This is a genomic window from Wenzhouxiangella sp. XN24, assembly GCF_011064545.1.
GTDB lineage: Bacteria > Pseudomonadota > Gammaproteobacteria > Steroidobacterales > XN24 > XN24.
Map to the genome: position 1 here is coordinate 112,561 of NZ_JAAMFG010000021.1, position 113,879 is coordinate 226,439.

Here is a 113,879-nt window from a genome sequence, read left to right on the forward strand (position 1 = left end):
GGATTCCTGCTGGGTTTTCCGGGCACGGCACTCGGGCCCGTCCGCACGCTGATGATGATCGCCCTCGAGCTGGGGATCGCCATCGGCAGCGCCGTCATCATTCTCGGACTGTTCCAGCACATGCGGGGCGACTGAAATGGTCGGACTCTGGCTGAACATCGACTACGCGGCCTTCGTCGCCTTGTTCTGCATCGGCCTCTACGTCGTTCTCGCCAAGCAGAACCTGATCAAGAAGCTTCTCGGCCTCAACATCATGGAGACGGCGGTGTTCGCCTTCATAGTCACCTCCGGCATGGTCGACTTCGGCGCCGCGCCAATCATCTCGGACGACACGACGGGTCCGTTCGCCAGCCCTTTGCCACATGCCCTGATCCTGACGGGAATCGTCGTCGCGCTCAGCATCACCGCATTGGCGCTGGGCCTGATCGTCGAGATCTACCGGCGCTGCGGCACGATCGAAGCCGACGAGCTCAAAGGGGTCGAGTGATGGATCTCTGGCTGCCCCTGGCGGCCGGGGTGCCGCTGGTGGCCGGCGCGCTGACGCCCGCCATCGCGCGGCGTCATCCCGGCCTGGCCCGGCCCTGGGCGCTCGCCGTGACGGCGTGGGTGCTGGCAGCCACGGTGGGGCTCACGCGACGGGTGGTGCTGGAGGGTCCGTTCTCGTATCCGCTTGGCGGGTGGGCGCGACCGTACGGCATCGAGTTGCGCTTCGACGAGTTCAGTGCCGCAGCGGTCGTCATCGCCCTGGTCGCCGGCCTCGTGCTGGTGTACTCCGGCCCGTACATGCGCGTCGCGCTGCGCGAAGCACGCCTTCCCTGGTACTACAGCCTGTTGCTGATCAACCTGGGAGGGCTGATCGGCTTCGTCACGACCGGCGACCTCTTCAACCTGTTCGTGTTCATGGAAATCGTCTCCGTGTCCAGCTACGCGCTGGTGGCGGTCGCCGGCGGAAGAATCGCGCCGCTTGCAGCGTTCAAGTACCTGATAGCCGGCGCGGTTTCATCAGCGCTCATCCTGTTCTGCATTGGTGTTCTGCATGCATTGACCGGCAGTCTGAACATGGCCGACATCGCTGCGCGGCTTGCGACGGCCGAGGCGCCGGCGCCGATTCTGCTCGCCCTGGCCGGCTTGACCGCCGGCCTGATGGTGAAGTCAGCGCTGTTTCCCATGCATGCCTGGCTGCCTGACGCCCATGCCAGCGCCCCAAGCCCGGTCAGCGCGATCCTCTCGGCGCTGGTCGTGAAGGTCGGCGTCTTCGGGCTGTTGCGCGTGTACCCGATGTTCGCCGCCGCCGAGGCCGTGCGGCTGGCGCCGATGTACGAAATCCTGGCCTGGCTCGGCGCGCTCTCGATCGTCGCGGGTGCGCTGTTCGCGCTGTTCCAGCAGGACATCAAGCTGATGCTGGCGTACTCGACCATTTCCAATATCGGCTACATCGTCCTCGGCATCGGGTTGGCCAACGAGCGGGCCATGACCGGCGCGGGCATCCACATCGCCAATCACGCGATCATCAAGGCCACGCTGTTCCTGGCCGCCGGCGCGATCATTCACCAGACGGGTCGCCGCACGCTGCACGCCTTGCGCGGCGTCGGACACGTGATGCCGTGGACCTGCCTGGCATTGGCGGTGGGCGTGTTCTCGATCGTCGGGTTGCCGCCGACCGCCGGCTTCCCCGGCAAGTGGTACATCGCGCTCGGCGCACTCGATGCGGGCCGGCCGGGGTTTGCTGTCGTGCTCCTGGCCGGCGCGGTGCTGATCTTCGTCTATTACATCAGGATCCTGAACGCGTTCTACTTCCGGTCCCCGTCCGAAGTCGGGATGTTGTCGGCACGCGAGGCACCGGCCGCAATGCTGCTGCCGGTGCTGGTGCTTGCCGTGCTGTGCCTTGCCGGCGGGTTGCTCGGTCGCTGGCCGGCCATGTTGATCGGTCCGGCCATCGCCCGGTTCCCCGGGGGAGGCTGAGATCATGGACGTCGTCGATCTGCGTGTCGTGCTGGCGCCGGCGATCTCGTTCGGTTGTGCGGTGCTCATCTTTCTGCTGGGCGCACGCGCGCTCTGGCGCCGAGTGCTCGCGCTCGGCGCGGCGGTCACGAAGTTCATTGTCATTCTTTCACTGCTGCCCGGCAGTCTTGCCGGCAAGGTCTATGTCTTCGAGGTCCTCGAGTTCCTGCCCGGGGTCGGCATCAGTTTCCGCGCCGATGCGCTCGGGATGTTCTTCGCTCTTGTCTCGTCCACGCTCTGGGTGCTGACCACGGTCTACGCCATCGGCTACATGAAAGGGCGGCATGCGCGGGTGCGGTTTTTCGGTTTTTTCGCGCTGTGCGTATCGACCACGGTCGGCATCGCCTTCGCCGAAAACCTGCTCACGTTGTTCCTGTTCTACGAGATGCTGACGATCTGCACTTACCCGTTGGTGGTGCACGACGAGACGCCTGAAGCGCTCAGCGCCGGTCGCAAGTACCTCGCGTACACGCTGCTGGGCGGCGCGGCCCTGCTGCTCGGCATGATCCTCGTTCAGTCTCTCGCCGGCACGCTCAGCTTCAGTCATGCCGGCGTGCTGCCCGCGGCCGCGGGCGACGGACTGTTGCTGGCGACTTTCGTGACGTTGATCGGGGGCTTCGGCGTAAAGGCGGCCATCATGCCCTTGCACGGCTGGTTGCCTGCGGCCATGGTGGCGCCGACCCCCGTGAGCGCGCTGCTGCATGCGGTGGCGGTGGTGAAAGCCGGTGTGTTCGGCATCCTGCGCGTAATCCACAACATCTTCGGCGTCGATCTGCTGGCCGAGCTCGGTTACGCAAGCTGGCTGGCCTGGGTCGCCGCATTCACCATCGTCGCGGCGTCGCTGATTGCGCTGGCGCAGGATAATCTCAAGCGTCGGCTGGCGTACTCCACGATCAGCCAGTTGTCCTATATCGTGCTCGGCGCAGCCCTGCTGACCCCCTTGGCGGCACTGGCAGCGGTCGTGCACATCGCCAACCAGGCCTTCGCCAAGATCACGATGTTTTTCGTCGCCGGCGCGATCGAGCGCAGCAGCGGCAAGACCCAGGTGCACCAGTTGGCGGGCATCGGGCGGACCATGCCGTGGACGATGGGAGCTTTCACCATCGCCGCACTGAGCTTCATCGGTGTGCCGCTGTTCGCCGGCTTCGTGACCAAGTGGTACCTGTCGCTCGGCGCGCTGCAGGCCGGCGAGTGGTGGTTCGTGTTGCTGATGATTCTGAGCGCGCTCCTGAACGCCGCCTACTGGCTGCCGATCGTTTACCTGGCGTGGTTCCGTCCATCTGCGGCCGAGTCCGCACCGATTCGCGAGGCCGAGGCGCTGCTGCTGGTCCCGACCCTGGTTGCGGCGGCCTATGTGCTGCTGCTGGGCATCAGCATGCGGATTTCCTGGCTGCCTTTCTCCCTGGCGCAGGCCGCGGTGCGTTTCGTGGCGGGGTTGTGAAGCGATGAATACACACGACGCCATGAGCTTCCTGCCGCTGCTGGCTATCCTCCTGCCCGCCGTGGGCGGTGCGCTCGCGGTGCCGCTGGAGCGCCGCGGTGCGCGTTGGCGCAACCGGGCGCTCGGTGCAATCTCCATCGCCACCTGCCTGCTGACGGTGGCGTTGCTCCCGGGCGCCCTGGACGCGGTGCCGCTGGAGTTGCCGCTCTTGCAGTTGACGCCCCAAGTCTGGCTGCACCTGCGGGTGGACGCGCTGGGTGCGCTGTTCGCCGCGACCCTCTCGTTGCTGTTCCTGCTGGCGCTGGTCTATGCCGCCGCGTACCTGCCGCCACGCGGCCGGCTGGCGCGTTATTACGGCTTCCTGATGCTCTGCCAGGGACTGATGCTCGGCGTGGCTTATGCGGGCAACCTGCTCACTCTGCTGGTCTTCTACGAACTGTTTTCTCTCCTCACTTACCCGCTCGTCATCCACGACGAGACACCGAAGGCCATGCGTGCCGGCCTGAAGTACATCGTCTACATCCTGGTCGGCGGCAGCGCCGTGTTGCTCGGCGTCATCGTCAGCTTCTACCTCGCGGGTGATCGGCCTTTCGCACCGGGCGGCCTGCTGGACGCCGACATGGATCCCACGTTGCTGCGCCTTGCGTTCTGGTCCTTCATCGGCGGCTTCGGGGTCAAGGCAGCCCTGATGCCGCTGCATGGGTGGGTGCCTGATGTTCACCCCGCTGCCCCGGCTTCGTTTTCCGCGCTGCTGTCCGGGGTCATGGTGGCGGCCGGGTGCTTCGGCATCCTGCGCGTCGTCTTCGAAGTTTTCGGCGTCGAGTTGACGCGCTCGCTGGGTGTCGGGCCGTGGCTGGCGGTGATTGCCTCGGTATCGGTGTTGCTGGCCGCCGTCCAGGCCGTCGGCGAGGATGACCTGAAGCGCCGGCTGGCGTGGTCCACGATCAGCCAGATGGCCTATGTATTGCTGGCGGTCTCGCTGCTTGCGCCGGCGGTGACCGTTGGCGCGCTGGTCCATATCAGCCACCACGCGTTCCTGAAGGGTGCGTTGTTCTTCTGTGCAGGGGCATTCGCGCGTCGTGCCGGGATCCGGCGGGTATCCGAGCTGGACGGCATCGGCCGGCGCATGCCCGTGACCACGGCGGTGTTCGTGATCGCCGCCCTCGGACTCGTGGGCGTGCCGCCGTTATCGGGTTTCGTCAGCAAGTGGCTGCTCGGTATCGGGATGCTCGAGGCCGGCGCACCATGGGCGCTGGTCGTCCTGCTCGGGGGTGCGCTGTTGGCGGCGATGTACCTGTTGCCGCCGGTCTGGCGCGCCTGCTTCGGTGCACTGCCTGAGAGATCGGTGGCGGCGAGAGCGGACGTGCGGGGCGGCATGCGATTCGCGCTGATCATGGCGGCGGCAGTCAGCGTGTTGCTGGGACTCGCTGCGGCACTGCCGGGGTTGCCGTTGTCCCTCGCGCGGCGGGCCGTGGGCGCCTTTTTCGGGGCGGGCTGAGATGATGCTCCAGGCATCGGTTCTGCCCCTGTTGCTGGTAGCCGGCCCGCCGCTGGCGGCACTCGCCCTGGGACCGCTGGGGCGGCGCTCGGAGGCCGTGCGCGATGTGTTCATGGTCGCAGTCACCGCGCTGGCGCTGCTCGGGGCCGCGGCGCTGGTGCCGCTCGTGACCGCGCACGGGGCGATCCATGCGGAGTGGCCGTTGCTGCCGGGCGGGCTGGTATTCAAGGTCGATCATTTCGGCGCGCTGTTCGCGTTGTTCAGCGCCTTCGTCTGGTTCTGCGCCACGCTCTATTCGCTGGGCTACCTGCGGGCGCAACCGCGGCGCAATCGCTTCCATGCCGCTTCGCTGGTGGTGCTTGCGGCCAATCTCGGCGTGGTGCTGGCGGGAAACCTGGTGACCCTGTTCGTGTTCTTCGAGTTGCTCGGCCTGGTCGCGTTCCTGCTCGTCGTCCACGCCGGCACGGCCGAGGCGAAACGGGCCGCGGTGCAGTATTTCTGGATGACGCTGCTCGGGGGCTTCGCCTTGCTGGCGGGCGTCATGATCATCGTCACGATGGGTGACGGCACGCTGACGCCGATTCACGTGGAGGAAGGGCAGTCCGGCTTGCGCAGCGCGGCGGCCGTGCTGCTGTTGATCGGTTTCGGCGTGAAGGCCGGCATGGTGCCGTTGCATGTCTGGCTGCCCAACGCGCACCCGGTGGCGCCTTCGCCGGCCAGTGCGCTCTTGTCCGGCGTCATGATCAAGGCCGGCGCCTACGGCATCTTCCGTTGCCTCTCGACCCTGTTCCGCCCTGGCGTCGGCACCGACTTCGCGGATCCGGCATGGCAGTTCAGCAGCGTCCTCGGTCTCGCGGTCGTGTGGCTCGGGATCCTGACCATGGCGGTGGGCGTGGTGCTCGCGCTCGGCCAGCGCAACGCGAAACGGATGCTCGCTTATCACAGCATCAGCCAGGTGGGCTTCATCCTGGTGGGGATCGGCGCCGGCGCCTACCTGCTGGAGGACGGCGCCATGGGTACGGCGGGCGGCCTGTTGCACACGGTAAACCACGCGCTGTTCAAGGCATTGCTGTTTCTCGGCGTCGGCGTCGTGTCGTTGCGCACCGGGCAGCTCGACATGTACGCGCTCGGTGGCTTGTGGCGACGGATGCCGGTCACCTTCGCGCTGATGCTGGTTGCGGCCGCCGGGATCACGGGCTTGCCGCCGTTCAATGGTTTCGTCAGCAAGTGCCTGGTTCATCATGCGCTGGTCGCCGCGCAGGCCGCACAAGGAGGTATCGCGCTGCGCCTCGCCGAGGGCGTCTACCTGCTGGTCTGCGCCGGCACCGTAGCCTCCTTCATCAAGCTGATCGGCCTGGTGTTCGTCGCGCCTGCGCGCACCCGGTGGGGCGCCGAGGTGCGGGAGGCGTCCCCCGGGATGCTGGTGGCGATGACGTTGCTGGCGTGTCCGGTGATTCTGCTCGGCTTGCGGCCCGAGCTGCTGCTGAAGGGCATGATCGCGCCGGGATTGGCATGGTGGTCGATGCCGCATGCCGCCATCGACCATTACCTGGCCCACTATTACCTCGCGCCGCGCGATGTGCTCACTGCTTTTGCCACCTTCGGACTGGGCGCGGCCATCTTCGCCATCGGCACCCGGATGGGCGTTTTCCATCTGCGCGGTCCCAGGTGGATGAGCGTCGCACGAGCCTACGGGGCGATCGCGCGGGGCAGCGTCCGCGCCTGTGTCGGAACCGCCTTCGTATACGCCCGGTTCCAGCATCGCCTGGCCTGGAGCTTGCGCGAGATACGACGCCTGCTCTGGCAGGTTGCGCACCAGGCAGGGCAGGCCAGGCGCCGCTTCGTCGAAACGGTGTTGGCCGGAGTTGCCGCAACGGCGGAGCAGGCATTCCTGGAATCGGCGTGGCTGCTGCTGGACGAGGAACGCGTCGCCACGACCAATGCAGCTGCCTCGCGTCTTCTTGAGCAGGCGCGCACAGACGGTGCGGCAAGTCCGGTGCGTGCGGTTCCGCCGATGGAATCTGCCCGGGCGATCGCCGGGTTGTTGGCCGGCGCGTTGTTCGAGGCCCGGCTAGCCTTGTTGCGGCGGATCGGCGATGCACACGGTGCGGCCGCGCAGCACACGGCGCTCGACGCGCTTTACCGTGAATTTCCCGCGACCCGGGCGGCGATCGCCGCGGCCGCGGCCGAACTGGCGCCTGCGCATGACGCGGGTGAACCCCCCGGCCCGGAAGTGGCGTCGATTCTCGGACCGCTGCTGACCCGCGAGCGCCTGGCCGTGCCGGCAGCCTGGCATCCGGCGCCGGGTGCGATCGAAGACGGGAGCGCGGATGTCCCGCAACTGGAATTCAGCCTCGCCGCGTGGCTGCTGGACATCGGGCGCCTGGCGCTTTCCCAGCTCCGCCAGCCGCTGTCTGCGCGATCCAGTGCCGAGACGCTGGATGCCCAGCCGGGCATCGTGTTCGCCCGGCGAAAAATACAGCGTTACGGGCGGGACATCAGCCTGAACGTGGCGACGATGTTTGTACTGCTGGTGTTGCTGGCTGGCGCACTCTGGCTGGGGCGGAGCGGCTGAGGGCCTTTCGGAAAGCCCTTACGCCGGCGGCCGCCGAACGGTCCATTATGTACATAAAGCTTTGCGATGCGTGTCCTTTACACCGTCGCCCGGCCGGGGCGGGTCGCGCCCTCCGTGCCGGCAGTCACCAGGGAAGGAGCATCGCCATGAGCCATGCCTACCGGGAAGACCTGTCCTGGATCCACGATCTCGGTTTCGGCGACCTCGCGCGCAACGCGGGCGAGTTGTTGCTGCGGAAACTGGCGGAGGAAGGCATCGACGCCGGACGGGTGATCGACCTCGGCTGCGGCTCGGGTGTCCTCGCGGCCATGGTGTCCGACGCGGGTTATGACGTGCTGGGCATCGACCTGTCGCCGGCGATGATCGAGCTGGCGCGTGAACGCGTACCCGACGGCCGGTTTCTCTGCGAATCGCTGCTGAAAGCCGAGCTGCCATCGTGCGTTGCGGTCGTGGCGGTGGGCGAGTGCTTCAACTATCGTTTTGACGAGAGTGTTTCTCGCGAGGCATTGCGCGGACTGTTCGGCCGGATTCACGCTGCGCTGCAGCCGGGTGGACTGTTGCTGTTCGATGCCGCCGAGCCCGGGCGCCTCGCGGGAGAAGAAGAACTGAAGACCCATGTGGACGGGGGTGACTGGGCGCTGCTGATGAGCGCCGAAGAAAACCCGCAGGCCCGTCGCCTGATCCGGTGCATCACGAGTTTTCGGCGCGTCGGCGACCTGTTCCGGCGCGATGACGAATGCCATGAAATGGAACTGCTGCCGGCCGACGAGTTGCTCGCCGACCTGTCGTCAACAGGTTTCGACGCTGAACTGCTCGAGGACTATGCGGGCTACGCCCTGCCCGCCGGCTTGAGGGGGTTCCTGGCGAAGGCTCGTCGTATCGACTGAATGGAGTTGCAGGCCGAGGGGGGAACATGCCCGCAAACACGCGCCACGCGCCCGCCGCCCGGGACCCTGCCCGCTGGCAGGACGGGTTGCGGCGCGTGCTGCTGTTTGCCGTGCTCTGGTGGATTCTCGCCGAGGGAGCCGTAGACAGCCTGGCCGTTGGCGTGCCCTTCGTGTTGCTTGGAGCGTGGCTCAGCCTGGTGTTGTGGGGTGCGCGTTCCTTCTCCCTGCGGGGCCTGGCGCGCTTCCTGCCATGGTTCGCCTACCAGTCCCTCGCCGGCGCGACGGATGTCGCGATGCGGGCCTTTCGCCCTGCAATGCCACTGCACCCGGGCCTGGTCCATTGCCGCCTGCGCCTGCCGACCGACGGCAGCCGGATCGCCCTGGCCGATGTGGTGAGCATGTTGCCCGGCACGCTGAGCGCGGATCTCGACGGCGAAGAACTCGTCATTCACGCCCTGGACACGCGCCGTGACATGCAGGCGATGGTGACGGATCTCGAGCCGCGCATTGCCGCCTTGTTCGGGCTGGACGCCTCGTTCCAGGAAATCCCGGAGAACGCGTCATGAACGTTCTGCTCCTGGGTGTTGCCACGTTCCTGTTGTTCAACCTGGCCGCCGGCCTGTGGCGCGTGATGCGCGGCCCGACCGCTGCCGATCGAATGCTCGCCGCGCAGCTGTTCGGCACGACGGCCGTCGCGGTATTGCTGCTACTCGCGGAAGGCATGGAGGAAGCGGAGCTGCGGGATATTGCGCTGGTGTTCGCCCTGCTGGCGGCGGTGGCCGCCGTGGCCTTCGTGCGCCGCGTATGGAGTCCGGGAGCCAGGCATGACGCCGATTGATTTCCTGAGCGCCGGCCTCGTCCTCGCGGGAGCCGGGTTCTTTTTCGCCGGCACCGTCGGCATGCTGCGCTTTCCCGACGTCTACAGTCGCCTGCACGCGCTGACGAAAGGGGACAACGCAGGCCTCGGCTTGACTGTGCTCGGCCTCGCGCTCCAGGCGGAATCCCTGGCCGTCGTCGGCAAGCTGGTGATGGTCTGGCTGCTGGTGCTGCTCGCCGGGGCCACGGCTTCACACCTGATCGCGCGCTCCAGCCTGCGGCGCGGCATCGACCCGTGGACCGCCCGATGAGCGCCGGCCTGGTACTCGACGGCCTGCTCGCCGCCATTCTCATCTGGCTGGCCTGGGCGGCGTTGTCCAGCCGTGACCTGTTCCGCGCGATCGTCCTCTTTATCGCATTCGGCCTGGTGCTTTCGATGGCCTGGGCGCGGCTCGGCGCACCCGATGTGGCACTGGCCGAGGCGGCGATCGGCGCCGGCCTGACGGGCGCCTTGCTGCTGGCGACCTGGGGCCGCCTGCGTGGCCGGAAAACAAGCGAAGAACAGCCGCACGCGCGGCCACACCAGGGTGAAGACGATGCGGACTGAGCGGGGCACGCATGAACCTGGCGTCATGCTGCGCGGGATGCTCGCGGTATTGCTCCTCGGCGTCGCCTCCGGATTGTGCTGGCTGCTGTGGGCCACGCCGCTGGCGCCCGGACTCGACGACGCGGTGCGCGCCGCGTTGGCACAGAGCGGCGTCGAGAACCCGGTGACCGCGGTGCTGCTCAATTTCCGGGGCTATGACACCCTGCTGGAGATCGCCGTGATGACCTCGACGCTGGTCGGCGTCTGGGCGCTGGGTCCGGCGCCGAAGTTGCATGAGCGGCCGCCGAGCCCGGTGCTGCTCGGCCTGGACAGCGTCCTCATTCCCTTGTCCGCGGTGATCTGCGGCTACCTGCTCTGGGTGGGGGCGACACGTGCGGGTGGCGCCTTCCAGGCCGGCTCCGTGCTTGCGGCTACCGGGGTCTTGTTCATCCTTTCCGGGCGGCGCCCGCGCATCGGCCTGCCTCATGCGCCGATGCGCTGGGGCGTGGTCCTTGGACTCGCGACGTTTCTCGTCGTGGCCCTCGCCGTGATGGGCGACGGCCGGCAGTTTCTCGAGTATCCGCCCGGCTCCGCCAAGACATTGATCCTCGTGATCGAGGCGGCCGCGACCCTTTCGATCGCCGTGATTCTCGCCGGGCTGTTCATCGGCGGCCGGCCGGGTGACGAGCCGTGAACGGCTTGACCGTCTTCGCCCTCACCGGGATCGGCCTGCTGGTGATCGGCGTATGGGCGCTGGTGTTGCGAGCCCACCTGATCCGCAAGGTGCTCGCCCTCAACGTGATGGGCAGCGGCGCGTTCCTGTTGCTGGTCGGCGCCGGCGCCGGCGCCGCGCCGGACCCGGTTCCACAGGCGATGGTGATCACCGGGATCGTGGTCACGGTATCCGCGACGGCGCTGGCGCTCGCACTGGTGTTGCGCATCGACGCCGCCACCGGCAAGCCGACGCTGCCGGAAGACCGGGATCGGGATCTCATGGACGAGGACTGGCAGTAGACCGCGATGATTGACTGGCTTGCCGAAGCACCCTGGATGCTGCTCGCGATCGCGCTGCCGCTGCTCGGCGCGCTGCTGGCATTCCTGTGGCCCCGTCACGCCGCCCCGATCGGACTGGCCGGCGCGTTCATGAGCGCGGGCGCGGCGCTCGCGGTGCTCCTGCAGGTCGCCTTCGGCGGCCCGCGGCGCTATGAGGCGGGTGGCTGGGGCGCGCCGTTGGGCATCGACCTGTGGGCCGACGGACTGAGCGTGCTGATGCTGGCGATGACCGCCGTCGTGGGTACCGCCGTGAGCGTCTATGCGCGGGTGTACCTGGCGGATTCCCCGGACAAGGTGCGCCGTTTCTGGCCCTTGTGGTTGTTCACCTGGGCGGCGCTGAACGCGCTGTTCCAGGCCGCAGACGTCTTCAATCTTTATGTCACGCTGGAACTGCTCGGCCTGTCCGCCGTGGCGCTGGTGGCGCTCACCGGCACCGGACCCGCCCTCTGGGGCGCGATGCGTTATCTGCTGGTGAGCCTGCTCGGCTCGCTGGCATACCTGGTCGGCGTGGTGCTGCTGTATCACCTGTACGGCACGCTGGATCTCGCCCTGCTCGGCGAGCGCGCGGACGGTGGGCTGGCCCTGGCGATTCCGCTGGGGGCCATGGTCGCCGGATTACTGCTGAAGATCGGGCTGTTTCCCTTCCATGTCTGGCTGCCGCCGGCCCACGGCAGCGCGCGCGCGCCGGTGAGCGCGGTGTTGTCCGGCCTGGTCGTGAAGGGCGCGTTCTACCTGTTGCTGCGACTCTGGTTCACGTTCTCGCCGGAGGGCGAGGGGCTCCCGATCCTGCTCGGGTCGCTCGGTGCGTTCGCGGTCTTCTGGGGCTCCATCCAGGCGTTGCGACAGGAACGACTGAAACTGCTCGTGGCTTATTCGACGGTGGCCCAGCTCGGTTACCTGTTCATCGCCTTCCCGCTCGCCGGGTTGGATCCCGCGCTCGCCTGGGGCGGTTCGATTTACCTGGCCCTGTCTCATGCACTGGCCAAGGGCGCGATGTTCCTCGCGGCGGGCAGCATCATGATGCAGGGCGGTCATGACGAGATCGCGGAACTCGACCGCGTCGTGGATCGCATGCCGTTGTCGCTCGCCGCCTTCGCGCTGGCCGGCATCAGCCTGGCGGGACTGCCGCCGAGCGGGGGTTTCGTCGGCAAGTGGATGCTGCTGCAGAGCGCGATGGCGCAGGGCCTCTGGTTCTGGGCGCTGGTGATGATCGTCGGCGGGGTGCTGACGGCGAGCTACGTGTTCCGGGTGCTGGGATTCGCCTTTACGCGCTCGCCCCATGAGCATGAATCCCACAACGTGCCGCGCACCATGGAATGGACCGCGCTGCTGCTGGCGTTGGGCGCGGTGCTGCTCGGTTTCGTTGCGCCCTGGGCGCTGCCGCTGCTCGACGGGGTGCTGCCGTGAATGCCTGGCTGCCGCTGATGGTGCTCGCCAGTTCGCTGGTCCCCGGCATGATCATCTTCATGCTGCCGGAGAAGGCCGTCGCGCTGCGCACGACGCTGAACCTCGGCGGCGCGATTCTCAAGATCGTGCTCCTCGTGCTGATGATGATCGGCGTATTCCACGGTGTCGAATACGAGTTCCGCCTGCCGCTGGTGCCGGGCCTGGATTTCGTCCTGCATGCCGACGCCCTGTCGCTGATGTTCGTGAACCTGTCGGCGGTGCTGTGGCTGGCCACCACGGTGTATGCCATCGGCTACCTCGAGGGTTCACCCAACCGCAGTCGTTTCTTCGGCTATTTCAGCCTGTGCGTGACCGCCACCGTCGGCCTGGCGATGGCGGGCAACCTGCTCACCTTCCTGGTCTTCTACGAGGCATTGACGCTGACGACGTATCCGCTCGTGGTCCACCGCGGCACCGAGGCGGCGCGCAAGGCCGGCCGCAGCTACCTGGCGCACACGCTGTTCGGCGGGGTGCTGCTGCTCGCGGGCACGGTATGGCTGTATTCGCTGACCGGCACGCTGGAGTTCGTCGACCGCGGATTCATCGCCGGGCGGGGGATCGATCCGGACGTGCTGCGCATGATCTTCGTGGTGCTGATTCTCGGCGTCGGCGTGAAAGCCGCCATCCTGCCGTTGCACGGCTGGCTGCCGCAGGCCATGGTGGCGCCCGCCCCGGTGAGCGCGTTGCTGCACGCGGTGGCGGTGGTCAAGGCCGGCGCATTCGGCATCGTGCGCATCGTCTACGACGTGTTCGGCATCGAGTTCGCCGCGAGCCTCGGCGTGACCCTGCCGCTCGCCATCCTGGCTGCCGTGACGATCATCTATGCTTCCGTGCGCGCCCTGTTCCAGGACGACCTGAAACGGCGCCTCGCGTTTTCCACGGTCAGCCAGGTGTCATACATCACGCTGGGGGTGGCCATCGCCGGGCCCATCGCGACCATCGGGGGGCTGGTGCATCTCGTGCACCAGGGTTTCATGAAGATCACGCTGTTTTTCTGCGCCGGCAATTTCGCCGAGACTCTCGGCGTGCACAAGGTCAGCGAAATGCGTGGCATCGGCCGGCGCATGCCCTGGACGATGGGGGCGTTCACGCTCGCGGCGTTCGGCATGATCGGCGCGCCGCCGATGGTCGGCTTCATCAGCAAGTGGTACCTGGGTCTCGGCGCGCTCGAGGTCGGGCAGGACTGGGCCGTGCTGGTGCTCGCCGGCAGCAGCCTGTTGAACGCCGCCTATTTCCTGCCGATCCTGCGCACGGCCTGGTTCGATCCGCCGCCGGAGTCCTGGCCGGAGGAGCGCTCCTTCGGGCGCAAGGAAACCGCGTGGGCACTGCTGATCCCGCCGGTGATGACCGCCGCCGCGACACTCGTCTGGGGCCTCTTCGCCTCGATGCCCGGCACGCCGCTCGACTGGGTGCAGTTCATCGCCGCCCGGAAGTACGCGCCATGAGCCTGTTGCTGGCCTTGCCGCTGTTACCGCTGGCGGCCGCGTTGTGGTTCGCCGCCAGGCCCGTCCGGGCACCGTCGACCGCTGGCTGGGTCGTGGCGCTCGTGGCGGCCTTCCCGGTCACGGTGGCGGCGCTGATGGCGCCCGACAGGATTGCCCTCCCGGAGCTCCTCGTCATGCGCGACGCCGCGCTGGTGCTCGATCCGCTCGCCCGCGCGGCCTTGCTGTTGTTCGGCGGCCTGTGGCTGGCGATCGGCCTGTTGCTGACCCGGCCGGGGGTGAGCGATCCGCCGGTGGTCGCGCTGCTGGTGGCCTTGTCGGGGACCCTGGCGCTGTCTCTCGCGGAAGGCGGGCCCATGGTGTATGCGGGGATGCTCGCTGCCGGCTACGGCCTCTATGCGGTCATGGCGGGTGAGTCGGGTGGCGGCTGGCGCAGTGCGGGGCGCACATGGGTCGTGTTGCTGGTCGCAAGCGACCTGCTGGTCTTCGAGATGCTGCTCAGTTCGACCGCCCACCCGACAGCCGGCCCCTACCTTCCCGCCCTGGTGATGGCGCTCTTCGCGCTGGTGTTGCGTGGCGGAATTCCGCCGGCCCACGGCTGGCTCGCCCCCGCGCTCGGTGCGGTCAGCCTGCCGACCGCCGTGCTGCTGGCCGCGGTTCCACTGGGTGCGGCCGTGTTCGGAGGGCTGAAGATCCTGCCGCCGGCGCCGCCGACCGTCGTCCTGTGGTGCAGCGTGCTGGGCCTCGTGGGCGCGGCATGGGCGACCGTCGCCGGGCTTGCCCAGGTCGAAGCGCGGACGACCCTGGCGTATGCGACGGCGGCCACCGGTGCGCTGCTGCTGGCGGGGCTTCCCCTGGGCGGAACGGCTGCAGGCGGACTGGCGTGGCCGGCGCTCGCCCTGCTGGCATCCTGTGCGGTGATTCCGCTGCTCGCCCTGCAGCCGGCGGGCTGGCCACGTGACTTCACCGTTGCAGTCGTCCTGCTGGTGCATGGGCTCGCCGGGGGACACGCGGCGGCCGGGGTCGCCGCCACGTTGCCGCCCGCGGTCGCCCTGTTGCTGCCCTTTGCCACGGTGGCCGCGACCCTGCTGCTCACCGTGGCTGCACGGCGGACCGCCGTCGCGAAGCGGGCAGCCGAATCGCTCGAAGCCGCCCGGGTGGCGCTGATCCCGCTCGTCCTGGGCGTGGCCGGCCTGTTGCTCGCCTGGCTCGCCGAGCCGCCCGGCTTCGCCTCCGCCTGGGCCGCCCCGGTGGGCATCACGCTCGGCCTCGTGGCTTTCCGACTCATGCCGGTGCGGACCCGTCCCGCAGTACCGCCCGGCGACCTGCTCGGTCCTGTCGAGCGGCTCGTGTCTTACCTGCTGCGCCGGACGCGCATCCTGTGCCGACGAAATCTTGCGCGTCGTCGCGACCGGACGGCGGCCTGGTTACGCAGCTGCTGGGATGGCCGGGCGTGGTCCCGCCGCGTCCAGCGACTGGATCTCGTGCTGCGCGCCTGGCCGGCGACGAGCCTCATGATGCTGCTCGTGGCGATGAGTGCCGCTTTCCTGTTGGCGAAATGAATTCGCCGGCCCTGCTTGCGGCGGTGTTCTGGCCCCTGGTGCCGGCCTTCGGCCTCATGGCGCGAAGAAGTCGCGGCACGGCCCGTTGGCTGGCGCCCTGGGCGGCGCTGCCGGCCTTGCTCATGGTCCCGCTGGGGATTGGAGATTTCGAGCTGGGCTGGCTGCTCCTGGGAGGGCGCCTGGGCCTCGATGCCATCGCCGCGGTCATGCTCCCGGCGACGGCCGGCCTGTGGCTTGCGGCAGGACTGTTCGCGCAGTCGTACCTCGAACCCGGCGCGCGGCGGGACGCGTTCTTCGGCTGGTATCTCGCGACGCTCGTCGGCAACCTGTTGTTGCTGGTCGCGCTGGACGTCGTCGTCTTCTATTTCGGCTTCGCACTGATGAGTTTCGCGGCCTACGGCCTGGTGGTGCATGACGGCGGGCCGCGCGCGCGTCATGCCGGCCGCTATTACATTGCGCTGGTCGTGGTGGGCGAAGTCTGCGTGATCACGGCGTTGATGATGCTCGCGAGTCCGGCGGACGGCATCGATTTCCCCGCGGTGCGCGCAGTCTTCGACGAGGGCGGCGCGCCCGTCACCCTGGTGACCGGCCTGCTGATCGTCGGGTTCGGCATCAAGACCGGGCTCGTGGGCTTGCATTTCTGGCTGCCGCTGGCGCATCCGGTCGCCCCGGCGCCCGCGAGTGCCGTGTTGTCCGGGGCGATGATCAAGGCCGGCCTGATCGCATGGATGCGATTATTGCCGCTGGGGGAGGTCGCCTGGCCGGCCTGGGGCAATGGCCTGGCGATCGCCGGGCTCGTCACGGCCGTGTATGGCGTGCTGGCGGGCTTGCCGCAGCGTGAAGCCAAGACGGTCCTGGCCTACTCGAGCATCAGCCAGATGGGCCTGATGACCCTGGCTGTCGGGCTGGGGCTGGCGTTTCCCGAGTACTGGGAGTTGTTGTTCACCGCGTTGCTCGTGTTCATGGTGCATCACGGGCTGGTGAAGGGGGCGCTGTTCCTCGGGGCAGGCGTCGTGCAGCATCCGCTCCGGCCGGCGATGGCACGGCTGGCTGGGGCATTGCTGACGCTCGGTGCGGCGGCCATCGCGGCCGCGCCGCTCACCGGGGGTCTGCTGGCGAAACTCGCCCTCAAGTCGGCCGGCAAGTCGCTGCCTCCGCCATGGCCGGAAGGCTTGCCGCTCCTGCTCAGCCTGAGTTCCGTGCTGACCGCGCTGTTGATGGCCCGTTTCCTGTGGCTGGCCTGGCCGCGGCCCACGGTGAGCGCATCCCCGTCGTCCACGCCGCTGTTCGCGCCCTGGCTGGTGTTGCTCTGCGCGGGCCTCGCGGCCCCCTGGTGGGCGACCTCGGCCGACGGGCGCGAAGCGGCCGTCACGCTGGCGGCCAGCTGGGCCGCCACCTGGCCGCTCGTGCTGGCCGGCGCCACGGCCGTGGTCGCGCTCGGACTGCATCGTGCCGGGCGCTGGCCGGCCATCCCGGCGGTGCCGGCGGGCGACATCGGCATTCCCCTCGAGCGCGCGTTCTTCGCCTGCGGCCGGGGAGCGGCGCGGTTGTCCACGGAGACCCTGCCGCGGGTCATCGAGGCGCTGCGCCGGGCGGCGGCGGCGATCACGCGCGACAGCCTGTCCGGCGCCGCGCAGGTCGGCCGCGCCGACGCCCGCCTCACGGCCTGGTCGTCCACCGGTTTCCTGGTCGTGCTGCTGGCCATCATTTTCGCGAGCCTGCTCGCCTGAAGACGACACCGGCAGGCAGCCGGGCGATTCGACTGCTAGATTTTGGCTGACCGTTCCTGATTTTCACGGAGTAGAACAATATGAAGAAACAACATGGATTCACGATTCTCGCCGCGATGGCCGTCGGCGCCGTCGGTCTCAGCCTCGGCCTGTCGCAGCCGCTGGGCGCCGACGACGAGACCGCGGACAATCCCGGCACCGAGCAGATCGGCGCCTATCCGCACGGCTGCGTGGACTGCCATACGAGCGACGAGGCCGGGGACCTGGACGAACTGCTGACGGAAATCGGCCATCCGCCGGTAGACGACATCGAGATCATTCCCGACGGTTGCATCGAATGCCACAGCGACGAAGGCGGCTTCTGGCCGATGGACGAGCTCACGCATCTCGCTCATTTCTCGCATCCGCCGGAGAACGCATTCCTGACGGACTATGACGCGGATTGCCTCCATTGCCATGCGATGGACATGGAAACCGGCGCGGTCACCGTCAAGTCGGGGCCGGCGGAGCGATAGCGAGCGGTGGCCGGAAGCGCTTGAGCCGAAGTGCGTTGGAGACGACGCAGAGGCTCGACAGTGCCATGGCCAGGGCCGCGAGCATCGGCGACAGCAGCAGGCCGAAGGCCGGGAAGAGCACGCCCGCGGCGACCGGCACGAGGCTCGCGTTGTAGGCGAATGCCCAGAACAGGTTTTGCCTGATATTGCGCAGGGTGGCGTGCGAGAGCGCCACGGCATTGGGCAGGTTGCGCAGGTCGTCCGACATCAGGACGAGTTCGGCGCTGTCGATCGCGATGTCCGTGCCGGTGCCGATGGCAATGCCGACCTCGGCCTGGGCAAGGGCGGGCGCGTCGTTGATCCCGTCGCCGACGAAGGCGACGCGACGTCCCTCGGCCTGCATCCGGGCCACGCAGGCCACCTTGCCGTCCGGCAGCAGTTCGGCCTGGATCTCGTCGATCCCGGCCTCGCGGCCGATCGCCGCCGCGGTGCGTCGGTCGTCACCGGTCAGCATGACCACGCGCAGGCCGAGCTTCTGCAGCGCTACGATCGCGACACGGGCGGACTCTTTCAACGGATCGGCGACCACCAACAAGGCGGCGGGACGGCCGTCGATCGCGGCGTAGACCGGGGTCCCGCCGTCCTGTGCGAACCGTGCGGCCTCGGCCGCGAAACCGGACACGTCGATCCCGAGCTGCGCCATGTAGCGTGCGGCGCCGACCTGCACGTGGTGGCCGGCCACGTCCGCCGCGGCTCCGAGCCCGGCGGAGACCGCGAAGCCGCTCGCTTCCGCCGGCGTGATGCCGCGGGCCTTTGCTGCGGCGACGATCGCAGCCGCGATCGGGTGCTCCGAGCGTTGCTCCAGCGAGGCGACCAGGTGCAGGAGCCCGTCCTCCGTGAAACCGGAAGCGGGCAGCACGGCGCTCAGGACGGGAACGCCGCGGGTCAGTGTGCCGGTCTTGTCGAGGGCGATCGTGTCCACGTCGCGCAGCGACTGCAGCGCGTCGCCCTTGCGAAACAACAGGCCGATTTCGGCGGCCTTGCCCGTGCCCACCATGATCGAGGTGGGCGTGGCGAGACCCATGGCGCAGGGGCAGGCGATGATCAGCACCGCCACGGCGTTGACGAGGGCGAGGCCCAGAGCAGGTGCGGGCCCGAAAGCCAGCCAGGCGACGAAAGTGAGCAAGGCGATGCCGATGATCACCGGGACGAACACCAGCGTCACACGGTCCACGAGCGCCTGGATCGGCAGTTTCGCGCCCTGGGCCTGTTCCACCATCCGCACGATGCGCGCCAGCACGGTGTCGGCGCCCACGCGCGTGGCACGAAAGGAGAATGCACCCCTGCCGTTGATCGTGCCGCCGATGACTTCGTCGCCGGGTTGTTTTTCGACCGGCAGCGGTTCTCCGCTGATCATCGATTCATCCACCCACGAGGCGCCTTCGACGAGTTCGCCGTCCACCGGTACCTGCTCGCCGGGGCGCACCAGCACGAGGTCGCCCGGCCGGACACGCTCCACAGGCGCCTCGAGCGTGCGGCCGTTGCGCGAGATCCGGGCGATGCGGGGTTGCAGGGACAACAGCTTCCGGATGGCGTCGCCCGCTCGCCCGCGGGCTCGCGCCTCGAGATAGCGGCCCGCCAGGACCAGCGTGATGATCACCGCGGAAGCCTCGAAGTAGATGTTGGCCGTACCCGGGGGCAACAGGCCGGCGAAGAACAGCGCCACCACGGAATAGGCCCAGGCCGCCGTGCTGCCGAGCATGACCAGCGAATTCATGTCCGGCGCGAGCCGTCGCAGGGCGGGCCAGCCCGTGCGATAGAAACGCAGCCCCGGGCCGAACTGGACGCCTGTCGCGAGGAAGAAAAACAAAAGGTGCAGATTGCGCGTGCCGACGGTCTCGGCGAGCCAGGCGGACATGCCCGGGAGGAGATGAGCGCCCATCTCCAGCACGAAGATCGGCAGGGTCAACACGGCGGCCCATACGAAGGCCTGGCGAAGTTCGCGCAACTCGGCCGCGCGTGCCGCACTTTCACGATCCGTCTGCTCGGGAGAGTCGATGAGCGGCTCCGCCTCGAAGCCGGCCTCGCGTACGGTCGCGGCGAGCTCGTCCGCGTCCAGGCGGATGTCGGCCAGCGTGACGAAAGCCCGCCCGGAGGCCAGGTTCACGTTCGCTTCGCTCACCCCCGGCAGGGCGCGGAGCGCTTTTTCGACCCGCCCCACGCAGGAGGCGCAGTGCATCCCGCCGACGCTCAGGATGAGGTCGGCGTCCGGGGTTTCAGCCGTTGATCCGGTCACGGCGGCGTGCATGGACGATATTGTCCACAAAAGGTCGCCCTGCCGAAACGACGGCGAGTGTCACGCCGCCTGGAGTGCGGCGGGCCGAGCGCGCGGCGCACGCACGGCATCCCATGCCTTCTCGTGGAAGAAGTAGGCGACGGTGTTGAGGACCGGTTCGATCAGGGCGATGGTGCCGCCGATCGCGATGCTGCCCGTCAGCGCAAACGCGACGGTGAATGCGACGAAGAAATGCACGACTGCGAAACTGAGTGTCTTGGTCATCACCTGGCCCTCCGGTTCATTGACCCTGGTTCACAGCTTAGGGCCCGGAGGGGAGATTGGTAAAATGAATTAAATCTTTTGAACCAATAGGAAAATCCTATCAATTCGCTCAGTCGTAGCGGAAGCGTTCCGCCACGATCCGGTTTGCGGGCACGCCGAACGCTTTCAGGCTCTGCTCGACACTGTCCATCATCGGCGGTGGTCCGCAGACGAAATAGGTCCAGCGGGCACGTTCCGCTCGTGCCAGGCACTGGTCGAGGATCGCGGTGCTGAGTTGGCCGCGCGGCCCTGGCCAGCCGGGTGGTGGCTCGGAAAGCACGAGCGAGAGCCGGAAGTCCAGCATGTCGCTCATGGCCTCGAGTTCCTCCCGGTACAGGATCTGGTTCTCGGCGCGGTTGCCGTAGACGAGACAGAGGGGTGCCTCCCAGCGATCGGCACGGAGCTGTCGCAGCATGCTCATGATCGGCGCCAGGCCGACGCCTCCGGCGATGAACGCGAGGCGGTCGGTTTGCCGGTTGGCCAGCACGAAATGGCCGTGCGGCCCATCGAGCCACGCGCGCGTGCCCACCGGGATGGTGCCGATCCGGTCCGTGAAATCGCCGCTTTGCTTGATGGTGAAGCCGATGCGCGGCAGGTCGGCGGGTGCCGTGCTGATCGAGAAGGGATGCTCGACCAGGCTGAAGGGGGGATGACCGAGGTTGAGCCAGGCGAACTGGCCCGCGAGAAACGGTGTCTGGTGCGCGTGTTCGGCTTCGATCTGCACTTCCCAGGTGCGTGCCGCGACCTGTCGATTGCTGACCACGCGATAGGGCCGGGCGTGTTGCAGGATCGGCTTCACCACGTAGACGAACAACAGGGTCAGCAACGCCACTGTGGTGAGCAGCCACCAGTACGCGGCCAGCGCAGGCTGTCCGCTGTGCCGGCCGATCGACAGCGCATGATGCACACCGCAGCCCGCGACCAGGATCGCGCCCACCCCATGACTGATTCGCCAGGTCTCGTAACGGCACGGCAGCCGGTCGCGGAAGCGGGCGGCTGCGACCAGGGCCAGCAGGAGCAGCCAGGCGATCACCCCCGAGCGATAATGCCCGGCGGTGAACATGCCCTGGAGCAGGCTCATCGCCCGCGACGGATCGGGGTAGAGCCGCGGCACCGCATACAGGAAGGGATGGATCACCAGGAGCGCGAGCACGACGAGTGCCGCGCGCTGATGCAGCCGCATGGTGACATCGATTCCGACCCGCCCCGAGACGTGGCGAAACCGCCCGGACAGGACGAATTCGAACAGCAGCCAGGCGAAGCCGGCCAGTGCGATTGCGGCGGACAGCTCGCGCCAGGGGTTCCGGAAAGGTTCTCCATCGAGTAGCGCGAGCAGGACCGGGGCGAGCCCGATCGAGACATAGAGGATGAGCAGGGCACGCGGTCCCAGGCCGCGGAGCTGCGGCGCAGGGCGGTTTTCGGTCGTGTCCCCGGCGCCCCCGGCGTCAGACATACGTGCTGTGACGCATGCCATTGCGCATCGCTGCATTGACCGGCATCGTCTCCTCCCTTGAGAATCGGCGCGGCGCCGTTTCGGGCCGGGGCCCTGGCGTCGATTGTGTGTAAGCTGCGTAACTGAAACAGTCTTGAGGATAGCAGTCTGTCGTGAGTTTCCGGACTGAACCACGCAGCGGCGGCGCCCGGGCCGGCAAGGTCCTGCTGCTGGTCGCGCTGATGCTGCCCGCCATGGTGCTCGCCGAACCGTCGGATGACGAGCTGGCCTGTTCCTTGCCGGACGAGATTCTCGAGTCCTCGGGGGCGCGAATCGGCGAAATCACGATCACGGCGCGGAACATCTTCGACCTCGACAATCCGGAAGAAGACAAGGCCTTTTTCCGCTTCTTCAACCGCCTGCACGTGCGTACGCGTGATTCGATCATCGCGCGGCAGCTGCTGTTCGAGCCGGGGACGCCTTTCGACCGGAACCTGCTGGAAGAATCGGAGCGCCTGCTGCGTGCGACCGACTATCTTTACGATGCCGAGATCACGATCACCCGCTGTGATGCCGACACCGTGGACGTCGAGGTCGAGACGCGGGATGTCTGGACGCTGAAACCCGGTTTCTCCGTGTCGCGCAGCGGAGGTGAGAGCCGCGTCGGTTTCGACTTGCAGGAAGACAACTTCCTTGGGCGGGGCGGCAGTGTCCGTTTCCTCCGGCGCATCGACGAGGAACGCCGCACCACGGAAATCGGCTATGGCGACCGCAACGTGGGCGGACGATGGATCTCGGTCGCCACGACGCTCGCCGACAACAGCGACGGCCACGTTTTCGCTTTGAACGTGGCGCGGCCGTTCTATGCGCTCGATACGCGTTGGGCCGCCGGTGGCCGTATGCTGGACGAGAAGAGCGAGGAGTCGGTCTATTCGCTTGGCGACGAGATCGGCAAGTTCAGCCAGGACATCAATTTTTTCGAACTGCATGGCGGCTGGTCGCGCGGCCTGGTCGATGGCTGGACGACGCGTTGGCTCGCCGGGCTGGTGCACGACGATCGCGCTTTCGACAACGTGGAGAATTCCCTGGCGCCGGGCGTGATCCCCGAAAGCCGGCGCCTCATCTACCCGTTCATCGAGTACCAGTTGATCGAGGACAAGTTTCTCCGTGCGGCGAATCTCGACCAGATCTATCGCACCGAGGATGTGATGGTCGGCGTGCAGGCGAAGCTGCGCCTCGGCTGGCTGGCGCCCGCGCTGGGCGCCGATCGCAGCGGCGCCATATTCTCGGGCAGAGTGCGGCGTGGCTACGGGGATCCGGAGCAGACGCTCTGGGACATCACCGGATTCGCGGAGGGGCGACTGGAAGAAGACGAACTCGCCAATGCGGTGGTCGGGGCGCAAATCCGCTGGTACCGGCGGCAGACGGACCGGTGGTTGCTCTACACGGCGCTGCGCGGCGAGATGGCGGAGAACCTGGATCTCGACAACCCGCTCGAGATCGGCGGGGACAATGGCCTGCGCGGATATCCCTTGCGCTACCAGCGAGGCACGGCGCGAGCGCAATTCACCGTCGAACAGCGCTATTTCACCGATTATTACCTCTGGCGCCTGTTCCGCGTCGGCGCTGCCGTGTTCTTCGATGCCGGGCGCGTATGGGGCAGCAACCCCTTTGGCGGGGAGAACCTCGGACTGCTGAAAGACATCGGCATCGGCCTGCGCCTCGGCAGCACCCGTTCAAGCCTCGGCAAGATGGTGCATATCGACCTCGCGTTTCCGCTCGACGGTGACCCCACCATCGACGAAGTGCAGTTTCTCATCCAGGGGAAACGCAGCTTCTGAGGTGTCCAAAGCGGTGTGCGCCGGTGCATCGTGCCGTCACGGCCGCTATCCTCGGCACATGAGGCGCCGACACGAACAGGAGGAGAAACCGATGCAGGGGCTGCTTTTCTCGCGGGGCCCGGCGACCGCACTCGTCACCGTGATCGCCGCGCTGGTCCTTTATGCCGGGTCCGTGCATGCGTCCGATGACGAGGCCGTGCGCGCTGCCGCACTCGATTACGCGGAAGGCTGGTATGCAGGTGACGCGGAACGTCTCGCGCAGGCGTTGCATCCCGAAGCGGTCAAGCGTCGCGTGGTCAAGGACGTGGTCACCGGCGAGGAGCGCGTCAACGTGCTCGGGATCGAGGATCTCCTTCGCGGCGCCCGCGAAGGTGTCGGCAGGGAGCCGGGTGGCCCGGTCCGGCTGCGCGTCGCCGTCCTCGACCAGCATGGCGATATGGCGGTCGCCCGGGTGGTGTCGATGCTGTACGTCGACTACCTGCAGCTGGTGCGCTGGAACGGCCGTTGGGTCGTGTTGTCCGTGGTGTGGGGGACGATCGAGAGTCCGGGCGAATGACCGCGGCATGACGTGCCCCGGGGACGGCTCGGTCGCCTTCGCCGGCGGCCTCAGTCGCGCTCGAAGGTGTAGAACAGGTCGGCTTCCGCCTGATCGCCGGACACGGCTTCGATCGAGAGCCGACGTGTGATCTGGTAACGGAGCCGCAGCGTGTTCACGGCGTCGAACAGTCCCAGTCCGTAACTGACGTAGAGTCCGCCGCCGAGGTGCTTGCCGAGGACCAGAGCCGCACCTTCCGCGCCATTGGCGGCGCTCACTGAGACCTCGTCGAGGCCGAGCCGTCGTCCGAGGTCGCGCGCGATCAGGCCGCCGCCGGAAAGCGCCAGTGAACTCGCCGCCTGGTTCAGCGTGCGCTGCTCGCCGGCTTGCAACTCGTCCATTCCCTTGCCCAGTGTCAGGTAGGAGAGTGCTTCCGCCCGTGGCATCGGCGGATCCGAAAAGATCGATAACTCCGGTCTCTCCAGCGTGCCCCGTATCAGTGCGCCCGCGGTGACGTCCCGGACTTCGCGAATCGCCCGGATATCCAGGCCCGGATTCTCCAGTGGTCCGCCCGTGTAAATCAGGCGGCCGGTCTCGATTTCGAGCTGTTGACCGAAAGCACGAAAATTACCGTCCACCACGCGCAATTCGCCACGTCCCCACGGCAGGGACTCCGGTTCGGTGGCCGCGATGATTTCTCCCTCGACGGCGCCACGCAAGCCGGCGACATCGAGTCTCACGTCCGGACCCACATCGACACGAATCCGGCTGGCGATCACGAGCTCCTGGCCCTTCTCTTCCCCGTCTTCGCTGATGATCACTTCATCCGGGCTGGTCGTGACGGCGCCGGAGCCCCCGAATCCCGTGATGCGCGCGAAGGGGATCGTCAGCTCCCCGCCGATGTTGATCCGGTCCGGCAGGTAGCGGAAGCGCAGGTCGGGACTTGCCGCCACCCGCATCTCCGGCAGGTCCATCACGAGCAGGCGCTCGCCCTCGAGTGTCGCGACCCCCTCGATGGTGTCCGCGCCGAGCTCGAATCGCCCCTCGGCCCTGAACTCCCCCTCGCCCGAGCGACCGGAAGCATCGAAAACCAGCTCGCTCTTCGCCAGCCGGGCGACGACCTCGATGTCATCGGGACGAATACCCAGGGTGGGAATCTGCACGGATCCGTCGCGCCACGCGAAGCGGCCGGTGAGCTGCGGTGCGGCGATGCTGCCGGTCAATGCGGCGCTGGCTTCGGCCTGTCCTTCGAGCCCGCTGAGATCGGGCACGAACTCCGTGATGATGTCCAGTTGACTGAACGCGATATTCAGCTCCCCGTCGAGCGCGGGATCCGGCTCGTTCCAGGCGATTGCCAGCCGTCCGTCGAGCCGGTCATCGCTCTTCAGGTCGAGATCGAGGGTCGCCTGCGCCGCGGCCGGGTCGCCGTCGAGCTGCAGGATGCCGTCGCGCCATGCCAGCAGCGTATCGCGTGTATCGTCTGCGCCTGCCTGCGTGATGCTGCCCGGCGTGATCTCCAGGCGTCCCCCGAGGCGACGGAACTCGCGCCCGTCGCCTGCCAGGTCGAGCTGCCCGTTCACCGTGCCGGCCATCTGCAATCCGGCGCCCAGCCAGCGGTCGAGCGATGCCAGTTGCAGTGCGGAGATCGTCGCCCGGCTTTTCCATTCGCCGGCCCGGGCCCAGTCGAGGTCCAGACAAGCCCGCCCCGGCGGGCCGTCCAGGCAGGCTTCGTCCAGCGCGACCTGGTCGGGCGCGAGTGTCAGCGCAGCCGGGTCTTCCAGCCGCCACGCGGGGCGACCCGCCTGGGCGACGGCGAGCGTGTCGATCCGACCGGTCCAGCGGCGCGCGCCGTAGCTGCCGTCGAGGCGCAGGTTCACCGCCAGGTCGGCGTCCGCCCCGGTGCCCCAGCCGAGGCCGGAGCCCTGCAACTCGAGCACGGTCTCGGGTTCGGCCCGCGGGCCGGAAATGCGCAGCGAGCCTTGCAGGCGGCCCGCGGCCGTATCGATCAGTTCGCTCAGCCGAGATGCATCGAGGGACGCATCGAGACTGACCGTGCGGTCCTCCAGCCGGCCGCTGGCCGACACCTTGTTGCCGCCGACCGAAAGCCGGCTCGGGCGCAGCACGAAGCCATCGGTGTCGATCGTCACCTCGGCGCGGCCGTCCACGGGCAGTCCACGCAGGGTGCCGCGCAGTGCGTCGAGTTCGATCGCGAGCCCGTCCGGCGCGGCGGGCAGGCCTGCCAGCGCCAGTTCTCCCGACACCCGGCCCGGCCAGTCCGCCGCGAGGCTGGCGGGATTCAGCTCGGTGAACGCCAGGCGGAAATCCGAGGCGACCTCATCGGACCAGGCGATCCGGCCGGCGCCGCGGATGCGGCCGTCCAGGACCTCGATGTCCAGTGGCTCGAGTTCCAGGCCGCCCGCATCGCCGGTCACGGCGAGGGAGAGTTCGGCGGGCGGATAGTCGGGCAGTGCCACGGCCAGTTCGGCCGCGGCGCGATAGCTCAGGCCGGCGCCGTTCGTGAGCAGGCGTCCGGAAGCATGCCCGCGGATCTCGTCGTCCGGCGAGTCCACCGTCAGCTGCTCGACAATGAGCATCTCGCCGTCCCAGGTCATTGCGGTGCCGATCTCGATGTCCGGCAGCCCGGCGCGGCGCGCGAGCGCTTCCCCGCGGAGAGACCATTCCCCGGCCTGGCCCTCGCCGCGCAGCTCGAGGCGGGGGATGCGGAAGGTCTTGTCGGACGCCGCCGGCGGCCAGGCCAGGGCCTGTCCCTGCAGCGTGAATTCCGTGGCGGACGGGTCGTCGGGCGTCCATTGTCCGTCGGCCACCAGGCGGCCCTCGTCGCCGAGTTCGAGCGTCACGGAGCGGACCTGCAGTCGCGCGGATGACCAGCCGACGTTCGCCGCCACCATCATGGTGTTCGGCCAGAGACCGGGCGCATCCAGCCGGCCGTCGATCGTGCTGTCCTCGAGCGTGCCCTCGATGCGTAGCGCCGCCGCCGCGGCATGCAGCGATTCGGGCCAGGGTCCGCGCTCCGCAAGTGGATCGATCGCCAGGTCGAGCTCCCATCGGGGGGTGTTCCCAAGCTCATGGACCGTGCCGTCGATCTGCGCCGCGAGAGGTTCCGAGAACACCTGGCTGAATGCGAGTTCCGACATGTTCCCGGTGGCCCGCGTCCGTCCCGCCAGGGCGGTGTCGTCGAGCGCGAGCTGCCAGTCCAGGTCGATATCCCACGGTTCATCGTCCGCGAGCGAAATCCGCGCATGTCCGGCGGCGGTGCCCCGGCTGCTGTCCAGCGTCAGCGACTCGATGTCGAATTCTCGTCCGCCGGCTCTCCCCGAGAGTTCGAGGTCGAGGTCCGCGACAAGCGTTTCGTCTCCGCTGCGCAGCATCCCCTCGCGCAACACCAGGCGGTCGATGCGGATGGCCAGCGGCAGCGACGCGGCCGGTCCGTCATCGGCCGCGCGCGAGCCGGCCTCGGTCGAGGTCAGCACGAACTCCGGCCGCTGCACGCGCAGCTCGAGGACATGCAGCGTGCCGTGCAGCAGCGCGAGCGGGCGCCAGTCCAGCATGACCCGGTCGAGGGTGCCGGACACGCCTGCCGTCGCAACCTCGATGGGACCGGTGCTCAGCGGGCCGGCGAGGCGGCCTTCCAGTTCGTCCGGCTCCAGGATCACAGGCAGGTAGGGCAGGGCGCGCGCCGCAGCGAAGCGCAGGCCGGCCGTCGTGCCGAGCAGCCAGGCGGCCGCGCCGCAGGCGATGGCGAGTCCCGCCGCGAGAACGATCAAGGTCGCCTTGAAGCCGCGCCGCTTCACAGGTCCGGCCGGATCGTCAGGTGGAAACGCATGCCGCGACTTTCGGTCACGGAGCGCGCCAGCGAGATGCGCACCGTGCCCACCGGCGTGTGGACGTTGACCCCGAGCCCCGCCGAGACCTCCAGCCCGTCGCCGAACTCGTCCAGCGCATTACCCGCATCCACGAAGGCGGCCAGCGCGACCCGCCCCCACACCAGCCGCTCGGCCTCGAAGCTCCCGAAGACCAGGTGGCGGCCGCCGATGACATTGCCTTCTGCATCGCGCGGGCCGAGCGTGTTGAAGCCGTAGCCGCGCACGCTCTGGTCGCCGCCGGCGAAGAAACGTTGCGACGCCGGCAGGGTGCCGAACTCGTCTACCAGGCCGATGCCGAGTGAGCTGCGGCTGAAGAACCGCCATTTCTCGCCGATGGAGTCCACGCGATTGGCTTCCAGCTCGATGCGCAGGAAGCTGTCGGACGCGCCCAGCAGGGTGGGGGAGCCGCGCAGGTCTCCACGGGCCCGGAAACCTTTGCGCGGGAACAGGATATCGTCCGCGACCAGTTTCTCCATGCTGATACCCGGGATGACCAGCAGGTCCCGCACGGCGGGCTGAGCGGCGACGCGGGTGCTTTCGTGCAGCAGTTCGGTGTAGATCCGGCGCTGCCAGCCGCCGCCGCGCATCGTGACGTGGCTGGCACCGAGGCTCGCGCGGCGACTTTCGAGGTCGGCCAGTTCCTCTTGCGCATAGCCGGTGTTGAACAGCAGGCGTTCCTTGATCGGATCGCCTATGGGAATGCGGTATCGTCCCGACAATTCGCTGAGATTCTGGGCCAGCCGCAGCTTCGTGCCCGCGGAATGGCCGGCCTTGTTCAGGCGCCGCCAGTCCACGTTCAGGATGCCGCGCAGCCGGGTATCGGTCGCGTAGCCGATTCCGGTGCGAATACGCTGCCGCGCGGCCGGGCTGGTCTCGATACGGACGGGCACTTCGAGTTCGTTCTCGTCCCGCGGGCGCGTCTCGACGAGCACATTGCTGAAGTACAGGCTGTCGGTCAGCCGGTACTGCGTGTTGAGCAGCGCGTCGGCATCATAATACTGGCCTTCGCGAATCGTCAGGATCCGGTTCAGCAGCTCCTCTTCGAGAATGTTCTGTTCCAGTTCGATCGCGCCGAAACGGTAACGCGGACCCGTTTGCATGTGCAGCACGACGCGCGCGCTGCGGGCGGCCGGATCGACCTCGAGACGGTGTCGCTCGAACCGGGCCTGGAAATAACCGAGGGCCGCGGCGGTGGACTGCAGCCGGCTGCGCAACTGGTCGTACTCGGGATGCCGCAGCCGGCGTCCGACGCGCAGCGGGTTGTTCTCGATGAGCGCCCGGAGGCGCGACTCGTCGCGGCCTTCCCCGGTGATGCGGACGTCGACCTCGGCGATCTCCACGGGCTCGCCTGCCGCGATGCTGAAGCGCGCCACCCAGTCGCCGTCGCTCCGTTCCAGCTCGGACTCGATCCGCGGCTCATAGTAGCCGTAAGGCCGCAATGCAGCCCGGACCTGGTCCCCGGAGCGCCGGTAGAGCCGCCGCACGGCCCCTTCCGAAAGGTCCTCGCGTGCGCCGAAGCGGACCAGTCCCAGCATGGCCCGCACGTTGCTCTCGATCTCGTCGTCCACGCCGGTGATTTCGACCTGCACCGCAGCGTGCGCTCCACCGGCGCAAAGCCCGGCGCATGCGGCGAGGAGAATCAGGACAATGGCCGCCCAGTGGCTCTCCGGACGGGAGAACCGTGGACGACGCGGACTGGCTGGATGCACGGCGTGTCTCGTCAAACGGTCAGCGTTCGACTGTCATTCTAGGCGCTCCGCGCCGCCGCCGTATCAACGGGACAGTGCGCGCCAGCCGATGTCGCGTCGGCAGAATGCGCCGTCCCAGTGAACCTGGTCGGCCAGTTCGTAGGCCTTGCGCTGCGCGGTCGCCACATCGGCGCCCAGCGCGACGGTGCAGAGCACGCGTCCGCCGCTGGTCACGACCTCGTCGCCTTCCGGGCGCGTTCCGGCATGAAAGATCTTGACGTCCTCGCGATCCGCATCGGCGGCCAGCCCGGAGATGACGTCGCCCTGGCGATAGCTGCCGGGATAGCCCGCGGCCGCCAGTACGACACCGAGTGCCGCGCGAGGGTCCCATTCGCAATGTTCGGCGCCCAGCCGGCCTTCGACGGCGGCAAGACACAGCGTGACGAGGTCGGAGCGCATGCGGAACAGGATCGGCTGGGTTTCCGGGTCGCCGAAACGGCAATTGAATTCCAGCACCCTGGGCGTGCCGTCGGCCGCCACCATGATGCCGGCGTAAAGAAAACCGGTGTAAGGAGTGCCGTCCGCGGCCAGTCCGGCGACGGTCGGCACCATGATGTCGCTCATGATGCGGTCGTGGAGCGCAAGAGTGACGACCGGCGCCGGGGAGTAGGCGCCCATGCCGCCGGTGTTCGGGCCGCGGTCGCCGTCGTCGCGCGCCTTGTGATCCTGCGACGAGGCCAGCGGCAGGATGTCACGGCCCGAGACCATGGCGATGAAACTCGCTTCCTCGCCGGCGAGGAATTCCTCGACGACGACTCTCGCCCCGGCGCTGCCGAAACGATTGTCCGCCAGCATCTCGCGCACGGCGGATTCGGCTTCCGCGACCGTCTGCGCGACGATCACGCCCTTGCCCGCCGCGAGCCCATCGGCCTTCACGACGATGGGCGCGCCCTGGCTGCGTACATAGGCGCACGCCGCCTCGACGTCGCTGAATTCTCCCCAGGCCGCTGTCGGGATGCCGTGACGATCGCAGAAAGCCTTGGAAAAAGCCTTGGAACCCTCCAGCCGGGCGCATGCGGCCGTGGGACCGAAGCACTTCAGGCCGCGGCGCTCGAATTCATCGACGATGCCCGCGACGAGGGGGACCTCCGGCCCGACGATCGTCAGCGCAACCTGCCGCGCAGCAGCGAAATCCGCGAGGGCCGGAATGTCGGCGGCGTCGATTGCGATGTTCTCGCAATGGGGCTCGCGTGCGGTGCCGGCATTGCCGGGCGCCACGAAGACCTGTTCCACGCGGGGCGACCCGGCGACTTTCCAGGCGATTGCATGTTCGCGGCCTCCGCCGCCTACCACCAGGATTTTCACGTTCCTCTACCTCGCGTCGGTCACCGGCCGGGCCGGAGGGATCGTTTCAGTGTCGGAAATGGCGCGCGCCGGTGAACACCATGGCCAGGCCATGTTCATCCGCGGCGCGGATCACCTCGGCGTCGCGCTTGGAACCGCCCGGCTGGATGATGGCCGTGACGCCATGCTCCGCGCCCGTGTCCACGTTGTCGCGGAAGGGGAAAAAGGCGTCCGAAGCCATCACGGAACCCTTGATCGCAAGCCCGGCGTCGGCGGCCTTGATGGCGGCGATCCGCGTGCTGTAGATCCGGCTCATCTGCCCCGCACCGACGCCGATGGTCGCAGTGCCCTTGCAGAACACGATGGCATTCGATTTCACGAAGCGCACGACTTTCCAGGCGAACAGCAGGTCCTTGAGTTCGTGATCGCTCGGCGCCCGTTGCGACACGACCTGGAGTTGCGTCGTGTCCAGCTCGACGTCGTCCGCGTCCTGCACGAGCATGGCGCCGCCGACACTGCGCGCCTCGATGGTGCCGATTATCGGCGGGCCCCAGCGGCCTGTCTCCAGGACCCTGATATTCGGTTTGCCGGCGAGCACCTCGGCGGCCCCGGGACCCATGGAGGGGGCGATCAGGACCTCGACGAACTGTTTCTTCAGGATCGCTTCGGCCGTTTCCCCGTCGAGCGGCTGGTTGAATGCAATGATGCCCCCGAAGGCCGACACCGGGTCCGTGGCGTAGGCGGCCCGATACGCGTCGAGAATCGTTTCGGCGCTGGCCACGCCGCACGGGTTGGCATGCTTGACGATCACGCACGTGGGCTGCTTGAAATGCTTGACGCATTCCAGCGCAGTGTCCGCGTCGAGAATGTTGTTGTAGGAGAGTTCCTTGCCCTGCAGCTGCGCAGCTGCGCCGATGGTGCCGCGGCGCGGCTGGCCCAATGCGTAGAGTGCCGCGCGCTGGTGCGGATTCTCGCCATAGCGCAGCTGCCGTGATTTTTTCAGCGGGAGAACGAGATTTTCGGGCAGCACGGCGCCGTCGAGCTCCGCCCGCCAGCCGAGCCAGGAGGCCACCGCGGCATCATAGGTCGCGACATGGCCGAAGGCTTTGGCGGCCAGCTGCAGGCGCATGTCGTGCGGGATCTCGCCGGCAGCCCGCAGCGCAGCCAGCACGAGGGCATAGTCGGACGATTCGACGACCACGGTCACGGCCGCATGGTTCTTCGCGGCCGCGCGCAACATCGCGGGACCGCCGATGTCGATGTTCTCGACGGCCTCGTCCATCGTGCACTCGGGATCCGCAACGGCTTCCCGGAAGGGATACAGGTTCACGACCAGCAGATCGATCGGCACGATGCCGTGGTCCGACATCACCGCCTCGTCCGTGCCGCGCCGGCCGAGCAGTCCGCCGTGCACCGCCGGGTGCAGGGTCTTGACCCGCCCGTCCATGATCTCCGGGAAACCGGTCAGTTCCGAAACGTCGCGCACCTGCAGCCCGGCGCCGCGCAGCAGCTTCGCCGTGCCGCCGGTGGACACGAGCTCGATGCCGAGCTCGACGAGGCCGCGGGCAAAATCCACGACGCCGGCTTTCTCCGAGACACTGATGAGAGCACGCTTGATTTGCGCCATGTTGGATTCGCCGGCTGGAGGTGTGTCAGTCGAGCAGGCCGTGCCGACGAAGCTTTTTGCGCAGCGTGCCCCGGTTGATGCCAAGAATCGTCGCCGCGAGGCTCTGGTTGCCCCCCGTGTAGCCGAGCACCGCCTTGAACAGGGGCTTCTCGACCTCGCCGATCACCAGGTCGTAGAGCTCTTCCGGCTTGTGGCCGTTGAGGGTCTGGAAATACTGTTCAAGCGCTTCCTGCGCCATGTTGCCAAGGGCGCCGTCGCCGCCCACCCGCACCCGGACGTCGTCGCGCGGCGCAAGTTGCGTCTTCTCGTTGGACACGATCATGTTTCCCCGTCACGCTGCGAGCTCTTTTTCCAGAGCCTCTTCGAAAAATTCGTTGACTGCCAGCCGTTGTTCCGCCGCCGTCTCCAGGCGGACGATCATGCGGCGGAACTCCTCCCCGTCCGGTCGGCCCGCGAGATACCATCCCAGGTGCTTGCGCGCCGTCCGCACGCCGCGCGCCTCTCCATAGAAGCGATGCAGGGCGTCGAGATGGGCGAGAATCATATCACGGACCTCGGCCACACCGGGCTCCGTAAGTACCGCAGATTTGGCTACGAAATGACGGACCTGGCGGAAGATCCAGGGCCGTCCCTGGGCCGCGCGGCCGATCATCAGGCCGTCTGCGCCGGTGAACTCCAGCACGGCCCGCGCATCCTCGGGTGTGCGGATGTCACCGTTGGCGATCACCGGAATGGCGACGGCCGCCTTCACGGCGCGCACCGTTTCATACTCGGCATGCCCGGTGTAGCCACAGGCGCGAGTCCGGCCATGGATCGCGATGGCGGCTACGCCTGCGTTTTCTGCGATCCTGGCGATGCGCATCGCATTGCGATGGTCCGGATCCCAGCCCGTGCGCGTCTTTAACGTGACGGGTACGCCGAGCGGCGTCATGGCCGCGACCACGGCCTCGAGAATCCGTGCCACCAGCGCTTCGTCCTGCAACAGCGCGGAACCCGCGGCGCGGTTGCACACTTTCTTCGCCGGGCAGCCCATGTTGATGTCGATGACCTGTGCGCCGAGCGCGACGTTTGCACGGGCGGCAGCCACCAGCATGTCCTCGTCCGCCCCGGCGATCTGCACGATGACCGGATCGCCTTCGCCGGCATGATCCATGCGATGACGGCTCTTGGGCGTCGTCCAGAGACGCTGGTCGGCGCTCACCATCTCGGTGGCCGCGAAACTGGCGCCCATCCGCCGGCACAAGGCCCGGAAGGGCCGATCCGTGACGCCGGCCATGGGTGCGAGCGCCACGACGGGCGCCGTGAACTCGTAGGGCCCGATGCGCATCGAACCGGGCATCGCCGCAGCCGTCGCCGGCGGGTCCATCAGCGGAATGGCGCCGGTCCGCAGACGAGCCCGCGATCCGGCATTTCCAGGCAGAAATCGAGCCGGAAGCCGTCGGCCCTGCCGCCCGGGTCCGGTACGGTCACGGTGGCCTGGACACGGCCGTTCGCGGCGAGGCGACGACCATTGGCATGGTCTTCCAGGTATTGCGCAGGCAGCACGTCATGCATGCCGACCCGGCGCCCGTCACGGCCCTCCAGGATGACCCGGATCACGGGGTAGGGCTGCGGATAGGTTGCGGCATTCATGAAATCGACGGCGACGATGAGCACGTCGGGCTGGTCGGCGGCCGCGATCGCCTCCCACCGCAGCGCGCGAAATTCGGCGGGATTCCAGTCCGGCGTGGCGGCGATGCCGAGCGTCGCGTAGATGGGCGCGAGGACGGCCTGTCCCGCGGGATGGCGCAGCAACTTGCCGTGCTGCATATGCGCCCAGGCGCCGGTGAGCAAGAGGATCCCCAGCAGGGCGAGGGTTATCCTGGCCCAGCGTCCACGCGGCGGCGGGGCCGGGGCGAATTCTTCCGGGACGTCGGGATCGGCGAGTACCGCGGTGGAGGCGGGTTCGGGGCGCTCGTCCGATTCGGTCGAAGCCGCGATCTTGCCGGCCGCATCGATCTCGTCCGCCGCGTCGATCTCGCGGCTCTCGTCGATGTCGCGGCTCTCGTCGATCTCGCGGCTCTCGAAGATTCCGTCGGTCTCTGGTGCCGTCCCGGCTTCGCGGGCTCTTTCTTTCGCCTGGTCCGCTTCGGCGTCCTCCGTCGGCAAGGCCGGTGCATCGTCGTCGCCGACGAAGGGACTCGAGGCATCGTCCTCGAACGTCTCGTCGAGTTCGTCGACACGAAACACAGAGTCCGGATCGGGAAAATCGTCGAGTTCGTCGGCGCCTTCGTCCAGCGCAGACATCGGAGCTTCGTTCTCTGGAGAAGGGCGCGGCAGGTCGTCATCGTCCGGTGGCGTCGCGAAGAATTCCTCGGGCACCAGGTCGGCTGCCGCGGCCTCCGGCAGTTCCTCCGGCAGCGCCTCGGGAAGATCTTCAGGCGCGAACTCGTCCGCGAATTCGTCTGCTGCGCCCTGGGGCAGATCCTCGGGCAGGAGGTCCGCAGCCGGCTCATCGCCATGCACGTGGTCGTCCGTTTCGCGCGCCGGCATCTCCGGTTCGAGCTCGAACAGTTCCCGGCCGAAACTTTCCACCTCGAGCGGTTCGCCGCCGCCGATCAGTGACTCCAGTTCCTCGAGAAATTCGTCCTCGTCGCGCGCCGCCGACTCGATTTCATCGCCGGGCAGGTCGTCGGCCGCTTCCGGGTCGGAGACGGGGTCAGGGACCGGGTCAGGGACCGGGTCAGGGACCGGGTCAGGCGCTGGGGCCGGTACGGGGACCGCGACTTCGGCCGGATCGCTCGGCCGCGTTTCGCTGAGCGATTCGAGTGCGTCGAACGTGGCGCCGCAGGCGCCGCAGATGACGGTGCCGTCCGCAGCGCGCAGTTCGGCCGCGGTGATGTGGAACACGGTTCTGCAGTCTGGACAACGAGTAAACATCAGCTCGAGGTTTTCCTCCGGCCCGAGAGTCTCACCCAGTCCTCGCGGACTGCGGCTGGCTCGAGCTGAAAGGCCTCCTGGGCCGCCGCCTCGAGCACGCTTTCCTGGCCGACAAGAATACCCGAAAGCGCGATCCGGCCGTGATCTGCGAGCAGGTCCGCGAAGCACGGCAGGAGCTGCTGCAGCGGTCCCGCGAGAATGTTCGCGACCAGCACCCGGGCGCGGCGGCCGGCCAAGAGCTCCGCGAGGTCCTGCGGCGCGCATGCGTGCAGCTTGTCCGCCACGCCGTTGAGCGTCGCATTGGCGCGGGTTGCGAGCAGGGCCTGCGGATCGAGATCCACGGCGATGGCCTCTGCCGCCCCGAGCTGCAGCGCCGCGATTGCAAGGATGCCGGAACCGCAGCCGTAGTCGATGACCAGCGCTCCCTCGAGCGGCGTCGCCTGGTCGCGTGGCTCGCTCGGGCCCTCGCGCTGCGGCGCGGCCAGGCCGTCCAGCCACTCCAGGCACAGTCCCGTGGTGGGATGCGTGCCCGTACCGAATGCGAGGCCCGGGTCGAGGCGCACCACGGTACGTCCCGCGGGCGCCGTCATGCCGGTCGGGACGACCGCCAGTCGCGTGCCGAAACACAGCGGGCGGAAATCCCGCAGCCACTCGCGTTCCCAGGCCCGATCCTCGAGTCGCGCGATGCGCCACTGGGCAACGGGCGGCCGGCCATGCAGCGTGGCGAGCAGCCTCAGCGGATCACGGCCGCCCTCGAACAGGCCGGTGATCTGCAGTCGCGGCCACAAGGGCATCTCTCCGGGTGCAGGCTCGAGCACGGGCGCATCCGCAGCGTCCTGCAGCGTCACTGACAATGCGCCGGCTTCGAGCAGCAGCGCCTCGGCGAGGTCGGCCTCGCTGCTGGCGACCGTGGTCGAGGCTTCGAGCCAGTCGGCAGGGCTCAGAGGCCCAGCCTCTTCTCGAGGTAGTGGATATCGGTGCCGCCCGCCTTGAAGGCGCTGTGACTGAAGATCTCCTGGTGCAGGGGGATGTTCGTGCGAATCCCTTCGACGACGATTTCCGTCAGCGCCGTCTGCATGCGCGCGATCGCCGATTCTCGGTTCGGGCCATGCGCGATCAGCTTGCCGATCATGCTGTCGTAATAGGGCGGCACGTTGTAGCCGGAGTAGATATGGCTGTCGACGCGGATGCCCGGTCCGCCCGGTGCATGCCACTGGCGTATCGGGCCCGGGCTCGGCATGAAGGTCTTGGCATCCTCCGCATTGATGCGGCATTCCATGGCGTGGCCGCGGATGACGATGTCCTCCTGGCGGATGCGCAGCGGCTGCCCCGCCGCGATCCGCAGCTGCTCCTGCACGATGTCGATGCCGGTGATCATCTCCGTCACCGGGTGCTCCACCTGGACGCGGGTGTTCATCTCGATGAAGAAGAATTCTTCGTCCTGGTAAAGGAATTCGAAAGTGCCGGCACCGCGGTAGCCGATTTCGAGGCACGCCTCGACACAGCGCCGTCCGATCGCGTCGCGCTGTGCGGGCGTGATCCCTGGGGCCGGCGCTTCCTCGACGACTTTCTGGTGACGCCGCTGCATGGAGCAGTCCCGCTCGCCGAGATGGACCGCGTGGCCCTGGCCGTCGGCAAGCACCTGGAACTCGATGTGGCGCGGCCGCTCGAGATATTTTTCCAGGTAGACCATTTCGTTGCCGAAAGCGGAAAGCGCCTCGCCGCGGGTGACCGTGATGGCGTTCAGCAGCGTGGCGTCCGAGTGCACGACCCGCATGCCGCGTCCACCGCCGCCGCCGGCGGCCTTGATCAGCACCGGGTAGCCGATGCTGCGCGCCATCTTCAGGCTCGCCTCGCCGTCTTCCCCGAGCGGGCCGTCGGAACCAGGCACGCAGGGAATGCCCGCCGCTTTCATGGCGCGGATCGCGGAGACCTTGTCGCCCATGAGCCGGATCGTTTCCGGTCGGGGACCGATGAACACGAAGCCGCTTTTCTCGACGCGCTCGGCGAAGTCCGCGTTCTCCGAAAGGAAGCCGTATCCCGGGTGGATCGCGATGGCGTCCGTGACTTCCGCGGCGCTGATGATGGCCGGCATGTTCAGGTAACTCTGCGCCGAGGGCGGCGGGCCGATGCACACCGACTCGTCGGCCAGCAGGACGTGTTTCTGGTTGCTGTCCGCGGTCGAGTGCACCGCGACGGTCTTGATGCCCAGCTCGCGACACGCCCGGAGGATGCGCAGCGCGATTTCGCCGCGGTTTGCGATGACGACCTTCTCGAGCACGATGGCTTACTCGACGATGAACAGCGGCTGGTCGAACTCGACCGGCTCGCCGTTCTCCGCGAGGATCCCGACGATCGTCCCTGCAACTTCGCTCTCGATCTGGTTCATCATCTTCATGGCCTCGATGATGCAGAGCGTGTCGCCGATCTCGACCTTGCTGCCGATCTGCACGAATGGCTTTGCACCGGGCGCCGGCGAGCCATAGAACGTGCCGACCATCGGCGCCTTGACCGTATGGCCCGACTGCGGAGCCGGCACGGCGGGCGCCTCGGCCGCAGGGCCGGCCGGCGGCGCCGGGTCCTGGGCGAAGTGGGCCGTCGGCGGCGGGCCGACCCAGGCCCTGCCCGTGGGGTGCCGGCTGATGCGCACGGACTCCTCGCCCTCGTGGATCTCGATCTCTGCGATGCCGGATTCCTCCAGCAATTCGATCAGTTTCTTGACCTTGCGAATATCCATGTTCAGTTCCTTTCGGGTCCGCGCAACAGGGCGTCTGCCGCACGAATGGCGAGTTCGTAGCCGATCGGGCCCAGTCCCGAGATCACGCCCGCGGCGACGGCCGAGAAGTAGGAGCGACGGCGGAAGCCCTCCCGGCCGTGCACGTTGGAAAGGTGGACCTCGATGAACGGAATGCCGACGGCGGTGAGCGCATCGCGCAGCGCGATGCTGCTGTGCGTGAAAGCGGCCGGGTTGACGACGATGGCGCCGATGCCGCCCCCGGGAGCGGCCTGCACCCGCTGGATGAGTTCGTGCTCCGCGTTCGACTGGAAGCATTCGAGGGTGTGCCCGAGTTCCCCGGCCAGCCGCGCGCAGCGTTCCTCGATGGACGCGAGCGTGACGACCCCGTACAGGTCGGGCTCCCGCTCCCCGAGCAGGTTCATGTTCGGGCCGTTCAACAGCAGGAGGCGGCTCATGGCAGGCGAGTTTTCATAGGAAACCCGAAGATGCACGCTAGATCGGAGAAAGTCTATAGCTTTTCGCTACAAATATGCGCCGGCGGCCAGGCGCATCTGCGCCGCTCAGAGCAGCTCCGCGAGAATGGCCTCGATCTGTTCGCGATGAATCTCGCCGGTGTGGACCCGCAGGATCCGGCCCTCGCGGTCGGTGAATGCCGTGAACGGCAGGCCGATGAAGTTGTTCACGAAGACGTTCGCGAGATCCATGGCGTCCTGCTGGCCGACCAGGACCGGGTAATTGAAGTCGAAGTCGGCCGCAAACTCGGCCACCGCTTCGGTCTCGTCGATCGCGATGCCGATGACCTGGACGCCGCGGTCGGCGAAGCGGTCCTGGACCTCGACGAGGAGGGGGATCTCGCGGATGCAGGGCGGGCACCAGGTGGCCCAGAAGTTCACCACGCGCACGGCTCCGTCCCACTCGCTGCTCGAGCGGGGCGTGCCCTCGAGGTCCGGCAGGGTGAAGGACGGAGCGAATTCCGCTGACTGGCGCGCGGCCGTCGCGGGTGGCGTCTCGGGCGGCGCATGCGTGAACAGCTTCAGGTAGATGAAGAACCCGGCCGCGCCCGCGACCAGCGCCAGCACGACCAGCGGCAGCGCCCGCGTCACAAGACGTCTCCCGCCAGGCCGCGGGCTTCGCGCACGTGCGCGGCGAAGCGTTCCGCGGGCACGAAGCCGAGCAGCCGGTAACCGCGCAGCTCGCCGCCGCCGGGACCGAAAAACAGCGTGGCCGGGGGGCCGAAGATGCCGAAGTGGTTCATCAGTTCGCGATCCGCCGCGTCGTTGGCCGTGACGTCGGCTTTCAGCAACACCGTGTCGCCCAGCGCCGACTGCACCACCGGCTCCGGGAAGGTGTAGCGTTCCATCCGCTTGCAGTCCACGCACCAGTCGGCATAGAAATCCAGCAGCACGCTGCGTCCGGCCGCATCGGCCAGGCGCAATTCGCGCTCGACGTCCGCCACGGTCTTGACCGGACGGAACTCGGTCGTCGCGGCGGCAGGGCCGGCGTCCGCGGGGGCGCGGAGCCCTGACAGGGGTTGCCAGAGGCTGTCGCCGCCGGCCGCCGCGCCGACCAGCAGCACGGCGCCGTACAGCAGGCTCATCAGCCCGAGGCCCTTGGCGATGCGCCGTCCGGGCCCGGCCGTGGCCGTCAGCGGGTCCAGCCCGCCCAGGAACACCGCGGCCAGGAACAGCAGTCCCGCCCAGAGTGCGAGCGCGGCTGCCGGCGGCACGATGCGCTCCAGCATCCAGACGGCGACACCGAGCAGAAGGAGGCCGAAAACGTTCTTGATCGCCTCCATCCAGGGTCCCGCCTTCGGCAACAGCTTGCCGGCCGAGGCGCCGAACGCCAGCAGGGGTACGCCCATGCCGAGCGACATGGCGAAGAGCGCGGCGCCGCCGCGGAGGGGATCTCCCGTCGCGCCGATGACGATGAGGGCGGCCGCCAGCGGTGCCGCGACGCAGGGGCCGACGATCAGCGCCGAGAACACGCCCATGGCGCCGGCGCCGATCCAGGTTCCCGACTGCTGGCGATTCGACAGGGAGGCCATCTTCGCCTGCAGTCCGGCCGGCACCTGGAGTTCATAGAAGCCGAACATCGACAAGGCGAGCGCGACGAACACGGCACTGAAGCCGATCAGCACGGCGGGATGCTGGAACGTCGCCTGCAGGTTGTGTCCCAGCAGCGCCACCACCACTCCGGCGATGGTGTAGGTCAGCGCCATCGCCAGGACGAAAATCGCGGAAAGCGTAAAGGCGCGGCGAGTCGTCACGTCCGGCCCCTGGCCGACGATCAGGCCGGAGAGGATCGGCACCATCGGCAGCACGCAGGGCGTGAAAGCGAGCAGGAGGCCGAAGCCGAAGAACACGGCCAGCACCATCGGCAGCGCGCCCTCGCTGATCAGCGTGGCGAGACGGTCCGACTCCGAAGCCGTCCCCGCCGCCATCCCGCCGCCGCCGGCCGTCGTCGCCGCGGATCCGGTCGCGGCTGGCGGCAAGGAGGCAAGCTCCACGGTCCAGGTCGCCGGCGGATAACAGATGCCGTCTTCCGCGCAGCCCTGGTAACGCACTTGCAGGGTCTCGGCGCCGGGCGGCGGCTGCACCCGGGTGCCGGCGCTGTGATAGACGACTTCTACGTCGCCGAAGGTCTCGTCGCGGATCATCGTGCCGGGCGGGAATTCGGCCGCGAGCGGGGCCCCGCCGGCGGCTACGGAGAACTTGTCGCGATAAAGGTAGTAGCCGGGCGCGATCTCCCATTCGAGCAGGACTTCCCCGTCGCGCTGGCTCGCGCGGGTGCGGAAGGCTTCCTCCGGCGGCAGGAAGGCCTGCGTCCCGGTGTCGCGGTCACCGGACAGGAACGACAGGAAGGAGCGCACCGGATTGCTTTCTGCTGCGGTGTCCGCGGCTCCACTTGCAGCCATCGGGGGGCTCGCGGCCATCGGGAGCGTGGCGGCCGCCAGCTGGACCTCGGCCCGCCATGTCTGGGGGGGCAGACAGATGCCGATGTCGGCGCAACCCTGCGACTTGATCTCCACCGGCAGGGAATCCCCGGCGGGCCGGCCGCTGACGGGGATCCGGATCTCGAAATTGTCCCGGTGGATGACGGTTTCGCCGAAGAACTCGTCGGAATAGGGCGTGCCGGGAGGGATCTGCGGCATCCCGAGCTCGACATCATCGTCGAGGCTGCGGAAGGCGAAGCGGTCCTCGTACAGGTAGTAGCCGTCGGCCACCTGCCAGCGCACGAACAGGGTGTCGTCGGTCAACTCGGTGCTGTAGCGGAATGCCGCCTCGGCCCGCAGCAGTTGCGGTTCGGCGATCGCGGCCGGCGCGGCCAGGAGGGCGGCCATCAACAGGAGGATTCGAATCATCATGTTCTTCTGTTCATTGTTCGGAGGGACCGGCCACGCTGGCGCGTACCCAGTCGAGGTACGATTCCAGGCCGCCCATGACAGGGACAGCAACGACTTCCGGAAGTTCGTAGGGATGCAGTTCCCGGATCCTTGCCGTCAATGCCTCCAGGCGGTCGCGCGTGGACTTGATGAGCAGCAAGGTCTCCGTTTCCTGCTGCACCCGGCCCTCCCAGCGAAAACTCGAGAGCACGCCCGGCAGCTGGTTGACGCAGGCCGCGAGGCTTTCGCCCACCAGTGTCTCGGCAAGGTCCGCAGCCGCGGCGCCCGGCGGGCAGGTGCACAGCACGAGCAGGCAGTCGTTTTCGGGCACGGGCAGTCCTGGCGGCGCGATCGCGGGGCGACAAGGATAGCGGCCCCGGCGTTTCCACGCCACGCGGTGCCCCGGCTATTGACTCCGCAAAATCTGCTCCTATCATTAGCACTCACTCGGGGCGAGTGCTAACAGCTTCGCCCACCGTTTCGACTCCGGGTTGAATGCTTCAACCCGTTCACTTTCAAGGAGAAAGCGAAAATGAAAATTCGTCCGCTTCATGACCGCGTCGTCATCAAGCGTCTGGAGGAAGAGCGCACGTCACCCGGCGGCATCGTCATTCCGGACACCGCCACCGAGAAGCCGATCAAGGGCGAGGTGCTCGCCGTCGGCAACGGCAAGATCCTCGAGAGCGGCGAAGTGCGCCCCCTCGACCTGAAGGTCGGCGACCGCGTTCTCTTCGGCAAGTACAGCGGGACCGAGGTGAAGGTAGATAACCAGGACGTCCTCGTGATGCGCGAAGACGACGTCATGGCGGTTCTCGAGGGCTGATCCCTCCCCGTCCCCACAGAACACGCAAACACAGTTACCAGGAGCAACCATCCATGGCTGCAAAAGAAGTCAAGTTCAGTGATGAGGCCCGCTCGCGCATGATGCGCGGCGTGAACGTCCTCGCCAACGCCGTCAAGGTCACCCTCGGCCCCAAGGGCCGCAACGCGGTGCTCGAAAAGAGCTTCGGTTCGCCGACCGTCACCAAGGACGGCGTGTCCGTCGCCAAGGAAATCGAGCTGCAGGACAAGTTCGAGAACATGGGCGCGCAGATGGTGAAGGAAGTCGCTTCGCAGACCTCCGACGAGGCCGGCGACGGCACCACCACCGCCACCGTGCTGGCCCAGGCCATCCTGCGCGAGGGGCTGAAGTCCGTCGCGGCCGGCATGAACCCGATGGACCTGAAGCGCGGCATCGACAAGGGTTCCGCGGCCATCACCGCCGAGCTGAAGAAGCTGTCGAAGCCCTGCGAGGACCGCAAGGCCATCGCCCAGGTCGGCACGATCTCCGCGAACGGCGACAACGACATCGGTGACCGCATCGCCGAGGCGATGGACAAGGTGGGCAAGGAAGGCGTGATCACCGTCGAGGACGGTTCCGGCCTCGAGAGCGAGCTGGACGTCGTCGAGGGCATGCAGTTCGACCGCGGCTACCTTTCGCCGTATTTCATCAACGAGCAGCAGACCCAGTCCGCCGTGCTCGACAACCCCTACATCCTGCTGCACGACAAGAAGGTCTCGAACATCCGCGAGATGCTGCCGCTGCTGGAAGCCGTGGCCAAGGCCGGGCGTCCGCTGCTGATCGTGGCCGAGGACGTCGAGGGCGAGGCGCTGGCCACCCTGGTGGTGAACACCATTCGCGGGATCGTCAAGGTCGCGGCCGTCAAGGCGCCCGGCTTCGGCGACCGTCGCAAGGCCATGCTGCAGGACATCGCCATCCTGACCGGCGGCACCGTGATCTCCGAGGAAGTCGGCCTGCAGCTCGAGAAGGCCACCCTGGCCGATCTCGGCGAAGCCAAGAAGGTGCAGGTGACGAAGGAAAACACCACCATCATCGACGGTCACGGCAAGGTCGAGGAGATCAAGGGCCGCATCGAGCAGATTCGCGCCCAGATCGAGGACGCCACTTCCGACTATGACAAGGAGAAGCTGCAGGAGCGGGTCGCCAAGCTCGCCGGCGGCGTCGCCGTGATCAAGGTCGGCGCGGCCACCGAGATCGAGATGAAGGAAAAGAAGGCGCGCGTCGAGGATGCGCTGCACGCCACCCGGGCGGCTGTCGAAGAGGGCGTCGTGCCCGGCGGCGGCGTTGCACTGGTGCGCGCGGTGAGTGCCATCAGCAAGCTCAAGGGCGACAACCACGACCAGGACATGGGTATCCAGATCCTGCTGCGGTCCGTCGAAGAGCCGCTGCGCCAGATCGTCGCCAATGCCGGCGAAGACGGTTCCGTGGTGCTCAACAAGGTCCGCGAGGGCAAGGGCAACTACGGCTACAACGCCGCGACCGGCGAGTACGGTGACCTGATCGAGATGGGTATTCTCGACCCGACCAAGGTGACCCGCCTGGCGTTGCAGAATGCCTCCTCCGTCGCCGGCCTGCTGCTGACGACCGAGGTGATGATCGCCGAGCTGCCGCGCAAGGAAGAGAAGGCCCCGGCGATGCCCGACATGGGCGACATGATGTAATCGCTGTCGCGATTGCATCGATCGAGCCTGCGAAGCCCCGCCCCGTGCGGGGCTTCGTTTTTTTGGGCGGCAGGCGGTGCCTGGGGGTCGAGCATGCGTTGCCGGGTCTTTGTTCCGCGCGGCCCTGATATGCTTTATCGGTCATGACCGCCGCGCGTACCCAAGACCCGCTGGGAGCTGCCCTCGAAGTCCTGCCGGAAGCCCTGCGCCGCGACCTGCCGGAGCGGTGGCGGCATTTCGCCGCAACGGCTGGACGGACGGCCGCCGCCGTCTCGGGCGATCCCCGCCTGCTCCAGAGTGCCCCGGCGGTCTGGGCGGCAAGCGAGTTCGTGGCGGGGCATTGCCTGCGGGATGCCGACGAATTCGCGGGCCTGGCCGAAACCGTGCACCGGGGCTGGACGCCCGGGGAGCTGCTGGCCGGTGTTCCGGCGCTGCTCGAAGGGGCCGCGGAGGAGGCCGAGGCGATGCGCCGTCTGCGCCTTTTCCGGCGGCGTGAAATGCTGCGGATCACGTGGCGCGACGTGGCGGGCTGGGCCGCCCTCGAGGAGACGCTGGGCCATCTCAGCGAACTGGCGGAAGCCTGCATCCGGGCTGCCGACGACTGGGTCTACGCCCGGATGGCCGCGAAACATGGCGAGCCGCGCTCCGTCGACGGCGTGCCCCAGCGGCTGATCGTCGTCGCCATGGGCAAGCTGGGAGGCGGCGAACTGAATTTCTCCTCGGATATCGATCTCGTGTTTCTTTACCCGGAGGCCGGGGAAAGCAGCGGGCCGCGGACCCTGAGCAACGAGGAGTTTTTCATCCGCTCCGGCCGGCAGCTGATCCGCCTTCTGGATGAAATAACGCCGGACGGTTTCGTCTTTCGCGTCGACATGCGCCTGCGACCGTTCGGCGAAAGCGGCCCGCTGGCGATGAGCCTCCCCGCATTCGCCAACTACCTGCAGCGCCACGGGCGGGCATGGGAGCGCTATGCCTACGTGAAGGCGCGTGCCGTCACCGGCCATCGCCTCGGCATGGGACTCTATTCCGAGGTGCTGCGGCCTTTCGTGTTCCGGCGCTACCTGGACTTCGGCCTGTTCGAATCCCTGCGGGACATGAAAAGCCGCATTTCGGCCGAGGTCCGGCGGCGGGAACTGCGCGACAACATCAAGCTGGGACGAGGGGGCATCCGCGAAATCGAGTTCATCGTGCAGTGCTTCCAGTTGCTGCGCGGCGGCGCGGATCCGCGCCTGCGCGAGCCGGGACTGCCGACCGCCCTGGCGCGCCTCGCGGAGACGGGCCAGTTGCCCGACGAGGCCATCACCCAACTGCGCGATGCCTGGCGCTTCCTGCGCCGCACGGAGAACCGCCTCCAGCAGTGGCAGGATCGCCAGACGCACGAATTGCCCGACGATGCCGTGAGCCGGGCCCGCCTCGCATTCGCCATGGGCTTCGAGGACTGGACGTCATTCGCCGCTGCGCTGGCGGCCCGCCAGGACGACGTCGACAGGTGGTTCCGGCGCCAGACCGCCGAGGATCGCGTCGCCGAGGCGGAGGACGGGGTGGCGGCGGCCTGGCGCAACGAGGATGGCGATGCATCGGCGCGGGCCGGACTCGCCGCTGCGGGTTTCGACGCCCCCGATCGGGCGCTCGCCGCCATGCGGGCCCTTGCCGAGGCGGGGTGGTTTCGCCGTCTCGACGAGACGGCACGCCAGCGCCTCGGCATGCTGGTCCCTGCCCTGGCGCGGGGCGCGGGCGAACTCGCTGCGCCGGAGGAAGCATTCGAGCGCCTGTTGCGCGTCGTCGCGGCGATCGGCGGGCGTAGCGCCTATTACGCGCTGCTGAACGAGAATCCGGCTGCGCTGGAGCGCTTCATTGCGTTGTGCGGAGGCAGCGAGTTCCTCGCCAGCCAGGTGGCCGTGCATCCCCTTCTGCTCGACGACCTGATCGATCCACGCGTCATGGAGACGCCGCCGGGCCGCGCCGAACTGGCGGCCGAACTCGAAGAGCGACTGGCCGGCGTCGAGGCGGGCGACCTGGAAGCGATGATGGATGCGCTGCGGAATTTCCAGCGGGCGGCGGTGTTCCGGGTCGCCGTCGCGGACCTGACCAACCGCCTGCCGCTGATGCGCGTCAGCGACCAGTTGACCTGGATCGCCGAAGTGCTTCTCGAAGCCTGCGTCCGCATCGCGCGGGACGACGTGGAGCAGCGCCACGGCAGGGCCGTGTGCGGCGCGCGCGAGGAGGCCCTGCGACCCTGCAACCTGGCCGTGATCGGCTACGGCAAGCTCGGCGGGCTCGAACTGGGTTACGGTTCCGACCTGGACCTCGTGTTCGTCCATGACGCCGAAGGCGAGGTCCAGCGCACCACGGGTCCGGACGTCGTCGATGCGGGCATGTTCTTCGCGCGCATGACGCGACGGATCGTCCATCTGCTGGCGACGCCCACGGGTGCAGGGGTCCTGTACGAGGTCGATACCCGCCTGCGGCCCAGCGGCAAGGGGGGGCTCCTCGTGACGAGCCTCAACGCTTTCGAGGCGTACCAGCGCGAGCATGCCTGGACCTGGGAGCACCAGGCCCTGTTGCGCACGCGGGCGGTGGCCGGGGAGCCGGGCGTGCGCGACGCCTTCGAGCAACTGCGGGCGCGGGTGCTGGTGGATGCGGTACGCCGCGACGGCCTGCGCAGCGAAGTGGCCCGGATGCGCGAACGGATGCGTGACAGCTTGTCGGCCGGCACGGCTGAGTCGTTCGACCTGAAGCAGGATGCGGGAGGGATCGCGGACATCGAGTTTCTCGTGCAATACCTCGTGCTGCAGAACGCCGCAGACATGCCCGGCCTGTTGCGCTGGCCGGACAACATCCGCCAGATCGAAGACCTTCGCGCCGCCGGCCTGCTTTCGGACGAAGACGGTGCGCTGCTGCACGACGCCTATGTCGAATTCCGCCAGCGGGTGCATCGCCGGGCGCTGGCGAATGCGCCCGGCCTGGCTCCGGTCGAGGAGGTCGCTGCGCTGCGGGACCGGGTCCGCGCGCTGTGGCAACGCGTCATCGAAGACTGAGCCGCCGTATAATGGGGGCCATCGCGGAGGTGAACAAACATGGCCGACCCCAAGAGCATCGAGGCAAACGCGCAACGCCACTACGAGGTGACCCGCGCGGACCTGCCGCTGTCCTGCCCGACGCCGGCGATGAAGTTGTGGAATTCGCATCCCCGCGTCTACCTGCCCATCGAGAAGACCGGGCGCGCGCAGTGCCCTTACTGCGGCGCCGTCTACACGCTGGTGGATGCCGGCGGCGACGCGTCCTGACGCGGCGTCGCCGGTGAGCGGTGTCATCGCGGGCGGGCCTGGCTGGGGCCTGCTGCACGATCCTGCGCTGGTGACCGATCCGCGTCCCGACTGGTTTGCCGCGGAGGCGTGGCAAAAGCGCGTGACCGGCCACGCCGGCCGCGGACGTGGCCGCGTCCGCTTCGTGGCGGCGGGCGATGGGCAGTGGGCGCTGCGCCATTACTGCCGGGGCGGGGTGGTCGGCCGCCTCGTGAGCGATCGCTACGCCTGGCTCGGCGCCGAACGAAGCCGCGCGTTCCGCGAATGGCGCCTGCTCGCGCACCTGCATGCCGCAGGGTTGCCCGTGCCGCGGCCGGTGGCCGCCGGCTGGACCCGCCACGGGGCCTTCTACAGCGCCGACCTGGCGACCGTGCTGATTCCGGGCGCGGTGCCGCTGTCCGCGCGGATCGCGGCGGGGGCCGCCATCGACTGGCGCCGGATCGGGCAGGTGTTACAGGACTTTCATGCGGCCGGGGCGTGCCACGCCGATCTCAACGCGCACAACATCCTGCTCGACGCCGGGGGCGAACCCTGGCTGCTGGATTTCGATCGCGGCCACCTGCGTCCGCCGGGCGCCTGGCAGGCGCGCAACCTCGAGCGGCTGCGGCGCTCGCTGGAGAAGATCGCGCGCGAACCGTCTGCGCCGCCCTTCAGTGCGTCGGCCTGGGCCGAACTGTTGGCTTCTTATGATGCGCGGCGCGACTTGCGCTTGCGCGCCAGGCGGCCGTAGTGGTCGATCCCGTCCGGACCCGCGGGCTTGAAGCGGCGGTGGACCCAGAGATACTGGTCGGGACACAGCCGGATGCGCTCCTCGAGTAATTCGTTGATGCGCGCGGCATCCGCCACCGGGTCGTCGGTGGGAAAATTCTCGAGTGGCGGCAGGATATCGAGACGATAGCCGGCCGTGCCGGGCAGGCGCACCGGAAAGAACGGGATGACCGGGGCGTCGCCGAGCCGGGCGAACACGGCGGTTGCGGTATTGGTGGGCGCCGGCACGCCGAAAAACGGCACGACTGCGCTGTACTTGCCGCGCCGGTGCGCCTGGTCGGGCGCATACCAGATGAGGTGGTTGGTGCGCAGCCCGCGGATCATCGCCCTGACGTCCTGCTTGGCGAAGGCGGTCTTGGCCGAGCGTTCGCGGCCACGGCGCATGATCTCCTCGAACAGCGGGTTGCGATGCGGCCGGTACATGGCGCTCACCGGGGCCCGGCTCGCCAGGAAGCGGCCGCCGAGATCCAGCGTGGTGAAGTGCCCGGTCAGCATGATCGCCCCCCGGCCCGCGACGCGCGCCGCCTCGATGTGCTCCAGGCCGTGCACTTCGGGGAGTCCTTCGAGGCGGCGATCATCGGCCCACCAGCACATGCCCGTCTCGATGACCGACATGCCCAGCGAATGAAAATGGCGCCGCAGCAGCCGGCGCCGGGCCGGGGGCTCGAGCTCGGGGAAAGCCAGCTCGAGATTTCGCTGGGCGATCCGCCGGCGTTTCGGCGCGACGAGATAGCCGAGCGCACCGATCAGGCGTCCGGCGAGAAGCTGGGCGGAAAAGGGCAGCGCGACGAGCAGCCGCACCGTGCCCAGGGCGAGCCAGACCGGCCAGTATCTCGGTGCCAGGAAACGGTACAGCGGCGTTTTTTCGGTGCTCAAGGCGGCGTTTCGACCCATGGCGGCGCGGGATGATGCGCCCGCATTATAGCGACAGCCGGCCCGCGGCCGGCTGCGGGGCCCCTGTGCTAACATCGCCGCCTCCCGCCCGGCCTGCCGCCCTTGCATCGCATCTACATCATCATCTCGTACCTTGCGGCCCCGCTGGTCGCCCTGCTGCTGTTCTGGAAGGGCCTCGGCAATCGCGCCTACTGGGAGCGCTTCGAGGAGCGTTTCGGCTTCGGTCGCAGCCGGCTGGCCAGCCCCGGCATCTGGGTGCACGCGGTCTCGGTCGGCGAAGTGGTGGCCGCATCCTCGTTGATCGCCCGGCTGCGCGAACGCTACCCGGATTATCCGGTCGTCGTCACCACGGTGACGCCCACCGGCGCACAGCGCGTACGCGACCTGTTCGGGGATGACGTGCTCCACAGCTATGCCCCATACGACACGATCGGTTCGGTGCGGCGGTTCTTCGACCGCATGCAGCCCCGCCTGGCGATCGTCATGGAGACGGAGCTGTGGCCCAATCTCTATGCCGCCTGCGGTGCGCGCGGTATCCCCCTCGTGTTGGCGAATGCGCGTATTTCGCCGCGCTCGGTGCAGCGTTACCGCCGTTTTATCGGCCTCTTTCGCCAGGCGCTTGCCAACGGCATCGTGATCGCCGCGCAAAGCGCCCAGGATGCCGAGCGTTTTCTTTCCCTTGGCGCCAATCCGGAGCGGACGTTCGTGACCGGCAACCTGAAGGCTGACGTCGCGTTGCCGCCGGGACTGGCGGAGGCGGGCAAGGCATTTCGCAGGGATTGTGCGGCGGGACGCCCTGTCTGGGTGGCGGCGAGCACGCACGCAGGAGAGGAGGAGGCCGTGCTCGAGGCTCACGCCCGGGTGCGGCGCGCCCTGCCGGACAGCCTGCTGTTGCTCGTGCCGCGCCACCCCTACCGGTTCGCCGAGGTCGCAGCACTGCTCGAGTCCCGCGGAGAGCCGCACGGGCGGCGCTCCACCGGACAGACTCCGGCCGCCAGCGACCCGGTCTATCTCGTGGACAGCCTCGGGGAGTTGCCGATGTTCTACGCCGCCGCCGACGTCGCCTTCGTCGGCGGCAGCCTGGTACCGATCGGCGGGCACAACCTGCTCGAGCCGGCGGCGCTGGCAATACCCGTCCTCACCGGCCCGCACAACTTCAACGCAGAGGACATCGCCGCGCTGCTGCTCGCCGCCGGGGCGCTCGAGGTCGTCGATGACCAGCAGCAACTGGCCCGCGTCGTCACCGGGCTGCTGCTCGATCCGGCGGGCCGGCAGGCGCGTGGCGCCTGTGCGAAACGTGTCGTGGCGGACAGCGGCGGGGCGCTTGAGCGCCTGCTGGCATTGATCAGGCCCCTGTTACCCGAGGGGCCCGGCCGCTGACCCGAACGCGAGCGCCGCTCAGCGCGTGCCTTGCGTCGGCACGGGGACTTCGTCCGGCGGCTTGAGCCAGCTGTCGATTTCCTCGACGTCGGCCTCGCGCAGGATCCCCGCCGCCTGCTTCAGAAGCAGCGCGTTCACCAGGTAGGTGTAGCGACTGCTGGCGTAATCGCGTTGGGCCTCGAACAGCTGTTGGCGCGACTGCAGGACGTCGACCGTCGTGCGCGTGCCGACCTCGAAACCGGCTTCCGTGGCGCGCAACGCTGTCTGGCTGGATTGCACGGCCTGGGCCAGGGCCTGCACCCGGCTGATCTCCGCCGTGACCGAAAGATAGGCGTCGCGGGTCTCGCGCTCGGTCTGGCGTGCGATGCGTTCGAGCTGTTGCTGGCTGGCCTGGTGCCGGTGAGTCGCTTCGCGAACCCGCGAGGAGACCGCGCCGCCCGAGTAGATCGGCACGCGCACCTGGATGCCATAGGTGTCCTGCCACAGGTCGCTGTTGGCCGGCACGAAGGGCTGTGGCGCGGGATCCGGTTCGCCGGGGACGCCCTGCGGCTTGTCCCGGCGGCGCGCGGTCGTGTCGCTGTTGCTGCGCGTCGCGAAGAGTTCCAGCGACGGGTAGTGACCGGCGCGTCGCGCCGCGATTTCGTCCCGGCTGATCTCGGCAGCGAGCCGCGCGGCCTCGAGGCTCAGGTTGCGGTTCAGCGCCGTGTTCACCCACTCGTCCACGTCATAGGGGTCGGGCGAGACCAGCGGCGTCTGCGGGCCGGCATCGTACAACTCGACGTAGTATTCGCCGGTCACTTCACGGAGAAACTCCCGTGCCACGGCCAGCGTGCGCTTCGCCTCGATGAGTGCGGCCGTGGCGGAGTCGAAGCTGGCCTGTGCTTCCTGCACGTCCGTGATGGCGGACAAGCCCACCTCGAAGCGTTTTTCCGCCTGTTCCAGCTGCCTGCCGATGGCTTCTTTCGCAGCTTCGGCCGCCTGCACGGTCGACTGGGCATTGAGGATGTCGAAGTAGCGGCGCGCCACCCGGGCCATCAAGTCCTGTTCAGCCGCGCGGAACTCCGCCTCGGCCTGTGCCAGCCGCTTGTCGGCCTGGCGCAATGCAACCCACTGGTCCCACTGGAACAGGGTCTGCGTCAGGCGCAGCTGCCAGGCGCGGCTCGGCTCGACTTCCCGTTCGAAGCCGGTCGTCACGGGCACGACTTCGCCCGATTCCAGGAGCTGCGTGAAGATCTCGTTGCCGGAGATGTATTGGCGTTCGTAGCTGCCCGTGGCCTCGAGCTGGGGCAGCAGGGCGGCGCGCGCCTGCGGGGCGGCCTCGAGTGTCGCAAGGCGGTTGGCGGCGGCTTCGCGCAGCACCGGATCGCTGCGCAGGGCGTCCCGGTAAGCATCGAGCAGGCTGACGGCGCCAGCATGCGGGGCGGCGAGCAGGGCCGTGACTGCAAGCAACATTCGCAGGCGGTGAAACTTCATCGGTCGATCCTTGGATAAGCGTGTTGGGCCTTAGTGATATAGTTAGCTATATCACCATATCGCCGTGTCGCAGGCAAGTGCGCCCCGGCATGGCTTGTTCAATAGGGCGGGATGGACGGGTCGATCCGGGCGGACCACTCGAGTATCCCGCCGGCGAGATTCCAGACACGGTCGAAGCCGCGTTGCTCGAGAAAACGCGCGACCTGGGCGCTGCGCACGCCGCTCCGGCACAGCACCACGATATCGCGATCCTGTGCCAGTTCCCCGAAGCGCTCGGGCACTTCGTCCATCGGCATGTGCGTTGCGCCCTCGACGGCGGCGATCGCGAGTTCCCATTCCTCGCGGACGTCGAGCAACAGCGGGGCGGGCTCATCGGCGGCGCGAGCGACGAATTCCGCCGGGGTCATTTCCTTGGTCATCAGAATACGAACTCCGCCGGTCGGGGTGCATTTTCGAGCGATGGCAGGCAGGTCTCGAATACGTTCTCTGTATGCCATTCGGATTCGCCGAGCCGCGTGATGCGCTGCGCATGCATCACCGGCGGCTGACCGGTGACCGCGAACAATCGGCCGTCGGGCTTAAGCAGTTGTTCGAAGCGCGCGGTCTCGCCGGGCAGCGAGCCATTGAGGCATATGACATCGAAGCGGCGGTCGAATTCCATCGCCAGGCCGTCGCCGGTGAGCACCTCGACATTGTCGATGCCCAGCGCCGCCAGGTTGTGCCGGGCACGTTCCGCCAGGTCCTCGTGAATCTCGACGCCGGTCACGCGGCCGGCGAGACGGGCCAGGCAGGCCGTCAGGTAGCCGGTGCCGCTGCCGATCTCGAGCACATGCTCGTCCTCGCGTGGCGACAGCGCCTGGAGGGCGCGCCCCTGGATCTTGGGCGGCGCCAGGCGCCGGCCGTGACCGAGCGGGATTGCGGTATCGGCATAGGCGAGGTTCTGCCAGTCCGGCGGCAGGAACTGCTCGCGCGGCAAAAGCGCCATGACGTCGAGCACGCGCTCGTCGAGCACGTCCCAGGCGCGGAGTTGCTGTCCGATCATCTGCTGTCGAGCGCGTTCGAGGTCCATGGGAAAATAAGGATACTCGCTTCGCCGGTCTGCGAGGTCGATCAGGTTAGTGCTTCGCCACGGGTGTGACAAGCGTTCGTGCCTGCATTATGGTGAATCCCGGTTCGGGTGTCGGCCACCATGCGCTAAGCTCCGCGGATCAAGGAGCGCTGCCGGGTTTCGATCCCCATGTCGTTCATTGCGGTGGTGTTTCATGGGGAGCGCCGCCCCGCCAGCCAGGAATTCGAATGAGTGCCAATCCTCGCGACGAACTTCGTGATCCCGCGCGCCTTGCCGACGCGGTGACGCAACCGTTTCCCGGTTCCGCAAAAATCCATGTCGGCGGCAGCCGGCCGGATCTGCGCGTCGCGATGCGGGAGGTGCGCCAGGCCGTGACGCCGGGTGTCGACGGGCCCGAGATCAATCCGCCCATCGTCGTCTATGACACGTCGGGGCCCTACACGGATCCGGCGTATCGCATCGACCTGCTGGCCGGGTTGCCCGCCTTGCGTGCCGGTTGGATCGAGGGGCGGGAGGATTCCAGGCTTCTCGAGGGTCAGACTTCGGTCTTCGCCCGGGCGCGGACCCGGGACGACGAGACGGCGGCCCTCACGTTCCCCGCGCGTCGCGCGCCACGGCGAGCCCTGGACGGCCGGAACCTGTCGCAGATGCATTACGCGCGGCGCGGCATCGTGACACCCGAAATGGAATACATCGCATTGCGGGAGAATGCCGAGCTCGAGTCGCGGCGCGAAGCCTACGCGGCGGCAGGCCTGCTGGCGCAGCATCCGGGCGAAGCATTCGGCGCCCGGCTTCCGGGCCTCGTCACCCCGGAATTCGTCCGTGACGAGGTGGCGGCGGGGCGGGCCATCATCCCGTGCAACGTCAATCATCCCGAACTCGAGCCGATGGTCATCGGCCGAAATTTCCGCGTCAAGGTGAACGCCAACATCGGCAACTCGGCGGTCACATCCTCGATCGCGGAAGAGGTCGAGAAACTGGTCTGGGCGATCCGCTGGGGCGCAGACACCGTGATGGACCTGTCCACGGGCAAGCACATCCACGAGACCCGCGAATGGATCATTCGCAATTCGCCGGTGCCCATCGGCACGGTGCCGATCTACCAGGCGCTGGAAAAGGTCGACGGCCGGGCCGAAGACCTCACCTGGGAGCTGTTTCGCGACACCCTGATCGAACAGGCGGAGCAGGGCGTGGACTATTTCACGATCCACGCCGGCGTGCGCCTGCCCTTCATCCCGCTCACGGCGCGGCGGGTGACCGGGATCGTCTCGCGCGGCGGGTCCATCATGGCGAAATGGTGCCTCGCGCACCACGAGGAAAATTTCCTCTACACCCGCTTCGAAGAGATCTGCGAGATCATGGCGGCTTACGACGTGTCGTTCTCGCTAGGAGACGGGCTGCGCCCCGGCTGCATCGCGGATGCCAACGATCGTGCCCAGTTCGCGGAACTGGAGACGCTCGGCGAGCTCACCAGGAAGGCCTGGGCACATGACGTGCAGGTGATGATCGAGGGTCCGGGTCATGTACCCATGCAGCTGATCCGCGAGAACATGGAGAAGGAACTCGCCGACTGCATGGAGGCGCCGTTCTACACGCTGGGACCGCTGACCACCGATATCGCACCGGGTTACGACCACATCACGTCGGCGATCGGCGCGGCGCAGATCGGCTGGTACGGCACGGCGATGCTGTGCTACGTCACGCCGAAGGAACATCTCGGCCTGCCGGATCGCAACGACGTGCGCGAAGGCATGATCGCGTACCGGATCGCCGCGCATGCGGCCGACCTGGCCAAGGGTCATCCCGGCGCACAGTTGCGCGACAACGCCTTGTCCAAGGCGCGCTTCGAGTTTCGCTGGGACGACCAGTTCAACCTCGGGCTGGACCCGGACCGCGCTCGCGAGTATCACGACCAGACCTTGCCCAAGGAGGCCCACAAGGTCGCGCATTTCTGTTCGATGTGCGGGCCGCAGTTCTGCTCCATGAAGATCACCCAGGAAGTGCGCGATTACGCGCGCAGCCGCGGTCTCGATGATCCGGACCAGGCGATTCACAGCGGAATGGAGGAGAAGGCCATCGAGTTCCGCAAGAACGACGCGCGCGTCTACCGGCCTGCCTGACCATGCGCCTGCAGGGAACGCCATGGGAATAACCGATACGCTGACGGCCGTTCCCTCGGGCCGCGAGGACGCGCCGGGCGTGCTGCCGCCGGCGCTGGCGGAGCAGCTCATGTTCTTTCGCCTCGCCGAGCGCATCGGCGAGGCGGTGCTGCTGCACGACGACCGGATCCGCTACGCCAATCCGGCGGCGGAGGCGCTGCTGGCCGGAGGCGAGTCCCTGCTCGGACGCCGCCTCGCCGACATGATCCAGCCGGGGCACGCCGGGTCGCTGGACGCGTGGCTCAAGGCGCGCCATGCCGGCCGCCAGTCGGCCGTCCGGCTCGAACTTCGTGATGCGCATGAGCTCGTCGTCGAATGCGAACTGTCCGGCTTCCCGGTTCCCATGGACAACGCCCTGGTGGGTACCGTGGTCCGTCCCACGCGGGAGGCGCTGCTGAAATCCGCGCGGCAGCAGGGCACGCAACTCGCGGAGGCGACGCTCGAGTCGATCAGTGAGGGGGTGATCACGACCGACACGCGGGGGCGCATCGACTACCTGAATTCGGCGGCGGAGGCTTTGCTCGGCTGCCAGCGGGATCATGCCCAGGGCCGCCAGATCGGCGATCTCGCGACCCTGGTCGACGAATCGGACCGCCGGCCCTTCGGCGATCCGGTGGCGCGTTGCCTGGAGGAACGCCGGCGCGTCGACCTGGGGCGTCGCGCACTGCTCATCTCGCGCGCTTCCGGCGACGAGTATTCGGTCGAGCTGCGAGCCTCGCCGATCCGGACCGGGGGCGGCGAGACCAGCGGTTGCGTAATCGTGCTGCACGACGTCTCCGAGCTCCGCGGCCTCACTCGGCAGATGTCCTACCAGGCGAGCCATGATCCGTTGACCGGCCTGGTCAACCGCCGCGAGTTCGAGCGTCGCCTCGAGGAAGCGTTGAAAACCGGCCGCTCGGGCGGGGGGCACGTGCTGTGTTACCTCGACCTGGACCGCTTCAAGGCGGTGAACGACACCAGCGGCCACATGGCCGGCGACAACATGCTGCGCGAGATCGCGGGGATCCTGAAGGAGCAGATCCGCGACTCGGATATCGTGGCGCGGGTCGGCGGTGATGAATTCGGCCTGCTGCTGGTCGGCTGCCCGCTGGACAAGGCGCGCCAGATCGCCGACGACGTCTGCGGCGCCATCCGGGACTACCGTTTCGTCTGGCGCGACAAGATCTTCAGCGTCGGCGCCAGCATCGGGCTCGTCCAGATCGGGCCGGAGAGCGGTTCGATCGAGGATACGTTGAGCGCCGCGGATTCCGCCTGTTACGTCGCGAAACAGCAGGGCCGCGGGCGTATTCACGTGTACTCGTCCCGCGACGAGGCCGTCGCCCGTCAACGCGGCGAAATCATCTGGCTGCAGCGCCTGCAGACGGCGCTCAAGGAGAACCGCTTCGAGCTGCACATCCAGCCCATCGTCGCCGTCGATGGGCGGCCCGACGGCGGGCCCGCCTGTGAAGTCCTGTTGCGGCTGCGCGATGGCGATGGCGTCGAGTGCCAGCCGGTGGATTTCATGCAGGCGGCGGAGCGTTATCACCTGATGCCCAGCGTCGATCGCTGGGTGTTGCAGGCCACCTTCGCGGCCGTCGGCGCCGGCGCGCTGAAACTGCCGGCCGGACGCTCGGTCGCGGTCAACGTTTCCAGCCAGACACTGGCGGATCCGCAGTTCCTGGAGTTCGTCGTGGAGTGCCTGGATCGCAGCGGGGTGCGGGCTGAGCAGGTCTGCTTCGAGCTGTCGGAATCGACGGTGGCGGCCAACATGAGTCATACATCCCGGTTCGTCGCCGTACTGCACGGCCTCGGTTGTACCTTTGCCCTGGACGATTTCGGCAGCGGGCTCGGGTCCTTCGCCAACCTCAAGCAGTTGTCGATGGATTACCTGAAAATCGACGGCTCCTTCATCCGTGGGCTCGGCTCCGACGACGTCAGCATCGCGATGGTCACCGCGATGATCGAGCTGGCGCGCACCCTCGGGATCAAGGTGGTCGCCGAGCATGTCGAGACGGAGCAGGCCTTCGACCTGGTGCGTGCCCTGAAAGTCGACTTCGTGCAGGGTTATGCCGTCGGCCGGCCGGTCGCATTGGCCGCCAAGCTCGGCTGACGGCGTGCATTCGGGCTTCCCGAGCTTTTCCGGGGCCCCGCAAACTGTATAATCGCGCGGTTTATCCGCGTCGGGCCGACTCGGCGGCGGTCCGCAGAATTCAAGAAACAGACAACACAAAAGGGGAACCATGAGCATTAACCTGATCCCGCTCATCGTGGGCGTCATAGGGCTGCTTGCGGCATTTATCGTTTTCCGCGCGGTGATGACTTATCCCGTGATGGCCGGCAAGCCGGAGAAGATCGCCCGCCAGATCCAGCTCGGCGCCATGGCCTTCATGAGCCGCGAGCTGAAGCTGATCGCGGCCTCGGTCGCCGTGATCGCCGTCGCGATCGTCCTCTCGCCGCTCGGCTACCAGACGGCCGTCGCGTTCCTCACCGGCGCGCTCTGCTCGGCGCTCGCAGGCTTCCTCGGCATGTACGCCGCGACGCGCGCGAACGTGCGCACGACGTCCGCGGCGCATGAATTCGGTTCCGGTAAAGCGCTCACGGTCGCCTTCTACGGCGGCTCGGTCATGGGCCTCGTGCTGGCGTCGCTGGGCCTGCTCGGCCTCGGCACCCTGTATTACGTCTTCGGCACAGACCCGGAGACGGCGCATCGCATCCACGGTTTCGGCATGGGCGCCGGCGTGGTCGCGCTGTTTTATCGCGTCGGCGGCGGTATCTTCACCAAGAGCGCCGACGTGGGCGCCGACCTGGTCGGCAAGATCGAGGCGGGCATTCCCGAGGACGATCCGCGCAACCCGGGCGTCATCGCCGATAACGTCGGCGACAACGTCGGCGACGTGGCGGGCATGGGATCGGACATCTTCGAGTCCTATTGCGGCGCCATGATCGCGACGGTCGCGCTGGCCACCGTCATGGTGCAGCAGAGCGCCGACGGCTTCGTCGAGGGGATCGGGCCCGGCGCGAGCCTGATGGGCCTGCCGCTGTTGCTGAGTTCGCTCGGGCTGCTCTGCTCGATCGCCGGCATCCTGCTCGTGCGTGCTGCCTCCAACAAGTCGCCCGAGGTGGCCTTGCGCATCGGCACCATCTCCACCGCGGTCGTGTTCGTCATCCTGTCGTATTTCCTGTTCAGCTGGGTGGACGTCGGCGTCAACGTCTGGATCGCCACCGTGGTCGGTGCCGTCGGCGGCGTGATCGTCGGCCTCGCGACGGAGCACTACACGGCCGGCAAGCCGGTGCGCGAGATCGCGCGCGCCGGCGAGACGGGTCCCGCCACCGTGATCATCGCGGGCCTGGCCACCGGCATGATGTCGGTGGTGATCCCCATGCTGACCATCTGCGCCATGATCTACATCGCCAACTGGCAGGCCGGACTCTACGGCGTGGGTATCGCCGCCGTGAGCATGCTGGCCACGGTCGGCATCACCATGGCCATCGACGCCTACGGGCCGGTTGCGGACAACGCCGGCGGTATCGCGGAGATGGCGGGTCTCGGTCCCGAGACGCGCAAGATCACGGACAGCCTGGACGAGCTGGGCAACACGACGGCAGCCATCGGCAAGGGCTTCGCCATCGGTGCCGCGGCACTGGCGGCCCTGACCATCATCGCCGCCTTCATCGCCGAGGTCTCGCACCGCATTCCGGACTTCCAGCTGCAGATCAGCGATCCGGACGTGCTCGTGGGCATGTTCATCGGCGGCATCTTCCCCTTCCTGGTGGCCTCGATCACCATGACGGCGGTGGGCGATGCGGCCTTCGAAATGATCCAGGAGATCCGTCGCCAGTTCCGCGAGATTCCGGGCCTGCTGGAAGGCACCGCCGAACCCGACACGGTGCGCTGCGTGGACATCGCCACCACCGCCGCGATCAAGCGCATGCTGTTGCCCGCCTCCATCGCGGTGCTCGCCCCGGTGATCGTCGGCTTCCTGCTGGGCGCCGAGACGCTCGGCGGCATGCTCGGCGGCGCGCTGCTGGGCTGCGTGTTGCTGGCGCTGACCATGGCCAACGCCGGCGGCGCCTGGGACAACGCCAAGAAGCACGTCGAGAAGGGCAACTTCGGCGGCAAGGGCTCCGATACGCACAAGGCCAACGTGGTCGGTGACACCGTCGGCGATCCGCTGAAGGACACCTCCGGACCGTCGATGAACATCCTCATCAACGTGATGGCCATCGTCAGCCTGGTGATCGCCCCGCTGTTGTCCGCCTGACGGACCGCGCCGCGCCGCGCGGCTGAGGCGCGATACGCGAAACAAAAAGGGCCGGGAGGTGATCTCCCGGCCCTTTTCCTGTCCCGGGCCTCGCTCGCCCCGGGCCCGCCGTCGGTTGAGTCAGCGTCGGGCGCGTCAGCCTTCCCAGGCGGGCAGTTTCTTCTTCGCCAGCTCGTTTTTGAGTTTCACGTACATCGGCAGGCCGTCCTTGTAGGGCGGGTAGTCCTCGCCCTTGATCAGCGGCGCGAGATAACGCCGGCAGGCATTCGTGATGTGAAAACCGTCGCTGGTGATGTACTTCTTCGGCAGTTTCTTCTCGACATTGGCGACCTTCGCCAGCGGCGCCTCGCCGACTTTCCAGCGGTAAGGCTGGTCGGACGTGCGCACGATGACCGGCAGTTTGCCGTGCACCCCGGCCAGGGCCATTTCCACGGCGGCCTTGCCCATGGCGTAGGCCTGCTCCACGTCCACGGCGGATGCGATGTGGCGGGCGGAGCGCTGCAGGTAATCGGCGACCGCCCAGTGAAACTTGTAGCCGAGCTTGCCGCGGATGAGTTCCGCGAGCTGCGGCGCCACGCCCCCCAGCTGGGCGTGGCCGAAAGCGTCCCGGGTGCCGGACTCGGCGACGAAACGGCCATCGGCCCTGCGGATTCCCTCGGAGGCGACGATCACGCAGCTGTCGTAACGTTCGACGCTCTCCTTGACCTTGGCGATGAAGCGGGCGTCGTCGAACGGCACCTCGGGGAACAGGATGATATGGGGCGGCTCGCTGCGGTCCTTGCCCGCCAGCCCGCCGGCCGCGGCGATCCAGCCGGCGTGACGGCCCATGACCTCGAGGATGAAGACCTTGGTCTGCGGCATCGAGCCGACATCGATCCCCGCCTCGAGCGTGGACACGGCGACATACTTGGCGACGGAACCGAAGCCCGGGCAGGTGTCGGTGATCGGGAGGTCGTTATCCACGGTTTTCGGCACGCCGACGCACGTGATCTCGTAATCCATGTTGTGCGCGACCTGGGCGATCTTGTTGGCGGTATCCATCGAGTCGCCGCCGCCGTTGTAGATGAAATAGCCGATGTCGTGGGCGCGGAAAACCTCGACCAGGCGCTCGTACTCGGCGCGGCTCTCCTCGATGCCCTTGAGCTTGTAGCGCACCGAACCGAACGCGCCGCCGGGCGTGTGCCGCAATGCAGCGATGGCCTTGGCGGAGTCCTTGCCCGTGTCGATCAACTCTTCACGCAGTGCGCCGACGATGCCCATGCGCCCTGCATACATCTTGCCGATCCGGTCGCGCCTGGCGCGTGCCGTCTCGATGACCCCGCAGGCCGTCGCGTTGATGACGGCCGTGACACCGCCGGACTGGGCATAAAACAGGTTCCGCTTCTTCATTCCGCCTCCATGGTTGTGCGCTCAGGCAAGGTCGAAAACGCCGTCGCAGGATAGCCGATTACCCCGCCCATGGTCATGTCGCCGGCCGACAGGGTTTGACCGCGCGCGGACTGGGCGGCAAGCTTGTGCGTCCGGTCCGCAGGGCGACCGACATTATTTGGAGAAGCCAGATGCGCATCGTTTTGCTGGGTGCACCCGGATCGGGAAAAGGGACGCAGGCGAAGAAACTCATGGCCGACTACGGGTATCCCCAGGTGTCCACGGGCGACCTGCTCAGGGACGCGGTGGCGCGGGGCACGGAGCATGGCCTCAGGGCCAAGGCAGCCATGGATGCCGGGCAGCTGGTCTCCGACGAGATCGTGCTCGGCATCCTCAAGGAGCGCATCGCGCAGCCGGACGCGGCCAGGGGCTTCATCCTCGACGGCTTTCCGCGCAACATTTCGCAGGCGAGGTCGCTGGAGCAAGTGCTGGACGAACTGGGCCAGCCGCTGGATGCCGCCGTGCTCATGGATCTCGATTTCTCGATCCTCATGAAGCGCCTTACGGGGCGCCGCACCTGCAAGAACTGCGGTCGCGTCTACAACATCTACTTTCTTCCGCCGCCCGCGGACGGGCGATGCGAGAGCTGCGGCAGCGACGAACTGGTGCAGCGCTCGGACGATCGCGAGGAAACCATCGGTCGCCGTCTCGAAGTCTACCGGCAGGAGACTGCGCCGTTGATCGAGCACTACCGCGAAGAGGGGAAGCTCAAGGTGGTGGATGCGGAGGGCGATTTCGCAGCGGTCTACGCGCGCCTGGTGAAGACGCTGGGGCTGTAGCGCAGCGCTTGCTGCCGGCGTGCTTCGCGGCCGATGAGGTCGCAGTGCGGTCGCGCCCCGGTCCGACGCGCCGGGCTTATCCTCAGTCCGCGTCCACCAGCGCCAGCAGGCGATCACCGGCCAGTTCCCGTCGCCAGCCGCGCAGCAGGGGGAGGTCGCGCTCGCCTTTTACCAGTGCCTCCACTTCCTTGCGGGTCGCCAGCAGCGGCGTGGACACGCGGTGTTTTTCCGCCAGTTCGCGCAGCACGGCCATGAGCTTGCGCGCGAGGCGTTCCTGCGCCGGCTCCATGCGTTCATAGGCCGGCCGCGAAGGCGCCGCGTGTTCGTCGGCAGCGGCCAGCAGGGCCAGCAGCGCATCGCCATGCCGCCGGGCCACCGCCGACGGCAATACCTGGAGCGCCTCGCCGCCGGCGGCGCCGCGCTCGGCCAACGCCACGAGGGCCTCGTCCTTGAGAATCCAGCGACGGGGGCGGTCGCTGCGTCGCGCCTCTTCCTCCCGCCAGGCGGCGAGCGCGACGAGCCGCGCAAGCGCGCTGCCCCGGAGGGCATTCGCGCCTTTCACCCGTCGCCATGCACCACCCGCATCGAAGTCGTACAGGGTCGGATCGAGCAGGGCGGCGCATTCGGCGGCGGCCCAGTCGCGGCGCCCGAGTGTCTCGAGTTGCTCATCCAGGCGCGTCGCGAGGGGCAGCAGCCACATGACGTCGGCGGCCGCATAGCGCAGCTGCTCGTCCGAAAGCGGGCGCCGGCTCCAGTCGGTCCGCGCATGATCCTTGGGCAGCGTCACGCCGAGCTCGGCGCCGGTCAGCTGCGTGTAGCCCACCTGGTCGGGGTAACCGAGCATCGCGGCGGCGATCTGCGTGTCCCAGATCGGCCCCGGAATCGCGCCGAGATGCTCGTAAAGCACTTCGATGTCCTGGCGAGCCGAGTGGAACACCTTGCGCACCGCCGGGTCGGTCAAGAGTGGCGCGAAAGGTCCGGGGCTCTCCAGCGCCAGCATGTCGATGCACGCGGCGCGCTCGCCGTCGGAGATCTGCATCAGGCACAGCTGGGCGCGGTAGGTGCTTTCGCGGACGAATTCCGTGTCGACCGCGAGTTGGGGCGTGCCGGCCCACTCGCGGGCCAGGGCTTCGGCCTCGTCCGCCCGATCGATGAAAATGTATTCGCTCATGAGTGCATTATCACAGAAGGGGACGACCGCCGTGCCGTGCTTGCGCAGTGCGGCGCGCCCGCGGGTATGATGCCGGCTGCAGAAGGGAGAGCCATGCAGGCCCTGATTCGCTTGTTCATCGAGATCGCCTTGCATCGCAAGGGTCCGCAGGATGTGCCGGCATCCAGCGCGGTGTTCGGCATGGTATTGCTCGCCTACCTGTTCGTCGGGGCGGCCGTCATCTGGCCGGCGGCGGAGAGCGCCCTCGTGCTGGCCGGCCAGCTGCTCCTCGACCTCTTGCTGGTCGCCGTGATCTTTGGCGGGCTGCTGGCGGTGACCGGGCGCGCGGCCCGCACGATGCAGACCCTGGCGGCACTGTTCGGCACCGGCGCGTTGCTCAGCACCGCGGCACTGCCCTTCGTCTGGATCAACGCGCGCGTGTTGTCCGATGGCGCCCCCGTGCCCGGGATGGAGCTGGCGGCCGTGTTGAGCACGACGGCCCTGTTCATGCTGCTGATCGCCTCCCTGCTGGTGACCGGCCACGTGCTGCGCCACGCGCTGGGCTGGAGCTACGCGGGCGGGGTGCTGGTGGCGACACTGTACTTCGCGGTGAGCGTCTTCGTGTTCCGCCTGTTTTTCCCGGTGAGCTGATGCACGTCCATATCCTCGGCATCGGAGGGACGTTCATGGCGGGTATCGCCGCCCTGGCGCGCGCCCTCGGGCATCGCGTCACCGGCTCGGATGCGCCGCTTTACCCGCCGATGAGCACGCAGCTGGCGGCGCTCGGCATCGAGATCATCGCGGGCTACGACGAGGACCGGCTCGAGCCGGCGCCGGACTGCGTGGTGGTCGGCAACGTCATGCGCCGCGGGCTGCCGGTCGTCGAGCGCCTGCTGGACTCCGGCCTGCCGTATTGCTCGGGCCCGGAGTGGCTGGCGCGCGAGGTGTTGCGTGACCGCTGGACACTCGCCGTGGCCGGCACGCACGGCAAGACGACGACGACCAGCATCCTGGCGTTCCTGCTGGAGGCGGCGGGGCTCGAGCCGGGTTTCCTGGTGGGCGGCATCCCGGCGGATTTCGGCGTGTCCGCGCGGCTCGGCGCGGCGCCGTTTTTCGTGGTCGAGGCCGACGAGTACGACACGGCCTTCTTCGACAAGCGCTCCAAGTTCGTGCACTACCGGCCGCGGACGCTGGTGCTGGGCAACCTCGAGTTCGACCACGCCGACATCTTCGACGACCTCGGCGCCATCCAGCGCCAGTTTCACCACCTCGTGAGAACCGTGCCCGGCAGCGGCCTCATCGTGTCGCGCAGCGGCGACGCGGCGCTCGAAACCGTGCTCGAGGCGGGTTGCTGGACGCCGGTGACGCGTTTCGCAGGCCCGGGCGACCCGTTGCCGGACGAGGGGCATGCGGCCGAGCTCGTGCCCGGGGGCTTCGAGGTGGTGGGCCCGGAGGGGAGTCATGTCGCGTCGGTGCGATGGAAGATGCCCGGTGCGCACAACGCCGAGAACGCGCTCGCCGCGATGCTGGCGGCGCGGCACGCCGGCGTGCCGCTCGAGGTCTCCGCCGGCGCGCTGAGCGCATTCCGCGGCGTGAAACGGCGCCAGGAATGGATCGGAACCGCGGCCGGCGTCGAACTGTTCGATGATTTCGCCCATCACCCGACCGCGATCGCGCGGACGCTCGAAGCGATGCGGGAAGGTCTCGGCGACGGGCGCCTCGTGGCGGTGCTCGAACCGCGCTCGAACACCATGCGCATGGGTGTGCATGCCGCGACGCTGGGGGGATCGCTGGCCGGGGCCGACCGGATTTTCGTACATGCCCCGCCGGAGCTCGGCTGGGATGCGGCGAAGGCCTTGCGCGACCTCGGCGGGCGAGCCCGGGTCAGCCCGGGCATCGACGCCCTGGAAGCTATACTGCTCGAGGAGGTGAAGGCCGGTGACCGCGTGATCATGATGTCCAACGGCAGTTTCGGCGGCCTGCACCAGCGCCTGCTCGAGAGCTTGCGCGAACGAGAGAGGAGAACACGGGAATGAGCCTGCACGTGGCGCTGGCGATGACGGGCGCGTCGGGTGCGCAGTACGGACTGCGCCTGCTCGAGTGCCTGCTCGGCGCGGACTGCCGCGTCTCGCTGATGATTTCCAAGCCGGCGCAGGTCGTCATCGGCATGGAGACCGACCTCGGATTGCCGTCGCGCCCTGCCGAGATCCGCCGCTTTTTCTGCCAGCTGCACGATGTGCCGGAATCCCGGCTGGCCGTGCACGGCCAGGAGGAGTGGACCGCGCCGGTGGCCAGCGGCTCAGCCGCGCCGGACGCGATGGTGGTCTGCCCCTGCACGACGGCCACGGTGTCCGCGCTCGCCACGGGCGCCAGTCGCAGCCTCATCGAGCGCGCCGGCGACGTCGTGCTCAAGGAGCGCCGGCCCCTGGTGCTCGTCGTGCGCGAGACGCCGTTTTCGCCGATTCATCTCGAGAACATGCTGACCCTCGCACGGGCCGGCGCGGTGATTCTGCCCGCCAACCCGGGTTTTTATCATCGCCCCGCGGCCGTCAGCGAGCTGGTGGATTTCGTCGTGGCGCGGGTGCTCGATCACCTCGGCATACCGCAGGAACTGATGGCGCCCTGGGGCGCCCAGTAGCCGTCGTGGCGGAGACGGTCGAAATCCCCCTGTTTCCGCTGCAGGCGGTGCTGTTCCCCGGAGGGCCGCTGCCCCTGCGCATTTTCGAGCCGCGTTACGTCGACATGATCAGCCGGTGCATGAAAGACGGGATCGGCTTCGGCGTGCTGCTCGTACAGGCCGAGCCCGAAGGCGACGTGACCGGAACCCACGAGCTCGGCACGGTCGCCAGGATCGTGGACTGGGACCAGTTGAGCGACGGAACCCTGGGCGTCATCGTGGTCGGCGACGGGCGCTTCACGCTGCGCGATGCCTGGCGGCAGGACGACGGCCTCAATATCGGTCGCGTGGTATTGCTGGCGGCCGAGCCGATCGTGCCCCTGCCTGAGCGCTACCACGACATGGCGCGTTTGCTGGAGGGCGTCTTCGAGGACCTGGGCGCCCACTACCGTCACGTCACGCCGGATTTCGGCGATGCCGGCTGGGTGGGCTTCCGCCTGGCCGAGTTGCTGCCCATCGACATGGAGCACAAGCAGCATTGCCTAGAGCTGTTCGATCCTCTCGCGCGGCTTGCCTACCTGGAGCCGCTGCTGAAGAGCCTCGGCCGCTGACATGGGGGGCGACGACGCCTTGTTCTCCGGCCGCGAACTGGTCTGCGTGCATCGCGGGACCGACCCCATCGAGGCCAGCCTGCTGGAGGGGATGCTGCAAAACGAGGGCATCCCGGCGACCGTGACCGGTGCCGACCTGGTCGGTGGCTACAGCGGCGTACCCAAGGTGTGCGACGTGCGGCTATTGGTGCCGGCCCGCTACCGGGCGGCCGCCGCCGAGCTGCTGGAGCGATACCGCCAGCGACCGCCGGCCGAGGCGGAATGGACCTGTGCCGCCTGCGGCGAAATCAATGCGGCCAGCTTCGAGAGTTGTTGGAACTGCGGCCGCGGGCGCGACCGTGGTGCCTGACACTGCCACGGCCTGATCCGGCCATCGCCCCGACCGCGCTCCCGCATTGTCATAGCCAAGTGTCGGTCGAAATTCTGATGCCGCCCGCAGGGAGACCGAAATGTGGTACGTATATGGTCGTATGGACCCAAATGGGGGGGGCTTCGGTAAGGTTGGCCACGTGCCCACTACACAAGGAGTTCATCATGCGCCGCCTTACTGCCCTGGCTTCCGCGACTCTGACGGCTTGCTCGCTGAGCATTGCTCCGGTGATGGCGGACACGGGCCCGACTTTAAGTATCAATCCGGATTTGAGTCGGGGCTTTTTGGTCCTCGACAACGGCAACACAGTTACCATGGATGGCGTTACCCAACGCTTTACCTTGACAACTCCGCAAGGGGGAGTCCTCCATCTGACCTTCGAAGAGGTGGCAGCGTCTCACACTGGGGTGCCGGCTGAGCAGCAGTCCTTGATTAATCAGTGGGTTTCCACTGTAACCAATCCTGACAACATGTTTACATCTACTGACAGCCACGAGCCCACGCTCGCAGTGACGTCCGGGGGGCTGCCGGGATCGCCTGGCGACTAAAAAATAGAAAGCCTGCCTGGTGAGGATCCGTCCTATAGCGGGGATAGTATCGGTGGCTCTACGCAGAGCCTCCCTGGAGGTGGGGATTGCTTGCTTGTGCCCTGCGGTTGCAGGTTCGGACAATGCTGGCCGAGCCACGGTTCGCCATGGGGATTGGGAATGACATATTTTTCATCCGTCGATGGAGGTAGTGGCCTTGGGGAGGCTTCAGACGAGCGACAGCGTTGTGAGGCAACGCAACGACAGATTTGGGAAGCCCAGCATGGCGAGAGCTGTTCCGCCATGTGGCAATCAGGGGGTTCGTTCGGCACGGCGCTGGGGGCGGCGTTTTTGGCCTGCGGTTCGCTTTACACACCGCTAGCGCCGGCCGGAGGTAAGGTATGCGCCGTGGCCGCAGCTAGCGCCGCGGTAGCGGGCGTCAATTTCACGGCGAACTGGAGGGCGTGTAATGCAACCTATCCCGGCTCTGGCAGCCATTGCGCCGGTCTTTAACGAAGACGGAACCCAGCTTGCGCCCTGGTTGGTGCTTCTACATCCGGCCGAGTTCCTAGCCTATCTTCTCTTGGCTCTCGTTTTCGGGCACCTCATTGGCCGAATCCAGTCCGGCGCGCTTGACAAGAGGACGGCTCGGGGGCGGCTTCTGGGGTTGTCCATGGTGACAGCAATCGCGTGTGCAGTATTTTTCGGGAAGATGCTCTAGAGGGCCTGGAGAGTGCCCGTCGGAACGCTTCATACTGGCACCAACATGTATCCCGCCGACCAGGCAGGTTTCTATTTTCGACGCCGTCAAGACAAGGCATGGCTGACGCTATGCTCTCGGGTACGGGGTAGGTCTCCGGGTTGTTCGAGTCTTCATGTGGTGACGGGTTGGCTCAACAGGAGAGAACCGGTAGTGGTTATGACCACCGCCACCACGACGCACCGACGCGCTCGCGCGGCGGACGGTTGTCGCCATACAGGCTATGGCTGTGCTTGAACCGGCTTGATTCAGCCGGCGAGCTTCTCCATCACCCGCCCGGCCGCCGCGACGGTGGCGTCGATGTCGTCGTCACTGTGTGCGAGCGAGACGAATCCCGCCTCGAAAGCCGACGGCGCAAGGTAGATCTGCTCGTCGAGCATGCCGTGGAAAAACGCCTTGAAGCGGTCCTGGTCGCAGGCCATGACCTGGCTGAAGCTGCGCACCGGGCCGTCGGCGGAAAAGAACAGGCCGAACATCCCCCCCACCGAGTGGCCGCAGAACGGAATCCCGGCGGCATCGGCAGCCGCCTGCACGCCGGCGACGAGCCGGCTGGTCCGCGCGCCGAGTTGGGCGTAGCTCTCCGGGTTCAGCCGATCGAGCGTGGCGATGCCCGCATGCATGGCGACCGGATTCCCCGACAGGGTGCCCGCCTGGTAGACCGGTCCGAGCGGGGCGATCTGCTCCATGACTTCGCGCTTGCCGCCGAAGGCGCCGACGGGCATCCCGCCGCCGATGATCTTGCCCAGCGTCGTCAGGTCCGGCTTCACGCCCGAGATGGCCTGGACGCCGCCGAGGGCGACCCGGAACCCCGTCATGACCTCGTCGAAGATCAGCAGTGCGCCGTGCTTGTCGCACACCGCGCGCAGCCCCTCGAGGAAACCGGGCGCAGGCAGCACCATGTTCATGTTGCCGGCGATCGGTTCGACGATGATGCAGGCGATCTCGTCGCCCATTTCGGCGAACACCTGTTCCACCTCCTCAAGATCGTTGTAGGTGAGGGTGATGGTGTGTTGCGCTAGCGAGGCGGGGACACCCGGGGACGTGGGAACGCCCAGCGTCAGGGCGCCGGAGCCCGCTTTCACCAGCAGCGAATCCGAGTGGCCGTGGTAGCAGCCTTCGAACTTCACGATCTTGTCGCGCCCGGTGAAGCCGCGCGCGAGGCGGATGGCGCTCATCGTCGCCTCGGTGCCCGAGCTGACGAAGCGGACCAGCTCGATCGACGGCATGATCTCGCAGACGCGCCTGGCGAGCTCCGTCTCGATGGCCGTCGGGGCACCGAAGGACAGGCCGTCGAGCGCGGCGCTGCGCACGGCCTCGATCACGTCGGGATGCGCATGGCCAAGGATCATGGGCCCCCATGAGCCCACGTAGTCGGTGTAGCGATGGCCGTCCTCTCCCCAGAAATAAGCGCCGGCCGCCTTGCGGATGAAGATCGGGTCGCCGCCGACGGAGCGGAATGCGCGCACGGGAGAATTGACGCCGCCGGGGATGTAGCGCTGGGCTTCCTGGAACAGGTTCACGATGTGCGGGCCTCCTGCAATGGGCCGGGCCGCGGAGCGCCGCCCGGCAAAAACGATCATTTTAGCGCTGCGCGCCCTCGCTCGCAGGCTGCGGAAAGTACCTGCGCGGCACGCAGCGGGTCGGGGTCGCCGAAAAGATCATGGATCACCGCCACGCAGTGCGCGCCCGCGGCAATAGTTTCGGCGGCATTGCTGCGCGTGATGCCGCCGATGGCGACCACCGGGACCCGCAGCACGGCCGCGGCTTCCCGGAGCAACGCCAGCGGCGCCCGCACCGCGCCCGGCTTGCTGAGAGACGGCCAGACGCTGCCGAAAGCGACATAGTCGGCGCCCGCATCGACCGCCGCGCTGGCGAGATCGAGGCGATCGTAGCAGGACACGCCGATCAGCCGGTCCGGTCCGATGAGCGCTCTTGCGCGCCGCGGGTCCGCATCGTCCCGGCCGAGATGGACGCCGTCCGCGCCTATTTCGGCGGCGAGGGCCGCATCATCGTTGACGATGCACAGGGCGCCGCCGGCGCGGCAGGCCGCGAGGACCTCTCGAGCCCGTCGTCGTCGCGCCGCGACCCCTGCCGTCTTGTCGCGAAACTGGACGATGCGCGCGCCCCCGGCGACGGCCTGCGCGACACCTTCCGCGAGCCGGGGCTCCGGCAGCAGGTCCGGGTCCGTGAGGGCATACAGGCCACGCGGCAGCGACGGCCGGCTCATCGACGGCGCTCCCGGCGCTCCCGGGATCGCGCGCGACCGCGTCATCGGGGTCGTCGCCATGGCACCCGCTGCCCGCGCCCGGGCTGGAAACTCGCCTCCAGCCATGCGTGGGTGTCCGCCTGCGCCTGCGCTACGGCTTTTTCCACCGTGTCGCCGAGCGCGATCCGGGCGGCGCAGGCGGAAGCGAGCGTGCAGCCGGACCCGTGGAAGCTGCCTTCGAGACGCGGCCAGCGGAATGTCTGCGTGTCGTGGGGCCCGTAAAGCGTGTTCACCACCTCGCCGTGCCCCGTGTCCTCCTCGTCGCCGCCCTTCGCCAGCACGAAATCGCAACCCGCAGCACGCAGGGCGCCGGCCCGCGTGGTCGTGGTGTCGAGCCCGGGCGCGAGGCGCCGGATCTCGAGCGCATTCGGCGTCAACAACGTGGTCAGCGGGCAGAGGCGCCGGAGTATCACGTCCACCAGCGCGTCCTCCGCGAGGCGTGCGCCGCCCGCAGCGACCAGCACCGGGTCCAGCACGACCGGCAGGCCGGGATGCCGGGCGAGCACCTCGGCGACCGCAGTGGCGATGTCTGCCGTGGCGAGCAGCCCGATCTTCACGGCAGCCACCGGGATGTCGGCAAGTACCGCGTTCATCTGCGCAGCCACCAGTTCGCCCGCCGCGGCTTCGACCCGGCTCGCGTCGACGGTGTCCTGCACCGTGAGCGCCGTGATGACCGGGGCCGGGTGCGCACCGAGGGCGCTGATCGCCTGGAGGTCCGCGGCGATTCCGGCGCCGCCGGAGGGGTCGTTGCCGGCGATGACCAGCACGGTGGGTGGGATCGGAGACATTCGCTTGGGTCGGGGTGCCTGTGCATGCGAGAATTCGCGGCCATTCCGATTATCGCTGCGACGGGCTAACGATGAAAGCATGGATGTGTGTGATCTGCGGGTATGTCTACGAAGAGGCCGAGGGCGACCCGGAGGGCGGGATCGAACCCGGCACCAAGTGGGACGACGTCCCGCTCAGCTGGCGCTGCCCGGACTGCGGTGCGGGCAAGGAAGACTTCGAGATGATCGAAATCTGAGCATGGCCGCAGGGATGCCGGCAGGCACCGACGCACGGGAGTCCTGCCGGCCTCAGCGATCTTCGAGCTTCTGCACCCGGTATCCGCGTGCCTCCAGCAGCTGGGGCAGACCATCCGGCCCCACCACGTGCAGTGCGCCGACGACCACGAGGCTCGTTCCGGGCAGGGCGAGCAGTCCCTCGACCCGCGACAGCCACGCTTGGTTACGTCGTATGACGATGCTGTCGCGCAGGTCCTCGTAACCCTCGAAGTCCGTCGCCAGCCGCGCGGCCAGCGCCGCGGCGTCGCCCGCGCGCCAGTCCGCCACGAGGGCGTCGGTGTCGGTTTCCAGCGCGGCGGCGTCCTCCAGCGTCTTGAGCAGGATCTCGCGCTGGCGTTCCTCTCCCAGGGTCTTGAACAGCAGGAGCTGTTCTTCGAGCGTTTCCAGCCCGATCACCGGCTTGCCGTCCCGCTGGGCCCAGGTCGTGACCTGCTGGTCGACCCCCAGTTCCGCCTCGTAGCCCGAGGCGCCGAGCGCGTCCGTGTAGAGGACGATCGAGGCGAACCAGGGCTCCATCATCGACACGGCCTGCAGGTCCAGCCCGGCAGCGCTGGCCAGTGCCTCCGCGCGGCGCCACTCGGCCGGCTGCAGCGATTCCGCCACGGAGCGGCCCGGCGTGGCGATGCCGATGCGCTCGAGGGCGGCCTGGGTCGCGGCCGGCTCGAGCTCTGCCGGGTCGAGCTCCACCATGATGCGCCCGGCCCGCCGGTAGGCGTCATGGACGGCAGGCGGCAGGGGCTGGTCGGCCGGCCGCAACAGGTGCACGGAGCCGAGCACGAGCACCGTGCTCTTGCCATCCGGCGCCTGCACGGACCAGAGCGGCACCGCGCCCGCCGGCGGCGAGGACAGCTGCAGCGCGAACAGCAGCAGGACGGGCAGGATGATTTTGCGCATCACCCGGCGCGTCCGGTGTCGATGCCCGCGGTGCGCGCCAGCCAGGCGATACGCGCCGAGGACTCCAGCGAACAGGTCCACTTGTAGGCGAGGTCGATGCTTTCCGCCGCCGCGTAGACGCCGTGGCCGCGCACGACGCAGATCCGATGGGTGGCCAGCGCCGCCGCCACTTCTGCTGGCGAGCGTGCCGTGTACAGGTCGTGCGGAATATCGAGCACCGGCACGACCGGGAAGTAATAGCGCCCTTCGAAGTCGGTCGGGACGAAATCCTCGCCATCGAGTGTCATGGCGATGCTGTGTGGCCCGTGGCTGTGCAGCACCGCCACCGCGTCGGGCCGCGCGGCGTACACGGCCAGGTGCAGCGGTGCATCGAGCGAGGCGCCGGCCGGCGGCGCTTCGCCAGCGCGGCAGGCCAGCAGGTCGCCGGGCGCGAGGGTGTCCCCGCCGCAGCCGGACGGCGTCACCCAGACCCTGTCCCCGTCGCGCACGGAGGCGTTGCCGCTGTGGGAGTCGTTGAGGCCGTAGCGTCGGAGCCAGCCGTAATACCGGACCAGGGCGTGGCGGGGTTCGTCGGGCCGGGTGTGCGTCATGCGCCGAAACGGGCGGGTTTCGGCGCATACCCGACGCGGGTGTCGATCCGGCCGTCGGGCCAGAGTTCCAGCCAGCGCCATCCGGGCCCGGCGTGGGCGTCGACGTCGGAATCGGTCGCTCCCGCGACAAACTGGAAGCAGGTCGAGGGCGTCGCCAGCAGGCGCACATCATTGCGGACGCCGTCATACGGCTGATGCACATGGCCCCAGACGATTCCCCGCAACCGGCTGCAGCGATCGGTCACTTCGAGAAACGCCGCGGCGTTGTCGAGCCCCACCTTGTCCAGCCAGGAGTTCATCGGCACCGGGTGATGATGCAGCACGACCAGCAGGTTGGGCTCAGCGGCGTTGTGCAGCACCCTGTCGAGTCGCTCGAGTTCCGTTTCGGACAGCCGCCCCCCGCCGCGGTCGCCGTCCCAGGTGGACAGCATGACGAGCCGCCAGCTGGCCAGGCGATGATCCCCGCAATAGTAGAACGGTCCGTCGGACAAGGCAGCCGCCATGGTGTCCGGGTGGTCGTGGTTGCCCGGGATGCAGTAGACGGGCACGCCGGGAGCGCCGAGTATGTCGCGCACGTGGGCATAGGACGCCGGGGTGCCGTCCTGCGACAGGTCGCCGGTGGCGAGTATCGCGTCAGGCGCCGCCTCGCCCTCGAGCGCGGCCTCGAGCGCCAATAGCAACGATTCGCGCGTGGCCCAGCCCTTGATCGTGCCGCCAGGCGCAGCGCGCAGGTGGCTGTCGGTGAGCTGGAGCAGGCGCAGCGGACGATCCCCGCTCATCCCGTACCCCGTTCAGAATTTGATGGCAACTGGTAGTTTAACCAAACCGCAACCGTTAAATTGGGAACTGCGTCATGTCTAATCGAAGCATAGGGCTCGAGCCCGCACTCCAGTCGTACCTGTTGTCCGTCTCGCTGCGGGAGCACCCGCTGCTCGCGCGCCTGCGCGCCGAAACCGCGCAGCACCCCAGCGCCAACATGCAGATCGCGCCGGAGCAGGGCCAGTTCATGGCCATGCTGCTGAAGCTGATCGATGCGCGGCGCTGCATCGAGGTGGGGGTGTTCACCGGTTACAGCAGCCTCGCCATGGCGCTCGCCATGCCGGATGACGGTCGCATCATCGCCTGCGACATCAGCGAGGAATACACGGCCGTGGCGCGGCGCTACTGGGACGAAGCCGGGGTGGCGGACCGGATCGACCTGCGCCTCGCGCCGGCCCTGGAGACCCTGGATGCGCTGCTGGCCGACGGCGAGGCGGGGTGCCACGACTTCGCCTTCCTCGACGCCGACAAGGAAGGTTATCCGGACTACTTCGAACGCTCGCTCGCGCTGTTGCGTCCCGGCGGCCTGATCGCGGTGGACAACACGCTCTGGGACGGCGCCGTGGCCGACCCGGCGGACCAGGCGCCGGACACGGTGGCGATCCGCGCGTTCAATCGCGAGCGCCTGGACGATCCGCGCATCGACCTGGCCCTGGTGCCCATCGGCGACGGCCTGACACTGGCGCGAAAGCGCTGATAGCAGGGAGCCGGGCCCTCCACTACGCTTGGTAGCGTGAAGGGTGCCATACCACGGGGTGGGACGATGCCCGGTCATGACGGCTCCGGCAGGCCGGCATCCGGGCAGCCGGCGTGGCATGCACTTTCGGTGCCCGAGCTCCTGGACACGCTGCACGTCGATCCCGCGGTCGGGCTGGGCGAGGAGGCCGTCTCGCGGCGCCGGCAGGAACACGGCCCCAACCGGCTGACGCCGCGCTCCGAGCGGCACACCCTGGCGCGCCTGCTGAGCCAGTTCGACAATCTTTTCATCTACCTGCTGCTGGTCGCCGCCACAGTCACCCTGCTGCTGGGCAAGTGGCTCGACAGCGCCGTGATCCTGGCCGTCGTGGTGGTCATCGCGCTGATCGGTTTCATCCAGGAAGGACGCGCCCAACGTGCTCTCGAAGCCGTGCGCGACATGCTCGCGGCGACGGCTCGGGTGCTGCGGGACGGAGAGCGGCGCAGCGTGCCGGCCGACGCCCTGGTGCCCGGCGATGTCGTGATCCTCGAGGCCGGAGATCGTGTGCCGGCGGATATGCGGCTCGTGCAGATGAAGAGCCTGCAGACCCAGGAGGCGGCGTTGACCGGGGAGTCGGAACCCGTCGACAAGCAGCTCGAAGCGGTCGCCGCGGACGCGGAACTCGGCGAGCGGAGCAACCTCGTTTTCTCCGGCACGCTGGTGACAGCGGGCCAGGCCCGTGGCGTCGTGGTGGCGATCGGCGATGCCACGCAAATCGGACGCATCAGCGGCCTGCTGGCGGAAGTGGAAACCCTCAAGACGCCCCTGTTGCGTCGCCTCGACGCGTTCACGCGCAAGCTGAGTCTCGCCATCCTGTTCGTCGCTGTGCTTGCTTTTTCCGTCGGTTTGCTGGCCTGGGATCGCGACTGGGGCGAGATGTTTTTCGCCGCGGTATCGATCGCCGTGGCGGCGATCCCCGAGGGCTTGCCCGCGGTCATGACCGTGACGCTGGCCATCGGCGTGCAACGCATGGCGAAGCGCAATGCCGTCATCCGCCGCCTGCCGGCCGTGGAGACGCTGGGTTCAGTGACCATCATCTGCTCGGACAAGACGGGCACCCTGACGCGCAACGAAATGACCGCGCGGACGGTGCGCACCGCGGAGGACGACATCGAGGTCGAAGGGGTCGGCTATCGTCCCGCGGGGCTGTTTCGCGTGGCCGGCCGGGAGATCGAGCCCGGTGCACGCCCGGCCGCCATCGCATTGCTGCGGGCCGGACTGTTGTGCAACGACGCAAGCCTGCACCGGGTGAAAGACGAGTGGCGGCCGGAGGGCGATCCGACCGAGGCCGCGCTGGTCGTGCTGGCCTGCAAGGCGGGCCTGGATCCACAGCAGGAACGAGGCGCCAGGATGCGGCTCGACGCCATTCCCTTCGCCGCCGAGCGCCGCTACATGGCGTCGCTCAATCGCGACCCGTCGGATGGCGGCACGATCTATGTGAAGGGCGCGCCGGAACGCATCCTGGAGATGTGTCGCGCCGAATTGCGCGGCGCCCGGATCGCAGAGCTCGACGCGGCTGCCTGGCAGCATCGAATCGACGAGATCGCGGCGCGCGGGCAGCGGCTGCTGGCCGTCGCCTGCAAGGCAGCGAAACCTGCGCAGCAGACATTGTCGGAAGACGAGGCCGAGCGCGACCTGGTGCTGCTCGGCCTGGTCGGATTCATCGATCCACCCCGCGAGGAGGCGATCGAGGCGGTCGCGAGCTGCCAGCGGGCGGGGATCCGGGTGAAGATGATCACCGGGGATCACATGCTTACCGCGCGCGCCATCGCGGCGGAGCTCGGCCTCGAGAATCCGGACCGCGCGCTGCGGGGGCGCGACCTGGAAAGACTGGACGACGATGCATTGCGTATCGAGGCGCAGCAGGTGGACGTCTTCGCGCGCGCCAGCCCGGAGGACAAGCTCCGCCTGGTGAAGGCCCTGCAGGCCCAGGGGGCGGTCATCGCGATGACCGGCGACGGGGTCAACGACGCACCGGCGCTCAAGCGGGCGGATATCGGCATCGCGATGGGCCGCCAGGGCACCGATACGGCCCGGGAAGCCGCGGCGATGGTGCTGGTCGACGACAACTTCGCCTCGATCCGGCGCGCGGTCGAGGAAGGTCGTACGGTCTACGACAACCTGAAGAAGGCCATTCTCTTCCTGCTGCCGACCAATGTCGCGGAAGCGCTGGTGATCACCATCGCGATCCTCGCCGGCCGGACCTTGCCCATCACGCCGGTGCAGATACTATGGATCAACATGATCACGGCGGTGACGCTGGGAATCGCGCTGGCCTGGGAGCGCGCCGAGGATGACATCATGCGTCGCCCGCCGCGACACGCGGACGAACCGCTGCTGACAGGCTTCATGGTCTGGCGCATCTGTTTCGTGGGCGCGTTGCTGCTGATCGGCACGGGCGGCTTGTTCGTCCATGGCCGCGAAACCGGCTCGCTGGCGGTGGCGCGCACCATGGCGGTCAATGCACTGGTGATGGGCGAGGTTTTTTATCTGTTGAACGCAAGATTCTTCCACATGCCCTCCTGGACCCCGCGGGGACTGGCCGGCAATCCGCTCGCCCTGTGGATGATCGCCGCATGCCTGGGGCTGCAGCTGTTCCTGACCCATGTCCCGTTCATGAACCGCCTGTTCGAAACCGCTCCGCTCGACGCTTCCCAGTGGGCGCTTTGCACGGCGGTCGGCCTTGCGGTGTTCGTGCTGGTCGAGATCGAGAAGGCGATCTTCCGCGCTGGGGGATCGAAGCTCGCCCGGGGACGTACGCGATGAGTGCCGAGCCGCAGTCGAGGGCACTGGCCGACCTGCCGTCCGCATGGTCCCGGGAAGACGAAATCCGCCGCCGTGTCGCGGGCCGGCCCGTGGCATTGTTCCTCGACTACGACGGCACGCTGACGCCCATCGTGGCGGACCACGCCAAGGCCCTGCTCGATCCGCAGGTGCGGGAGATCGTCGCCCGGCTTGCGGCCCGCTGTCCGGTGACCATCGTCAGCGGGCGCGGACTGGCCCGGCTGCGGGAGGTCATGGCGCTCGACGCCATTTTCCTGGCGGGCAGCCACGGTTTCGAAATTGCCGGCGCCGAGGGCTCGGGCCTGGCCCTGGAGAAAGGCAGCGAGTTTCTCGGGCGGCTGGATGCGGCCGAGGGCCGTCTCCGCGAGGGGCTGGCCGGCATCGAGGGTCACGCGGTCGAGCGCAAGAAGTACTCCATCGCCGTGCACTATCGGAACGTGGTGCCGTCCGAGGTGAACCGGATCGAGGGGCTGCTGGAGACCGTGCTGGACGAGGAACCCGGCCTGCACCTCGGGCACGGCAAGAAGGTGTTCGAGCTGCGGCCGGGCATCGACTGGCACAAGGGCGAGGCGGTGCGCTGGATCCTGGCGCGCCTCGCGGACACGCGGCCGGGCATCGTCCCCGTTTACCTCGGTGACGACATCACGGACGAGGACGCCTTCCGCGCGCTGGCAGGCCATGGCGTGTGCATCGCGGTGCGCCACGACGAGACGCGCCCCACCGCAGCCGACTACACGCTGGCGGACACCGAGGATGTGCGACGCTTCCTCGAATGGCTCGACGACGTACTCGCGGGCGCACGGGAAGGCGATTGATCCCGGCGGGCTTGAAGCTCGGCTATCTCGCGTTCGTGGCCGTGATGGTGCCCTCGTACCTGTTTTATTACGGGCCCCACAGCTTCCTGTGGTTTTCCAACCTGGCGCTGTTGACCGGGCTGCTGGCCGCCTGGCTCGAGAACCGCTGGCTGGCGAGCATGGCGCTGGTGGCCACGCTGTTGCCCGAGCTCGGCTGGATCGTGTCCTTCGTCGGCGGCCTGGCGGGCGTGGCGCCGCTGCGTGAGCTCGTCAGCTACATGTTCGATCCGGGGATCCCGCTGTTCATGCGCGCGCTCTCGCTGTATCACCTGCCGCTGCCCTTCGTGCTGTTCTGGATGACCTGGCGGCTGGGCTACGAGCCGCGCGCCTGGCGGCTCTTGCTGCTCGTCGGCTACGGCGTGCTGCTGCTGTCCTTCCTGCTCGCGGCCCCGGGGCGCAGCGTCAACTGGGTGCTCGGGCCGGTCGCGGGCGAGCCGCAACCCTGGCTGCCGCCACTGGCCTGGCTGGGCCTGGTGATGGCGGGTTTCACGCTGGTCTGGTGGCTCACGCACCGGTTCGTGGCCCGGGTGACGGCCACGAACCGGCGCTTCGCCTGAGCGCTCCGGAGCCGCTCAGTAGCGGTAGTGGTCCGGCTTGTAGGGTCCCTGCGGCGCGACGCCGATGTAGTCGGCCTGGTCGGGACGCAGCGTCGTGAGGTGCGCGCCGATCCGCTCGAGATGCAGGCGCGCGACTTCCTCGTCCAGCGCCTTCGGCAGGACATAGACCTTGTTTTCGTAACGGCCGTCGTTGCCGAACAGCTCGATCTGGGCCAGCACCTGGTTGGTGAAGCTCGCCGACATCACGAAGCTCGGGTGGCCGTGGGCACAGCCCAGGTTCACGAGGCGGCCTTCGGCCAGCAGGATGATGCGCTTGCCGTCGGGGAAGATCACGTGGTCTACCTGGGGCTTGATGTTGTCCCACTCGTACTTCTTCAGGCCGGCGACATCGATCTCGTTGTCGAAGTGCCCGATGTTGCACACGATCGCCTGGTTCTTCATCCGCAGCATGTGGTCGTGGGTGATGACGTGGTAATTGCCGGTCGCGGTGACGAAAATGTCCACCTTGTCCACGACGTCGTCCAGCGTGACCACCCGGTAGCCTTCCATGCTCGCCTGCAGCGCGCAGATCGGGTCGATCTCGGTCACCCACACGGTCGCGCCGAGGCCGCGCAGCGACTGGGCGCAGCCCTTGCCGACGTCGCCGTAGCCGGCGATCAGCGCGACCTTGCCGGCGATCATCACGTCGGTGGCGCGCTTGATGCCGTCGACCAGCGATTCACGGCAGCCGTAGAGGTTGTCGAACTTGCTCTTGGTGACCGAGTCGTTGACGTTGATGGCGGGGAACGGCAGGCGGCCTTCCTTTTCCATCTGGTAGAGCCGGTGCACGCCCGTGGTGGTTTCCTCGGTGACGCCCCGGATGCTCTCCTGGGCCTTCGTGTACCAGCCGGGGCGCGATTCGATGCGGCGCTTGATGGCCTTGAACAGCGCGACTTCCTCTTCGCTGGAGGGATTGTCGAGCAGCGATGGATCGCTTTCGGCGCGGGCGCCGAGCGTCACCGCGAGGGTCGCGTCGCCGCCGTCGTCGAGAATCATGTTCGGCAGGCCGCCGTCGCCCCACTCGAGAATGCGATGGGTGAATTCCCAGTACTCGTCCAGCGTCTCCCCCTTGAAGGCGTAGACCGGCACGCCGGCCTTGGCGATGGCGGCGGCGGCGTGGTCCTGGGTGGAGTAGATGTTGCAGGAGGCCCAGCGCACGTCGGCGCCGAGCTCGACCAGCGTCTCGATCAGCACCGCCGTCTGCACCGTCATGTGCAGGCTGCCGGCGATGCGGGCGCCCTTCAGCGGCTTGTCCTGGCCGTGCTTGGCGCGCAGGGCCATGAGCCCCGGCATCTCGGTCTCGGCAATGGCGAGTTCCTTGCGGCCCCAGTCGGCGAGGCCGATGTCGGCGACGTGGTAGTCGGGCTTAAGGGGCTGTGCGGTCTGGCTGCTCATGGTTTGCTCCGGGTTCTGTTCGACGTTGCTGGTTGCTTTCGCGCGAAACTCACGCTTCGTTTCGCAACAGCTCGGCTTTGTTCGTCTGTTCCCACGTGAACGCGGGGTTGCTGCGACCGAAATGGCCGTAGGCCGCGGTCGCCTGGTAGATCGGCCGGATCAGGTCCAGCTCCATGATGATGCCGTAAGGCGTCAGGTCGAAATGCGCCCGCACCAGTTCCGTGAGGCGCTGGTTGGACACCTTGCCGGTGCCGAAGGTCTCGACCGTGATCGAGGTCGGCTCGGCCACGCCGATGGCGTAGGAAATCTGGATTTCGCAACGCTCGGCGAGCCCTGCGGCGACGATGTTCTTCGCCACCCAGCGCGCCGCGTAGGCCGCCGAGCGGTCCACCTTCGAGGGGTCCTTGCCGGAGAATGCGCCGCCGCCGTGGCGGGCCATCCCGCCGTAGGTGTCGACGATGATCTTGCGCCCCGTCAGGCCGCAGTCCCCCAGCGGGCCGCCGATGACGAAGGAGCCGGTCGGGTTGATGTGGAAGCGCTTGCAGGAGTCCAGCCACTCGGCCGGGATCACCGGCTGGATGATGACCTCCATCACCGCTTCCTCGAGCTCCTTGCGGCCGATGTCGGGGGCATGCTGCGTGGACAGCACGATGGCATCGATGCCGACGGGACGGTTGCCCTCGTAGCGGAAGGTGATCTGGCTCTTGGCGTCCGGGCGCAGCCACGGCAGCGTACCGTTCTTGCGCTCGATGGCCTGGCGCTCCACCAGCTTGTGGGCGTAGTAGATCGGCGCCGGCATGAGCGACTCGGTCTCGCTGGTGGCATAGCCGAACATCAGCCCCTGGTCTCCGGCGCCCTGGGAGCGGGGGTCGGTGCGGTCCACGCCCTGCGCGATGTTCGGCGACTGCTTGCCGATGGCGTTGAGCACGGCGCAGGTGGCGCCGTCGAAGCCCAGCTCGGAACTGTTGTAGCCGATGTCGAGAATGGTGCGGCGGGTGATTTCCTCGAGATCCACCCAGGCGGTGGTCGTCACCTCGCCCGCGATGATCGCCATGCCTGTCTTGACCATGGTCTCCACGGCCACGCGGGCCCTGGGGTCTTCGTTGAGGATGGCGTCGAGGACGGCATCGGAGACCTGGTCGGCGATCTTGTCCGGGTGTCCTTCGGAGACGGATTCCGAAGTGAACAGGAAATCATTGGCCATGGGTTACGTTCCGTGTTGGGGCAGAAAAAAGAGCGGTAGTATAGCCGTTTCCGGCCCCCAGGAACCCGGCGGGGGTCACAGGCTTGCCGCTGCGGCGTGATTCGGCGAACATGCAGGGTTTACCCTTCACGCGATTTTCCGGAGCCGAGATGCCCTCGCGCAGAGATCTCGCAAACGCCATTCGTGCGTTGAGCATGGATGCCGTCCAGCAAGCCAATTCGGGGCATCCCGGCATGCCGATGGGCATGGCGGACATTGCCGAAGTCCTGTGGAACGACTACCTGCGACATAATCCCGGCAATCCGCGCTGGCCGGACCGGGACCGCTTCGTCGTCTCCAACGGCCACGGCTCGATGCTGCTGTACGCGACCCTGCACCTGGCCGGCTACCCGCTGGGGATGGACGAGATCCGCAACTTCCGGCAGCTCGGCGCCCGCACGGCGGGCCACCCGGAATACGACCCCGAGATCGGCATCGAGACCACCACCGGTCCGCTGGGCCAGGGGCTCGCCAACGCAGTGGGGATGGCCGTAGCCGAGCGCGCCCTGGCGGCGTCGTTCAATCGGCCGGGTTTCGACATCATCGATCACCATACCTGGGTCTTCGCGGGCGACGGCTGCCTGATGGAAGGCATTTCCCACGAGGCGTGCTCGCTCGCGGGGACGCTGGGCCTCGGCAAGCTGGTGGTGTTCTACGACGACAACGGCATTTCCATCGACGGCGAGGTGGAAGGCTGGTTCACCGACGACACGCCGGCGCGGTTTGCGGCCTATGGCTGGCACGTGGTGCCGGCGGTCGACGGCCACGATCCCGCGGCGATCAGGGCCGCCATCGAGGCGGCGCGCGCCGAGACCGGCCGGCCGACGCTGATCTGCTGCCGCACCGTGATCGGCTGGGGATCGCCCAACAAGCAGGGCACCGAGGCCACCCACGGCGCGGCGCTCGGCCCGGAGGAGGTCGCGCAGACCCGGGAGAACATCGGCTGGCCGCACGCGCCGTTCGTGATACCCGACGAGATTCGCGCCGGGTGGGATGCGCGGGAGCGCGGTGCCGCGCTGGAAGAGGCCTGGCAGCAACGGCTCGAAGCTTACGGGCGCGAGTATCCGGCGGAGCACGCGGAACTGACCCGGCGCCTGGCCGGCGAGTTGCCGGCGGACTGGGATAAGGCGGCCGACGAGGTCGTCGCGGCGCTCGCGGCGAGCGGCGCCAAGGTAGCCACCCGCAAGGCCTCCGAGCAGTCGCTGGACGGCTTCGGTCCGCTGTTGCCCGAGCTGATCGGCGGCTCCGCCGACCTGAGCGGGTCCAACAACACGTTTTTCAAGGGCAGCGTGCGCATCGCCGCGGGCGGCTTCGCCGGCAATTACCTGCATTTCGGGGTACGCGAGTTCGGCATGACGGCGATGCTCAGCGGGTTGTCCCTGCACGGCGGCTTCCGGCCCTACGGCGGCACCTTCCTGGTGTTCTCCGACTACGCCCGCAATGCCGTGCGCATGGCCGCGTTGATGCACCAGCCGGTGACGCTCGTGTACACCCATGACTCGATCGGTCTCGGCGAGGACGGCCCGACCCACCAGCCGATCGAGCACCTCGCCAGCCTGCGCCTGATCCCGGGGCTGCGGGTGTGGCGTCCGTGCGACGTCGCGGAGACCGCGGTCGCGTGGCGCGATGCGCTCGAAAGCGCGTCGCACCCGACGGTGCTCGCCCTGTCGCGCCAGAACCTGCCTGCGCAAAGCCGCGATGCGGCGACGCTCGCGGCCATCGGCCGCGGCGGCTACGTACTGCATGAGCCGGAGAGCCCCCCCGTCGCGCTGCTGATCGCCACGGGATCCGAAGTGGAACTGGCGATGCAGGCGGCGACGTTGCTCGCCAAGGAAGGGATCGCCGTGCGCGTGGTCTCCATGCCCTGCATCGATCTTTTCCGCGCGCAGGATGCGGCATGGCGCGATGCGGTCCTGCCGCCGTCGATCACGGCCCGGCTCGCAGTGGAGGCCGGGGTGCCGGACAGCTGGTATCCCTTCGTCGGTCCGGCCGGCGACATCGTGGCGATGGACCGCTTCGGCGAGTCCGCGCCGGCGTCGGCCCTGTTCGAGCATTTCGGCTTCACGCCGGAAGCCGTCGCCGGACGGCTCCGCAAGCTACTCTAGTTTCACGCAGTTTCATTTCGCGCTCCGGCCGCGGGCCGGAGACGGCAGTCAAGGAGAACAGCAATGGCGATCAAGGTTGGCATCAACGGTTACGGGCGCATCGGCAGGAACATCCTCCGGGCCCTCTACGAATACGATCGCACGGGCGAGATTTCCATCGTCGCGATCAACGACCTCGGGGACGCGCAGACCAACGCCCACCTGACCCGCTACGACACGGCCCACGGCAGGTTCAACGGCCAGGTCGAGGTCGATGGCGACAGCCTGGTGGTCAACGGTGACCGCATCCGGGTGCTCGCGGAGCGCAATCCGGCCAACCTGCCCTGGAAGGAACTCGGCGTGGAGGTCGTGCTCGAATGCACCGGCCTGTTCACGAGCAAGGAAAAAGCATCGGCGCACCTGCAGGCGGGTGCGAAGAAGGTCATCATCTCGGCGCCCGGCGGCAAGGACGTGGACGCCACGATCGTCTATGGCGTCAACCATGAGACACTCAAGGCCAGCGACGAGGTCATCTCGAACGCTTCCTGCACCACGAATTGCCTGGCGCCGCTGGTCCAGCCGCTGCACCAGGCCATCGGCGTGGTGAGCGGCCTGATGACGACGATCCATGCCTACACCAACGACCAGGTGCTGACCGACGTCTACCATTCCGACCTGCGCCGCGCCCGTGCCGCGGCGATGTCGATGATCCCGACGAAGACCGGCGCCGCCGCGGCCGTGGGCCTGGTGCTGCCCGAGATCGCGGGCAAGCTCGACGGTTTCGCCATTCGCGTGCCGACCATCAATGTCTCGATGGTGGACCTGACGTTCCAGGCTGCGCGCGACACGAACCGGGAAGAAATCGACGACGTGCTCGAAAAGGCGTCGCAGGGCCGGCTGAAGAACATCCTCGGCTTCAATCGCGAGCCGCTGGTGTCGATCGACTTCAACCACGACCCGCGCTCGTCGATCTACGAGGCGTCGCTGACCCGCGTCATCGACAACCGCCTGGTCAAGCTGTGCGCCTGGTACGACAACGAGTGGGGGTTCTCCAATCGCATGCTCGACACCACGCTGGCGCTCGTCAACGCGAAATAGGGCGCCGACGTGCAAGTCATCCGCATGCAGAACCTGGACCTGGAAGGCCGGCGGGTATTGTTGCGGGAGGACCTGAACGTCCCGCTCGAGAACGGCCGGGTGAGCAGCGACGCCCGCATCCGCGCGGCCTTGCCCACCATTCGTCTCGCGCTGGACAAGGGCGCCGCAGTGATGGTGATGTCGCATCTCGGGCGGCCGGCCGAGGGCGACTTCGATCCCCATTTCTCGCTGGCGCCCGTGGCGACACGGCTTGCCGAGCTGCTGCCGGGACCGGTGCGGCTGGAGCGTGACTGGCTGGACGGCGTCGAGCTCTCGCCCGGCGAGGTCGTGCTGTGCGAGAACGTGCGCTTCAACGCCGGAGAGAAACGGGACGACGAGGGACTCGCCAGGCGCATGGCCGCGCTGTGCGACGTGTTCGTGATGGATGCATTCGGCACGGCGCACCGCGCCCAGGCCAGCACCCACGGCGTGGCGCGGTACGCCCCGGTCGCCTGCGCGGGGCCGTTGCTGGTCGACGAGCTCGAGGCACTCGGCCGGGCCCTGCATGAGCCCGCTCGCCCGCTCGTGGCCATCGTCGGCGGTTCCAAGGTGTCGACGAAGCTGAGTGTGCTCGACACGCTGCTCGACAAGGTCGACCAGCTGATCGTGGGAGGCGGGATCGCGAACAACTTCATCGCAGCCGCCGGCCACCCGGTGGGCAAATCGCTGTATGAGCCCGAACTGGTCGAGGAAACGCGCGGCCTCGTGGCCAAGGCCGCGGCGCGTGGCGCCGCCGTGCCCCTGCCCATCGACGTCGTTGTGGCGGGGGGGCTGGAATCGCACCACGGCGCGCGGACATTGCCGGTCTCCGAGGTCGGCGAGGCCGACATGATTCTCGACGTCGGCCCCGACACGTCTGCCGCCTATGCCGCGGTCCTGGCGCAGGCAGGCACGATCGTCTGGAACGGCCCGGTAGGGGTTTTCGAGGACGACCGGTTCGCTGCGGGCACGCGGGCGCTGGCCGAGGCCGTCGCCGCCAGCAAGGCGTACTCCATCGCGGGCGGCGGGGACACGCTGGCGGCGCTGGATGCTTTCGGCCTGGCCGACAAGGTGTCTTACGTGTCCACGGGCGGCGGCGCTTTTCTCGAGTTCCTCGAGGGACGCACCTTGCCTGCGGTGGCCATGCTCGAAGCGCGGGCGCGCGGTTAGGCCCGGCCCTTGGCCAAGCGCACCAAGATCGTCGCGACGCTCGGTCCGGCCACGGATGCGCCTGGTGTGCTCGAGGCGCTCCTGCGGGCCGGCGTCGACGTCGTGCGCATCAATTTCTCGCATGGCAGCAACGTGGAGCGCAGGCGACGCATCGAAGCCATCCGCGCGGCCGCGGCGCGGGTCGGCCGGGACGTGGCGATACTCGGCGACCTGCAGGGGCCGAAGATTCGCGTGGAGTGTTTCCGTGGCGGTTCCGTGGAACTGCGCGAAGGCGATCTTTTCGCCCTCGACGCCTCGCTTGCGCCCGACGCCGGCGACGAGCACGCGGTCGGGCTTGCGTACAAGGCCCTGCCCGCGGATGTCCGTCCCGGCGACGTGCTGCTGCTCAACGACGGGGCGATCACCCTGGAAGTCGAGCAGGTCGCTGGGCCGCGTGTCTCATGCCGGGTGCGCGCCGGTGGCATCCTGTCGGATCACAAGGGCATCAATCGTCTCGGCGGCGGGCTCTCGGCCGGGGCGCTGACGGACAAGGACCGCGAGGATATTCGTACCGCGGCCGAGCTGGGAGTCGATTTCCTCGCGGTATCTTTTCCGCGCGATGCCGCAGACATGGAAGAGACCCGCAGCCTGCTGCATGCCGCCGGCGGGCGGGCGCTGCTGGTGGCGAAGATCGAGCGCGCGGAGGCCGTGGAAAACATCGCGGAGATCGTGCGCGCCAGCGACGTCGTGATGGTCGCGCGCGGCGACCTCGGCGTGGAGATCGGCTTCGCCGAGGTGCCCGGCGTGCAGAAGAACATCATCCGCGTGGCCCGCGCCATGAACCGGGTGGTGATCACCGCGACGCAGATGATGGAATCCATGATCCACGAGCAGATTCCGACGCGCGCCGAGGTGTCCGACGTCGCCAACGCCGTCATCGACGGCACGGACGCCGTCATGCTGTCCGGCGAGACGGCCATCGGCCGCTATCCCGTGAAGGCGGTGGAGGCCATGGCCAGCGCCTGCGTGGCGGCGGAAAAGCAGCGCGCGACCTCGATTTCGCATCACCGCATGGACGATGTGTTCGAGCGTATCGACGAGGCGATCGCGATGGCGACCATGTATGTCGCGAACCATCTCGATGTAAAAGCGATCGTCGCCCTGACGGAGTCCGGGAGCACGGCCTTGTGGATGTCGCGCATCCGTTCGGGGATCCCGATCCATGCCTTCAGCCGCAGCGAGAGCACCCGGCGCCGCGTGGCGATGTATCGCGGCGTCTATCCCGTGAGTTTCGATGTGCTGGCGGAGCCGGACGGCAGTTTTGCCGCCATCTGCCGGACGCTCATCGCCCGCGGGATTGCCGCGGTCGGGGATCGCATCCTGCTCACCGAGGGCCATGAGGCCGGCGTCGCGGGGGGCACCAACACGATGAAGATTCTCACCGTCGAGGCGCCGGCCTAGCCGCAGGGCCCGGTCCTTTCCTGGTGGGTGGCCTTCCCGGGCCTAGATCGGGATCAGTTCCTTCTCGCGTTCCGCGGCCCGCGTCAGCGCGGTGACCGCCGCCTGCGGCGTGGGGAACACCTGGCCGGGCGCCATGTGCTCGAAGATTCGGGTACGGCGCAGGCGGTCCAGCACCGGGCCCTTCACGTCGGCGAGATGGATGGTGACGCCCGACTCCCGCAGCGTGTCGATCGCCACCTGCAGCACTTTCAACGCGCTGGAATCGACGAAGCCCACGCCGCTCATCACCAGCACCAGGTGTTGCACCCCGGGGCGTTTCTGGAACTCCCGCGTCAGCATGTCCTGCACATGGCCGACGTTGGCGAAGTAGAGATTTTCGTCTACACGCACGAGCAGGATGTCCGGCCAGGTCTCCACCTTGTGGCGCTCGATGCTGCGGAACTCGGTGGAGTGCGGCAGTCGTCCGACGATGGCGATGTTGGGATGTCCGGTGCGCCACAGGTACAGGAGCACCGACAGCAGCACGCCCATCACGAGTCCGGCCTCGACGCCATAGGCGAGCACCCCGAGGAAGGTGACGAGGTTGGAGGCTCCGTCCGCCTTGCTGTAGCGCCAGGTCTCGGGGATCGACCGCAGGTCGACCAGCCCGGCGACGGCGACGATAATGACCGCCGCGAGCACGGCCTTCGGCAGGCCGCTGAAGGCCGGCGTGAAGAGCAGCAGCGTGGCGGCGGTGAACAGCGCCAGGAATATGGAGGCGAGCTGGCTGTGGGCGCCGGAATTGAAATTCACCATGCTGCGGCTGAAGCTGCCCGCGACGGGCAGGGCGCCGGAGAGGGCGGAGCCGACGTTGGCGCTGCCCAGCGCGAGCAGTTCCTGGTCGGCATCGATCGACTGGCGTCGCCGGCCCGCCAGGTACTTGCTGATGCTCACGCTCTCGACGAACACGATGATGCTGATCAGCGCGGCCGATGGCAGCAGCGCGATCCATGCGCCGGCGCCGGGCATGGTGATGTCCAGCACGGGTGGACGCGCGCTGATCTCGCCGACCACCGGCACGCGCTCCAGCCCCAGGCCCCATACGGCGATAGCCCCGAGCACCAGCACCAGCACCGGGGAGAAACGCGCGAACATGACGTGGCGCCGCCGGCCGCCGCGCACCGTGCCGATCGTCAGCAGCAGGAAGCCGAGTGCGACGCCGCCGAGGACGAGGGTCTGGGGATTCAGAATCGCGGCCCGGCCGCCGAGGTAGGCGAGCATTTCGTGTGGCTGCAGGCCCGAGGGCAACTCGATGCCGGCGAAGTGACGCAGCTGGTCGGCCATGATGACGATGGCCGCGCCGCTGGAAAAACCGGTCAGCACGGGCTGGCTGAGCAGGTTGGCAAACACGCCGAGCTTGATGATGCCCATGGCGAGCAGGATCAGGCCCGACAAGGCGGACAGGATGACCGCGCCCGCGACCGGGTCGATGCCCGCCCCGGCACCCGCCATGGCGGCGGCCACCATGATCGCCGCGATCGACGTCGGGCCGATGGAAAGGTCGCGGCTGGTGCCGAGCAGGGCGTAGAGCACCGCCGGCAGAATCGATGCGTACAGGCCGACGACCGGCGGCAGACCCGCGATCATCGCGTAGGCCAGGCCCTGGGGCACGAGCAACACGGTCGTGATGGCGCCGGCAAAAATATCCGCCGCCAGGTCCTTCCGGGTGGTCAGGCGCACCCAGTGGACGATGGGAAAAAATTTCAGGATTCCGGAGGGCACGGGCGGCAGCCTGGCAAGTGCAGGCATGCACGATAGTTAAACGCGCGGCGGGGGGTCAAGCGCGATGCCGCGGAAAGGCGTCCCGGGGTGCGCCACACCGAGTCCGTGCCGGGCCGCGGCGGGGTTGAATCAGCCCCCGCCGCTGAGCGCGACGATGTCGCTCAGGACTTCCTCCGAGTGCTTGTTCACATCGACCTTCTCGTAGTGGCGCGCCACGACGCCGTCCGGCGAAATGAGAAAAGTCTGGCGGCTGGCGAGCTTGACGAGCCCGAAGTTGCGCAATACGCCGTATCGCTCGGCGGTGGCGCCGCCAGTGTCTGCAAGCAGCGTGAAGGGCAGGCCGTGCTTGGCGGCAAACGCCTCGTGTGTCTCGACGTCATCCAGGCTGATGCCGACGATTTCCGCGCCGTTGTTGCGGAAGGCGAAGATGTTGTCGCGGAACTCGCAAGCCTGCGTCGTGCAGCCGGGCGTATCGTCTTTCGGATAGAAGTACAGCACCAGCCACTTGCCGCTGTAATCCGCCAGGCGGCGGACCTCCCCTTCCTGGTCGGGCAACGCGAAATCCGGGGCCGGCGATCCCTCGGCCGGCGAACCCTGCGCCACGGGCGATACGAGCGTCGCGCAAAGCAGCAGCGCAAGGGCGAAAGACGGCAGTCGGTTCATGATCTTGTCCTGTTTCGAAGGAGCAGGTACGAGGTTTCGCGCGACGCGATGCTACGGATTCCGCGAACCCGGCGCCATCGCACTCCTGGCCAGCCGTTCCAGCCCGGTGTGCCGCACCGTCACGCCGGGAAACTCGTCCTGGAAACGTTCGGCGAGGCGTTCGGCCAGGTACACGGAGCGGTGGCGTCCGCCGGTGCAGCCGATCGCCACGGTCAGGTAACTGCGGTTCGCCGCTTCGATGTGGCCCAGCCAGGTGCCCAGGAACCGCGTGATGTCATCCAGGTAGGCCTGGACTTCGGCGCGGGCCGCGAGGAAATCGACCACGCCGGCCTCGCGCCCGGTCAGGGCGCGCAGGGCCGGTTCCCAGTAGGGATTCGGCAGGAAGCGGGCATCGAAGACGAAGTCCGCGTCCTTGGGAATGCCCTGGCGGAAGCCGAAGGACTCGAACTGCAGCGAGACCTGGTTGCGCGGTTGCTTTGCCACCCGGTCGCGCACCAGGTCGCGGAGCTCGTGGACGCTCATCGTGCTCGTGTCCAGCACGAAGTCCGCCGACTCGGCCAGCGGTGCGAGCAGGTTCTGTTCGAAGCGGATCGCTTCGGCCAGCGTCCGGTCGCCGTCGTCGTCGGGGGTGTGGGGATGCCGGCGCCGCGTATCCAGGTAGCGTTGGACGAGCACGGGCTCGGAGGCATGCAGGAACACCAGCTGGCAGTGGATCCCCCGTTCGCGCAGATCGGCCAGGAGCCTGCGGGTCACCGGCAGGTCCTCGGGGCGGGGCCGCGTATCCAGGCCGATGGCCAGCCGGTTGAACTTGGCATCGTCGCCTTCGACCAGTTCGGTGACCACCATCGAGAGGATCCGCGCCGGCACGTTGTCGAGCGTGTACCACTCGAGATCCTCGAGCATGGCCAGCGCAACGCTTTTGCCGGAACCCGACAGGCCGCTGACGATCACGAGTTCCATCGTCAGCGCCCGCTGGTCATGACGCGGCGGCCCGTCGCGCAGGGTCCGGCGCGGTCAGCAGTTCGTAGATCGCCCGGCTCGAAGTGGCGCCCCGCAGGGCGGTCGCCAGCGTGCGGTCGGCAAACGCGGTCGCCACCAGCGAGACTTCCTCGTGATGGCAGCCGGCATTGTCCGCCGGCGCAGGCACGAGCAGGCCGAAGATCAGGTCGACGGGTTCGCGGTCGGGCATGTCGAAATCCACCGGGCGCGACAGCTTCAGGAAAGCCCCGATCGGCTCTTCGAGATCGGGCAGCCGTCCATGGGGGATCGCGATGCCGTTCTCGATGGCCGTGCAACCGAGTTTTTCCCGCTTGATGAGGCTCTGGAACACATCGCCCTGGTCGATATCGGTCGCGGAGGACAGCAGTTCGCTGAGCACGTCCAGCGCGTGTTTCTTGCTGCGGGCTTCGACGTTGCAGAGCACGCGGCCGGGCAGCAGGAGGGATTGGAAGGTCATGGGGGCACCGGGGTGGAGGGGGCGTGGACTCAGGCGCTGCGCGGGCGCCCGGCCCCGTTGTGGTGATCCGTCAGCTTGTCCTTGTGGCGACGAACCTGGCGGTCGAGGCGGTCGATCATGCCGTCGATCGCGGCATACATGTCTTCTTCCACCGCGGCCGCATGCAGGGTGTCGCCCGCGACGCGCAGCGTGGCTTCGGCCTGGTGACGGAGCTTCTCGACGGTGAGGACGCAATGGACATCGATCAGGTTGTCAAAATGCCGGACGACCTTGTCCATCTTGCTATGCACGTAATCGCGCAACGGCTCGGTGATATCGACGTGGTGACCGGTCAAGTTGATCTGCATGATGGACTCCTTCGGAGTGTTGGAACCGTCCTGGACGGCGGCTCTTGTTTCAATCCTATTCTAGTGGCTGGCTTGCTACGCTGGCTAGGGAGGGTTTTTCGCCGTGGAAAGCGGTTTTCGACCTAGCGGATGGTCACGCGCCGGCGTTCGTTCGATGACGGAAATCCCATGGATTCCCGATACTTGGCGACTGTGCGGCGCGCCACTTCGATACCTTCCTGCACGAGTGCACGGGTGAGGGCGCTGTCGGACAGGGGCTTGGCGGGGTCCTCTTCGGCAATGAGCTTGCGGATCCGGGCACGGATGGCCGTGGACGAAATGCTCTCCCCGTCGCTGCCGGATACCTGGCTGGAGAAGAAGTACCTGAATTCGTAGACCCCCCGCGGCGTATGCATATATTTGCCGGTCGTGGCGCGGGACACGGTCGATTCGTGCAGCTCGAGCGCGTCGGCGATCTCGCGCAGCACCAGGGGCCGCATGCCTTCCTCGCCACGTTCGAGGAATTGTTCCTGGTGGGAGACGATGGCGCGCGCCACGCGGATGAGCGTCTCGTTGCGGATTTCCAGGCTCTTCACCAGCCAGCGGGCTTCCTGCAGCTGGGTCCGCAGCGTCGAATACTCGCCCCCCCGGCCCAGGCTGCCCGCATAGGCTGCGTTCACCCGGAGCCGGGGGGCGATGGCCGGGTTGACGTCGACCCGCCAGCCCGACTCGTCGCGCCGCACAAAAACGTCCGGGACGATGTACTCCGGCGGACGGGTGTCGGCCGCGCCGCCGGGGCGCGGGTTGAGCGAGCGCAGCAAGGCCACTGCATGTTCGAGCTGTTCCACGCTGCACCCAAGGCGCCGGCGTATGGTTGCGTAATCCTGCTCACCGAGCTCCACGAGGCATTCGGAGGCCAGGCGGCGCACCAGTTCCAGGTCCGGGGTGTCCGGTGCGAACGGCGCGAGCTGCAGCAACAGGCACTCCGAGAGGTCGCGCGCGCCGACGCCGAGCGGGTCGAAGCGTTGCACACAGGCCAGCACGCGCTCGACCTCGTCCACGTCGGTGACCAGTTCGGGCGCGAGATTGGTGCAGATGTCCTCGAGGCTTTCCGTCAGGTAACCGTCGTCGTCGATCGCATCGACCAGCATCGTGGCGATGTATTTCCGGTCGCCCTCGGGGAAGGCGACATCCAGCTGTGCGATCAGGTGGTCGCGCAGGGAGCTGCCGCTGACGTCAGCGTAATCCCGCTGGTCTTCGCCGTCGCCGCGACCCTGCCCCGAGCCGCTGTAACCCGAGCCGAAATCCGACACGTCGGCGTAGGACACATCGTCATCGAACCGTTCCGGCGTGTCCGTGCCGCTCTCGGCGGACTGCGCCGCAGGCGTTTCCCGCAATGCATCCGAGGGCGTTTTCTGCTCGCCCTTGGCCGGGGCCAGTTCCAGGCCGTCGTCCATCTCGAGCATGACATTCTTCTCGAGCGCCTCGCGGAGTTCGGCCTGCAGATCGAGCACCGGCAGCTGCAGCAGCCGGATGGCCATCTGCAGCTGGGGCGTGAGCGTCAGCTGCTGGCCGAGTTTGAGTTGTAGCGATTGCTTCATCATCGAACGGTCATCACAGGCGGAAGTGCTCGCCGAGGTAGACCTCGCGAACCTGCCGGTTGGCCAGTATCTCATCTGCAGTGCCGGACGCGATGACCTCGCCGGCGTTGAGGATGAAAGCGCGGCCGCAAATACCGAGTGTTTCCCGCACGTTATGATCCGTGATCAGCACACCGATGCCCCGGTCGCGCAGCTGCCCGATGATGCGCTGGATGTCGATGACGGAGATCGGGTCGACGCCGGCGAACGGCTCGTCCAGCAGGATGAAAGCGGGCTCGGCGGCCAGCGCGCGGGCAATCTCGACCCGGCGGCGCTCACCCCCGGAAAGGCTCAGGCCCTTGCCGTCGCGGATATGGCCGATATTGAGTTCCTCGAGCAGCTCTTCCAGTGCCTGTCGCCGACCGAGCGTGTCGAGGTCCTTGCGTGTCTGGAGCACGCCGAGCACGTTCTGTTCCACCGTCAGCCCACGAAACACCGAGGCCTCCTGGGGCAGGTAGCCGACGCCGAGGCGCGCCCGGCGATGCATCGGCAAGGCCGTGAGTTCGGTGTCGTCGAGCAGGATGCGGCCGCTGTCGCAGGGCACGAGCCCGACGATCATGTAAAACGCCGTGGTCTTCCCGGCGCCATTCGGCCCGAGCAGTCCCACCACCTCGCCGCTCGAGATGGACAGCGACAGGTCGCGCACCACCTGCCGCGAGCGATAGCGCTTGGAGATGCCCTCGGCGCGCAGCGTTCTCATGGCGCACTCGTCCCGTCGGGCGGCGGTTCGTCGGGCGGCGGTTCGTCGGGATCCCCGGACGCCTCGCCGGGAACATCGTCGCCCGGCGTTTCCTCCGCGTCGCCCGGCGGCGTGATGATGATCCGGACGCGTTCGCTGCCTTCATCGTCGGCGCTGGCGATGAGCCGGTCTTCGGCGATGCGGTAGAGCAATCGGCCACCGCTGACTTCGCGCAGGCCGTCCCGCAACGCCGCCTGCCCCGACAGCTCCAGGATGCCTTCGGAGAGGTCGTAGGTGATGCGATTGGCCGTACCCCGCACCACCCGCGGCTCAGGCTCGGGCAGCGTTCGCGTGAAGCGTGCCGGCGCGCCTTCGGCGGTGGCCGCAGCGAGACGATGATCTATGAAGCTCGCCGTGGCGCGCTCCGATTCGATTTCGCCCATCGGGCTGCTGATACGGACGTCGCCGCGGAACAGCCAGCTGCCGTCGGAAAAGTCGAGATCGCGCGATTCCGCGACGTCGGCCGAGATCACCATGTCGCCCTGCTGAATGCGCACTTGCTGGAATACCAGGCGCTCGTTGCGGCGATCGAAGTCCGACGAGGCCGCTTCGAGATTGATTTCCTCCTGCTGGGCGAGCGCGGCAGGCACGCCGAACACCGCCAGCGCGGCTGCCAGCGTTGCCGCGAGGGCGCCCGCGGGCGTCGGCGCGATGGGCCGGCGGCGGGAATCAGGGGAGGAAGCGACCATGGACCTCGGATTGTAACTGCAGCCGCTCCTCCAGCAAGTAAGCGACCATGCCGACGGCCGTGACCTGCTGCGGCCCGACCGTCAGTTCCACCGGGGCGTCGGTGCGCGCGATGTTGGCGGGGATGTCGATCCGCAGCCGCTCGGTGGTCAGCGATGTCGAGTCGTGGTCGCTGGACTCGCTGAGCACATTGACGCCGCCGAAGAGCTGCAGCTGGTCCTGGTCCGCGGACAGCACGCCTTCCGGCGCGGTCAGCAGCCACGGATTCGGGGAGTAGACGTTGTACTCCACCCGGACGTCGTTCAGCAGGGTCGGTCCGTCGAGAGAACGCTGACGGATTTCCTGCGCGATCAGGCGGTACTGCGGCAGGCCGTCAGGGCCCGCAGTCGTTATCTGCGCTTCGGTCATGTAGAAGCCGTCGCCGGCCGGAGTCTCCTCGATCTGGGCGGGCGCCTCCGTGAAGCGCTGGTTGAGCCACCATGCACCCATGGCCAGGCCGGCGAGCAGCACGAACCAGATCCGTCCGCCGCCGCGCACCTCAGCGCGCCCCGAGCAGGAATTCGCAGAACTCCCGCACGGCGCCGCGGCCGCCCGGCTGCGTCGCGACCCAGGTGCTGGCGGCGCGCACCTCGGCGTGCGCATCCGCAACGGAGCCCGGCAGCCCGACCATGCGCATGGCGCCGAGATCCGGCGTGTCATCGCCGAGATAGGCGGTATGCAGCGGCTCGATACCGAGCTCATCGAGCAGTTGCGACAGGACCGTTCCCTTGTCTTCGCGGCCCTGGATGACGCGCGTCACGCCCAGTTCCGCCATGCGCTGGTCGACTGCGGGCGAGGCGCGGCCGGAAATGATGGCGACCTCGATGCCGGCGCGCAGCAGGCCCTTGACGCCGACACCGTCGCGCACGCTGAAGGCCTTGTACTCGACGCCGTCGCTGCCGATCCAGATCCGCCCGTCCGTGAATACGCCGTCGACATCGAACACCACGAGGCGGATCCCGGCGGCGATTGCGTGCGGTGCGGCCATCACATCACGCCTGCCTGGAGCAGGTCATGCACGTTGAAGGCGCCGACCAGCCGGTCGTCGTCATCCACCACCAGCAGGGCGGTGATCGCGTAGGTCTCCATCAGGCGGACCGCCTCGGCCGCCAGCATGTCGCCGTGCACCGTCTTCACGTTGCGGGTCATCACGGCCTCGATGGGCGTGGTCGTCAGTTCCCGCCGGGTGTCCAGCGTGCGGCGCAGGTCGCCGTCGGTGTAGATGCCGAGGACGCGGTCCTCCCCGTCCACCACGGCGGTCATGCCGAGCCCCTTGCTCGAGACTTCGAACAGGCCCTCCGAAACCATCAGGCCGGGCGCAACCCGCGGCACGCGATCACCCGTGCGCATGATGTCCCGCACGTGGAGCAACAGGCGCCGTCCGAGCTGGCCGCCGGGATGCGAGAAGGCGAAGTCCTCGCGAGTGAAGCCCCGGCTGTGCAGCAGGGCGACGGCGAGGGCATCGCCCATGGCGAGGGTGGCGGTCGTGCTCGCGGTGGGCGCGAGGTTGAGGGGGCAGGCCTCTTTCGCCACCCCGACATCGAGGTGGGCGTCCGCGGCACCGGCCAGCGTCGAATCGGGCCGCCCCGTCATGGCGATCAGCGGCACGCCCAGGCGCTTGATCAGGGGCAGGATGGTGAGGATCTCGGGGGTCTCGCCCGAATTGGAGATGGCGAGCACGACATCCGTCGCCGTGATCATGCCGAGGTCCCCGTGACTGGCTTCGCCCGGGTGGACGAAAAACGCCGGCGTGCCGGTGCTGGCGAGGGTCGCCGCGATCTTGCCCGCCACGTGGCCCGACTTGCCCATGCCGGTCACGACCACCCGCCCGGGGCAGGCGAGGCAATGGCGACACGCCGCGAGAAACGCATCCCCGACGCGTTCCCGCAGCGCGAGCACGGCGTCGGCCTCGATGTCGAGCACTTCCCTTGCGAGCCGCCGCAATGCTTCGTCGTCCGGCCTGCCGTCGTCCTGCATCGGGTTCACCTTGTGAGGATCCACACGTGGTAAGAGATGAACGCGCCCACGAGCATGGCGCCTTCGATCCGGCCTATGCGGCTGTTACCCCCGAAATTGTATGTCATCAGGAACAGCGCGAGCGTCATGCCGATCATGACCGGCAGGTGCATGGTCAGCAGTTCCCGGTCGAACACCGCGGGATGGATGATTCCGGCCACGCCCACCACGGCGAGGCTGTTGAACAGGTTGGAGCCGATGATATTGCCGATGGCCATGTCGTGCTCGCCCTTGAACGCGCTGACGAGCGATACCGCGAGTTCCGGCAGGCTGGTGCCGATCGCCACGACCGTCAGGCCGATGACCAGTTCCGAGACGCCGAAGGTGACCGCCAGGTTCTGTGCGCCCCAGACGAGCAGGTTGGCCCCGGCGAGCAGGGTCAGCAGGCCGACGACGAGCCAGACGATCGCCTTGCGCATCGGGACGTCGCCGGGGATTTCCGAAGCGTAGTCGAGCGCGATCGGGTCGGATTCTCCGGAGCGGCTGCCGATCACCACCAGCCAGTAGAGCACCAGCACCAGCGTGATCAGCAGCAGGGTGCCTTCGACCCGCCCGAGGCGGAGATTGATGAAGGTCATGGTGAGGATGAGCGTGACGGCGAGCAGGGTGGGCATCTCGCGGCGCAGCGTCACCGAGCGCACCGAGATGGGCATGACCAGCGCGGTCATGCCCAGGACGAGGCCGATATTCGCGATATTCGAGCCGATCGCGTTGCCGGCCGCCAGCGCGGGATCGCCGCGCAGCGAGGCCGCGACCGAGACGAAGATCTCGGGGCCGCTGGTCGCCATCCCGACCAGCGTGAGCCCGATCAGCAGGGGCGACAGGCCCATGTTGCGCGCGGTGCTTGCGGCGCCCACGACGAAACGGTCGGCACCCCACATCAACAACACGAAACCGGCGAGCGTCGCGACGGAATAGGTCAACATGGGGTGGCAGGGTCCGGGCGGGTGGCAGACGGGCTTGGCGGAACATGATACACGGCGGCGATTCCTTGCCCAGCCTCGCCGCCCGGTCGCTCGCGCGGCGATGTCACGCGCGCCGCCATCCGGTAAACTCGCAACCTCGTCGGCCGGGCGACCCGTCCCGGCGCCAAGCGGAAAAAAGATGAATACCGAAGATATCGCAAGCCTGATCCGGCAGGGCCTCGCCGTGACCACCGTCGAGGTCGAGTCGGAGGACAACACCCATTTCGCCGCCCTGGTCGTCTCCGAGGATTTCGACGGCCTGCGCCCCCTGCAGCGGCACCAGCTGGTGTACCGGGCCCTGGGCGACAAGATGGGCGGCGAGATCCACGCATTGTCGATCCGCGCGCTGACGCCGGCGGAACTCGCCGCCGGCGCCTGAGCCGGGGCACGCATGGACAAGCTGCTGGTCGGGGGCGGGCGCCGGCTGGAGGGCGAGATCCGCGTCTCCGGCGCCAAGAATGCGGCGCTTCCCATCCTCGCCGCGACCCTGCTGGCGGACGAGCCGGTGTCCATCGGCAACGTGCCGCACCTGCAGGACGTCACGACGACGATCGAGCTGCTCGGCCGCATGGGCGTGGGCGTGACGATCGACGAACACATGCGCGTCGAGGTCGATCCGCGGGGGATCCGGGATTTCGTCGCGCCCTACGAACTGGTGCGGACGATGCGCGCGTCGATCCTGGTGCTGGGGCCGCTCCTGGCCCGCCACGGCCGGGCCGATGTCTCGCTGCCCGGCGGCTGCGCGATCGGGGCGCGCCCCGTGAACCTGCATATTGCCGGACTGCGGGCGATGGGCGCCCAGGTGCAGATCGAGGACGGCTACATCCGCGCCCAGGCCGACCGGCTGCGGGGCGCCCGGATCGTGCTCGATACGGTCACCGTCACCGGGACGGAAAACCTGTTGATGGCGGCCACGCTCGCCGACGGCGAGACGGTGCTGGAGAATGCAGCGCGTGAGCCGGAGGTCATCGACCTGGCGGACTGCCTGGTGGCGATGGGGGCGCGCATCGAAGGCGCCGGGACCGATACGATCATCGTGCAGGGTGTCGAGCGGCTCGGCGGCACGGCCTACGATGTCCTTCCGGACCGGATCGAGACCGGGACCTACCTGGTGGCCGCGGCCATGACCGGCGGGCAGGTGCGCCTGAATCATGCCCGGCCCAGCCATCTCGACGCGGTGCTGGCGAAGCTGGCCGAGGCCGGGGCGAAGGTCTCCAGCGGCGCGGACTGGGTCGAACTCGACATGCGCGGCCGGCGACTGGTTTCGGTCGATCTGCGTACCGCGCCCTATCCGGCTTTTCCGACCGACATGCAGGCCCAGTTCGTGGCGCTGAACGCCGTGGCCCAGGGCACGGCGACCATCGTCGAGACCGTCTTCGAGAATCGCTTCATGCACGTCCAGGAAATGCAGCGCATGGGCGCGGATATCCGGCTGGAAGGCAATACCGCGGTGGTGCGCGGCGTCAAGCAGTTGCAGGCCGCACCGGTGATGGCCACCGACCTGCGCGCGTCGGCGGGCCTCGTGCTGGCTGCCATGGTGGCCGACGGCGAAACGCTCATCGACCGCATCTACCATATCGACCGGGGCTACGAGCGCATCGAGGAGAAGCTGTCCCAGCTCGGCGCCTCGATCCGGCGCGTGCCGAGCGCCAGGCGGGCACGCCCGGCGGCCGAAACCTAGGGTCGCGACGGCCTCTCGGTGACTTCGGCCTCGACCCGGAACGGCCGGCCGAGCCGGCTGCCGCCCAGGATCACCTTCGTGCCCGGTTTCATCGCCGCGATACTGCGCAGCGCGTCCTGCCAGACCACCACCGGCTCGTCGTTGACGTGCGTGATGACGTCGTTGGCCCGCAGCCCCGCGCGGTCCGCCGGGCTGTCCGGCTGGACCGTCGTCAGGATGATGCCGTAGGCGTCGCGCAGCCCGAGCGCGCGGGCCTGGTCGGGCGTCAGCGTCTGGGTCCCGACGCCGAGCCAGCCGCGGATCACCCGGCCATGCTCCAGCAGGTCTTCCATCACGCCGCGCACGAGGTTGATGGGGATGGCGAAGCCGATGCCCTCGGAATCCAGCCGGCGCGAGAAGAAAGCCGTGTTGATGCCGACCAGTTCCCCCCGCGCGCTCACCAGCGCGCCGCCGGAGTTGCCGACGTTGATGGCCGCGTCGGTCTGGATGAAGTTTTCGAACTGCGACAGGCCCAGCTGGCCGCGGCCGGTGCCGCTGATGATGCCCTGGGTCACGGTCTGGCCGATGCTGAAGGGATTGCCGATGGCGAGCACGACATCGCCCACGCGTAACTGGTCCGAGCGACCGACGCGGATCTCCGGCAGTCCGTCCAGCTCCACCTTCAACAGCGCGATATCGGTATCGGGGTCGGTGCCGACCAGGTTCGCAGGCGCCATGCGCCCATCCACCAGCACGACCTGGAGGTCCTGCATGCCCGCGATCACGTGATGGTTCGTGATCACGTAGCCGGCGGAATTCATCACGACGGCGGAGCCGAGGCTGCTGGTCGCCTGGCTCTCGGCGAAGCCGGCCGGCGCAGTGGGTCGGCCGACCAGGTTGGCCACGGCGGGCGCCGTTGCGGCGACGGCGCCCGCGTAGGAATCGGGTTGCGCGTCGCTCCCGCGCATGGGGTGCCCGGCGGGTAGCAGGTCGGGATAGAGAAATACGATGACGAAGGCCGCGGCCAGGCCGACGACGGCTGACTGGAGCAGGAAATTCAATGTTTGCCGGAAATTGCTCATCTTCGACCTGGCGCAGAAAGGCGTCGCTGCACGGACACGCAACACGGCATTATAGGCAGGCCGGTGTCCCCAGCGGCAGGATACCGGGATTCCGTGGAGGCTGGTGCGGCTGCGCGCGGCCGGCGGCCCCCCGCGTGCAGTAGGCAGTTCCAAAGTCCGATGTGTATAATTCACCGATTGCCCAGCCGAACCGTCAGTACCCCAGGGTCATGACCGGTTCGCCGGCCCTTTACCCCAGGATAATGTTCCAGGAGTCAACCCGGGATGAGTGATGGTGTAGATCTTGGCCGCCGCCGTTTTCTGGGCGCGGCCACGGGGGTCACCTCGGCCGTCGGAGTCGCTTTTGTAGCCGTGCCTTTTCTCGCTTCGTGGAAGCCGAGTGCACGCGCCCAGGCTCTCGGCGCGCCCGTCGAGGTGGACATCGGCAAGCTGGAGGATGGCGCGATGCTGCGCGTCGAGTGGCGCGGCAAGCCGGTCTGGGTGCTGAAACGCACGCCCGAGATGATCGAGCGACTCGCGGCAGCTGACGACATGGTCCGCGATCCGAACTCCGTGGAACCCCAGCAGCCCGGTTACGCCGCCAACCAGCACCGCTCCATCCGGCCCGAAGTGCTGGTCGTGATCGGCTCCTGCACGCACCTGGGCTGTTCGCCGATGGCGCGTTTCGAGCCCGGCACCCCGGACCTCGGCGCCGACTGGCCCGGCGGGTTCTTCTGCGCCTGCCACGGCTCGAAATTCGACCTCGCGGGGCGAGTCTGGCGCGGTGTTCCGGCGCCCCTGAATCTCGTGGTGCCGCCGCACCAGTACATCAACGAGTCGACGATCCTGGTCGGCGTGGACACGGAGGCCGCGTGATGGGTGCTTCGGCAGACAAGAACGCGGCCGGCGCGGGCCGGGACGAGGGCGGGCTGTCCGGCTGGTTCCGCAAGCGCTTCCCGTGGGACCAGTTGATGGACGACCACGTCACCGGTTACTACGCGCCAAAGAATTTCAACTGGTTCTACGTGTTCGGCTCGCTGGCGCTGCTGGCCCTCGTCATCCAGATCGTCACCGGCATCTTCCTGACGATGAGTTACAAGCCGTCCGCGGCGGAAGCCTTCAATTCCGTCGAGTACATCATGCGCGACGTGGAATGGGGCTGGCTGATCCGCTACATGCACTCCACCGGCGCCTCGCTGTTCTTCGCGGTCGTCTACATCCACATGTTCCGCGCGCTGCTCTACGGCTCCTACCAGAAGCCGCGCGAGCTCATCTGGATCTTCGGCATGCTGATCTACCTCTGCATGTCGGCGGAAGCGTTCTTCGGCTACCTGCTGCCCTGGGGCCAGATGTCCTACTGGGGCGCCCAGGTGATCGTGTCCCTGTTCGGCGCGCTGCCGGTGATCGGCGAACCGCTCGTGGAGTGGATCCGCGGCGATTACTTCATCTCCGACGTGACGCTGAACCGCTTCTTCGCGCTGCACGTGATCGCCCTGCCGCTGGTGCTGCTGGGACTCGTCGTGGCCCATATTCTCGCGTTGCACGAAGTCGGCTCCAACAACCCCGACGGCGTGGAGATCAAGAAGCACAAGGGTCCGGACGGCAAGCCGCTGGACGGCATTCCGTTCCATCCCTACCACACCGCGAAGGACGTGCCGGCCTGGATCATCTTCGCCATGGTGTTCGCGCTGATCGTGTTTTTCGCGCCGGAAATGGGCGGTTTCTTCCTCGAGTACGCCAACTTCGAGCCGGCCAACCCGCTCAAGACGCCGGATCACATCGCGCCCGTGTGGTACTTCACGCCCTTCTACGCGATTCTTCGCGCGGTGCCGGACAAGCTCGGCGGCGTGCTCCTGATGGGGGCGGCGATGTTCGCCTTGTTCCTGCTGCCCTGGCTGGACCGCAGCCCCGTGCGCTCCATCCGCTACAAGGGCCCGCTGTTCAAGATCGCGCTGACCGTCTTCGTCATCAGCTTCGTGATGCTCGGCTGGCTCGGACTGCAGCCGGCCACGACGGTCTACACCATTCTCGCGCGCGTGTTCACCATTCTCTACTTCGCGTTTTTCGTGTTGATGCCGATCTATTCGAAAATCGACAAGACAAAAACGCCACCTGACAGGATCACCTACCATGGTTAGGCGCTCCCTCATCGCTCTGCTCGCCACGGCGTCACTTGCGGCGCCGGGTCTCGTCTTCGCTGCGCCGGCCGGGCCGCTGCAGTCCGCCAACGTGGATGTCAGCAACCAGGCCTCGCTGCAGCGCGGCGCGAAGCTGTACATGAACTACTGCGCAGCGTGTCATTCGCTGCAGTACGTGCGTTACAACACGCTCGCCGAGGGCCTCGGGCTGACCATCGAGCAGGTCGCCGAGAACCTGCAGTTCGCCGGCGGCACCCAGCACGACCAGATCCGCATCGCGATGCCCGCCGACGCGGCGGCCACGTGGTTCGGCCTGCCGCCGCCCGACCTTTCGTTGATCGCGCGTTCGCGCGGCACCGATTACGTCTACACGTTCCTGAAATCCTTCTATGCCGATCCTGGCCAGCGTGCGACCGGGGCGAACAACCTCGTCCTCGCCGGCACGGCCATGCCGCATGTGCTCTGGCCGTTACAGGGCATCCAGGAGGCCGTCTATCGACAGGAAACGGGGCCCGATGGCACCTCGCGCGAGGTTTTCGACCGCTTCGAACTGGTGGAGCCCGGTTCGATGTCGCCGGAGGAATTCGACCAGGCCGCGCGCGACATCACGGCCTTCCTGTCCTGGGCCGCCGAGCCCATGCAGCTGGAGCGCAAGCGCCTTGGCATCATCGTGCTGCTGTTCCTGCTGGTGCTCTTTACGTTCTCCTGGCTGTACTACAAGGAACTCTGGAAGGACGTGAAGTGATCCTCTGACGAGCGGGCATCCACCGCAGGCGAGGCAACATGACCCTGTTTTCGAATCCGACCTGTCCACACAGCCATCGCGTCCGTATCGTACTGGCAGAGAAAGGCATCAGCCTCGACGTGGTGGACGTGGAGACGGCGAGTCTCCCCGAGGACCTCCTCGACTTGAATCCCTACAACAGCGTGCCCACGCTCGTGGACCGCGACCTCGTGCTGTATGACTCCCGCGTGATCGCGGAATACCTGGACGAGCGCTTTCCGCATCCGCCGCTGATGCCGGTCGATCCGGTCAGCCGCGCCCGCTTCCGGCTCGCGCTCTACCATATCGAGCGTGACTGGTATTCGCTGGTGGACGACCTGGAGCGCGGCGACAAGCGGACCGCCAACCGGGCCCGCAAGACCTTGCGCGAAAGCCTGCTGTCCAGCGCGGAGTTGTTCGGCGTCAAGCCGTTCTTCATGAGTGAAGAGTTTTCTCTCGTGGACTGCAGCATCGCGCCGATCCTGTGGCGCCTGCCGCGCTGGGAAGTCGACCTCCCGCCGACTCATGCGCGCAACATCATCAAGTACGCCGAGATGCTGTTCAGCCGCCCGTCATTCCGCGTCAGCCTGACCGAACTCGAACAAGAGATGCGCCCCTGACCAGCAACGACCAGACTCGCCGGCCGCGGCGGCCGTACCTGCTCCGGGCGATGGTGGAATGGATTTCCGATAACGGGGAAACACCGCACATCGTCGTGGATGCGGCGCAGGAAGGCGTGCAGGTCCCGTCGCAGCATGTGCGGGACGGCAAAGTCGTGCTCAACATCGGCGGGACCGCCACCCAGGGCCTCGACATCGGCAACGAGTTCGTGGAATTCAGCGCGCGTTTCGGCGGCGTGCCGTTTCCGGTGCGCATTCCGCTGCGCGCCGTGCTGGGCGTCTACGCACGCGAGTCGGGCGAGGGCATGATTTTCACGGACTCCGAGGGCGATCCGCCGCCCGGCAACGATGGCGGCGACGGCGACGATTCCGGGCCGCGCAAGGGGCCGCCGAAGCTCAGCGTCGTCAAGTAGACTCACGCTCCCGGGGGCGCATGCCGGGAAGGGCAGGGGTACCTGCCGGCCGCGGCGGCGGCCCGAACCACGCAATCAAGCTCCATGTGCCGCTCTAGCCAAGCTGCGATTTCAGCAACTGCTTCGGCCTGGTTTGGATACAACCCATGGTCGGCGCCCGGATACACGACCAGTCGATGCCCGACTGCCGCTGATCGATGATGTCTCGTGGGAAGCGCCGCGGGGTGTCATCCCCTCGCCGAGCGGCATAAGAATTCCAAGCGAGGCGAGGGGATGACAGCGCGCGCCGCGGTCGGGCGTGACCGGCGCGTCAGGCCGGGTCAGGCAGCGACTTGCCGGGATTCAGGATGCCGTCGGGATCGAACACGTCCTTGAGCCGCCACATCAGCTCCAGCGTGTCGGGATCGATCTCCAGCCCGACGAACGGCCGCTTGCTGCGACCGATGCCGTGCTCACCGGACAGCGTGCCCTGCAGGGCCAGGACCAGGCGGAAGACCTCGTCGACACAGGCGTGCATCCGCTCAAGCTCAGATTCGTCCCCGAGCACATTGACGTGGAGGTTGCCGTTGCCGGCATGACCGAAGCTTACGATCCGGACACGATGCCGGTCTGCGAGTTGCGCCAGTCCGTCGGTCAGTTCCGGGATGCGCGACACGGGCACCACGACGTCTTCGTTGATCTTCTTCGGCGCGAGCCGACGCAGGGCCGGCGACAACGCTTTCCGTGCGGCCCACAGGGCGCGCGCTTCGGCCGGGGAATCCGCGGCACGCCATTCCAGCAGCCCGTCGCCGGCCGCCGCCCGCTGGAGCGCGTCGATCGCTGCCGGGAGCTGGGCTTCGAGGCCGTCCGCCTCGATCATCAGCAACGCCCCGGCGCCGGGTGGCAGGTCGACGGGCTCGGCGTCGCGCAGCAACGCGAGGGCCGCGCCGTCGAGGAATTCCAGGACGCGCGGGACGACGGGTTGCGCCATGATCCGGCTGACGGCAGCCGCCGCCGCGCGCATGTCTGTGTAGACGGCGCGCAGCGTGGCGATGCGTTCCGGCAAGGGGCTCAGCTTCAGTGTGGCCTCGGTGATCACGGCCAGCGTGCCTTCGGAGCCGATGAGCAGGCGCGTGAGATCGAGGCCGACGACGCCTTTGGTCGTCCGGCAGCCGCTCCTGATGATGCGGCCCTCGCCCGTGACGGCCTCGAGCCCCAGCGTGTTTTCGCGCGGTGTGCCGTACTTGAGTGCACGCGGCCCTGCGGCGTTGCAGGCCAGGTTGCCACCCACCGTGCAGTACTCCGCCGAACCGGGATCGGGCGGCCAGAAGAAGCCTCCCGCTCCCGCCGCAGCCTGGAGGGCGCCGTTGGTCGCCCCCGGCTGCACGACGGCGAGGCGATCGTCCGCATTGACCTCGAGAATCGCGGCCATGCGCTCCATCGAGAGGACGACGCCGCCTTCTTCGGGGACGGCCGCACCGGTGGTGCCCGAGCCGCGCCCCCGGACCGTAAGAGGGAGACCGAAGCGGCGGCAGGCCAGCACCACCTCGCGCACGGCCGCCGTGTCCTGCGGCAGCGTGACGGCGACCGGCAGCGCCTGGGCGCGGCTGTTGTCATAGCCGTAGGTCCAGCAGTCCGCCGGGTCGATGAGCACGTTGTCGGCGCCGATGGCGGCCCCGAGTGCTGCACTGATGTCCTGTTTCGACGCCATGCGGGTCAATGCTCCGTCAGGAGGCGCAATCGAAGGCCGCCCGGATCCAGTGCGGATGGTCTTCGCCGTCCGGCCCCGAGATTAACACCGCGTCGAAGCGGGCAGGCCGTTGCGCCTCCCGCGGGTGGGTCATGAGGAAATGGCGCGCGGCCGCCACGAGGCGCCGCTGTTTCGCGGGACCGATGCTCGCGGCGGCTCCACCAAAGGCGCTGTTCCCCCTTGCACGCACCTCGATGAACACCAGGCTGGCGCCGTCATGCATCACGAGATCGAGTTCGCCGAGCCGACAGCGGTAGTTGCGCGCCAGCAGGGACAGTCCCCGCGATTGCAGGAAACGCAGCGCGGCGTCCTCGGCCGAGCGGCCGCGCGCGAGGCTCATCCCCCCGGGGGAGCGCCGGCCTCGGGTGCGGGCTCGCCCATTGCGTCGAGCGCGAGTCCGGGCGCGGGCTCGGGAAGCGGCGCCGGCTCGACATCGCCCCGCCTGAAGCTTCCCCAAGCGAGTTCGCGTTGTATGCGGCCGTCTTCTCCGAGCCGCAACACGCCGGTCGCACCATCCATGCCGTCCTGCAGTCTTTCACTCTGGTTGTTCAGCAGCGGCACGAGACGGTAGGCGTCAAGGCCGAACGCGTAGAGCCGGCCGTTGCGGGCCAGGGCGCCGTCGCCAAAAGCCGCGAATTCGGCCATGAGTTCGACGTCATCGGCACCCACCCGCCACGGCATGTCGGCGAACAGGACGCCGTTCAGTTCCGACAGGTCCCGGCGCGCCGGATCGTAGATCGAGGATGTCGCATACACCGGCAGGTCGCCGGCGTAATGAAAGCGCAGCTGCGGGCGGATCAGCACGCCGTCTGCAGCGCGGGCAGCGAGAAAAATGAAGTCGGCATCCTGTCGCCGCCGCGGTTCGTATTCGAGACGACGGCCGAGCGCCGCCTGGAGTTGCTGGTGGCGGGCGCGGCTCTCGTTGATCAGCAGCAGGCGCGTGATCTCGGCGGAGAAATCGCTCGCGCGGGGATCGAACGCCTGCCACCCGAGCACTTCGCCACCCCCCGCCCGGAAGGTGGCGATAAAGCTTTCCATGATCCGGCGACCCTGTTCGGTGTCGTGGGCCAGGGCCAGCGCCCGGCCGTGTCCTTCCGCGAGGGCGCGACGGGCGACGGCGGCGGCTTCCTGCTCCGGGGCAAGCGCAAACTGGAAGACATGACTCGGCAGCACCGTGTCGTTCTCGGTCCAGTTCAGCGCCAGGGTGGGTACGACAGGCAGCTCGGCGCCTCCGAGCTCCTCCAGTTCTTCCTTGAGCAGGGGGCCGACGATGAAGTCGGCGCCGTTCCCGGCCGCCTGCTCGTAGGCGCCGGTCGTGCCAAGTGCCGTGGTGTCGTAGATGCGCAGCGACGGGCGCTCTCCTTCGCCGCCCTGGGCCAGGTAGGCCGCCACGAAGCCGTCGCGGATCGCGGCCGCGGCTGCGGCCTGGCGTCCGCCGAGCGGCAGCAGCAAGGCCACCTGGCGGGGATACTCGGTGAGTGCCCGGTATTCGTCCTGCAGCATCGTCACCAGCTCGGGGGCGGCGGGATGCCAGGGGTATCTCGCCAGCCATTCATCCAGCGTCGTGCGCAGCTGGAAGGCGTTGCCGGACGCAGCGGCAGCCCGCCGGCCCAGGTCGAGCCAGCCGGCGACGACGGGCCCCGTCTCCGGGGTCGGCTCGAGCGAGACCCCGGCGGCGATCGCTTCCTGCATCCTGTTCCAGATGCGCCGCTGGTTGGCGGCGCGGGCGGCGGGATCCTCGAGCAATGTCTCCCGCTCCACCAGCGCCTCCACGCCGGTGGCGGGCAGCCCCGCGGCGAAGGCCGCGTCGGCGCGCAACAGCAGCAGTTCCGCCGCGAGCGGGTCGTCCGCGCCCGTCGGCAGTTCCGCCAGCCGCGCCAGGGCCTCGGCAGGGAGGCCGTCGGTCATCAGCTGGCGAGCCTCGGCAAGCGCCTCGCGGGCGGCGACCTCCGGCGCGCGCAGCTCGTCTTCGCTTGGTCCGCGCTCGAACAGGCCGGGCCCGCAGCCGGCCAGCAACAGGCTCGCCGCCGCCAGGGCGAGCCAGGTTTGCGCGGTGCGTAGCGAGCGATGCAGCATGCGAGGTAGTTTCCAGTGCGGGCGTCATGAGCGGAAGGGCGATTATAGTGGCAAAAACACCAGGTACGCTTTGGATCGTCGCAACGCCGATCGGCAATCTCGAGGACCTCTCGCCGCGCGCGCAGCGGGTGCTCGACGAGGCGGACCTCGTACTTTGCGAGGACACCCGCCACAGCGGGCGGTTGCTCGCGGCTTTCGGCCTCAGGGCGCGCCTGGCCGCAGTGCACGAGCACAACGAGGAACAGGTGACGCCCGAGCTGGTGGCGCGGCTGCTGGCCGGGGAGATGATGGCGTTGATCTCCGACGCGGGCACGCCGTTGCTCAGCGATCCGGGTTTCCGCCTCGTGCGCGCCGCGGCCGAGGCGGGCGTGACGGTCAGCCCGGTGCCGGGCCCGTCGGCCGTGCTGGCGGCCTTGTCCGTGGCGGGCCTGCCGACCGACCGGTTCGTCTTCGAGGGTTTCCTGCCCGCGCGCCAGGCGGCGCGACGCGCGCGGCTCGATGCGCTGTCCGAGGAAAGCCGGACGCTGGTGTTGTTCGAGGCGGGCAACCGGGTGGGGGCGCTGCTTTCCGACGCGGCCACGGCCCTCGGTCCGGAGCGACGCGCCACCGTCGCGCGGGAACTGACGAAACTTCACGAGACCCTCTACCGCGGTACGCTCGATGAGCTCGCCACGCGCCTCGCTGCGGACCCGGATGCGCACAGGGGCGAAGTCGTCGTGGTGGTCGCCGGCTGCGCGCCGGCCGCGGCGCGCGAGGGCGACGAAGCGCTCCTGGGGCGGTTATTGCCCGCGCTCCTCGAGGAGCTTCCGCCGAGCCGGGCCGTGCGGATCGCGGCGAAGCTCAGCGGCGTGCCACGGCGGCGCGCCTACGAGATCGCGCTGCGCCTAGGCGTCGAGGAATAGAGCGATCGACCCGACATGGCTCCGTGATCGATGCGTAGCGTGGCCGACGGGATCGATGACCAGCGCTCTCTGCATGCCCGGAGGCGTACAATGAGCGGCGTGGGAGTCGGCCGGACAGTCGCTCCGGCCTTGCGCCGGGGAGGAAAGTCCGGGCTCCGCAGGGCAGGGTGCCAGGTAACGCCTGGGGGGCGCGAGCCTACGGAAAGTGCCACAGAAAACATACCGCCTAAGCGCTTCGGCGCCGGCAAGGGTGAAAAGGTGCGGTAAGAGCGCACCGCGCGGCCGGTAACGGTTCGCGGCACGGTAAACCCCACTCGGAGCAAGACCAAATAGGGAAGCAAGCGGGTTCGCCCGCAGCGCGCGGCCCGCGCGTGTTTCCGGGTAGGTCGCTCGAGGCGCACGGTGACGTGCGTCCCAGATGGATGACTGTTCCCGACAGAACCCGGCTTACAGGCCGGCTCCCACGCTTTACCCTGGGCTTTATCTAAAGTAGTTCGACAGGAAAGCGATTTAACTGACTGATTTTTAGCCATACAGTGAGGCCCGATCTCCCTTTCACTAATGCAGCTAAGTCCCGGTAGCTAAAAGAAAATTCTTGCCTCAGGCGGTTGACGGGGGGCAAACCGGTTCATATAGTGGCGCCAAGTGGGAAGAAGTGGGAATAAATGGGAGCATGCTCCCTCGGGCCACCAGTATGTTTCGCGGCGCCAATCGAATTTCGCTGGATGCCAAGGGTCGCCTCGCGGTCCCGACGCGCTATCGCGCGCGTATCGAAGAGCGTTGCAGCAACCAGCTCATCATCACGGTCGACCGCGATTACTGCCTGCTGGTGTACCCGCTGCCCGAGTGGGAGGACATCGAGCGGCGTCTTGCCCGCCTGCCGACGCTGGACCGCCAGGCCCGCCGCCTGCAGCGCCTGATGGTCGGCCACGCCACCGAGGTGGACCTCGACGGCCAGGGCCGCATTCTCCTGCCGAAGGAATTGCGTGAATTCGCCGGCATCGATCGCCAGGCCATGTTCATCGGCCAGGGCAACAAGTTCGAGATCTGGGACGAGCAACGCTGGGACGAGCGCCGTGACCAGTGGTTGACAGAGGAGTCCGCCAACGAGGGCGGGCTCGCGGCTGAACTCGAAACGTTCAGCTTCTAGTGGAGCCGGGCGCCACGGAACACGCGCCGGTGCTCCTCGGGGAGGCGCTGGAGGCCCTCGCCCCGCACGCGGCAGGAAGCTACCTGGATGCCACCCTCGGGCGAGGCGGGCATACGGCAGCGATCCTCCAGCAATTGGGCGAGGCGGGCAGGGTACTGGCCGTGGACCGCGATCCGGACGCCGTCCGGGCGGGGCAGCGGCGGTTCGCCGGGGATGAGAGGGTGTCGATCGTCAGGGGGAACTTCGCGGAGCTGGAGCAGATCGCCGCGCAGGCCGGTTTTTCGGCCGGCTTCGACGGCGTGTTGCTCGACGTCGGCGTGTCCTCGCCACAGCTCGACGACCCGGCGCGCGGGTTCAGCTTCATGCGCGACGGCCCGCTCGACATGCGCATGGATCCGGACGCGGGGCGCAGCGCGGCAGACTGGCTCGCGACCGTGTCCGAGCGCGACCTGGCGCGGGTGCTGTTCGAATATGGCGAGGAACGTCATGGCCGGCGCATCGCCCGCGCGGTCGTGACGGCTCGGGAAGTGACGCCCATCCGCAGCACCGGCCAGCTGGCCGAGCTGATCGCCGGGGCGGTGCCGGGACGCGAACCGGGCAAGCACCCTGCGACGCGCAGCTTCCAGGCGATCCGCATCTGCATCAACGACGAGCTCGCGGCGCTCGATGCTGCGCTCGAGGCGTCGCTGGCGTTGCTCAAGCCCGGCGGGCGGCTCTGTGTCATCAGCTTTCATTCCCTGGAGGACCGGCGCGTCAAGCGATTCATCCGCCGCCATGCCGAGGTCGCGGAGCCGTGGCGCGGGCTGCCCGATATTCCTGCCCATGCGCGCCCCGTGCTGCGCCCCGTCGGCAAGGCGGTCCGCGCCGGCGCGGCGGAGATCGAGGCCAACCCGCGCGCCCGCAGCGCCGTGCTGCGCGCGGCCGAGAGGCTGGCCGCATGAAGGCCGCGCACGCCGTTCCGCTGGCGATCCTGCTGGCCCTGGCGATCGTGGTCTCCGCCGTCGCGGCCGTGGATGCCCGGCACAAGGCCCGCCAGCATTTCATCGAGCTGCAGGCGCTCAGCCGCGACCGGGACGAGCTCAACATCGAGTGGAGCCAGTTGCAGATCGAGCGCAGCACCTGGGCGGCGCATGCCCGGGTGGAACAACTTGCCCGGGAGAAGTTGTCGATGCGCGTGCCGGCGCGCGCGGACATCGAGGTGGTCAGCCCATGAGACGGCGGAAGAACCAGGGCGAGTTCCACCGGCGCTTCCGGCGCCGCATGCTGGTGGCGGGCGTGCTGTTTGCCGTGCTCGGCGTGTCGCTGGGCGCGCGCGCCGTCAACCTGCAATTCGTCGACCAGGCGTTCTTCGCGCAGCAGGGCGACGCCCGGCAGGTGCGGCGCGTGCAGATCGCGGCGCACCGGGGTTCGATCACCGATCGTCGCGGCGAGCCCCTGGCGGTCAGCAGTCCGGTGGACAGCGTCTGGGCGAACCCCGGCGAACTGCTCTCCTCGCCCGGGGATATTCCGCGCCTGGCCGCCGCCATCGGCCGGGACGCTGAATGGCTCGCGCGGACTGTCAATGCGCAGTCCGACCGCGAGTTCCTCTACCTGCGGCGTCACCTGCCGCCGGCGGAGGCCCGCGCCGTGCGGCAGCTCGGTATCCCCGGGGTCTACCTGCAACGCGAGTACCGGCGTTTCTACCCGGCGGGTGAAGTGATCGGTCATGTGCTGGGCTTCACGAATATCGATGACGCGGGCCAGGAGGGACTGGAGCTCGCCTACGATCACTGGCTGGCCGGCCAGCATGGCGAGAAGCGCGTCCGCCGCGACCGGCTCGGCAACACCATCGAGGACGTGGAGAGCGTGCGCGAGCCACGGCCCGGCCGCGACCTGCGGCTCAGCATCGACCTCAGGATCCAGTACCTGGCCTACCGGGAACTCAAGCGCGCGGTACAGGCGCATCGCGCCCAGTCGGGTTCCATGGTCATTCTCGACGTGCGCAGCGGCGAAGTGCTGGCGATGGTGAACCAGCCGAGCTTCAACCCGAACGACCGCAGCCAGTTGTCCGCCGAGCGCTATCGCAACCGTGCGACCAACGACATTTTCGAGCCGGGCAGCAGCATCAAGCCGCTGATCGTCGCGGCGGCCCTGGACAGCGGGCGGTTCGACGCGGATTCGACGATCGACACGGGACCGGGCTGGATGACGGTCGGCACCAAGACCATCGAGGACAAGAGCAATCTCGGCGAGATCGATCTCTCCACCTTGCTGGTCCGCTCCAGCAACGTCGGCGCGTCGATGATGGCGCTGGCGCTGGACCCCGAGCAGTTGTGGCAGGGACTGCGGCGCTTCGGTCTCGGCGAAGTCTCGGCGACGGGGTTTCCCGGCGAGTCGGCGGGTGTGCTCATGGAGCCCGACCTTTGGCGGCCCATCGGCCAGGCCACGCTGGCCTACGGCTACGGCTTGTCCGTGACGCCGCTGCAGCTGGCGCATGCCTACGCCATTCTCGGCGCCGGCGGACGCGCCGCCCCGGTGTCGTTGCTGGCGCTGGACGACCCTCCGTCCCGCCGCCCGTCGATCGATCCGGGCATCGCGAACACCGTGATGGCGATGATGGAGCCGGTGGCCAGCGCGCGCGGCACGGCGCCGAAGGCGGCGATTCCCGGCTACCGCGTCGCGGGCAAGACCGGGACGGCGCGCAAGTTCATGGCCGGCGGTTACCACGAGGACCGTTATCTCTCCGTCTTCGCGGGGGTGGCGCCGGCCTCCAGTCCGCGCCTGGCGGCGGTCGTGCTCATCGACGAACCGTCCGCGGGGGTGTTCTACGGTGGCGAGGTGGCCGGGCCGGTATTCTCGCGCGTCATCGGCGACGCGATGCGCATCCTCGGCATTCCGCCCGACGACGACGAGCAGTCCAGGTCCGTGGACAGCATCGTCCAGGCGATGGGACGGCCATGATGACCGCCACCGCCATGTCGCCGGGAATGACGCTGGGCGAGCTGATGGGCGATGCCGCGCCGGCCGCGCTTGCAACCCGCCGGGTCGCGGATCTCGCGCTGGACAGCCGCAGGGTCGTGCCGGGGAGCCTGTTCCTCGCCGTACCCGGCACGCGGGAGCATGGCCTGCAGCATGCAGCAGCCGCCGCGGCGGCCGGCGCGACGCTGGTCGCGTGGGAGCCGGCCGATGGCGTGTCCGCAACCGTCCTGCCGGCGGGCTGCGAAGCATTTCCGGTACCCGGCCTGCGCACGCGCCTGGGCGCGCTGGCGGATCGTTTCTTCGGCGAGCCGTCGCAGCGGCTCGCGGTGGTCGGTGTCACCGGGACCAATGGCAAGACGACCTGCACCCACCTCGTGGCCGGTGCGCTGGAACGGCTCGGGCGCCGGACCGGGGTCATCGGGACGCTGGGCAGCGGTCCGGTGGGCGCCCTGCGTGCCGCCACGCTGACCACCCCGGACGTGATCGAGGTGCATCGCACGCTTGCGGAGTTCGTCGGCCAGGGGCTGCAGGCGGTGGCGATGGAAGTGTCGTCGCATGCACTGGACCAGGGCCGGGTGGATGCGGTGCGGTATGCCGTCGCCGCGTTCACCAACCTGAGCCGCGACCATCTCGATTACCACGGCGATCTCGAGACCTACGCCGAATGCAAGGCGCGCCTGTTCCTGGCGCATCGTCCCGCCGCCGGCGTCGTCAACGTGGACGACGAGTTCGGTCGGTCGTTGTTCGCGCGCCTGGGCGAGGCGACCCGCGGCATTGCCGTAGGCCGGGAGGCAACGGGTGACGGCGATACCGTCCGGCTGGTGCGCGTGGAGGCCCGCGAGGACGGACTCGCCGTGCAGCTCGCAGGGGCCTTCGGCGAGGTCGGACTGCGCTCGCCGCTGGTCGGGGAGTTCAATGCGGAGAACCTCGCGCTGGCCTTCGCCGTGCTGCTGGCGCTCGACGCAGATGCGTCTGCTGCGGCCGAGGCGCTCGCGGATGTGCCGGCCCCGGCCGGCCGGATGGAGGCTTTCGCCGATCCGGCGAGCGACGTGCTGGCGGTGGTCGACTACGCGCATACGCCCGATGCGCTGGCCAAGGCGCTGGCCGCGCTGCGAAGCCACTGCCGCGGCCGGCTGTGGTGCGTGTTCGGCTGCGGCGGGGAGCGTGACCGGGGCAAGCGGCCCGAGATGGGCCGGGTCGCGGCACAACTCGCCGACGAGCTCGTCATCACCGACGACAATCCGCGCGGGGAAGACGGCCGGTCGATCGTCGCCGACATACTCGCGGGCATCGACGATGTCGGGGCGGTGCGCATCGAGCGCGATCGCGCCGCCGCCATCCGCCAGGCTCTGGGGGCGGCGCAGCCCGGCGATGTCGTGCTGATCGCCGGCAAGGGGCACGAGGAAGTGCAGCTCGTGGCGGGAGAGCGACGCCCCTTCAGCGACCGTGTGCTGGCGGCGTCGTTGACCGGGGGTGCGTTGTGATCCGCGGCACGCTCGGCGAACTGGCCCGCG

General features: G+C 68.0%; 106 protein-coding genes and 1 other RNA gene (2 of these 107 only partly in view). 60 read left to right on the top strand and 47 right to left on the bottom strand.

The window, feature by feature from the left end; translation table 11 throughout:
• From mbhE to G6032_RS02000, 18 genes are all read left to right on the top strand, one after another.
• Positions 1-135, top strand: the end of a protein-coding gene (gene mbhE / locus G6032_RS01915) for a hydrogen gas-evolving membrane-bound hydrogenase subunit E (protein ID WP_165280445.1). Its footprint begins 594 nt before the window's first position; the window shows 135 of its 729 coding nt (coding positions 595-729); its start codon lies off the left edge, out of view; the stop codon is at positions 133-135.
• 1 nt (position 136) lies between these two features.
• Complete coding sequence (locus G6032_RS01920) at positions 137-487, top strand: cation:proton antiporter subunit C (RefSeq protein WP_165280446.1); 351 nt, start codon at positions 137-139, stop codon at positions 485-487.
• Positions 487-1,962, top strand: coding sequence for a proton-conducting transporter membrane subunit (locus G6032_RS01925; protein ID WP_165280447.1), 1,476 nt, complete (start codon positions 487-489; stop codon positions 1,960-1,962). Before G6032_RS01920 ends, G6032_RS01925 begins: the two co-directional genes overlap by 1 nt.
• Before the next feature lie 4 nt (positions 1,963-1,966).
• A complete protein-coding gene (locus G6032_RS01930) occupies positions 1,967-3,442 on the top strand; it encodes a proton-conducting transporter membrane subunit (RefSeq protein WP_165280448.1) in 1,476 nt (491 codons plus the stop codon).
• Positions 3,443-3,446: 4 nt separating this feature from the next.
• Entirely contained in the window at positions 3,447-4,940 is a 1,494-nt protein-coding gene (locus G6032_RS01935) for a proton-conducting transporter membrane subunit (RefSeq protein WP_165280449.1), read from the top strand.
• 1 nt (position 4,941) lies between these two features.
• Positions 4,942-7,515 carry a complex I subunit 5 family protein gene (locus G6032_RS01940; protein ID WP_165280450.1) on the top strand — a complete coding sequence of 858 codons (2,574 nt, stop codon included), beginning with the start codon at positions 4,942-4,944 and terminating at the stop codon, positions 7,513-7,515.
• A gap of 146 nt (positions 7,516-7,661) precedes the next feature.
• On the top strand, positions 7,662-8,402 hold the full coding sequence (locus tag G6032_RS01945; protein ID WP_165280451.1) for a class I SAM-dependent methyltransferase: 741 nt from the start codon (positions 7,662-7,664) through the stop codon (positions 8,400-8,402).
• Between the two features lie 26 nt (positions 8,403-8,428).
• Positions 8,429-8,968 (top strand): Na+/H+ antiporter subunit E, encoded by a 540-nt coding sequence (locus G6032_RS01950; RefSeq protein WP_165280452.1) that lies wholly within the window; start codon positions 8,429-8,431, stop codon positions 8,966-8,968.
• On the top strand, positions 8,965-9,240 hold the full coding sequence (locus G6032_RS01955; RefSeq protein ID WP_165280453.1) for a monovalent cation/H+ antiporter complex subunit F: 276 nt from the start codon (positions 8,965-8,967) through the stop codon (positions 9,238-9,240). Before G6032_RS01950 ends, G6032_RS01955 begins: the two co-directional genes overlap by 4 nt.
• Positions 9,227-9,529 (top strand): monovalent cation/H(+) antiporter subunit G, encoded by a 303-nt coding sequence (gene mnhG / locus G6032_RS01960; protein WP_165280454.1) that lies wholly within the window; start codon positions 9,227-9,229, stop codon positions 9,527-9,529. Before G6032_RS01955 ends, mnhG begins: the two co-directional genes overlap by 14 nt.
• The gene (locus tag G6032_RS01965; protein ID WP_165280455.1) at positions 9,526-9,825 is read left to right on the top strand and encodes a DUF4040 domain-containing protein; all 300 of its coding nucleotides are present in this window, start codon (positions 9,526-9,528) and stop codon (positions 9,823-9,825) included. Before mnhG ends, G6032_RS01965 begins: the two co-directional genes overlap by 4 nt.
• Positions 9,815-10,498 carry an MnhB domain-containing protein gene (locus tag G6032_RS01970; RefSeq protein ID WP_165280456.1) on the top strand — a complete coding sequence of 228 codons (684 nt, stop codon included), beginning with the start codon at positions 9,815-9,817 and terminating at the stop codon, positions 10,496-10,498. The genes G6032_RS01965 and G6032_RS01970 overlap by 11 nt, the downstream gene beginning before the upstream one ends.
• On the top strand, positions 10,495-10,818 hold the full coding sequence (locus G6032_RS01975) for an NADH-quinone oxidoreductase subunit K (RefSeq protein WP_165280457.1): 324 nt from the start codon (positions 10,495-10,497) through the stop codon (positions 10,816-10,818). The genes G6032_RS01970 and G6032_RS01975 overlap by 4 nt, the downstream gene beginning before the upstream one ends.
• 6 nt (positions 10,819-10,824) lie before the next feature.
• Positions 10,825-12,264, top strand: coding sequence for a proton-conducting transporter membrane subunit (locus G6032_RS01980; RefSeq protein ID WP_165280458.1), 1,440 nt, complete (start codon positions 10,825-10,827; stop codon positions 12,262-12,264).
• Positions 12,265-12,281: 17 nt separating this feature from the next.
• Positions 12,282-13,748 (top strand): proton-conducting transporter membrane subunit, encoded by a 1,467-nt coding sequence (locus tag G6032_RS01985; protein WP_240901904.1) that lies wholly within the window; start codon positions 12,282-12,284, stop codon positions 13,746-13,748.
• Positions 13,745-15,307, top strand: coding sequence for a proton-conducting transporter membrane subunit (locus G6032_RS01990; protein ID WP_165280460.1), 1,563 nt, complete (start codon positions 13,745-13,747; stop codon positions 15,305-15,307). The genes G6032_RS01985 and G6032_RS01990 overlap by 4 nt, the downstream gene beginning before the upstream one ends.
• On the top strand, positions 15,304-17,037 hold the full coding sequence (locus tag G6032_RS01995) for a complex I subunit 5 family protein (RefSeq protein ID WP_165280461.1): 1,734 nt from the start codon (positions 15,304-15,306) through the stop codon (positions 17,035-17,037). Before G6032_RS01990 ends, G6032_RS01995 begins: the two co-directional genes overlap by 4 nt.
• An 80-nt stretch (positions 17,038-17,117) precedes the next feature.
• Positions 17,118-17,552: a hypothetical protein gene (locus tag G6032_RS02000; protein ID WP_165280462.1), complete on the top strand. Its 435-nt coding sequence runs from the start codon at positions 17,118-17,120 to the stop codon at positions 17,550-17,552.
• On the opposite strand, the gene G6032_RS02005 is transcribed toward G6032_RS02000, so the two are convergent.
• The 3 genes from G6032_RS02005 to G6032_RS02010 all read right to left on the bottom strand — a co-directional run bounded on the left by G6032_RS02005 (position 17,527) and on the right by G6032_RS02010 (position 21,583).
• Positions 17,527-19,839, bottom strand: coding sequence for a heavy metal translocating P-type ATPase (locus G6032_RS02005; RefSeq protein WP_206211743.1), 2,313 nt, complete (start codon positions 19,837-19,839; stop codon positions 17,527-17,529). The two genes, G6032_RS02000 and G6032_RS02005, sit on opposite strands and share 26 nt — an antisense overlap.
• A gap of 48 nt (positions 19,840-19,887) precedes the next feature.
• A complete protein-coding gene (locus G6032_RS15430) occupies positions 19,888-20,091 on the bottom strand; it encodes a DUF2061 domain-containing protein (RefSeq protein ID WP_206211744.1) in 204 nt (67 codons plus the stop codon).
• 109 nt (positions 20,092-20,200) lie between these two features.
• Positions 20,201-21,583 carry a ferric reductase-like transmembrane domain-containing protein gene (locus G6032_RS02010; protein ID WP_165280463.1) on the bottom strand — a complete coding sequence of 461 codons (1,383 nt, stop codon included), beginning with the start codon at positions 21,581-21,583 and terminating at the stop codon, positions 20,201-20,203.
• A gap of 152 nt (positions 21,584-21,735) precedes the next feature.
• On the opposite strand from G6032_RS02010, the gene G6032_RS02015 reads away from it, so the two are divergent.
• Both G6032_RS02015 and G6032_RS02020 read left to right on the top strand, forming a co-directional pair.
• Positions 21,736-23,403, top strand: coding sequence for a POTRA domain-containing protein (locus tag G6032_RS02015; protein ID WP_165280464.1), 1,668 nt, complete (start codon positions 21,736-21,738; stop codon positions 23,401-23,403).
• 91 nt (positions 23,404-23,494) lie between these two features.
• Positions 23,495-23,959, top strand: a complete 465-nt coding sequence (locus tag G6032_RS02020) for a nuclear transport factor 2 family protein (RefSeq protein ID WP_165280465.1) — start codon at positions 23,495-23,497, stop codon at positions 23,957-23,959.
• Positions 23,960-24,009: 50 nt separating this feature from the next.
• On the opposite strand, the gene G6032_RS15860 is transcribed toward G6032_RS02020, so the two are convergent.
• The 14 genes from G6032_RS15860 to cutA all read right to left on the bottom strand — a co-directional run bounded on the left by G6032_RS15860 (position 24,010) and on the right by cutA (position 41,850).
• Complete coding sequence (locus tag G6032_RS15860) at positions 24,010-27,750, bottom strand: translocation/assembly module TamB domain-containing protein (protein ID WP_165280466.1); 3,741 nt, start codon at positions 27,748-27,750, stop codon at positions 24,010-24,012.
• Positions 27,747-29,411 carry an autotransporter assembly complex family protein gene (locus tag G6032_RS02030; RefSeq protein ID WP_165280467.1) on the bottom strand — a complete coding sequence of 555 codons (1,665 nt, stop codon included), beginning with the start codon at positions 29,409-29,411 and terminating at the stop codon, positions 27,747-27,749. Before G6032_RS02030 ends, G6032_RS15860 begins: the two co-directional genes overlap by 4 nt.
• A 183-nt stretch (positions 29,412-29,594) precedes the next feature.
• Positions 29,595-30,875 carry a phosphoribosylamine--glycine ligase gene (gene purD / locus G6032_RS02035; RefSeq protein WP_165280468.1) on the bottom strand — a complete coding sequence of 427 codons (1,281 nt, stop codon included), beginning with the start codon at positions 30,873-30,875 and terminating at the stop codon, positions 29,595-29,597.
• 46 nt (positions 30,876-30,921) lie between these two features.
• On the bottom strand, positions 30,922-32,481 hold the full coding sequence (gene purH, locus G6032_RS02040) for a bifunctional phosphoribosylaminoimidazolecarboxamide formyltransferase/IMP cyclohydrolase (RefSeq protein WP_165280469.1): 1,560 nt from the start codon (positions 32,479-32,481) through the stop codon (positions 30,922-30,924).
• Between the two features lie 25 nt (positions 32,482-32,506).
• On the bottom strand, positions 32,507-32,797 hold the full coding sequence (locus G6032_RS02045; RefSeq protein ID WP_346763739.1) for a helix-turn-helix domain-containing protein: 291 nt from the start codon (positions 32,795-32,797) through the stop codon (positions 32,507-32,509).
• Between the two features lie 15 nt (positions 32,798-32,812).
• Positions 32,813-33,820 (bottom strand): tRNA dihydrouridine synthase DusB, encoded by a 1,008-nt coding sequence (dusB, locus tag G6032_RS02050; protein WP_276610805.1) that lies wholly within the window; start codon positions 33,818-33,820, stop codon positions 32,813-32,815.
• Between the two features lie 26 nt (positions 33,821-33,846).
• Positions 33,847-35,400, bottom strand: a complete 1,554-nt coding sequence (locus G6032_RS15775) for a DUF3426 domain-containing protein (RefSeq protein WP_276610791.1) — start codon at positions 35,398-35,400, stop codon at positions 33,847-33,849.
• Positions 35,400-36,344 carry a 50S ribosomal protein L11 methyltransferase gene (prmA, locus tag G6032_RS02060; protein WP_165280590.1) on the bottom strand — a complete coding sequence of 315 codons (945 nt, stop codon included), beginning with the start codon at positions 36,342-36,344 and terminating at the stop codon, positions 35,400-35,402. Before prmA ends, G6032_RS15775 begins: the two co-directional genes overlap by 1 nt.
• Entirely contained in the window at positions 36,341-37,681 is a 1,341-nt protein-coding gene (gene accC / locus G6032_RS02065; protein ID WP_165280472.1) for an acetyl-CoA carboxylase biotin carboxylase subunit, read from the bottom strand. Before accC ends, prmA begins: the two co-directional genes overlap by 4 nt.
• A gap of 6 nt (positions 37,682-37,687) precedes the next feature.
• The gene (accB, locus tag G6032_RS02070; RefSeq protein WP_165280473.1) at positions 37,688-38,137 is read right to left on the bottom strand and encodes an acetyl-CoA carboxylase biotin carboxyl carrier protein; all 450 of its coding nucleotides are present in this window, start codon (positions 38,135-38,137) and stop codon (positions 37,688-37,690) included.
• A 2-nt stretch (positions 38,138-38,139) separates the two neighbouring features.
• Complete coding sequence (aroQ, locus tag G6032_RS02075) at positions 38,140-38,592, bottom strand: type II 3-dehydroquinate dehydratase (RefSeq protein ID WP_165280474.1); 453 nt, start codon at positions 38,590-38,592, stop codon at positions 38,140-38,142.
• Between the two features lie 105 nt (positions 38,593-38,697).
• Positions 38,698-39,240 (bottom strand): TlpA disulfide reductase family protein, encoded by a 543-nt coding sequence (locus G6032_RS02080; RefSeq protein WP_165280475.1) that lies wholly within the window; start codon positions 39,238-39,240, stop codon positions 38,698-38,700.
• The gene (gene dsbD, locus G6032_RS02085; protein WP_240901885.1) at positions 39,237-41,501 is read right to left on the bottom strand and encodes a protein-disulfide reductase DsbD; all 2,265 of its coding nucleotides are present in this window, start codon (positions 41,499-41,501) and stop codon (positions 39,237-39,239) included. The genes G6032_RS02080 and dsbD overlap by 4 nt, the downstream gene beginning before the upstream one ends.
• A 10-nt stretch (positions 41,502-41,511) precedes the next feature.
• A complete protein-coding gene (gene cutA, locus G6032_RS02090; protein ID WP_165280476.1) occupies positions 41,512-41,850 on the bottom strand; it encodes a divalent-cation tolerance protein CutA in 339 nt (112 codons plus the stop codon).
• A 201-nt stretch (positions 41,851-42,051) separates the two neighbouring features.
• On the opposite strand from cutA, the gene G6032_RS02095 reads away from it, so the two are divergent.
• The 5 genes from G6032_RS02095 (at position 42,052) to G6032_RS02115 (ending at position 48,056) form a co-directional block, all read left to right on the top strand.
• Positions 42,052-42,342, top strand: coding sequence for a co-chaperone GroES (locus G6032_RS02095; RefSeq protein ID WP_165280477.1), 291 nt, complete (start codon positions 42,052-42,054; stop codon positions 42,340-42,342).
• Positions 42,343-42,395: 53 nt separating this feature from the next.
• Positions 42,396-44,021, top strand: coding sequence for a chaperonin GroEL (gene groL / locus G6032_RS02100; RefSeq protein ID WP_165280478.1), 1,626 nt, complete (start codon positions 42,396-42,398; stop codon positions 44,019-44,021).
• A 143-nt stretch (positions 44,022-44,164) separates the two neighbouring features.
• Positions 44,165-47,059 (top strand): bifunctional [glutamate--ammonia ligase]-adenylyl-L-tyrosine phosphorylase/[glutamate--ammonia-ligase] adenylyltransferase, encoded by a 2,895-nt coding sequence (gene glnE / locus G6032_RS02105; protein WP_165280479.1) that lies wholly within the window; start codon positions 44,165-44,167, stop codon positions 47,057-47,059.
• Positions 47,060-47,098: 39 nt separating this feature from the next.
• The gene (locus G6032_RS02110; RefSeq protein ID WP_165280480.1) at positions 47,099-47,308 is read left to right on the top strand and encodes a zinc-finger domain-containing protein; all 210 of its coding nucleotides are present in this window, start codon (positions 47,099-47,101) and stop codon (positions 47,306-47,308) included.
• Between the two features lie 13 nt (positions 47,309-47,321).
• Positions 47,322-48,056, top strand: a complete 735-nt coding sequence (locus G6032_RS02115) for a 3-deoxy-D-manno-octulosonic acid kinase (RefSeq protein ID WP_165280481.1) — start codon at positions 47,322-47,324, stop codon at positions 48,054-48,056.
• On the opposite strand, the gene lpxL is transcribed toward G6032_RS02115, so the two are convergent.
• A complete protein-coding gene (gene lpxL / locus G6032_RS02120; RefSeq protein ID WP_240901887.1) occupies positions 48,011-48,970 on the bottom strand; it encodes an LpxL/LpxP family Kdo(2)-lipid IV(A) lauroyl/palmitoleoyl acyltransferase in 960 nt (319 codons plus the stop codon). The genes G6032_RS02115 and lpxL overlap by 46 nt on opposite strands.
• 120 nt (positions 48,971-49,090) lie before the next feature.
• Here lpxL and waaA point away from each other — a divergent pair, with 120 nt between their 5' ends.
• Positions 49,091-50,368, top strand: a complete 1,278-nt coding sequence (waaA, locus tag G6032_RS02125; protein ID WP_165280483.1) for a lipid IV(A) 3-deoxy-D-manno-octulosonic acid transferase — start codon at positions 49,091-49,093, stop codon at positions 50,366-50,368.
• 18 nt (positions 50,369-50,386) lie between these two features.
• Here the strand turns inward: waaA and G6032_RS02130 are convergent, their stop codons facing one another.
• From G6032_RS02130 to G6032_RS02140, 3 genes are all read right to left on the bottom strand, one after another.
• Positions 50,387-51,841, bottom strand: a complete 1,455-nt coding sequence (locus tag G6032_RS02130; RefSeq protein WP_165280484.1) for a TolC family outer membrane protein — start codon at positions 51,839-51,841, stop codon at positions 50,387-50,389.
• A 98-nt stretch (positions 51,842-51,939) separates the two neighbouring features.
• Positions 51,940-52,260 (bottom strand): rhodanese-like domain-containing protein, encoded by a 321-nt coding sequence (locus G6032_RS02135; protein WP_206211745.1) that lies wholly within the window; start codon positions 52,258-52,260, stop codon positions 51,940-51,942.
• Complete coding sequence (locus G6032_RS02140; RefSeq protein WP_240901888.1) at positions 52,260-52,883, bottom strand: protein-L-isoaspartate O-methyltransferase; 624 nt, start codon at positions 52,881-52,883, stop codon at positions 52,260-52,262. The genes G6032_RS02135 and G6032_RS02140 overlap by 1 nt, the downstream gene beginning before the upstream one ends.
• Before the next feature lie 254 nt (positions 52,884-53,137).
• Here G6032_RS02140 and thiC point away from each other — a divergent pair, with 254 nt between their 5' ends.
• The 3 genes from thiC (at position 53,138) to G6032_RS02155 (ending at position 59,310) form a co-directional block, all read left to right on the top strand.
• On the top strand, positions 53,138-55,030 hold the full coding sequence (gene thiC / locus G6032_RS02145) for a phosphomethylpyrimidine synthase ThiC (protein WP_165280486.1): 1,893 nt from the start codon (positions 53,138-53,140) through the stop codon (positions 55,028-55,030).
• Between the two features lie 22 nt (positions 55,031-55,052).
• Entirely contained in the window at positions 55,053-57,158 is a 2,106-nt protein-coding gene (locus G6032_RS02150; RefSeq protein WP_165280487.1) for an EAL domain-containing protein, read from the top strand.
• A gap of 130 nt (positions 57,159-57,288) precedes the next feature.
• Positions 57,289-59,310, top strand: coding sequence for a sodium-translocating pyrophosphatase (locus G6032_RS02155; protein WP_165280488.1), 2,022 nt, complete (start codon positions 57,289-57,291; stop codon positions 59,308-59,310).
• 135 nt (positions 59,311-59,445) lie between these two features.
• Here the strand turns inward: G6032_RS02155 and G6032_RS02160 are convergent, their stop codons facing one another.
• The gene (locus tag G6032_RS02160) at positions 59,446-60,699 is read right to left on the bottom strand and encodes a 6-phosphofructokinase (RefSeq protein WP_165280489.1); all 1,254 of its coding nucleotides are present in this window, start codon (positions 60,697-60,699) and stop codon (positions 59,446-59,448) included.
• 170 nt (positions 60,700-60,869) lie between these two features.
• Here G6032_RS02160 and G6032_RS02165 point away from each other — a divergent pair, with 170 nt between their 5' ends.
• Positions 60,870-61,517 (top strand): adenylate kinase, encoded by a 648-nt coding sequence (locus G6032_RS02165; RefSeq protein ID WP_165280490.1) that lies wholly within the window; start codon positions 60,870-60,872, stop codon positions 61,515-61,517.
• 82 nt (positions 61,518-61,599) lie between these two features.
• Here the strand turns inward: G6032_RS02165 and rnd are convergent, their stop codons facing one another.
• A complete protein-coding gene (gene rnd, locus G6032_RS02170; protein WP_165280491.1) occupies positions 61,600-62,688 on the bottom strand; it encodes a ribonuclease D in 1,089 nt (362 codons plus the stop codon).
• Positions 62,689-62,781: 93 nt separating this feature from the next.
• Between rnd and G6032_RS02175 the strand changes: the two genes are divergently transcribed.
• From G6032_RS02175 to G6032_RS02200, 6 genes are all read left to right on the top strand, one after another.
• Positions 62,782-63,318 (top strand): hypothetical protein, encoded by a 537-nt coding sequence (locus tag G6032_RS02175; RefSeq protein WP_165280492.1) that lies wholly within the window; start codon positions 62,782-62,784, stop codon positions 63,316-63,318.
• Entirely contained in the window at positions 63,318-64,703 is a 1,386-nt protein-coding gene (gene mpl, locus G6032_RS02180) for a UDP-N-acetylmuramate:L-alanyl-gamma-D-glutamyl-meso-diaminopimelate ligase (RefSeq protein ID WP_165280493.1), read from the top strand. The genes G6032_RS02175 and mpl overlap by 1 nt, the downstream gene beginning before the upstream one ends.
• On the top strand, positions 64,700-65,305 hold the full coding sequence (locus tag G6032_RS02185; RefSeq protein WP_165280494.1) for a flavin prenyltransferase UbiX: 606 nt from the start codon (positions 64,700-64,702) through the stop codon (positions 65,303-65,305). Before mpl ends, G6032_RS02185 begins: the two co-directional genes overlap by 4 nt.
• A 5-nt stretch (positions 65,306-65,310) precedes the next feature.
• Positions 65,311-65,895, top strand: coding sequence for an LON peptidase substrate-binding domain-containing protein (locus G6032_RS02190; protein WP_346763740.1), 585 nt, complete (start codon positions 65,311-65,313; stop codon positions 65,893-65,895).
• Position 65,896: 1 nt separating this feature from the next.
• Positions 65,897-66,244: a DUF2007 domain-containing protein gene (locus tag G6032_RS02195; protein ID WP_165280495.1), complete on the top strand. Its 348-nt coding sequence runs from the start codon at positions 65,897-65,899 to the stop codon at positions 66,242-66,244.
• A gap of 185 nt (positions 66,245-66,429) precedes the next feature.
• Complete coding sequence (locus G6032_RS02200; protein ID WP_165280496.1) at positions 66,430-66,813, top strand: hypothetical protein; 384 nt, start codon at positions 66,430-66,432, stop codon at positions 66,811-66,813.
• Between the two features lie 987 nt (positions 66,814-67,800).
• Here G6032_RS02200 and hemL read toward each other — a convergent pair.
• From hemL to G6032_RS02215, 3 genes are read right to left on the bottom strand one after another with little or no spacing between them, the layout of a single operon-like run.
• The gene (hemL, locus tag G6032_RS02205) at positions 67,801-69,072 is read right to left on the bottom strand and encodes a glutamate-1-semialdehyde 2,1-aminomutase (protein WP_346763741.1); all 1,272 of its coding nucleotides are present in this window, start codon (positions 69,070-69,072) and stop codon (positions 67,801-67,803) included.
• Between the two features lie 56 nt (positions 69,073-69,128).
• Positions 69,129-69,779: a thiamine phosphate synthase gene (thiE, locus tag G6032_RS02210; RefSeq protein ID WP_165280498.1), complete on the bottom strand. Its 651-nt coding sequence runs from the start codon at positions 69,777-69,779 to the stop codon at positions 69,129-69,131.
• Positions 69,780-69,820: 41 nt separating this feature from the next.
• Positions 69,821-70,606, bottom strand: coding sequence for a hydroxymethylpyrimidine/phosphomethylpyrimidine kinase (locus tag G6032_RS02215; RefSeq protein ID WP_165280499.1), 786 nt, complete (start codon positions 70,604-70,606; stop codon positions 69,821-69,823).
• Between the two features lie 71 nt (positions 70,607-70,677).
• On the opposite strand from G6032_RS02215, the gene G6032_RS02220 reads away from it, so the two are divergent.
• A complete protein-coding gene (locus G6032_RS02220; protein ID WP_165280500.1) occupies positions 70,678-70,842 on the top strand; it encodes a rubredoxin in 165 nt (54 codons plus the stop codon).
• A gap of 52 nt (positions 70,843-70,894) precedes the next feature.
• Here the strand turns inward: G6032_RS02220 and G6032_RS02225 are convergent, their stop codons facing one another.
• Genes G6032_RS02225 through G6032_RS02235 form a run of 3 tightly spaced genes read right to left on the bottom strand, consistent with a single transcriptional unit; the run spans position 70,895 to position 73,145 of the window.
• Entirely contained in the window at positions 70,895-71,776 is an 882-nt protein-coding gene (locus G6032_RS02225; RefSeq protein ID WP_165280501.1) for a TraB/GumN family protein, read from the bottom strand.
• Positions 71,776-72,366, bottom strand: a complete 591-nt coding sequence (locus G6032_RS02230) for a class II aldolase/adducin family protein (protein WP_165280502.1) — start codon at positions 72,364-72,366, stop codon at positions 71,776-71,778. Before G6032_RS02230 ends, G6032_RS02225 begins: the two co-directional genes overlap by 1 nt.
• Complete coding sequence (locus G6032_RS02235; protein ID WP_165280503.1) at positions 72,363-73,145, bottom strand: metallophosphoesterase; 783 nt, start codon at positions 73,143-73,145, stop codon at positions 72,363-72,365. Before G6032_RS02235 ends, G6032_RS02230 begins: the two co-directional genes overlap by 4 nt.
• A gap of 74 nt (positions 73,146-73,219) precedes the next feature.
• Here G6032_RS02235 and G6032_RS02240 point away from each other — a divergent pair, with 74 nt between their 5' ends.
• The 4 genes from G6032_RS02240 (at position 73,220) to G6032_RS02255 (ending at position 78,116) form a co-directional block, all read left to right on the top strand.
• Positions 73,220-73,882 carry a class I SAM-dependent methyltransferase gene (locus tag G6032_RS02240; RefSeq protein WP_165280504.1) on the top strand — a complete coding sequence of 221 codons (663 nt, stop codon included), beginning with the start codon at positions 73,220-73,222 and terminating at the stop codon, positions 73,880-73,882.
• Positions 73,883-73,948: 66 nt separating this feature from the next.
• The gene (locus G6032_RS02245; RefSeq protein ID WP_165280505.1) at positions 73,949-76,687 is read left to right on the top strand and encodes an HAD-IC family P-type ATPase; all 2,739 of its coding nucleotides are present in this window, start codon (positions 73,949-73,951) and stop codon (positions 76,685-76,687) included.
• Complete coding sequence (gene otsB, locus G6032_RS02250) at positions 76,684-77,520, top strand: trehalose-phosphatase (protein ID WP_165280506.1); 837 nt, start codon at positions 76,684-76,686, stop codon at positions 77,518-77,520. The genes G6032_RS02245 and otsB overlap by 4 nt, the downstream gene beginning before the upstream one ends.
• A 44-nt stretch (positions 77,521-77,564) precedes the next feature.
• Entirely contained in the window at positions 77,565-78,116 is a 552-nt protein-coding gene (locus G6032_RS02255; protein ID WP_240901915.1) for a hypothetical protein, read from the top strand.
• A 15-nt stretch (positions 78,117-78,131) separates the two neighbouring features.
• Here the strand turns inward: G6032_RS02255 and ahcY are convergent, their stop codons facing one another.
• The gene (ahcY, locus tag G6032_RS02260; RefSeq protein ID WP_165280508.1) at positions 78,132-79,550 is read right to left on the bottom strand and encodes an adenosylhomocysteinase; all 1,419 of its coding nucleotides are present in this window, start codon (positions 79,548-79,550) and stop codon (positions 78,132-78,134) included.
• Positions 79,551-79,599: 49 nt separating this feature from the next.
• The gene (gene metK, locus G6032_RS02265) at positions 79,600-80,754 is read right to left on the bottom strand and encodes a methionine adenosyltransferase (RefSeq protein WP_165280509.1); all 1,155 of its coding nucleotides are present in this window, start codon (positions 80,752-80,754) and stop codon (positions 79,600-79,602) included.
• Between the two features lie 149 nt (positions 80,755-80,903).
• On the opposite strand from metK, the gene tkt reads away from it, so the two are divergent.
• The 4 genes from tkt to pyk all read left to right on the top strand — a co-directional run bounded on the left by tkt (position 80,904) and on the right by pyk (position 86,603).
• Complete coding sequence (gene tkt, locus G6032_RS02270; RefSeq protein WP_165280510.1) at positions 80,904-82,898, top strand: transketolase; 1,995 nt, start codon at positions 80,904-80,906, stop codon at positions 82,896-82,898.
• A gap of 63 nt (positions 82,899-82,961) precedes the next feature.
• Positions 82,962-83,975: a type I glyceraldehyde-3-phosphate dehydrogenase gene (gene gap, locus G6032_RS02275; protein ID WP_165280511.1), complete on the top strand. Its 1,014-nt coding sequence runs from the start codon at positions 82,962-82,964 to the stop codon at positions 83,973-83,975.
• A gap of 9 nt (positions 83,976-83,984) precedes the next feature.
• Positions 83,985-85,163: a phosphoglycerate kinase gene (locus G6032_RS02280; RefSeq protein WP_165280512.1), complete on the top strand. Its 1,179-nt coding sequence runs from the start codon at positions 83,985-83,987 to the stop codon at positions 85,161-85,163.
• Between the two features lie 9 nt (positions 85,164-85,172).
• The gene (pyk, locus tag G6032_RS02285) at positions 85,173-86,603 is read left to right on the top strand and encodes a pyruvate kinase (RefSeq protein WP_165280513.1); all 1,431 of its coding nucleotides are present in this window, start codon (positions 85,173-85,175) and stop codon (positions 86,601-86,603) included.
• 42 nt (positions 86,604-86,645) lie between these two features.
• Here the strand turns inward: pyk and sulP are convergent, their stop codons facing one another.
• From sulP to G6032_RS02345, 12 genes are all read right to left on the bottom strand, one after another.
• Positions 86,646-88,364, bottom strand: coding sequence for a sulfate permease (gene sulP, locus G6032_RS02290; protein ID WP_165280514.1), 1,719 nt, complete (start codon positions 88,362-88,364; stop codon positions 86,646-86,648).
• Between the two features lie 129 nt (positions 88,365-88,493).
• Entirely contained in the window at positions 88,494-89,027 is a 534-nt protein-coding gene (locus tag G6032_RS02295; protein ID WP_165280515.1) for a peroxiredoxin, read from the bottom strand.
• 51 nt (positions 89,028-89,078) lie between these two features.
• Positions 89,079-89,987 (bottom strand): RNase adapter RapZ, encoded by a 909-nt coding sequence (gene rapZ, locus G6032_RS02300; RefSeq protein ID WP_165280516.1) that lies wholly within the window; start codon positions 89,985-89,987, stop codon positions 89,079-89,081.
• A 16-nt stretch (positions 89,988-90,003) separates the two neighbouring features.
• Entirely contained in the window at positions 90,004-90,483 is a 480-nt protein-coding gene (locus G6032_RS02305; RefSeq protein WP_165280517.1) for a PTS sugar transporter subunit IIA, read from the bottom strand.
• A gap of 29 nt (positions 90,484-90,512) precedes the next feature.
• A complete protein-coding gene (raiA, locus tag G6032_RS02310; protein WP_165280518.1) occupies positions 90,513-90,830 on the bottom strand; it encodes a ribosome-associated translation inhibitor RaiA in 318 nt (105 codons plus the stop codon).
• Positions 90,831-90,952: 122 nt separating this feature from the next.
• On the bottom strand, positions 90,953-92,413 hold the full coding sequence (locus G6032_RS02315) for an RNA polymerase factor sigma-54 (protein WP_165280519.1): 1,461 nt from the start codon (positions 92,411-92,413) through the stop codon (positions 90,953-90,955).
• Between the two features lie 10 nt (positions 92,414-92,423).
• Positions 92,424-93,149 carry an LPS export ABC transporter ATP-binding protein gene (lptB, locus tag G6032_RS02320; protein WP_165280520.1) on the bottom strand — a complete coding sequence of 242 codons (726 nt, stop codon included), beginning with the start codon at positions 93,147-93,149 and terminating at the stop codon, positions 92,424-92,426.
• Entirely contained in the window at positions 93,146-93,877 is a 732-nt protein-coding gene (locus G6032_RS02325; protein WP_165280521.1) for an LptA/OstA family protein, read from the bottom strand. Before G6032_RS02325 ends, lptB begins: the two co-directional genes overlap by 4 nt.
• Positions 93,858-94,412: an LPS export ABC transporter periplasmic protein LptC gene (lptC, locus tag G6032_RS02330; RefSeq protein ID WP_165280522.1), complete on the bottom strand. Its 555-nt coding sequence runs from the start codon at positions 94,410-94,412 to the stop codon at positions 93,858-93,860. Before lptC ends, G6032_RS02325 begins: the two co-directional genes overlap by 20 nt.
• Before the next feature lies 1 nt (position 94,413).
• A complete protein-coding gene (locus tag G6032_RS02335) occupies positions 94,414-94,902 on the bottom strand; it encodes an HAD-IIIA family hydrolase (protein WP_165280523.1) in 489 nt (162 codons plus the stop codon).
• Positions 94,902-95,891, bottom strand: a complete 990-nt coding sequence (locus G6032_RS02340) for a KpsF/GutQ family sugar-phosphate isomerase (protein WP_165280594.1) — start codon at positions 95,889-95,891, stop codon at positions 94,902-94,904. The genes G6032_RS02335 and G6032_RS02340 overlap by 1 nt, the downstream gene beginning before the upstream one ends.
• A 5-nt stretch (positions 95,892-95,896) precedes the next feature.
• Positions 95,897-96,856, bottom strand: a complete 960-nt coding sequence (locus G6032_RS02345; protein ID WP_165280524.1) for a calcium/sodium antiporter — start codon at positions 96,854-96,856, stop codon at positions 95,897-95,899.
• A gap of 178 nt (positions 96,857-97,034) precedes the next feature.
• On the opposite strand from G6032_RS02345, the gene G6032_RS02350 reads away from it, so the two are divergent.
• Both G6032_RS02350 and murA read left to right on the top strand, forming a co-directional pair.
• Entirely contained in the window at positions 97,035-97,274 is a 240-nt protein-coding gene (locus G6032_RS02350) for a BolA family protein (RefSeq protein WP_165280525.1), read from the top strand.
• A 12-nt stretch (positions 97,275-97,286) separates the two neighbouring features.
• Positions 97,287-98,576: a UDP-N-acetylglucosamine 1-carboxyvinyltransferase gene (murA, locus tag G6032_RS02355; protein ID WP_165280526.1), complete on the top strand. Its 1,290-nt coding sequence runs from the start codon at positions 97,287-97,289 to the stop codon at positions 98,574-98,576.
• Here murA and G6032_RS02360 read toward each other — a convergent pair.
• Positions 98,573-99,637 (bottom strand): trypsin-like peptidase domain-containing protein, encoded by a 1,065-nt coding sequence (locus G6032_RS02360; RefSeq protein WP_165280527.1) that lies wholly within the window; start codon positions 99,635-99,637, stop codon positions 98,573-98,575. The two genes, murA and G6032_RS02360, sit on opposite strands and share 4 nt — an antisense overlap.
• Before the next feature lie 264 nt (positions 99,638-99,901).
• On the opposite strand from G6032_RS02360, the gene petA reads away from it, so the two are divergent.
• From petA to G6032_RS02385, 5 genes are all read left to right on the top strand, one after another.
• On the top strand, positions 99,902-100,492 hold the full coding sequence (gene petA, locus G6032_RS02365; protein ID WP_165280528.1) for a ubiquinol-cytochrome c reductase iron-sulfur subunit: 591 nt from the start codon (positions 99,902-99,904) through the stop codon (positions 100,490-100,492).
• A gap of 95 nt (positions 100,493-100,587) precedes the next feature.
• Positions 100,588-101,754, top strand: a complete 1,167-nt coding sequence (locus G6032_RS02370) for a cytochrome bc complex cytochrome b subunit (protein ID WP_240901919.1) — start codon at positions 100,588-100,590, stop codon at positions 101,752-101,754.
• Entirely contained in the window at positions 101,747-102,499 is a 753-nt protein-coding gene (locus G6032_RS02375; RefSeq protein ID WP_165280530.1) for a cytochrome c1, read from the top strand. Before G6032_RS02370 ends, G6032_RS02375 begins: the two co-directional genes overlap by 8 nt.
• A gap of 38 nt (positions 102,500-102,537) precedes the next feature.
• Positions 102,538-103,137 carry a glutathione S-transferase N-terminal domain-containing protein gene (locus G6032_RS02380; RefSeq protein ID WP_165280531.1) on the top strand — a complete coding sequence of 200 codons (600 nt, stop codon included), beginning with the start codon at positions 102,538-102,540 and terminating at the stop codon, positions 103,135-103,137.
• Positions 103,134-103,550, top strand: coding sequence for a ClpXP protease specificity-enhancing factor (locus tag G6032_RS02385; RefSeq protein WP_276610809.1), 417 nt, complete (start codon positions 103,134-103,136; stop codon positions 103,548-103,550). The genes G6032_RS02380 and G6032_RS02385 overlap by 4 nt, the downstream gene beginning before the upstream one ends.
• 310 nt (positions 103,551-103,860) lie before the next feature.
• On the opposite strand, the gene G6032_RS02390 is transcribed toward G6032_RS02385, so the two are convergent.
• Genes G6032_RS02390 through G6032_RS02400 form a run of 3 tightly spaced genes read right to left on the bottom strand, consistent with a single transcriptional unit; the run spans position 103,861 to position 107,355 of the window.
• Entirely contained in the window at positions 103,861-105,240 is a 1,380-nt protein-coding gene (locus G6032_RS02390; RefSeq protein ID WP_165280533.1) for an FAD-linked oxidase C-terminal domain-containing protein, read from the bottom strand.
• Between the two features lie 16 nt (positions 105,241-105,256).
• Positions 105,257-105,619: a YraN family protein gene (locus G6032_RS02395; RefSeq protein WP_165280534.1), complete on the bottom strand. Its 363-nt coding sequence runs from the start codon at positions 105,617-105,619 to the stop codon at positions 105,257-105,259.
• The gene (locus G6032_RS02400) at positions 105,616-107,355 is read right to left on the bottom strand and encodes a penicillin-binding protein activator (protein WP_165280535.1); all 1,740 of its coding nucleotides are present in this window, start codon (positions 107,353-107,355) and stop codon (positions 105,616-105,618) included. Before G6032_RS02400 ends, G6032_RS02395 begins: the two co-directional genes overlap by 4 nt.
• A 47-nt stretch (positions 107,356-107,402) precedes the next feature.
• Here G6032_RS02400 and rsmI point away from each other — a divergent pair, with 47 nt between their 5' ends.
• The 8 genes from rsmI to murF form a co-directional block, all read left to right on the top strand.
• A complete protein-coding gene (rsmI, locus tag G6032_RS02405; protein ID WP_346763742.1) occupies positions 107,403-108,257 on the top strand; it encodes a 16S rRNA (cytidine(1402)-2'-O)-methyltransferase in 855 nt (284 codons plus the stop codon).
• Positions 108,258-108,359: 102 nt separating this feature from the next.
• An RNA gene (rnpB, locus tag G6032_RS02410) (RNase P RNA component class A) lies at positions 108,360-108,723 on the top strand.
• A 228-nt stretch (positions 108,724-108,951) separates the two neighbouring features.
• On the top strand, positions 108,952-109,407 hold the full coding sequence (gene mraZ, locus G6032_RS02415) for a division/cell wall cluster transcriptional repressor MraZ (RefSeq protein WP_165280595.1): 456 nt from the start codon (positions 108,952-108,954) through the stop codon (positions 109,405-109,407).
• The gene (rsmH, locus tag G6032_RS02420; protein ID WP_165280537.1) at positions 109,407-110,348 is read left to right on the top strand and encodes a 16S rRNA (cytosine(1402)-N(4))-methyltransferase RsmH; all 942 of its coding nucleotides are present in this window, start codon (positions 109,407-109,409) and stop codon (positions 110,346-110,348) included. Before mraZ ends, rsmH begins: the two co-directional genes overlap by 1 nt.
• Entirely contained in the window at positions 110,345-110,620 is a 276-nt protein-coding gene (ftsL, locus tag G6032_RS02425) for a cell division protein FtsL (RefSeq protein ID WP_165280538.1), read from the top strand. The genes rsmH and ftsL overlap by 4 nt, the downstream gene beginning before the upstream one ends.
• Positions 110,617-112,347 carry a penicillin-binding protein 2 gene (locus G6032_RS02430; RefSeq protein ID WP_165280539.1) on the top strand — a complete coding sequence of 577 codons (1,731 nt, stop codon included), beginning with the start codon at positions 110,617-110,619 and terminating at the stop codon, positions 112,345-112,347. Before ftsL ends, G6032_RS02430 begins: the two co-directional genes overlap by 4 nt.
• The gene (locus G6032_RS02435) at positions 112,344-113,849 is read left to right on the top strand and encodes a UDP-N-acetylmuramoyl-L-alanyl-D-glutamate--2,6-diaminopimelate ligase (RefSeq protein ID WP_206211746.1); all 1,506 of its coding nucleotides are present in this window, start codon (positions 112,344-112,346) and stop codon (positions 113,847-113,849) included. Before G6032_RS02430 ends, G6032_RS02435 begins: the two co-directional genes overlap by 4 nt.
• Positions 113,846-113,879 carry the 5' end (the start) of a UDP-N-acetylmuramoyl-tripeptide--D-alanyl-D-alanine ligase gene (murF, locus tag G6032_RS02440; protein WP_346763743.1) on the top strand. Its footprint extends 1,328 nt past the window's final position, so only the first 34 of its 1,362 coding nucleotides appear in the window; its start codon is at positions 113,846-113,848; the stop codon falls past the right edge of the window. The genes G6032_RS02435 and murF overlap by 4 nt, the downstream gene beginning before the upstream one ends.

Bases quoted from the DNA above. Each gene is read 5' to 3' on its own strand.
- G6032_RS01930 (WP_165280448.1), top strand. From the start codon at position 1,967: ATGGACGTCGTCGATCTGCGTGTCGTGCTGGCGCCGGCGATCTCGTTC.
- G6032_RS02255 (WP_240901915.1), top strand. From the start codon at position 77,565: ATGGTGCCCTCGTACCTGTTTTATTACGGGCCCCACAGCTTCCTGTGG.
- G6032_RS15775 (WP_276610791.1), bottom strand. From the start codon at position 35,400: ATGTTTACTCGTTGTCCAGACTGCAGAACCGTGTTCCACATCACCGCG.
- G6032_RS01985 (WP_240901904.1), top strand. From the start codon at position 12,282: ATGGTGCTCGCCAGTTCGCTGGTCCCCGGCATGATCATCTTCATGCTG.
- G6032_RS02225 (WP_165280501.1), bottom strand. From the start codon at position 71,776: ATGCGCAAAATCATCCTGCCCGTCCTGCTGCTGTTCGCGCTGCAGCTG.
- thiC (WP_165280486.1), top strand. From the start codon at position 53,138: ATGAGTGCCAATCCTCGCGACGAACTTCGTGATCCCGCGCGCCTTGCC.
- dsbD (WP_240901885.1), bottom strand. From the start codon at position 41,501: ATGATGATTCGAATCCTCCTGTTGATGGCCGCCCTCCTGGCCGCGCCG.
- G6032_RS02010 (WP_165280463.1), bottom strand. From the start codon at position 21,583: ATGTCTGACGCCGGGGGCGCCGGGGACACGACCGAAAACCGCCCTGCG.
- lptB (WP_165280520.1), bottom strand. From the start codon at position 93,149: ATGAGAACGCTGCGCGCCGAGGGCATCTCCAAGCGCTATCGCTCGCGG.
- G6032_RS02005 (WP_206211743.1), bottom strand. From the start codon at position 19,839: ATGCACGCCGCCGTGACCGGATCAACGGCTGAAACCCCGGACGCCGAC.
- G6032_RS02135 (WP_206211745.1), bottom strand. From the start codon at position 52,260: ATGACCAAGGAAATGACCCCGGCGGAATTCGTCGCTCGCGCCGCCGAT.
- G6032_RS02350 (WP_165280525.1), top strand. From the start codon at position 97,035: ATGAATACCGAAGATATCGCAAGCCTGATCCGGCAGGGCCTCGCCGTG.
- glnE (WP_165280479.1), top strand. From the start codon at position 44,165: ATGACCGCCGCGCGTACCCAAGACCCGCTGGGAGCTGCCCTCGAAGTC.
- otsB (WP_165280506.1), top strand. From the start codon at position 76,684: ATGAGTGCCGAGCCGCAGTCGAGGGCACTGGCCGACCTGCCGTCCGCA.
- G6032_RS01940 (WP_165280450.1), top strand. From the start codon at position 4,942: ATGATGCTCCAGGCATCGGTTCTGCCCCTGTTGCTGGTAGCCGGCCCG.
- G6032_RS02175 (WP_165280492.1), top strand. From the start codon at position 62,782: ATGCAGGCCCTGATTCGCTTGTTCATCGAGATCGCCTTGCATCGCAAG.
- G6032_RS02020 (WP_165280465.1), top strand. From the start codon at position 23,495: ATGCAGGGGCTGCTTTTCTCGCGGGGCCCGGCGACCGCACTCGTCACC.
- G6032_RS02220 (WP_165280500.1), top strand. From the start codon at position 70,678: ATGAAAGCATGGATGTGTGTGATCTGCGGGTATGTCTACGAAGAGGCC.
- G6032_RS02185 (WP_165280494.1), top strand. From the start codon at position 64,700: ATGAGCCTGCACGTGGCGCTGGCGATGACGGGCGCGTCGGGTGCGCAG.
- G6032_RS02095 (WP_165280477.1), top strand. From the start codon at position 42,052: ATGAAAATTCGTCCGCTTCATGACCGCGTCGTCATCAAGCGTCTGGAG.
- G6032_RS01945 (WP_165280451.1), top strand. From the start codon at position 7,662: ATGAGCCATGCCTACCGGGAAGACCTGTCCTGGATCCACGATCTCGGT.
- metK (WP_165280509.1), bottom strand. From the start codon at position 80,754: ATGGCCAATGATTTCCTGTTCACTTCGGAATCCGTCTCCGAAGGACAC.
- G6032_RS02375 (WP_165280530.1), top strand. From the start codon at position 101,747: ATGGTTAGGCGCTCCCTCATCGCTCTGCTCGCCACGGCGTCACTTGCG.
- tkt (WP_165280510.1), top strand. From the start codon at position 80,904: ATGCCCTCGCGCAGAGATCTCGCAAACGCCATTCGTGCGTTGAGCATG.
- G6032_RS02315 (WP_165280519.1), bottom strand. From the start codon at position 92,413: ATGATGAAGCAATCGCTACAACTCAAACTCGGCCAGCAGCTGACGCTC.
- G6032_RS02215 (WP_165280499.1), bottom strand. From the start codon at position 70,606: ATGTCTCCGATCCCACCCACCGTGCTGGTCATCGCCGGCAACGACCCC.
- dusB (WP_276610805.1), bottom strand. From the start codon at position 33,820: ATGCCCGGTTCGATGCGCATCGGGCCCTACGAGTTCACGGCGCCCGTC.
- G6032_RS02200 (WP_165280496.1), top strand. From the start codon at position 66,430: ATGCGCCGCCTTACTGCCCTGGCTTCCGCGACTCTGACGGCTTGCTCG.
- G6032_RS02235 (WP_165280503.1), bottom strand. From the start codon at position 73,145: ATGAGCGGGGATCGTCCGCTGCGCCTGCTCCAGCTCACCGACAGCCAC.
- G6032_RS02295 (WP_165280515.1), bottom strand. From the start codon at position 89,027: ATGAACCGACTGCCGTCTTTCGCCCTTGCGCTGCTGCTTTGCGCGACG.
- G6032_RS02110 (WP_165280480.1), top strand. From the start codon at position 47,099: ATGGCCGACCCCAAGAGCATCGAGGCAAACGCGCAACGCCACTACGAG.
- purH (WP_165280469.1), bottom strand. From the start codon at position 32,481: ATGGCGCAAATCAAGCGTGCTCTCATCAGTGTCTCGGAGAAAGCCGGC.
- G6032_RS02335 (WP_165280523.1), bottom strand. From the start codon at position 94,902: ATGGCCGCACCGCACGCAATCGCCGCCGGGATCCGCCTCGTGGTGTTC.
- G6032_RS02165 (WP_165280490.1), top strand. From the start codon at position 60,870: ATGCGCATCGTTTTGCTGGGTGCACCCGGATCGGGAAAAGGGACGCAG.
- G6032_RS02400 (WP_165280535.1), bottom strand. From the start codon at position 107,355: ATGCTGCATCGCTCGCTACGCACCGCGCAAACCTGGCTCGCCCTGGCG.
- G6032_RS15430 (WP_206211744.1), bottom strand. From the start codon at position 20,091: ATGACCAAGACACTCAGTTTCGCAGTCGTGCATTTCTTCGTCGCATTC.
- mnhG (WP_165280454.1), top strand. From the start codon at position 9,227: ATGACGCCGATTGATTTCCTGAGCGCCGGCCTCGTCCTCGCGGGAGCC.
- G6032_RS01980 (WP_165280458.1), top strand. From the start codon at position 10,825: ATGATTGACTGGCTTGCCGAAGCACCCTGGATGCTGCTCGCGATCGCG.
- murA (WP_165280526.1), top strand. From the start codon at position 97,287: ATGGACAAGCTGCTGGTCGGGGGCGGGCGCCGGCTGGAGGGCGAGATC.
- G6032_RS02230 (WP_165280502.1), bottom strand. From the start codon at position 72,366: ATGACGCACACCCGGCCCGACGAACCCCGCCACGCCCTGGTCCGGTAT.
- G6032_RS02380 (WP_165280531.1), top strand. From the start codon at position 102,538: ATGACCCTGTTTTCGAATCCGACCTGTCCACACAGCCATCGCGTCCGT.
- G6032_RS01920 (WP_165280446.1), top strand. From the start codon at position 137: ATGGTCGGACTCTGGCTGAACATCGACTACGCGGCCTTCGTCGCCTTG.
- G6032_RS02340 (WP_165280594.1), bottom strand. From the start codon at position 95,891: ATGCAGGACGACGGCAGGCCGGACGACGAAGCATTGCGGCGGCTCGCA.
- rapZ (WP_165280516.1), bottom strand. From the start codon at position 89,987: ATGGAACTCGTGATCGTCAGCGGCCTGTCGGGTTCCGGCAAAAGCGTT.
- rnd (WP_165280491.1), bottom strand. From the start codon at position 62,688: ATGAGCGAATACATTTTCATCGATCGGGCGGACGAGGCCGAAGCCCTG.
- G6032_RS02305 (WP_165280517.1), bottom strand. From the start codon at position 90,483: ATGACCTTCCAATCCCTCCTGCTGCCCGGCCGCGTGCTCTGCAACGTC.
- mpl (WP_165280493.1), top strand. From the start codon at position 63,318: ATGCACGTCCATATCCTCGGCATCGGAGGGACGTTCATGGCGGGTATC.
- G6032_RS01995 (WP_165280461.1), top strand. From the start codon at position 15,304: ATGAATTCGCCGGCCCTGCTTGCGGCGGTGTTCTGGCCCCTGGTGCCG.
- G6032_RS02435 (WP_206211746.1), top strand. From the start codon at position 112,344: ATGATGACCGCCACCGCCATGTCGCCGGGAATGACGCTGGGCGAGCTG.
- petA (WP_165280528.1), top strand. From the start codon at position 99,902: ATGAGTGATGGTGTAGATCTTGGCCGCCGCCGTTTTCTGGGCGCGGCC.
- G6032_RS02390 (WP_165280533.1), bottom strand. From the start codon at position 105,240: ATGGCGTCGAAACAGGACATCAGTGCAGCACTCGGGGCCGCCATCGGC.
- gap (WP_165280511.1), top strand. From the start codon at position 82,962: ATGGCGATCAAGGTTGGCATCAACGGTTACGGGCGCATCGGCAGGAAC.
- G6032_RS02150 (WP_165280487.1), top strand. From the start codon at position 55,053: ATGGGAATAACCGATACGCTGACGGCCGTTCCCTCGGGCCGCGAGGAC.
- G6032_RS02240 (WP_165280504.1), top strand. From the start codon at position 73,220: ATGTCTAATCGAAGCATAGGGCTCGAGCCCGCACTCCAGTCGTACCTG.
- G6032_RS01955 (WP_165280453.1), top strand. From the start codon at position 8,965: ATGAACGTTCTGCTCCTGGGTGTTGCCACGTTCCTGTTGTTCAACCTG.
- G6032_RS02430 (WP_165280539.1), top strand. From the start codon at position 110,617: ATGAGACGGCGGAAGAACCAGGGCGAGTTCCACCGGCGCTTCCGGCGC.
- G6032_RS01935 (WP_165280449.1), top strand. From the start codon at position 3,447: ATGAATACACACGACGCCATGAGCTTCCTGCCGCTGCTGGCTATCCTC.
- raiA (WP_165280518.1), bottom strand. From the start codon at position 90,830: ATGCAGATCAACTTGACCGGTCACCACGTCGATATCACCGAGCCGTTG.
- G6032_RS01965 (WP_165280455.1), top strand. From the start codon at position 9,526: ATGAGCGCCGGCCTGGTACTCGACGGCCTGCTCGCCGCCATTCTCATC.
- G6032_RS02155 (WP_165280488.1), top strand. From the start codon at position 57,289: ATGAGCATTAACCTGATCCCGCTCATCGTGGGCGTCATAGGGCTGCTT.
- G6032_RS01990 (WP_165280460.1), top strand. From the start codon at position 13,745: ATGAGCCTGTTGCTGGCCTTGCCGCTGTTACCGCTGGCGGCCGCGTTG.
- G6032_RS02370 (WP_240901919.1), top strand. From the start codon at position 100,588: ATGGACGACCACGTCACCGGTTACTACGCGCCAAAGAATTTCAACTGG.
- G6032_RS02195 (WP_165280495.1), top strand. From the start codon at position 65,897: ATGGGGGGCGACGACGCCTTGTTCTCCGGCCGCGAACTGGTCTGCGTG.
- G6032_RS01970 (WP_165280456.1), top strand. From the start codon at position 9,815: ATGCGGACTGAGCGGGGCACGCATGAACCTGGCGTCATGCTGCGCGGG.
- G6032_RS01925 (WP_165280447.1), top strand. From the start codon at position 487: ATGGATCTCTGGCTGCCCCTGGCGGCCGGGGTGCCGCTGGTGGCCGGC.
- groL (WP_165280478.1), top strand. From the start codon at position 42,396: ATGGCTGCAAAAGAAGTCAAGTTCAGTGATGAGGCCCGCTCGCGCATG.
- thiE (WP_165280498.1), bottom strand. From the start codon at position 69,779: ATGAGCCGGCCGTCGCTGCCGCGTGGCCTGTATGCCCTCACGGACCCG.
- ahcY (WP_165280508.1), bottom strand. From the start codon at position 79,550: ATGAGCAGCCAGACCGCACAGCCCCTTAAGCCCGACTACCACGTCGCC.
- G6032_RS02395 (WP_165280534.1), bottom strand. From the start codon at position 105,619: ATGAGCCTCGCGCGCGGCCGCTCGGCCGAGGACGCCGCGCTGCGTTTC.
- G6032_RS02140 (WP_240901888.1), bottom strand. From the start codon at position 52,883: ATGATCGGACAGCAACTCCGCGCCTGGGACGTGCTCGACGAGCGCGTG.
- G6032_RS02160 (WP_165280489.1), bottom strand. From the start codon at position 60,699: ATGAAGAAGCGGAACCTGTTTTATGCCCAGTCCGGCGGTGTCACGGCC.
- aroQ (WP_165280474.1), bottom strand. From the start codon at position 38,592: ATGAGCCGCCTCCTGCTGTTGAACGGCCCGAACATGAACCTGCTCGGG.
- G6032_RS02000 (WP_165280462.1), top strand. From the start codon at position 17,118: ATGAAGAAACAACATGGATTCACGATTCTCGCCGCGATGGCCGTCGGC.
- G6032_RS02245 (WP_165280505.1), top strand. From the start codon at position 73,949: ATGCCCGGTCATGACGGCTCCGGCAGGCCGGCATCCGGGCAGCCGGCG.
- mraZ (WP_165280595.1), top strand. From the start codon at position 108,952: ATGTTTCGCGGCGCCAATCGAATTTCGCTGGATGCCAAGGGTCGCCTC.
- G6032_RS01950 (WP_165280452.1), top strand. From the start codon at position 8,429: ATGCCCGCAAACACGCGCCACGCGCCCGCCGCCCGGGACCCTGCCCGC.
- accB (WP_165280473.1), bottom strand. From the start codon at position 38,137: ATGGATATTCGCAAGGTCAAGAAACTGATCGAATTGCTGGAGGAATCC.
- G6032_RS02360 (WP_165280527.1), bottom strand. From the start codon at position 99,637: ATGAGCAATTTCCGGCAAACATTGAATTTCCTGCTCCAGTCAGCCGTC.
- G6032_RS02345 (WP_165280524.1), bottom strand. From the start codon at position 96,856: ATGTTGACCTATTCCGTCGCGACGCTCGCCGGTTTCGTGTTGTTGATG.
- G6032_RS02130 (WP_165280484.1), bottom strand. From the start codon at position 51,841: ATGAAGTTTCACCGCCTGCGAATGTTGCTTGCAGTCACGGCCCTGCTC.
- G6032_RS02325 (WP_165280521.1), bottom strand. From the start codon at position 93,877: ATGGTCGCTTCCTCCCCTGATTCCCGCCGCCGGCCCATCGCGCCGACG.
- ftsL (WP_165280538.1), top strand. From the start codon at position 110,345: ATGAAGGCCGCGCACGCCGTTCCGCTGGCGATCCTGCTGGCCCTGGCG.